The organism is Sinorhizobium sp. 6-70, assembly GCF_030124375.1.
GTDB lineage: Bacteria > Pseudomonadota > Alphaproteobacteria > Rhizobiales > Rhizobiaceae > Sinorhizobium.
Window position 1 is genome coordinate 112267 of record NZ_JASKLS010000001.1, and the last position, 114919, is coordinate 227185.

The window sequence follows — 114919 nt, forward strand, 5'->3', positions numbered from 1 at the left end:
GCTGATCATGCGGTCTGGATCGGCGACGGCGCCGTTGTTGGCGTCATCCCCGAGCTTGATCTTGTCGACATTCTCCATGCCTTCGACAACCTTGCCGACGACCGTATATTGGCCGTTGAGGAAGTCACCCGGCGCGAACATGATAAAGAACTGCGAGTTGGCGCTGTTCGGATCCTGCGAGCGCGCCATGCCGACTGTGCCACGCTCGAAGGGAACGTCGGAGAATTCCGCCGGCAGGTCGGGCTTGGAGGAACCGCCCGTTCCAGCGAGTTCGGCCTGATAACCGTCCTTCATGTCTCCATATTGCACGTCGCCGGTCTGGGCCATGAAGCCCTTGATCACGCGATGAAAGGCAACGTTGTCGTATTCGCCTGCAGCAGCGAGATCCTTGATCTGCTGAACGTGCTTCGGCGCGATGTCCGGGCGCAGCTCGACAACGACCGGGCCATCCTTCAGCTGAATCGTGATCACATTGTCGCTCGACTGCGCGAAAGCCGTCCCTGTCAGGGTGGCGAGCGCCAAGGCCCCTGCGAAAGCGAATTGGAGGATTTTCATGGTTTCTCCCTGAGTGGTGTGAGCTGTCCGCGCGTTCAGGGCTTACGTTTCGCCTGCAGCGCCTGATGGACCGCACGGGGCACGAACGCGCTTACGTCGCCGCCCATCGCCGCGATCTGGCGGACCAATGTGGCCGTAATGGGCCGCGATGCGGTACCCGCCGGTAAAAACAGTGTCTGGATGTCCGGAGCCATCTGCCGGTTCATGCCCGCCATCTGCATCTCGTAATCAAGGTCCGTGCCGTCGCGCAAGCCCCGCACGAGCAAGGTCGCGCCGTGACGGCGGGCCGCGTCGACCACAAGATTATCGAATGAGACGACGGCGATATCGCCTGCCCTTTCAGGCAGAAATTCGCTCAGCGAGCGGCGGATGAGGTCGGCGCGCTCTTCGAAGGAAAAGAGCGGCGTCTTTCCCGGATGAATACCGATCGCCACGATGACCTTCTCCGCGACGTTCAGTGCTTGCACAAGCACATCGAGATGCCCGTTCGTCATCGGATCGAAGGAGCCGGGATAGAAAGCCGTGGTCATCGCACCTGTTTCCGTTTGGTGAAGCCTTTTGTCACGGACGGCGGCCGACCGCAAGGGCAGCGCGAGCCGCGTCTCGCCTGTTCCCTCGGAAACAGCACGCGGGAAAGAATGAATGCTAGATGAATGCAGTGTTCAAGATGGTTTCACACCAGAAGTTGTACCGTGAGGCAGAATGAACGGAACTTTTTTGGAGACATGCCGTTTTAGGAACTGAGAGGATTACGGCGATGGCACTTGCTCTGTTTTCGATGACCATGTTTTTCACGATGTCCGTTGCCGCAATCCATGCGCTTCGCAACGAGGCACGTGTTCGCAACGAGCAAGACCGCTGGTTCAATCTGTGAATGCCTCCAGGAACTTCTTGCCAGAAGTTTCGAAATAAGCGGCCTCATACCTTCCCCTGCTGAGGTCGCTCTTGTAAGCCGGACGGCCTCCCCTGCCCGTCCGGCTTTTCTTTTCATCCCGTAAGCACGGTGCAAGCCGCGCCGGCTGGTTTAAGGTTTCCTACGAGGCCTTGGTTCAAAAGGCCTTTGCTTGGATCGAGCGAAGCAGACGGAAGAAACGCCAGTTGAGCGACAGGGCCGCCGCGGCCAGTCCGAGCACAAAGCCGAACCAGACGCCGACGCCGCCGAAGTTCAGCGGAAAGGCGAATGCCCAGGCGCAGAAGAAGCCGATCGGCCAATAGGAGATCATCGCCAGGATCATCGGTACCGTCGTGTCCTTGAGGCCGCGCAGCATGCCGGCGGCGATGGCCTGGAGACCATCGACTAGCTGGAAAGCGCCGGCGATGACGATCAACGGACCGGCAAAGGCGAGCACTTCCGCGGCATCGGGCCGGCTCGTATCAAGATAAAGGGCTGCAAGCTGGCGGGGGAAAAGCGCGAAGATCGTGCTGCCGACGGCGGCAAAGAGACAGCCGAGAACGAGCACGGCGATGGCGGCCCGCCTGACGCCCAATATGTCGCCGCTTCCGTACGCAAGACCGACACGCACTGTTCCAGCCTGCGCGAGACCGAGCGGGATCATGAAGGCGATCGAGGCGAATTGAAGCGCGATTCCGTGCGCCGCCAGTTCCATCGTGCCGATATTGCCCATGAGCAATGACGCGGCCGTAAACAGGCTGACTTCGGCGAGGATCGTCATGGAGATCGGAAGGCCGAGGTGGATGACCTCGCGGAACGCCGGCCAGTCCGGCCGCCAGAAGCGCACGAAGAGTTCGTACTGGTTCAGTTCCGGCCGGCTGCCGACATAGGCGATCGTGAGGGCCGCCCCGAGCACGGCGACACCGAGGGCCGCGAGCGCTGCGCCGAATATGCCGAGCGCGGGAAAGCCGAAATGCCCGTAGATCAGCACGTAGCACAGCAGCGCATTGAGAACGAGCGTCGCAAGTGTCACGTAGAGAATGATGCCTGCCCGCTCCAATCCGCTCAGGAAAGCCCTCAGCACCATGAAGGTGAGGCTCGGAAATATCGCCCATTGCGCGATATGCAGGTACCCCCCGGCGAGCTTCGCGACCTCGGGCTTTTGGCCAGCAAAGAGAAGAATAGACTCTGCCATCCAAAGGACCGGTGCCGTGAGTGCGCCGTAGAGCAGAACCACCCATATACCCATTCTCACCGCACGGCGGACGGAAACCTTGTCGCCGCGGCCCTGCGCCTGCGCGGCCATCGGTACCACTGCATTGGCGAATCCGCTGCCGAAAATGAAGACGGTGAAGAACGTCTGCGTCGCAAGGATGATCGCCGCAAGTTCGGTAGCCCCCAGCTTGCCGACCATCAGCACGTCGGTGGTGTTGATGGCCAGCTGCGCAAGCTGCGCACCGATGAAGGGCACGCCGAGATAGAAGCTTGCACGATAGTGGTTGCTCCACGAATTGTCGTTCTGCAGCCGCACTCGGCTCGTGTTCGTAGTCAGCATGGGAAACCTGGCTCCAGACCACGTTCATGACCTTGGACGCCTCCAAAGTCATGAATGTCATCGATTTCAAAAAGTTAGAGCGGGATGCGGGCGGACAAACGCTCACACTTTTTTCTTATCCCGTTCTGTTGCGGCAGATCGGCTGCAAATCAAGTCGGTGGAAGAACATCCGAGATAGAACAGCACCGATGAAAGTGCCAGCGAGAAAGGCCCAACTGCTCGATTTTTCATCGAAGGATCAAGAAAATTGATCAGTTTGAAGGTGTTGCCTCGCCTGCCGTCAGGCCTGCCGTCGGTTTCGGCACGCTGTCTTGAAATGCTTTGTCGGATAGAGGTCGCACGCGAAGCAGGAAAACGGCAAGCCCCGTGACAATGAGGCAGCTCGCCAGGGCGTAGGGTGCACCGGAAAACGAGAAAACAGCCGCCGGGCTGGTGAAATATCCGAAGATCTGCGTGAAGACCAGCGGCCCGACGATCGTCGTGATGCTCGAAATGCTGGTGAGCGCTCCCTGCAGTTCGCCTTGGGCCGATGGCGGGACGTGTGCGGATGCGATGCTGCGCAACGGAGGATCGGCCAGGCTTTCAAGTGCCGTTGCGACGATCACGGCATACACCATCCACCCTTGCCAGGCGGCGGCATAGCCGGCCATTCCGAGCGCGGTAAAGACGAGACCGAGCGCCGCCGTTCGCCGTTCTCCGAACCGCGTCACGACACGCGGCAGGACAACGGCCATGACAAACGCTCCGCCGATACCGAAGATCCCGAGCGACAGCCCGATCTGCCCCTCGCTCCAGCCGTAACGATAGGATGAGACGAACGACCAGACAGCCGGATAAACCGCGTGGGCCAGCCAGTAGAGGAAGAAGACGAGGCCAATCCAGCCGATGCCCGGATAGTTGCGCATCTGTTTGAGCGCGCCGAGCGGATTGGCGCGCCACCACTCGAACCGCCGCTTGTTGGCGCGATCCAGGGTCTCGGGCAGTAAGAACAGACCGACCATGAAGTTGATGAAGGACAGCGCGGCGGCGCCGTAAAACGGCACCCTTGGGCCCAGCTCTCCGAGAAAGCCACCAATGACGGGGCCGAGCGCGAAGCCGGTGCCGAAAGCGATGCCGATCAATCCGAAGTTCTTCGCGCGATTGCTGTCGTCGCTGATGTCGGCAATGTAGGCGGACGCCGTTCCGAAGCTTGCCCCGCTGTTACAATGAGATGTTGATCGGAGAGGCGCTCAAGGGACGCGATCGCGATCAGGTGCAGTTGAGCGTCAAGTTCGGTGCACTGCGCGATGCCGCCGGTGCGTGGGTCGGTTACGACGGCCGCCCGAAGGCCGTGCGCAACTTCCTTGGCTATACGCTGCAGCGCCTGGGAGTCGATTATATCGACATCTACAGACCGGCCCGCCTCGATCCCGATGTCCCGATCGAGGACACTGTTGGTGCGATCGCCGACATGGTGAAGGCTGGCTATGTTCGCCACATTGGCCTTTCCGAGGTCGGCGCCGAGACGATTCGGCGCGCAGCCGCCGTCCATCCGATCGTCGATCTTCAGATCGAGTACTCGCTGGTCTCCCGCGGCATCGAATACGAAATCCTGCCGACATGCCGCGAACTCGGTATCGGCATTACGGCCTATGGCGTTCTTTCGCGCGGCCTGATCAGCGGCCACTGGCAGAGAGGTGCGGCCAAGGGCGGTGATTTCCGCGCCATGAGCCCGCGCTTCCGGGAAGGCAATGTCGAGCAGAACCTGGCTCTGGTCGAGGCGCTACGACGCTTCGCAGACGCGAAGGGCGTTACCGTCGCGCAGATCGCGATCGCCTGGGTCGCCGCGCAAGGTGCCGATATCGTGCCGCTTGTGGGTGCACGCCGTCGCGATCGGCTTGCCGAAGCGCTTGGTTCGCAGGCCGTTCGCCTCGATGCGGATGATCTGGCAGCGATCGAGCGTGCCATTCCGAAGGACGCCGCCGCCGGTGGCCGCTATCCGGAAGCGCAACTGGCACACCTGGACAGCGAGCGGCACGGCTGAACGTCATGCATGTCGCCCGAAAGTGTGCAGAGGTTTCGGGAAAACGACATGCGTGCAACAAACACTTGAAGCGCGTCACCTGGCTCAATACGACGCGCTTGTCCGGATCGGGCCCAAGCGCCCGGTCCGAGCGATCCGATCAGACGGATCCCGAGAAGGTGTCGCAGGCCGACATCTGGCCGCTGTCGAAGCCGCGCTGGAACCATTTCATCCGCTGCTCCGAGGTGCCGTGGTTGAAGCTCTCCGGGACGACATAGCCTTGCATGCGCTTTTGCAGCGTATCGTCGCCGATCTGCGTGGCGGCATTCAGCGCCTCCTCCAGATCGCCGCGTTCCAAGAGCCCCTTCTGCTCCGTATATTTGCCCCAGATTCCGGCGAAACAATCGGCCTGCAGCTCGACGCGGATCGACATCTGGTTTGCGTCGACCTCGCTCATGCGCTGCCGCATCTGGTTGAATTTCGGTAAGACACCGATCAGGTTCTGCACGTGATGGCCGACTTCATGGGCAAGCACATAGGCCTGGGCGAAGTCACCGGCGGCATCGAATTTATGAGCGAGTTCATCGAAGAAGCTCATGTCGAGATAGACCTTTCGGTCGCCCGGGCAATAGAAGGGGCCCGACGCAGCGGAGGCAAAGCCGCAAGCCGAACGGACGGAACCATTGAACAGCACCAGTTTCGGTTCCTCATACTGCTCGCCGCTCGCCTGGAAGATGCCGTTCCAGGTGTCTTCCGTTTCAGCGAGTACCGTCGCCATGAAGGCTTTCATCTCCTCCTCTTCGGCCGAGCCCTGGGGCACCTGTGAGCCGTCGCTCTGCTCGAAGCCAGGCATGCTCCCCGGTCCGCCGCCCTCGAGGACCTGGAGCATGTCGATGCCCATGGCCCGCAGCACGAAGTAGAGAATGACGAGAAAGATGATGGTGCCGAAGCTTAATCCCCCGCCGGCCCGCCGCATGCCGCCTCCCCCGCCCGGCAGGCGGAAGCCGCCGCCACGGCCGAACGGGTTGCCTCCGTCTCCGGGGCTCGCCCCGCGCTGATCTTCAATGTTTCCGGATTGGCGGCGGCCCTTCCATTCCATGATCAGTCCTCCAGGCGTCGCATCGGCTTAATGCATTGAATGATTTTATATGCCCGAGCGGCAATCCTTGTAAAACGCTATCGCCGCCGTACCGTTTCACGCCGCCGTTCTTCCTTGGTTTGGCGAACGTCCTGCCCTATCGGGAATTCTTCGAACTTTCCGCCTTCCTGCGGTCATTCTATGGGTGTGAGAGTGAGCGCCGCAAATATCGTCGCTTTATTGTCGATTCCGAAATTTTCGGGGTTTCGCTTGCAGAAACATTTGCCTATAAGCCGCTTCTAGCCTGAAAAGACCATAAATGCGCGCCCGGCCGGTGACCTCCCACCCTGGCCGGTTTTTCGCGCAGCTAGAAACGGATGAGAGCCATGCCGAAGCGCCAAGATATCAAATCGATCCTCATCATCGGCGCGGGGCCGATCGTCATCGGTCAGGCATGTGAATTCGACTACTCCGGCACGCAGGCCTGCAAGGCGCTGAAGGAGGAAGGCTACCGCGTCATCCTGGTCAACTCCAACCCGGCCACGATCATGACCGACCCGGGGCTGGCGGATGCGACCTATGTCGAGCCGATCACGCCGGAAGTCGTCGCCAAGATCATCGCCAAGGAACGCCCGGATGCACTCTTGCCGACCATGGGCGGCCAGACGGCACTCAACACGGCGCTGTCGCTGCGCCGCATGGGTGTGCTCGACCGCTACAATGTCGAGATGATCGGCGCCAAGCCGGAGGCGATTGACAAGGCCGAGGATCGTGCCCTCTTCCGCGAGGCTATGGCGAAGATCGGTCTCGAAACGCCAAAATCGCGGCTTGCGAACGCGACCGACATCAAGGATCTGGATCGCAAGGCGCATGAGGCGGAACGGGCGGAGCTGAAAGCCCGGCTCACCGGCGCCGAACTCGACAGGGCGCTCGACGAGCTGGAAAATCAGTGGAACCTCGGCGAAGGCGACCGCAAGCAGCGCTACCTCAATCACGCCATGGCGATTGCCGCGCAGGCGCTCGACGACGTCGGCCTGCCCGCGATCATCCGCCCCTCCTTCACGCTCGGCGGCACCGGCGGCGGCATCGCCTACAACCGCTCGGAGTTCTTCGAGATCGTCGGCAGCGGTCTCGATGCATCACCGACGACGGAAGTGCTGATCGAGGAGTCGGTCCTCGGCTGGAAGGAATATGAGATGGAGGTCGTCCGCGATAAGGCGGATAACTGCATCATCATCTGCTCGATCGAGAACATCGACCCGATGGGCGTCCATACGGGTGACTCGATCACGGTCGCGCCGGCGCTGACCCTGACCGACAAGGAATACCAGATCATGCGCAACGCCTCGATCGCGGTTCTGCGCGAGATCGGCGTCGAGACCGGCGGTTCGAACGTGCAGTTTGCCGTCAACCCGGCCAACGGCCGCCTGGTCGTCATCGAGATGAACCCGCGCGTGTCGCGCTCCTCGGCGCTCGCATCCAAGGCAACCGGCTTCCCGATTGCCAAGATCGCCGCCAAGCTTGCCATCGGCTATACGCTCGACGAGCTGGAGAACGATATCACCGGTGGCGCGACGCCGGCGTCCTTCGAGCCGTCGATCGACTACGTCGTCACCAAGATTCCGCGTTTCGCCTTCGAAAAGTTCCCCGGCGCCGAACCGACGCTCACGACTGCGATGAAGTCGGTCGGCGAGGTCATGGCGATCGGTCGGACCTTCGCTGAATCGCTGCAGAAGGCGCTGCGCGGTCTCGAAACGGGATTGACCGGCCTCGACGAGATCGACATCCCGGACTTCGACGAGAACGGTGACGGCCGCAATGCCATCCGTGCGGCGATCGGCACGCCGACGCCGGACCGCCTGCGCATGGTCGCCCAGGCGCTCCGTCTCGGCATGAGCGAGGCGGAGGTGCACGAGGCGTGCAAGATCGATCCGTGGTTCATCGCCCAGTTCAAGGCGATCGTCGATATGGAGGCACGCATTCGCGAGCATGGCCTGCCGCAGGATGCGGAAAATCTGCGCATGCTGAAGGCCATGGGTTTCTCGGACGCCCGCCTTGCGACGCTGACCGGCAAGCGTCCGAAGGAAGTGGCCGAACGGCGCAATGCGCTCAACGTCCGTCCGGTCTACAAGCGCATCGACACCTGCGCGGCCGAGTTCGCCTCGCCGACCGCATACATGTATTCGACCTATGAAACGCCCTTCGTCGGCGCCGCGCGCTCGGAAGCTCAGGTTTCCGATCGCAAGAAGGTCGTCATCCTCGGCGGTGGGCCGAACCGCATCGGCCAGGGCATCGAGTTCGACTACTGCTGCTGCCACGCGGCCTTCGCGCTGAAGGACGCAGGCTATGAAGCGATCATGGTCAACTGCAATCCGGAGACGGTTTCGACAGACTACGATACGTCCGATCGGCTGTATTTCGAGCCGCTGACGGCGGAAGATGTGATCGAGATCATGCGCGCCGAACAGGAAAACGGCACACTGCACGGCGTCATCGTGCAGTTTGGCGGCCAGACGCCGCTGAAGCTTGCCGAAGCGCTGGAAAAGAACGGCATCCCGATCCTTGGCACGGCCCCAGACGCGATCGACCTCGCCGAGGACCGCGATCGCTTCCAGAAGCTCTTGATGAAGCTCGATCTTAACCAGCCGAACAACGGCATCGCCTATTCCGTCGAGCAGGCCCGCCTCGTCGCGGGGGAAATCGGTTTCCCGCTGGTTGTGCGTCCGTCCTATGTTCTCGGCGGCCGCGCGATGCAGATCATCCATTCGGAAAGCATGCTGCAGACCTACCTGCTCGATACCGTTCCGGGACTTGTGCCGGAGGACATCAAGCAGCGTTATCCCAACGACAAGACCGGCCAGATCAACACGCTGCTCGGCAAGAACCCACTGCTCTTCGACAGCTACCTGACGAATGCGACTGAAGTGGACGTCGATTGCCTGTGTGACGGCAAGGACGTTTTCGTCTCGGGCATCATGGAGCACATCGAGGAAGCCGGTATCCATTCCGGTGACTCCGCCTGCTCGCTGCCGGTTCACACGCTCGACAAAGAGCTTGTCGACGAGCTTGAGCGCCAGACGACAGCGCTCGCCAAGGCGCTCAACGTTGGCGGCCTGATGAACGTGCAGTTCGCCATCAAGGACGGCACGATCTACGTGCTCGAGGTGAACCCACGGGCGTCGCGCACGGTCCCCTTCGTGGCGAAGACCATCGGCGCGCCGATTGCGAAGATCGCCGCCCGTGTGATGGCGGGTGAAGCGCTGGAGACGGCGATTGCCGCCTATGGCCGCAAGCCGGACCCGCGCAATCTGAAGCACATAGCCGTGAAGGAAGCGGTTTTCCCGTTCGCCCGGTTCCCCGGCGTCGACACGCTGCTCGGGCCGGAAATGCGCTCGACCGGCGAAGTTATCGGCCTCGACACGGACTACGCGCTTGCCTTCGCCAAGTCCCAGCTCGGCGCGGGCGTCGATCTGCCGCGCGACGGAACGGTTTTCGTGTCCGTTCGCGACGAGGACAAGGCCCGTGTGCTGCCGGCAATCCGCATCCTCGCGGAGATTGGCTTCAAGGTGATGGCGACGGGTGGTACGGCCCGATTCCTCGGCGAGCAAGGTATTACTGCCACCAAGATCAACAAGGTGCTCGAAGGCCGGCCGCATGTCGAGGATGCGATTCGCAACCGACAGGTGCAGCTCGTCATCAATACGACGGACGGCAACAAGGCGATCTCCGACTCGAAATCGCTGCGTCGGGCGACCCTGATGCAGAAGGTGCCGTATTACACCACGATGGCCGGTGCCGAAGCGGCGGCGCTGGCGATCAAGGCCCTGAAGGCAGGAAACCTCGAGGTCCGTCCGCTGCAGAGCTATTTCAACTAGGCCTGTAGCCGCTCCTGCATGTTTCCTGAAATCGCACCCGATTCAGGGATAAAGACATGCTGTAATTCAAAGTGCTGCAGCGCCCTTTGCGTCTGACGAGGCGCGCGGCGCTGTAGCAAACCAGCGATGGCGATGACGAGGCGGGACATCGGTCGGCTGGCTTCCTCGCGCCTGCCGCCCGCTCGTGCATCGATTGCTGGCGTCTCCGGGCGGCGACCTTCATCCGATTGAAAAATCTGGCAATGGCAATTGGCTTTCTGCTATAACTGCGGTTCGGATGTTTCGGACGGTTCCGACGCTCGCGCGCCGGAGACCGTTTTCTTTTGCGTTGGCGCTGCCGAAAGGCGGCGCTGCGTGTTTGATGAAGGATGATGAAATGGTCGACAAAGTGCCGATGACACAGGGTGGATTCGCCAATCTGCAGGAGGAGCTGCGCTGGCGCCAGCAGGGAGAACGCCCGCGAATCATCGAAGCGATCGCCGAGGCTCGCGCCCATGGCGACTTGTCGGAAAACGCTGAATATCATGCTGCCAAGGAAGCGCAGAGCCACAATGAGGGCCGGATCACCGAGCTCGAGGATCTGATCGCCCGCGCCGAGGTTATCGATCTTTCGAAGATGTCCGGCTCGAAGATCAAGTTCGGCGCCAAGGTGAAGCTGGTCGACGAGGACACCGACGAGGAGAAGACCTATCAGATCGTCGGCGATCAGGAAGCCGACGTCAAAGCGGGTCGCATTTCGATTTCCTCTCCCATTGCCCGTGCGCTGATCGGCAAGGAAGTCGGCGACTCGATCGAGGTCAACGCTCCCGGCGGTTCCAAGGCCTACGAAATCCTCGCCATCCACTGGGGCTGACCGGCTCCGACGTCACGACGATTTCGGGTCGATACAACCCAAACGTGACCGATGTTACCAAAGCGGGGTGCGCTCATCCCGCTCAAGGGACGTGAGGTTCCTTCCGTCCCCTTCCCTTTGCAAATATGATTGTCGCATGCGCGAGGAGAGCGCTCACGTGGCCGATATCCGGGACATTGAGGTCATAGCGCCCAATTTCAAGCAACGCCTCTCCGGCGTTACTTCGACGATCATTCAGCTCGTTCCGATCCAGCGCGCGCTCGGCCAGAAGATTGCGGTCCTTGGCCCTGGACTTCCGGCGACATTGCCGTCGATCCGGTTTCGCGATCTGATCCATTTGTGGAAGACACCGGCGGGCCGGCCTTGCCGCGTCTGGCACGCGCGCCGCAACGTTGAAATGCTGCCGGCGATCATCCTGCGCGATCTGCTACGCATGAAAATCAGGATCGTCTTCACTTCCGCGTCGCAACGGCGGCATACGGGATGGAGCAAGTTCCTCATCGGCAGGATGGACGCGGTGATTGCGACAAGCGGCAAGACGGCCGCCTATCTGCAAGTGCCGAACACCGTGATTCTGCACGGCATAGACACCAAGCGCTTTCGCCCGGCGACCGACAAAGCGGAAGCAAAACGTGCACTCGGGCTGGATACAACTAAGAAGATTGCCGGCTGTTTCGGACGCGTCCGCCGTCAGAAGGGCACCGATCTTTTCGTAGACAGCATGATTGCGCTCCTGCCCAGCCGGCCCGATTGGTGCGCGGTCGTTGCGGGGCGCGCGACAGGACAGCATCTCGCCTTCGAGGCGGAACTGAAGCAACGGGTCGCCAAGGCCGGCCTTGCAGATCGCATTCTCTTCGTCGGAGAGCACACCAATATTCCCGATTGGTACCGGGCGCTTGACCTTTTCATTGCGCCGCAACGCTGGGAGGGCTTCGGTCTGACGCCATTGGAGGCCATGGCAAGTGGCGTCCCGGTGGTGGCTACCGACGTCGGTGCTTTCTCGGAGTTGATTGCCGGCGGCGTCGAGGAAACTGGCGTTGTCATTCCGGCCGACGATGTGAACGCCATGGTCGACGGTGCCGCCGCCTTCATGGATGACCTGCCGAGATTGACGACCGCCGGCGCCAATGGCCTGTCGCGGACCTCGGAGAGTTTCGCCATCGAAGGCGAAGCGCGGGCGATAGGCGCCATCTACGAAAGGCTCATGCGCTGAGCAGCACGAAAAAGACTACCGCTTCGAGGCGAAGAGCTTGAGGTAGGCGTCGGTGATGGCCTCCTTGGAAAATTGATTGATCAGTGTCTCGTGTCCGCGCTCCGCAAGGCTTTTCCGCAGGGCATCGTCGTTGGCGATCCGCTCAATCGCATGCGCGAAACCGGCCGCATCCCCGATATCGACCATCAGGCCGTTTTCGCCATCGCGCATGAACCATTGAGGCCCCTCCGAGCGGCTTGAGACAACCGGTGTTCCCTGCGCCCATGCCTCCAGAATGACATTGCCGAGTGGCTCGTGGCTCGAAGCCATCACGAATATATCGGCTGCCGCGAGGAAGGGCCTCGTGTCCTTCTGCCATCCGGCGAAGCGCACTCTGGCGGCGATGCCAAGATCGCTTGCAAGCTTGCGAAGGTTGTCGCCCTCCTCACCATCACCAAGCAGCCAGAGGTAAGCGCCCGGCACCTTGGCGATCGCTTGGATCAACGTGTGGAACCCCTTGCGTTCGACAAAGCGCCCCATCGACATGACGACCGGGGCCCCGTCCGGTGTGTCGAGCGTTGCCCGGGCGACCGGATCGACGCGCTCAGTGCTGGTGAAATTCGAGATGATCTCGATATCCCGCCTCCAGCCGAGCTTGCGGACATGCTCGGCAATCCCTGGCGTATTGCAGACGAGGCAGTCGGTGTTGCGGAAATAGTCGAGGCGTGGCGGGTAATCGCCGAGCCGGGAGATCTTGATGCATCCCTTGTAGGCCGGCATCAGTTCGCTGGCGCGCGGTGCCCAGGCCATCAGGGCGTTCGGCCTGTCGCGCCTCGCCATGTGCATCACCCTACGCGGCAGGAGCAGGCGATCCAGCGATAGGTTCCGGAAGTGGCTTTCCACGATCTTGGTCGCGCCTTCGATCTCCGGGCGCCAAAGACGGCGCGGCCGTATGACGGACGTCTGCTCCACACCGCGTTCGGCAAGCGCGTTGACGAGATGAACGAAGAAACGCTCGGCGCCGCCATCCTTGCCAAAATGGAAGTGCATGACCTTCATCGCCGCGCCGCACCTCTGGAGAAGAGTTCGAGATAGGCATCGGTGATCGCCTGCTCGGAAAAGCGCGTGCGCAAGGTTTCGCGGCCGCCGGCACTTAATCTTTCCCGAAGCTCCGGGCCGTCACGCAGCCGGCGGATTGCATTTGCCAGACCCTCGTCGTCGCCGCGGTCCACCATGAGCGCGTCGACTTCGTCCGTCATCACCCAGGATGGTCCCTCCGCGCGGGAGGAGATCGTCGCCTTGCCCGCGCCCCAGCCTTCGAAGCACACGTTGCCGAGTGGCTCATGCGAAGAATTGATGACGAAGACGTCACCGGCCGCGAGGTAGCCGTAGGCATTGGTCTGCCAGCCTGCAAAACGGACGCGATCGCGCAGCCCCAACTCGTCCGTCAGAGCTTCGAGCCGCTCGCGCTCCGGTCCATCGCCTACGAGCCAAAGATGGGCGCCGTCGACCTTCTTGACCGCGCGGATGAGCCCGTCGAAGCCCTTGCGCTTGACGAACCGCCCCATGCCGACGACCACGAATGCGTCGGCCGGCGTCTGCATCTCCTTGCGCGCGATCGGAGCGACCGGTATCGCACGGGTGAAATTCGCGATGACTTCAATGCCGCGTTTCCATCCGAGTTCGCGAACCTTCGCGGCCATGTCCGGGGTGATGCAAACCAGCGTCTCGACATTGGTGTAGTAGCCGAGATGCTCGGGATAATCGCCGAGGCGAGAGATGCGCATGGCGTCCTTGTATGCCGGCATGAAACGGCTCGCCCGCAACTGCCACGCCATGATGACGTCGGGCCGGAAATCGCGAAGGATGCGCCGCATCCGCCACTGCAGAAGGAATCGCGAAAGCGATATCCTGCGGAAGACACCTTCGTAGACTGTCGCGCTGCCTTCGATATCCTCGCGCCAACTGCGGCCGGGGCGGATGAGCACCCGTTGTTCGACGCCCCTGTCATGCAAGGCATTGACGAGGTTGACGAAGAATCGTTCTGCCCCGCCTTCCTTCCCGAAGTGAATATGCATGACCTTCATGGATTACCTTTCGAGGCTTCGGTCACGCTTCCCGGACTTAACTAGTGGGAAAGCGCGTCGTCGGTATTCGGCCGTGCCTTGAGAGCGTGCCTTTGATAGATCTTGGCCGCCGTCAGAAAAGCGTAGACCGCTCCGGTCATCGCCTCGATGAATCCCGGCAGGCCACAGCGCCAAAGGCCGTTGCGAAAATACAGGCGATAAAAGTAGAGCGGCGGACCGAAGATGAGCTTGTAGGACCTGGGCGGCTTGCCGGCTTCGAACTGTTGGTCGGCTTTCAGGCTCGAATACTTGTTTTCCTTGAGGATCTGCTCATCCATCACCAGAGGGCGGAAATGAAGAAGGCTGCCGGAGCGGGCATTGTCAACCTTGCCATCCGGTACGATGCCCTCATGTACCTTCTGGCTGAGATCGTATCGCCCCCTGCCCCGGCGGATCAGGCGCAGGTTCCGCCGCTCATGCACCTGCACCGGCGTGTATCCATAGCCAATCAGATAGGGGCGACGCGCGACGCGCCAGCCCACCGTATCGGCGGGGGCTTGGAGAAGATCCGGCAGCAATTTGCGCAGCGGCGCATCCAGCCGTTCGTCCGCATCGATGTTGAAGCACCAGGGCTGGCTGCATTGCTCCAGAGCGAACTGTTTCTGCCCCGCATAGCCATGCCACGGCTCATACATGAAGCGGATCGGCCAACCTTTGTCGATGTAGGACTGCACCAGGGTCGCCGTGCCGTCGGTCGAGCCGGAATCCACGATGACGATCTCGGCGCATTGATCGAGGCTTTCGATGCAATTGCCCAGATAGCCCTCTTCATTGAGGCAGATGATGAAAGCGGAAAGCGGAAGCTTGGAGGTCACGCCGCTGCCTTTTCAAGCTGTTTGCGAAATGATCCGGCCCGGCCTACGAAACATTCCGGTACTTTCCCCAAGCGGGAGCGTGTTTTCACGAGTACTTTTCCTACAGGGGCCGCAAGCTCAATGCGGCGAGTGCCGGCCGCGCGGCTAGATTTCCACTTGGCACGCGTCCTTCACTTGGCGGATCGTCAGCATCGTGCGCACCGTATCGACATTGTCAGTTGCCGTCAGTTCCTCAATAACGAAATCCTGGAAGCTCGCAAGGTTCTCGGCCACGCACTGCAGCAGAAAGTCGGATTCGCCCGAGACCATCCATGCCTCACGGACGAGCGGCCATGAAGCGGTGCGGGCGGCGAATGCTTTCAGGTTTGCGTCCGATTGATGCTTGAGGCCGACCATGCAGAAGGCAACAAGGTCGTAGCCGAGCGCCGACGCGTTCAGGAGTGCGCGGTAGCCGCGAATGACACCCGCCTCCTCCAGCTTGCGCACGCGGCGCAGACAAGGGGGCGCCGAAATGCCCACGCGCTCGGCGAGCTCGACATTCGTCATCCGGCCGTTGCTCTGCAGTTCGCGCAGTATTTTCATATCGATGGCATCGAGCTCGACGCGTATGACCATTGCCTAGCATCCCCTTTCTTCATCGGCCTTCGAAGAGGCCTTATTTGCCCGCCAGCAGGATCGTAGACAGGACCAGGCAGCCCTTGCTGCAACTGCCCTGGCGAAATGTTGCGCCAGTCGCCACCTCAAATCCGCAGGTGGGACGATAGCGCCGTCACCACGAATGCGACAGGTCTACCATTCCTGCAAGCGGCTAATTTCGTTTCGGTGAGTAGCATGCAACCCGACGCCAAAACGAGAGCACTCACTGCCGCATGCACAAAAAGCTTCGTTGGACGTCTCCTGAGAAACCGAGCGAAAACAATCGTGGTTTCTAGGGGCGGTCGCGTCGTCGACACGTTGGAAATCTCCTCCGGGAGGGAGGCAATGTAAATAAAGCGGGTTACCGTTGCGGCGGAATAGCACACCGTGGTCGGCCGAACCGTTGAAAACGATGCAAAAATGCCCGATCTGGTGCCAAAACGCTGGCTATGGCCCAAGCACTTGTGTGTATCGGCGGCCGTACTCTTGAAAGTACGAGCGGTGAATACCTAAAGTAAGGCGATATTTTGCCAGTAACCACGGAACCGGATGATGCTGAGTCGGCTCTCCGGCCTTTTAAGGACACGTTCATGACCGCCCGCCATACCAAAGTGCTGATCATCGGCTCCGGCCCTGCTGGCTACACTGCGGCGATCTATACGGCACGCGCCATGCTTTCGCCGGTGCTGATTGCAGGCATGGAACAGGGCGGCCAATTGATGATCACCACCGACGTGGAGAACTATCCCGGCTACGCCGATCCGGTCCAGGGGCCCTGGATGATGGAACAGATGCTGAAGCAGGCGACGCACGTCGGCGCAGAGATCGTCAATGACCTTGTGACCGATGTCGATCTCTCCGTCCGCCCCTTTCGCATCAAGACCGATAGCGGCAACGACTGGACCGCGGACGCATTGATCATCGCCACCGGCGCCAAGGCGAAGTGGCTCGGCATCGAAACCGAGCCGACCTTCATGGGCTTCGGCGTTTCGGCATGCGCTACCTGTGACGGTTTCTTCTATCGGAACAAGGATGTCATCGTCGTCGGCGGCGGCAATTCCGCCGTGGAAGAAGCGCTCTACCTTTCGAATCTGGCAAAAACCGTCACCGTCGTTCACCGCCGCGACGCGTTCCGGGCGGAAAAGATCCTTCAGGAGCGTCTTTTCGCCAAGCCGAACGTGAGGGTCATCTGGGATCACGAGGTGATAGAATATCTCGGTACGCCCGCAAAGCCGCCAATGCCCGCTTCGGTCAACGGCGTGAAGCTTCGCAACACCAAGACGGGCGAAACCACGGATATGGTCACCGATGGCGTTTTCGTCGCGATTGGCCACGCGCCGGCGGTGGAGTTGTTCAAGGGCAAGCTTCGGCAGAAGCCGAACGGCTATCTCTGGACCGCGCCGGATTCGACGGCGACCGATGTCGCAGGCGTGTTTGCTGCTGGTGATGTCACCGACGACGTCTACCGACAGGCGGTCACGGCCGCTGGCATGGGCTGCATGGCGGCCCTTGAGGCGGAGAAATATCTGGCGGGTCATATGCCCGTCGCAATTGCAGCCGAATAGAAGCTGCGAATCGGGGCGCGCGCCGTAAGGCGCCGCGTCCCGCGTGGGAACAGATGCATCAGCCACAACCGGAGGACGACCAGCCAGTCCCCCGGGGTGGTCGTTTATGGGGGCTTTCATGTCGTTAGACTGGGATAAACTGCGCATATTTCATGCGGCGGCCGAGGCAGGCTCGTTCACGCACGCGGCAGACAAACTCCATCTTTCGCAATCAGCCATCAGCCGTCAGGTCAGTTCGCTCGAACAGGACGTCGGCATCAAGCTGTTTCATCGCCACGCGCGCGGTCTGATCCTCACGGAACAGGGCGAGATCCTCTACCGCACCGCGCACGAGGTGCTGATGAAGCTCGAGAGCGTCAAGGTGCAACTGACCGAGACGACCGACAAGCCAACCGGTAAGCTGCGCATCACCACCACGGTCGGCCTCGGCCAGGGTTGGTTGACCGACAAGATACAGGAGTTCATGTCGCTGCATCCGGACGTGCAGGTCCAGCTCATCCTCGACAACGAAGAGCTCGACGTGAACATGCGGCACGCCGATTGCGCGATCCGGCTGCGCCAGCCGCAGCAGTCGGATCTGATCCAGCGCAAGCTCTTCACGGTGCACATGCATGTCTATGCCGCTCCCTCCTACATCAACAAATACGGTGAGCCCCAATCCGTCGGGGATCTGGACAATCACCGCATCATCACTTTCGGTGAGCCGGCGCCCAACTACCTGCTCGATGTGAACTGGCTGGAGATCGCCGGACGCGATCACGACAATCCGCGTATCTCGCATCTGCAGATCAACAGCCAGACGTCGATCAAGCGCGCATGCCTGCTCGGTATCGGCATTGCCATGCTTCCCGATTACATTGTCGGCCGCGACCCGGGGCTGATTCAGCTTCCGATCAGTGCGGACATCCCCTCCTTCGATACCTATTTCTGCTATCCCGACGAAATGAAGAACGCGGCGAAGCTGAAAGTCTTCCGTGACTATATCGTTGCCAAGGCGCGCAACTGGAATTTCTAACGTTTGCTTCAGTTGCTTGAATTGTGGGCAATTGCTCAGTGAAGCCGTAAATAATTGTTTTAAAAACACATATTCTGACGCGGAAGAAGACGTCCGAAGGCTGGGGGCATTGTGCGCCGCAAAAATGTGCAGGAATGCGCGCACGACATGGCTGTCATGCATATTAAATGATTGCTGTGCGCCCAAAAAAACAGCATACCAAACCCAGCTGATGCATCTTTGGTGGCTTCTCCTCCCAGTGCCACCGCAGCAGCTGTTCCCCTCTGGAGGTTCTTATTACCTTCACAACTACAAGGGCCCAAGTTTTCTTGCGGCCCTCTTTTTTTGCCCGCCGTTTGCCCACAGCCATCAGTTGAGAAAAACGCGAGACAAGCTATTGAAAGCCGCCTTCGCGCTCCCCATATGCCTTTTGGCTGATGCGTATGGCGGCATTCTCCTCCCAGCCGCCGCAGCAGCTGTTCCCCTCTGGAGGTTTTGAAACCTTCACAACTGTAAGGGCCCAAGTTCTCTTGTGGCCCTCTTTTTTTGCCTTGAAACAGCGTGATTTCCGATCGCCTCCCGACGATTGCCCTCTGCTTCCTTGAGATCACGGGCATGTGATTTGTATATCTAAGGTTCGCGATACATATATCGATAAAACTAGGTACGGCGATTTACGATGGATAAAGACGAAATCCTGAAGGCATTGGCGCATCCGGCCCGCATGGACATCCTCACATGGCTGAAGGAGCCACAGGTGCATTTTTCCGGTCAGGAGCACCCTCTTGAGATGGGAGTCTGCGCCGGGCAGTTCGAGCGTTGCGGACTGTCGCAATCGACCGTGTCATCTCACCTTGCCGTGCTGCAGCGCGCCGGCTTGGTGACGACCCGCCGTGTTGGTCAGTGGGTCTTTTACAAGCGCAACGAGGAAACGATCGCCGAGTTCCTCAAGGCTATCGGCAGCCTTTGACGCCATTTTTCCTCCCCAAGTCTCACCTCCTCCCAAGTCTCAACCGAAACGGAAAGGACACTTTCATGGCTTCTCTTTTCGACCCGATCACGATCGGTGACATCGCGCTCAAGAACCGGGTCGTGATGGCTCCGCTCACCCGCAATCGCTCGCCGAAAGCGGTCCCCAATACGCTAAACGCAACCTACTACGAGCAGCGCGCTTCCGCCGGCTTGCTGATTACGGAAGCGACGGCGATCACACATCAAGGGCAAGGCTACGCGGACGTTCCGGGCCTCTATACACCCGAGGCGCTTGAAGGATGGCGCAAGGTGACGGATGCCGTTCACAAGGCTGGCGGCAAGATCGTCGTGCAGATGTGGCATGTCGGCCGTATCTCGCACACCTCCCTCCAGCCCAATGGCGGTCAGCCCGTAGCTCCGTCGGCGATCCGGGCAAAGTCGAAGACCTATCTCGTCAACGGCGACGGAACCGGCAGCTTCGCCGAAACATCCGAGCCCCGCGCGCTGGACCTGGCGGAAATTGCGGGCATCGTCGAAGACTACCGCAAGGCCGCACGCGCCGCGATCGATGTCGGATTCGACGGTGTCGAAATTCACGCCGCGAACGGTTATCTGCTGGACCAGTTCCTTCGCTCCGGCTCCAACAGGCGCACCGACGCCTACGGTGGCTCGATCGAGAATCGTGCGCGTTTCCTCTTCGAGGTCGTTGACGTGATCACGCAGGAGATCGGCGCGGGCCGTGTCGGCATCCGCATTTCGCCGGTCACTCCGTCCAACGATGCTTTTGACCCGGAACCGCAGGCGCTCTTCACTTACGTGGTGGAAAAGCTCGCTCGCTATCAGCTTGCCTATGTTCACGTCGTCGAAGGCGCGACGGGCGGGGCGCGCGATCACCAGCAGGGCGATCGCCCCTTCGACTACGCCGGGCTGCGCGCTGCCTACAGCGCGGCCGGCGGCAAGGCTGCCTGGATGGCGAACAATGGATACGACCGCGACCTGGCCGTCAGAACCGTCGAAAGTGGTGAGGCCGATCTGGTCGCCTTCGGCAAACCGTTTATTGCCAACCCGGATCTCGTCCGCCGGCTGAAGGACCGTGCGCCGCTTAATGCGGCCGACCAGGCAACCTTCTACGGCGGTGGCGCCAAGGGATACACCGACTATCCGCTGCTTGAGCAGGTGGCTTGAGACCTAAGTCGGATGAAGGGCCCTGCGCGATGCGGGGCCCTTTCGCATGAAGAATCGCCTATCCTGCCCCGATGTTTGCTCCTTGGATTGAAAAATGGGCGCTTGCGCCTGATGGAGAGGCAATCACGACCCGTTCCAGCCGCCTGCTGCCGGTGCGCTGGCGCGGCTTGCCGGCCATGCTCAAGATTGCGCAAGAAGCGGAGGAAAAATTTGGCGGGCGGCTCATGCACTGGTGGAATGGCCACGGAGCAGCACGCGTCTATGCCGAGGGTGACGACGCCATCCTGCTGGAACGCGCCGAGAGCCGACGGTCACTTTTCCACATGGCCATGACCGGCGGCGATGACGTTGCAACCCGTGTCATTTGCCACACCATTGCCGCGTTGCATGCTCCGCGCTCAACGCCGCGTCCGGAGCTCGTTCCGCTCGAGCGATGGTTCGAGGCACTGGACCCGATGGCGCGTACCGAGGGCGGTCTGTTCGGGATCTGCGCCGGGGCAGCAAGGGCGCTTTTCGCTGATCCTCATCCGCCGAGCGTGCTGCACGGCGACATTCACCACGGCAACATTCTCGATTTTGGCGAACGCGGCTGGCTCGCGATCGATCCGAAGCGCCTTCACGGCGAACGTGGGTTCGACTACGCGAACCTATTTTGTAATCCCGAGTTGCCGATCGCCACCGCTCCCGGCCGATTGGAAAAACAGCTCGCTGTCGTAGCGGAGGAGGCGCGGCTCGACCCGCGGCGGGTTCTTCACTGGGTTCTCGCCTACGCAGGCCTGTCGGCAGCCTGGTTTCTGCAGGACGGCGAAAGTGCGGAACGTCCGCTTGCGATAGCGGAGATTGCCGCGGCTGCACTGAACCGTTAAAGCTCGCGGCGTTCTCGATGGCGCCGCGTCGCGGCGCTGTTGATCGGGAGCAGCCAGGGAGAGCAACATGCAAATCAGGGATGCGGCCGACAGCGATCTCGAAGCCATTCGCGACATCTATAACGACGCGGTTGCGAACACGACGGCAATCTGGAACGAAACGCTCGTGGATGTCGCCAACCGTGCAGCCTGGCTCAAGGCGCGAAAATCGGCAGGTTTTCCTGTACTCGTTGCTGTCTCCGATGCGGGCGAGATCATCGGCTACGCCTCCTTCGGCGATTGGCGTGCTTTCGACGGTTATCGCCACACGGTCGAGCATTCTGTCTATGTGCGCAGCGACCGGCGCGGCGGCGGCATCGGCCGGGCGTTGATGGTGGCGCTCATTGAGCGCGCCGAGGCACTTGGCAAGCACGTGATGGTCGCCGGGATCGAATCGAGCAACCTCGCCTCGATCCGCTTGCATGAGCAATTGGGCTTCGAGCAAACCGGCCACATGAAGGAAGTCGGCACAAAATTTGGCCGCTGGCTTGATCTGACCTTCATGCAACTGACCCTGCGCTCCGGTTCGCCGAGCTGAGATTGCCTTCGCCTGTTTTTCGCGATCGACGAAGATGCTATGTATGCTCACTCGTCCGTCGCTGAGGAGCCGCATGGTCGAACAGAGCAGAGCAGGCAGATGCCGCATCTGGGGCAACCGAATGGGACGTCTGGCGCGCTCTGCGGGAGCTGCGTTGGTCGCAATAGGGCTTTGCGCAACTGTCTCGGGGGTTGCCGAGGCCCGCACCGATGCGCCGCCGATCCCTCCGCGAAAGTGCCTCTACTCAGGCCTCTCCGCAGCGAACCCGTCGCTTCGTCTCTGCATCAGCCCCGATAATTTTGCCCGAGATGTCTGTGGCATCATTGAGCACTATGCCGTGGCGAACGACCTGCCAGCTCCTTTCTTTGCCCGGTTGATCTGGCGCGAAAGCCTTTTTCAACCGGACGCCATCAGTCCAAAGGGCGCGGAGGGAATTGCCCAATTCATGCCGGCAACGGCAAAGCTGCGCGGCCTGTCGGATAGTTTCGATGCTGTGGCGGCACTCGGTAAATCGGCGGAGTATTTGAGTGAGCTGAACTCGCGCTATGGCAATCTTGGTTTTGCCGCGGCGGCCTACAACGCCGGTGAGGCAGGCCTTGAGCGCTTCCTCGAAAATGATCGGCTTCCGTACGAGACGCGCGATTACGTCTTGGCGATCACAGCCTACCCGGTCGAAGACTGGCGCGACAATCCACCGAAGTCGCTCAATCTTGAGCTCGACAAGGACAAGAGCTTTCTGGATGGCTGCGTCGCGCTGGCCAATACCCGGCGGTTGCGCGAGCTCGTTATCGCCGACGAGGCGGTCTGGGCGCCCTGGGGCGTCCAACTCTCGGCGCATTACCAGAAATCCGTTGCGCAACGGTTGTTCTTGCACGCGGTGAAAAGACTGCCAGCGCCAATCAACACCGAGAAGGCAGTCCTCGTTCGGGAGCGCAATGGCGCTTTTGGAGCGAGAAGACGGTACGCCGCCCGTATCGGCCGCCAGACGCAGGCAGAGGCAAACGAGCTTTGCGCCGCCATTCGCAAGAGTGGCGGCGCCTGCGTCGTTTTCAAGAACTGACGCTCAGGCTTCGCGACGCAGCGGAGCGGCGATCGGCCCGCGTATTGCCGCCGGAAGGCAATCGAGCGATGCAAGCGTCGCCGCGACAGCGTCATCAATTGCCGTCTGCGGCTCCTCACCGAGCGTGGCGATGAGACGGTCGTTGCGCATCTCGAGCGGCTCGCGCCAAAGATAGCGCATTTCCCTGAGCTCCTTGAAAAACGGCACGAAGGGCGACGCGACGGTCACGAGCCACCAGGGAAACCTCTTGACCTTGAGATTGGGGTGCCGAACAGCGCGCCGGATCGCCGCAATCATCTTCGTGCCGTCGTCGTCGAAGAAACCGCGCATGTGGTAGACCGCAAATGGCGGGAGGCTTTCCGCCCGCTCGATCAATCTGATCATCGTCTCTGCCACATCCGGCAGATAGGCCCATTGGTGGGCAGTTCCATTCTTTCCTGGGTAGCTGATCGCCGTGAGCGGCTTTCCGGGCTTTACCAGCCCTTGCGAGAACCAGTTGTTGGCGGCATCCGGGCCAAAGAAATCCCCTGCCCGCAGAATGATGACACGAACACCGGCCTCGCACGCAGCTTTCAGTCTGGCTTCTATTTCCTTGCGAATGGCGCCCTTTTCCGTTCCTGGGTTCTGTGGCGCATCTTCGTCAAGCACCGGGAATGCATCGGGCCCGAAATTGTAGACCGTACCGGGCAGGACGATGCACGCACCGACCGCCTTGGCCGCGGCAATCGTGTTGTCGAGCATCGGCAATACGAGCTTGCCCCAGTCGCGATAGCCAGGTGGATTGACCGCGTGGATGATGACCGCCGCGCCCTCGGCTGCAGTCATTACGTCGGCGGTGTTCATGGCGTCGCCCTGGATCCATTCAAAGGCCGTCGCCCTTCTGGACGCCTTCGCGGTGTCCCGGTTCAAGGCTCGGACCGTCCACCCACGAAGGTGAAGACCGCGGGCGACCGCACCGCCAATCCCGCCGGTTGCGCCCAGCACGAGAACCGTTCCTGTCTTGTCCTGCATTTCCGTCACGTTTCTCTCCATCGGTTCGGATGGATCAAACATCGTCGGTATTGAGGCCAAACGGAATTGTCTAAATGCCTATGGCGGCTATACTTAAATTCATGAACAAGCATGATCCGAGCTGGGATTTTTACCGCACCTTTCTAATGGTCCTGAGCGAAGGGTCGCTGTCGGCTGCCGCGCGCGAACTTGGTCTGACGCAGCCGACCGTCGGCCGTCATATCGACGCGTTGGAAGAGGCGCTCCGTTTCACGCTGTTCACGCGCTCACCGCAGGGGCTGCTGCCGACCGATGCGGCCCTGGAGCTGAAGCCCTATGCCGAGACCATGGCGGCCACCTCCTCCGCCCTGCTTCGCGCCGCCTCCGGCCAGCATGGCGCGCTTGGCGGGACCGTGCGCATCAGCGCCAGCGAGGTGATCGGCATCGAGGTCTTGCCGCCGATCCTCGCCGAACTCAACCGAGAATATCCGGACCTCTCCATCGAGCTCTCCGCGTCCGACGCGGTGGAGGATCTTTTGCGCCAGGAAGCCGATATCGCCGTGCGTATGGTCAGGCCCGAGCAGGATGCGCTGGTCGCTCTTCATATCGGCGCGGTGCCGCTCGGCTTCCACGCGCATCGATCCTATCTCGAAAGACGCGGCCTGCCTGAAACGATCGATGATCTCGCCCGCCATAGCCTGATCGGTTTCGACCGGCAAACCGCTGCGATCCGCGCGATCATGGCAAGGACGCCGAACTTGCCATCAGCGCGCTTTGCATTGAAGACCGACAGCAATGTCGCGCAACTTGCGGCGATACGCGCCGGCTTCGGCATCGGCATCTGCCAGAACGTTCTTGCGACCCGCGATCCTCAGCTTGTCCATGTACTTCCCGACGCGTTCGAGATGACGCTCGAAACCTGGCTCGTGATGCACGAAAATCTGCGCGCAAGCCCGCGCTGCCGTGTTGCCTTCGACGTCTTGGCCAAGGGCCTAAAGGCCTACATCCGGCAATAACGCCGACGGATGGACGACAACGCAAAAGCCCGCCGGCGAGGGCGGGCTTTTCGAGTCAGATAAGTGCGATCAGTCCTCAGAAGCTTCGGGAGGCTCTGGCGCGATGGCTTCGCCAATCGCAGCATCCACAACCTCGTCCTCGCCGTCCGGCTCGCTGATCCGCTCGACCGACACGACCTTCTCATCCTTAGCCGTCGAGAAAATCGTAACGCCCTTTGTCGCGCGGCTGGCCAGACGGATGCCGTTGATGGGCACGCGAATGAGCTGGCCGCCATCGGAGACGAGCATGATCTGATCGTTGAGCTCGACCGGGAAGGCGGCGACCAGTTCGCCGATCTCGGCCGTCTTCGACGTGTCGGTGGCGCGGATGCCCTTGCCGCCGCGGCCCGAGGTGCGGAAGTCGTACGTAGACGAACGCTTGCCGAAGCCTTTCTCGGAGACCGTCAACACGAACTGTTCGCGTTCCTTCAGTTCCTCATAGCGCTCGTTGGAAAGCTCACCGCCGTCGGTAACTTCTTCGCCGACCAGTGCGATTTCCTCCTCCTCGCCGTTCGTCGTGCGCCGCTCGGCTGCTGCGCGCTTCAGATAGGCCGCACGTTCCCAAGGTTCGGCTTCGACATGGCCGACGATCGCCATCGAGATGATCCGGTCGTTGTCGCCGAGCGAGATGCCGCGTACGCCGATCGAATTGCGGCCGGCGAAGACGCGCACGTCGGAGACGGGGAAGCGGATGCATTGGCCGAGCGCCGTGGTCAGCAGCACGTCGTCGAACTCGGTGCAGGTGTCGACCGACAGGATCTGGTCGCCCTCTTCATCAAGCTTCATCGCGATCTTGCCATTGCGGTTGACCTGGACGAAATCCGAGAGCTTGTTGCGGCGGACCGTGCCACGCGTGGTCGAGAACATGACGTCCAGGTTTTCCCAGGTCGTTTCGTCCTCCGGCAGCGGCATGATCGTGGTGATGCGTTCGCCGGGTTCGAGCGGCAGCATGTTGATCAGCGCCTTGCCGCGCGATTGCGGCGTGCCGATCGGCAACCGCCAGACCTTCTCCTTGTAAACGATGCCGCGCGACGAGAAGAACAGCACCGGCGTATGGGTGTTTGCAACGAATAGCCGGGTAACGAAATCCTCGTCCCGCGTCGCCATGCCGGAGCGGCCCTTGCCGCCGCGACGCTGTGCCCGATAGGTCGTCAGCGGCACGCGCTTGATATAGCCGAGATGGGACACGGTGACGACCATGTCTTCCTGGGCGATCAGGTCTTCATCATCCATATCCGGACCGCCTTCGGCAATCTCGGTACGGCGCGGCGTCCCGAACTCGTCACGAACGGCTTCCAGTTCCTGCTTGACGATCGCCATGATGCGCAGGCGCGAGGAGAGGATATCGAGGTAGTCCTTGATTTCCTCGCCGATTTTGTTGAGTTCATCGCCGATTTCATCGCGGCCGAGCGCGGTCAGACGCTGCAGGCGCAGGTCGAGGATCGCGCGGGCCTGCTCTTCCGACAGGTTGTAGGTGCCGTCGTCGTTGATGCGATGACGCGGATCGTCGATCAGGCGGATCAGGGCATCGACGTCATGCGCCGGCCAGCGGCGCTCCATCAACTGCTCGCGCGCCGTCTGCGGATCGGGCGCGTGACGGATAAGCTTGATGACTTCGTCGATATTGGCGACCGAGATCGCGAGGCCGACCAACACATGCGCGCGCTCGCGTGCCTTGCGCAGCAGGTATTTCGTTCTCCGGCTAACCACTTCCTCGCGGAACGAGACGAAGGCGCGCAGCATGTCGAGCAGCGTCATCTGCTCCGGCTTGCCGCCATTGAGCGCCACCATGTTGCAGCCGAACGACGTCTGCAGCGGGGTGTAGCGGTAGAGCTGGTTGAGGATGACCTCGGCATTGGCGTCGCGCTTCAGTTCGATGACGACGCGATAGCCCTGGCGGTCGGATTCGTCGCGCAGGTCCGAGATGCCCTCTATGCGCTTCTCGCGCACCAGTTCGGCCATCTTCTCGATCATCGTCGCCTTGTTCACCTGATAGGGGATCTCGGTGATGATGATCTGCTCGCGATCGCCGCGCATCGGCTCGACATGGGCGCGTCCGCGCATGATGACGGAGCCGCGGCCGGTCTCATAGGCCTGGCGAATGCCCGAGCGACCGAGGATCAGCGCGCCGGTCGGAAAATCCGGCCCGGGAATGATCTGCATCAGTTCCGGCAGTTCGATCGCCGGATCGTCGATCAGCGCGATACAGCCGTTGATGACTTCGCCGAGATTGTGCGGCGGGATGTTTGTCGCCATGCCGACGGCAATGCCGCCCGCGCCATTTACCAGGAGATTCGGGAACTTCGCCGGGACGACGACCGGCTCGTGCAGCGTGCCGTCGTAGTTGTCGCGGAAATCGACCGTTTCCTTGTCGAGATCGTCGAGCAGCGAATGCGCCGCCTTCTGCAGCCGGCACTCGGTATAGCGTTCGGCTGCCGGCGGATCGCCGTCGACGGAACCGAAATTCCCCTGGCCGTCGATCAGTGGCAGTCTGAGCGACCAGTCCTGCGCCATGCGGGCCAGTGCGTCGTAGATCGCCATGTTGCCGTGCGGGTGATACTTACCCATCACGTCGCCGGTGACGCGGGCGCACTTGACGTATTTCTTGTTCCAGTCGATGCCGAGTTCGCTCATTCCGTAAAGGATGCGCCGGTGAACCGGTTTCAGACCGTCGCGCACATCGGGAAGCGCGCGGGAAACGATTACGCTCATGGCGTAATCGAGATAGGACCGCTGCATTTCCTCGATGATGGAAATCGGCTCGATGCCTGGCGGATTTTTTCCGCCGCCGGGATTGCTTTGTTCAGTCAATGTTGATCACGATCTTTGTTCAGAATCAGTCGATTTTTTATAGCCGAATGCGGCTCTAAGCGCCAATTTTTGCAGTTGGTTGTGAACAGTCTTTTGCCGCCAGAACAGGCTTTTCTAGGGCATTCGTCCGGAAATCGGAACGAGATCTGCGTCTGCCTCCCATGTGCGCTTGCGTCCCTGACGATCAAGGCCACAATCGACGCGCCCAGCCCGGTTTAAGCCATTGATCGACCGTTGGCTAGCCACCCCTTTCCAAGCTCGCTGCGCTTGCCTAACAATGCGTCCATGCCACCGGGAAAACCCGGGGTAGCAATCCGGAAGGGGAAACGGATGTTCAATGTCGATCTTTTGATCAATGCACTGACGACTTTGCTTGTCACGCTCGATCCGCCGGGCCTGGCGCCGATCTTCTTAAGTCTCACCGTGGGGCTCAGCCGTCAGGAGCGTTTTCAGGTCGCCACCCGTGGCTCGATGATCGCCTTCTTCATCCTTGCCGCCTTCGCCCTCTTCGGTGATGGCATCCTCGGCTTGCTCGGCATCTCGATCGGCGCCTTCCGTATCGCGGGCGGTCTGCTGCTGTTCTGGATCTCCTTCGAGATGATCTTCGAGAAGCGTCAGGAACGAAAGGAAAAGACCGGCGAAGTTGCAGTGACGAAGGACCATCTTCACAACATCGCGGTCTTTCCCCTCGCCTTGCCTTTGATCGCCGGCCCGGGCGCGATTTCGGCTACGATCCTGCTCGGCAGTTCGTTTCCCTCCGTCGTCGACCGAATCCAGCTTCTCCTCGTCATCGCCGCGTCGATGGCGCTCCTGTTTCTGGCACTCGTCATCGCCGAACGCATTGACCGCTTTCTCGGGGTCACCGGGCGCGCGATCCTCACGCGTCTCCTTGGTGTCATCCTGGCTGCACTGGCAGTGCAGTTCGTCGTCGACGGCGTGCGCTCGGCCTTTCTGGCGTAGCGCGCTTCTCGCATGGCAGAACCGAAGCCCTGTTGCGCAGCGATCCCGTGCGCACCAACAACTGGATTGTCTGCGCGCCGGCGCGCCCAAACGGCAATGGAGTGGAAAAGTCAAAAACGTCGAAAGCCGGCCCCTTTGGACCGGCTTTCTGATACCTCGACGCTTGCCGCGTTCAAACAGACGTGAGCCGCCCTTGCGAACGGCAACGCATCAGAACGGAATGTCGTCGTCGAGATCGCGCGAGAAGTTGCCGCCGCTTTGACCTCCCTGGTTGCCTTGGCCGCCAGAACGGCCGCCCGAAGACTGGCGCGGCTGATCGTAATCCTCATAGCCGCCGCCGTAGTCGCTGCCGCCGCCACGGCTGACACCGGAGCCGCCGCCCTCGCCCCTACCGTCGAGCATCGTCAGCGTCGAGTTGAAGCCCTGCAGTACGACTTCGGTCGAATAGCGATCGTTGCCGTTCTGATCCTGCCACTTGCGGGTCTGCAACTGGCCCTCGATATAGAGCTTCGCGCCCTTCTTCACATATTGCTCGACCACCTTGCAGAGGCCCTCGTTGAAGACGACGACCGTGTGCCATTCCGTCTTCTCGCGGCGCTCTCCGCTGTTGCGGTCGCGCCAGGTTTCCGAGGTGGCGATGCGCAGGTTGGCGATCGGGCGGCCATCCTGCGTGCGCCGGATTTCCGGGTCGGCCCCGACATTTCCGATCAAGATCACCTTGTTGACGCTACCAGCCATATCGCTTTTCCCGTGTTTTCCGCCGAACCGCCGGTCCGGCTCTCCAATATTTCAAGAACGCGCATCTTAGCGGCCTGCCGCCGTTGATACGCCCCGCATCGCGCATAATCCACAGCTGATTTGCAAGTTTACTTCTGACATTTGTTCTTTTTTTGTTCTATTATTCCCCTATTATCCTGTCAACCGAATCGCAATTGAGCTGCCTCTTTGCCGATTGCGCCTCGACATGGGCGTTGTCGTCATTACATAGGAGGCTTTCAACGACATGCAAAGCTGGCTTCCGATGAGCGAACTCAAGACCATCTCCATTCGCGGTGCGCGCGAGCACAATCTCAAGGGCATCGACCTTGATCTGCCGCGCAACAAGCTCATCGTGATGACCGGGCTTTCCGGATCCGGCAAGTCCTCGCTCGCCTTCGATACGATCTATGCCGAGGGCCAGCGCCGCTATGTCGAGAGTCTTTCGGCCTATGCCCGCCAGTTCCTCGAAATGATGCAGAAGCCGGATGTCGACCAGATCGACGGCCTGTCGCCGGCAATCTCGATCGAGCAGAAGACGACTTCGCGCAACCCGCGCTCGACGGTCGGTACGGTCACCGAGATCTACGATTATATGCGCCTTCTTTTCGCGCGCGTCGGCGTGCCCTATTCGCCGGCCACCGGCCTGCCGATCGAGAGCCAGACTGTAAGCCAGATGGTCGATCGCGTGCTGGAATTCGGCGAAGGAACACGACTCTATATCCTTGCGCCGCTCGTGCGCGGCCGTAAGGGCGAGTACAAGAAGGAACTGGCGGAGCTGATGAAGAAGGGCTTCCAGCGCGTCAAGGTGGATGGCCAATTCTATGAAATCGCCGACGTGCCGGCGCTCGACAAGAAATACAAGCACGATATCGATGTGGTCGTCGACCGTGTCGTGGTGCGGCCCGATCTCGCGACGCGTCTTGCCGACAGCCTCGAGACCTGCCTGACGCTTGCCGACGGCCTGGCGATCGCCGAATTCGCCGACAAGCCGCTGCCGCCGGAGGAAACCGCTGCCGGCGGCTCCGCCAACAAATCATTGAACGAGACGCACGAGCGGGTGCTGTTTTCGGAAAAATTCGCCTGCCCGGTCTCCGGGTTCACCATTCCGGAGATCGAGCCACGGCTCTTTTCGTTCAACAATCCCTTCGGCGCCTGCCCGACCTGCGATGGGCTCGGCAGCCAGCAGAAGATCGACGAAGCGTTGATCGTCCCGGAGCCGAACCGGACGTTGCGCGACGGCGCGATTGCGCCCTGGGCAAAATCCTCCTCGCCTTATTACAATCAAACGCTGGAGGCGCTGGGCAAGGTCTTCGATTTCAAGCTCGGCAGCCGCTGGAGCGAACTCTCCGGGGAGGCGCAGCGGGCGATCCTGCATGGCACGGAGGAAAAGATCGTCTTCCACTATGTAGACGGGGCGCGTTCCTACAACACGACGAAGACCTTCGAAGGCATCGTGCCCAATCTCGAGCGTCGCTGGAAGGAGACCGATAGCGCCTGGGCGCGCGAAGAGATCGAGCGCTTCATGTCGGCGGCCCCCTGCCCGGCCTGTGCCGGATATCGGCTGAAGCCGGAGGCGCTTGCCGTCAAGATCAACAAACTGCACATCGGCGAAGTCACCGAGATGTCGATCCGCGTCGCCCGCGACTGGTTCGATGCCCTGCCAGAGCACCTCAACGCCAAGCAGAACGAGATTGCCGTGCGCATCCTCAAGGAGATCCGCGAGCGGCTGCGCTTTCTCAACGATGTCGGGCTTGAATATCTCAGCCTCTCACGCAATTCCGGGACGCTCTCCGGTGGCGAAAGCCAGCGCATCCGACTTGCCTCCCAGATCGGTTCCGGTCTGACCGGCGTGCTCTATGTGCTCGATGAGCCCTCGATCGGTCTGCATCAACGCGACAATGCCCGCCTGCTCGACACGCTCCGGCATCTGCGCGACATCGGCAACACAGTCATTGTCGTGGAGCACGACGAGGACGCGATCCTGACCGCCGACTATGTCGTCGATATCGGCCCGGCGGCCGGCATCCACGGCGGCGAGATCGTCGCGGAAGGTGCACCGTCCGACATCATGGCCAATCCGAAATCGCTCACCGGAAAGTACCTCTCCGGAGAACTCGCTGTCGCCGTTCCGAGCGAACGGCGGAAGCCGAAAAAGAAGAAGGAAATTACGGTCGTAGGCGCGCGGGCTAACAACCTGAAAGACGTTTCAGCCTCGATCCCGCTCGGTGTCTTCACCGCGGTCACAGGCGTTTCGGGCGGCGGCAAGTCGACCTTCCTCATCGAAACGCTCTATAAGGCGGCGGCACGCCGCATCATGGGCGCACGCGAAAATCCTGCCGAGCACGACCGGATCGACGGCTTCGAGCATATCGACAAGGTGATCGATATCGACCAGTCGCCGATCGGCCGCACGCCGCGCTCGAACCCGGCGACCTATACCGGTGCCTTCACGCCGATTCGCGATTGGTTCGCAGGACTTCCGGAGGCGAAGGCACGCGGCTACCAGCCCGGGCGCTTCTCGTTCAACGTCAAGGGCGGCCGCTGCGAGGCCTGCCAGGGCGACGGCGTTATCAAGATCGAGATGCACTTCCTCCCGGACGTCTATGTCACTTGCGACGTCTGCCACGGCAAGCGCTACAATCGCGAAACGCTCGACGTGCATTTCAAGGGCAAGTCGATTGCCGACGTGCTCGACATGACCGTCGAGGAAGGCGTCGAATTCTTCTCGGCCGTGCCGTCCGTGCGCGACAAGCTCGTGACCCTGAACCAGGTGGGCCTTGGCTATATCAAGGTCGGCCAGCAGGCGAACACCCTTTCGGGCGGCGAAGCGCAGCGCGTGAAGCTCGCCAAGGAACTGTCGAAACGGTCGACCGGCCGCACGCTCTATATCCTCGACGAACCGACAACAGGCTTGCATTTCCACGACGTAGCGAAACTTCTTGAAGTTCTGCATGAGCTCGTCAACCAGGGAAACTCGGTCGTGGTCATCGAGCACAACCTGGAAGTCATCAAGACCGCCGACTGGATCATCGACTTCGGCCCGGAAGGCGGCGATGGCGGCGGCGAAGTGATCGCCAAGGGGACGCCGGAAGACGTGGTGAAGGAGCCCCGCTCCTACACCGGACAATTCCTGAAGGAGCTGTTGGAGCGCCGGCCGCTCAAGAAGGTCGAGGCGGCGGAGTGACCGGCTCACTGCCGATCCGCATCTCTGACAATTGCACGTGGCGGAACGCGGCGCTCCCTTAGGACCGATGCTCGCGCGGAAACGGGTAGCAGTGCTGACGGGAATTGGCGACGCTGGTTGCGAGGTCGTTGAGCCGATTGGAACACGAAACGAATCGCCCGGAAGGGCCTGAGGAGGAGACGATGACACAATCCGGGAAAATCCGCGTCGGCATCGGCGGCTGGACCTTCGAGCCCTGGGAAGGCACCTTCTATCCTTCCGATCTTCCGAAGAAGCGGCAGCTCGAATTCGCCGGCAAGGAGCTGCGGACGATCGAGATCAACGGTACCTATTACAGCTCGCAGAAGCCGGAAACCTTTGCCCGGTGGGCGGCGGAAGTCCCGGACGATTTTATCTTCTCGCTGAAAGCCAGCCGCTTCGTGACGAATCGCAAGATTCTCGCCGAAGCCGGTGAATCGATGGAGAGATTCCTGACCCAGGGCCTGACGGAACTGGGCGACCACCTCGGCCCTATTCTTTGGCAGTTCGCGCCAACCAAGAAATTCGAGCCGGACGATTTCGAAGGATTTCTCAAGCTCCTTCCTGAAAAGCAGGATGGGTTGAAGCTTCGCCATGTGGTCGAGGTCCGCAGTCCGTCCTTTCAAACGCCCGCCTTCATCGAACTGCTGAAGAAATACAAGGTGGCGGTCGTGCTCGCCGAACATGCGGACTATCCGATGATCGCCGACGTCACGGCAGACTTCGTCTATGCGAGGCTGCAGATCGGCAGCGATGACATAAAGACCTGTTATCCGCCAAAGGACCTGGATCTGTGGGCCGAACGGCTGAAAACCTTTGCGGCGGGCGGCGAGCCGGAAGGGCTCGAGAAGAGCGCGCCGGATCGCAAGGCAGACAAGCAGCCTCGCGACGTTTTTGCCTTTTTCATAACCTCGGGCAAGGTCAACGCGCCGAATGGTGCAAGGGAACTGCAGAAGCGGGTGAGTTAGCCCGCACCACCGCTGTCTCGAACGGCGTAGCGCCGAGCGCAAGTTGATTCGCTGCACATCACTGCGGTGACGCTAAAGCGGGTCGCGTTTAAATGGCCTCATGCGACGCGCTGTAGGGTCTTTGTTTCATGGATCTCGTTGTCCCAAAACCGCTGCACACTTTTGGGGGACATGCATTAGATGTAGTGGGCGCTCTCTCAAATCGCCACGGCGCCGCCTCTTCGGTGTCACCGCACAGCGAATCACTGAGGCGCGGTCACATCCAAACCGTCTTTGCAATCGCGGGTAGCGCTACGGCATAGTCTTCATCTGCTTTTTTACCCTTGAAAATTTTGATCTTGCGCCTGCCGTTGCGGCATCGTCGCAGGCAACCTGCTGAAGTCCCTGATTTTCAAAGGCTTGACCGATGTCCCCGTTTTCCACAGTCGATCCACACAACATATAGCGCTCAAACTTCCGTCACAAACCACCCCTTGACGCCTCGCGCCGATTCACGGTTAATGGATTTCACGTTGCGACGGCGGCGGACCGGGAAGTGTAAGAGGCCGGTTCATCCCCCCAAATCGTCGGTCCTGGCATGCGATCCGCACGGATGATCCGTTTGGCCGCGGCGGGGGAGTTTTGCGCGATTTTCGGGCCGCCGGGACAACATTCAGGCTGGCATAAATGACTTGTTAATACTATATTTAGTGTTTGCAGCCAGCATCATCACAAGATACAGGGTGACCCAGGGCATGGGTTTCCTTCAAATGACGGAAGCTGGAGCTGGCTGCGGGACCTCGCGGCCGGGCGGGGATATTTGCGCCTCAGGCGCATGGCAACAAAGGACACGGGAAAATGAAGATCGAACGCCGTTTCACGAAGGCCGGGCAATCCGCCTACGCCGAGATCGATTTCCGCAAGGCGACGAGTGAGATCAAGAACCCGGATGGGTCGATCGTTTTCCGCCTCGAGAACATCGATGTGCCCGCGCAGTTCTCCCAGGTCGCCGCCGACATTCTGGCGCAGAAATATTTCCGCAAGGCAGGCGTGCCGGCCAAGCTGAAGCGTGTCGAGGAAAACGACGTACCCTCCTTCCTGTGGCGCTCGGTGCCCGATACCGATGCGCTGAAGGCGCTGCCGAAGGATGAGCAGTACGGCTCCGAAACGGATGCACGCCAGGTTTTCGATCGCCTGGCCGGCACCTGGACCTATTGGGGCTGGAAGGGCGGCTACTTCGACACGGAAGAGGACGCTGCCGCGTTCCGTGACGAACTCGCCTACATGCTCGCCACCCAGCGCGTCGCGCCGAACTCGCCGCAATGGTTCAACACCGGCCTGCACTGGGCCTATGGCATCGACGGCCCCGGCCAGGGCCACTTCTATGTAGACCCCTTCACCGGCAAGCTGACGAAGTCGAAGTCCGCTTACGAGCACCCGCAGCCGCATGCCTGCTTCATCCAGTCCGTTGCCGACGACCTCGTCAACGAGGGCGGCATCATGGACCTCTGGGTGCGTGAGGCGCGGCTCTTCAAATACGGCTCCGGCACCGGCTCCAACTTCTCGCATCTGCGCGGTGAAGGCGAAAGGCTCTCGGGCGGCGGCAAGTCCTCCGGCCTCATGAGCTTCCTGAAGATCGGCGACCGCGCCGCCGGCGCCATCAAATCGGGCGGCACGACCCGCCGCGCCGCCAAGATGGTGGTCGTCGACATCGACCATCCGGATATCGAGGAATACATCAACTGGAAGGTCAAGGAAGAGCAGAAGGTCGCTGCCCTCGTCACCGGCTCCAAGATCGTCGCGAAGCACCTGAAGGCGATCATGAAGGCTTGCGTCAATTGCGACGGCAGCGACGACGCCTGCTTCGACCCGAAGCAGAACCCGGCGCTGAAGCGTGAGATCCGCGCCGCCAAGCAGGCGCTGGTTCCGGAAAACTACGTCAAGCGCGTCATCCAGTTTGCGCGCCAGGGCTACAAGGACATCGAGTTCAAGACCTATGACACGGACTGGGATTCGGAAGCCTATCTGACTGTCTCCGGCCAGAATTCCAACAACTCCGTCTCGATCAAGGACGACTTCCTGCGTGCCGTCGAAGCCGATGGTGAGTGGAACCTGACCGCCCGCAAGGACGGCCGCGTGCTGAAGACGCTGAAAGCCCGCGATCTCTGGGAATCGATCTCTTACGCCGCCTGGGCGTCGGCTGATCCGGGCCTGCACTTCAACACGACGATGAACGACTGGCACACCTGCCCGGCTGCCGGTCCGATCCGCGCATCGAACCCGTGCTCGGAATACATGTTCCTCGACGACACGGCCTGCAACCTCGCCTCGCTGAACCTGATGCAGTTCAAGGACGCCGCCACCAAGCGGATCAACATCGGCGATTACGAACATGCCGTCCGCCTCTGGACGCTCGTTCTCGAAATCTCGGTGATGATGGCGCAGTTCCCGTCCCGCGAGATCGCCGAGCTCTCCTATGAATACCGCACGCTCGGCCTCGGCTACGCCAATATCGGCGGCCTGCTCATGTCGTCCGGCATTCCCTATGACTCGACCGAAGGCCGCGCCATCGCTGGTGCGCTGACCGCGATCATGACCGGCATCGCCTACGCCACTTCGGCCGAGATCTCGGCCAAGCTCGGCCCCTTCCCGAGCTTTGCCCCGAACCGCGACAACATGCTGCGCGTCATGCGCAACCATCGCCGTGCCGCCTATGGCGAGGCGAAGGGCTATGAGAGCCTGTCGGTCAACCCGGTCGCACTCGTCCACGCAGATTGCCCGGATCAGGACCTGATCACCCACGCCAAGAGCGCCTGGGACAAGGCCGTCGAGCTCGGCGAGAAGCACGGCTACCGCAATGCCCAGGCAACCGTTATCGCGCCGACCGGCACGATCGGTCTCGTCATGGATTGCGACACCACCGGCATCGAGCCTGACTTCGCGCTGGTCAAGTTCAAGAAGCTCGCCGGCGGCGGCTACTTCAAGATCATCAACCGCGCCGTTCCGGAAGCACTGCGCACGCTCGGCTACTCGGAAAGCCAGATCGCCGAGATCGAGGCTTACGCCGTCGGCCACGGCAACCTCAACCAGGCACCGGCGATCAACCCGGCGACGCTCAGGGCCAAGGGCTTCACCGACGAGAAGGTCGAAGCCGTCAACGCCGCGCTGAAGTCCGCCTTCGACATCAAGTTCGTCTTCAACCAGTGGACGCTTGGTGCCGATTTCCTCAAGGGCACGCTGAAGGTCACCGACGAACAGCTCGCCTCGATGGACTTCAACCTGCTCGAGCACCTGGGCTTCTCCAAGAAGGACATCGAAGCCGCCAACATCCACGTCTGCGGCGCGATGACGCTCGAAGGCGCACCATTCCTGAAGGCCGAACACCTGCCGGTGTTCGATTGCGCCAACCCCTGCGGCAAGATCGGCAAGCGTTACCTTTCGGTCGAGAGCCACATCCGCATGATGGCGGCTGCCCAGCCGTTCATCTCCGGTGCGATCTCGAAGACGATCAACATGCCGAACGAGGCGACCGTCGAGGATTGCAAGAACGCCTACATGCTTTCCTGGAAGCTGGCGCTGAAGGCGAACGCCCTTTATCGCGATGGTTCGAAGCTGTCGCAGCCGCTGAACGCTTCGCTGATCGAGGACGACGAGGAAGAAGAAGCGATCGAAGAGCTGATGCAGGCGCCGGCCGCCGCCCAGGCTGTCGCAGTGACCGAGAAGATCGTCGAGCGCGTGATCGAGAAGGTCATCCGCGCCCGTGAAAAGCTGCCGAATCGCCGCCAGGGCTACACCCAGAAGGCGATCGTCGGCGGCCATAAGGTCTACCTCCGCACCGGCGAATTCGGCGATGGCCGCTTGGGCGAGATCTTCATCGACATGCACAAGGAAGGCGCCGCCTTCCGCGCGATGATGAACAACTTCGCCATCGCCATCTCGCTCGGCCTGCAATATGGCGTGCCGCTCGAAGAATATGTGGAGGCCTTCACCTTCACCAAGTTCGAGCCGGCCGGCATGGTCCAGGGCAATGACGCGATCAAGAACGCGACGTCGATCCTCGACTACGTGTTCCGCGAACTCGCCGTCTCCTATCTCGGCCGCCACGACCTTGCGCACGTCGACACCTCCGACTTCGGCAACACCGCACTCGGCCGCGGCATTCAGGAAGGCAAGACGAACCTCGTGTCGACCGGCTGGACCCGCGGCTACAAGCCGACCATCGTCGGCGGCACGGCCGATCGCACCCTCTCTGAGCCAAAGGGTGCCTCCACCGCCGCACCGGCGCGCGCCTCCGGCGGTGCCACGATCACCTCGATCGCCGGCAACGCCGCCCGCAAGCTGGAACCGGCCGTGGCGGCTGCTGCATCGGAAGCCCTGGCCTTCAAGCGCGACTATGAAGAACGCGCCGCGGAGCTTGCCGAGGACATCGCGGCCGAATCGGATGAGGGCGTAACCGCGCTCTTTTCCGACAAGGCCGCCGCCGAAGCCGCCTCCGCCAAGGCCGACGCCAAGAAGGTCGAAGCCGAGCGCCGCGCCCGCTCGATCATGCAGGGCTATACCGGCAACATGTGCTCCGAGTGCCAGAACTTCACGATGGTCCGCAACGGCACCTGCGAGAAGTGCGACACCTGCGGCGCGACCAGCGGGTGCAGCTGATTGCACTTGCGCCCCCGACTGCTGCTGCGGGACTGACTGAACACCTAGAAAGAAAGTCGGAGAGCGGCCACTTTGGCCGCTCTTATGCGTTTACATCGCATGTCTGGCTCAGATTGTTCGCCGCGCTACATATTCGTGCAGCCTGAGTCTGATCATGGAGCAGACGGCTCCAGGGGAGGACTTGCACCCGCCTGCGCCGGCAACGAATGCTTCCCTATCCAAATTCGCTGAATGGAGGTCCGCCCTCTAATCGCACGAGCCGTGGAAAGGAAAGAACGATGAGCGCTATCGACGGCAAAGAGTTCGTTCTTGCGGGCGTCGTCATGAAACGCCTGCTGTCCGGAGAACAGACAGCGGGGCAGTTCTGCCTCTTCGAGAACAACAGCGACGGAAACACGAGGACGCCGATCCATGTCCACGCCAAGGACGACGAGACCGTTTACATCATCGAAGGCGAACTGACTGCCGTGATCGACGGCCAGACTCGACGTCTGAGAGCAGGCGAGAGCATCTTCCTGCCGCGCGGCATTCCGCACCAACTGATGAACACGAGCGGCAATCCTTGCAGATACATCTTGATCGGGACGCCCGCCTTGTTCGACCGGTTTATCGAGGAAGCCGGCCACGAACTTCGACCGGGCGAAGTCGCAGGGCCGCCGACACCCGAGGAGATCGAGCGCTTGCGCGAGGCTTCGCCAAGGTTTGGCATCACTTTGCTCTCGGATTGGCCCCAGCCCAAGTGACTAAGCGTCCTGGGCATCAACGCATCTCCTGACGAAGAGACCAGTCTCGCTCACCTTCCTGTCACAGGACACTGGCGCCCCCCGCGGATTTCTCCTATACACTTCAGATGATGGGGTCGTAGCTCAGTTGGGAGAGCGCCGCAATCGCACTGCGGAGGTCGAGGGTTCGAATCCCTTCGACTCCACCAAATATTTCTTTGTCCGGCCCGGAGAGATAGGTAACGGTTTGTCCCTAAGACATGGGTGACAATCTCGCGTCGAGGGAAGCACGTGCCCCGGCACGCGCGGATGTCGATATATGACTTGACCCGCTCGCGTTTCGGACGCGGCTTCCATGAAAGCCCGACTTCGACGACTTCAGCGAAAGCGCCTTCTGGCCAAATACAGGCATTTGTGGTCTGAGAGGCTTTGCCGATTTACCCAGCCCCGCATGGCGGCCGCCGGAAATTCTGCCGATGCGGGCCAACAATCACCGCGGCGGAACGATACCCTGGTAGTACTCCCCTTCGCCTCCGACGTGGACGGTTTGCGAGCATGCCGCGAGAGTGGCGATTGCGAGCAACAACAGGATCTTGCGCATAGGTCTCGTACTTTTTGCTAACGGATTGACGATCATTGATATTCCGGCGTTGGCGCGGGATCAATTCCCTACCGGTGATCGCGACCTATTCTTTTAGGTGTGCTCACCCATCGGCCAAGCGAAGATTTGCGGCAGAGTATTCGCTGTGCCTCAAACGGGGCGCGTCCATTCAGGAGACGCGATAAGCGGGGCAGGAAGCCCGGCTGATGAGGCCTCCTGCGTGGCGACTTCCGTAACGTGAATGCGGGTGGCGTTCTAGAATGGGGTCGGCGGTACGATGCCCGGATAGTAATCCCCTTCCCCACGTTCGTACCGGTCGACCGTGGTCGACCTTGAGGTTTGCGAGCACGCGCACAGTGCAGAAAGCGCTACCAACAACACGATCACGCGCATAGACCTTCGTCCTTTCCTGGCTGAGTGACGTCCCCCGATGCTCTTGCATTTGCGCAGGATCTGGCGGCCTCTTCGTTGCGACTGTGATTGTACTATGTTGCTCAACCGAAGGTATAGAAATTATTGGGTGAATTCGGGCACCCATCGCAGCATGGTGCATGCGATGGCCTATTTCCCTTCGACCTCTTCCGCCCAGCTCTTCGCGCCGCTCTCGCCGTTGAGGAAGGGCAAGGCTGTTTCCAAAAGCTTCGGCGAGACGAAGATGTCGTAATGGGTGAGATCGGGCAGGATCGCGAGCCGGTTCTTCGACATGTTTTCGCGCATCCAGCCGGCGTCCCTCAGACCGCCGCCGAGCTTGTGGTAGAAATCGACGACGTGCTCAAGCCGGAACATGTCGCTGTCGCCATAAACGAGCATGACGGGCATGGTGAGCTTGGCCACGGCTGCGGATCCGTCATAGTCTCGTCGCATCAGGTCGCCCATCGCATCGAGCAGTTTCGGGAACTCCGACACGTCCGGCGCGACGGCAGCGTAGGACTTGTACATCGGCGTCTCCTTCATCATCTCGGCCGCGCCTGCGCCGACCTGTGCCTGTGCTGCGATCATTTCCGGATAAAAGCCGTCCTTGGCGTAGGGCGTCGAGACCAGCACCAGCCGCCGCACGCTTCCGGGCGCCTGCGCCGCCATCTGCAGGGCGACGCCGCCGCCCATCGAATAGCCGAGCACGTCGACCTGTTCGTAGCCGAGCTCCTTGACGAGAGCGCCCATGTCCGCGCCCATCGCGGCGAGATCGATCGGGCGGTTGCCGAGTGGCGTACGGCCGTGTCCCTGAAGATCGACGCCGATCACCTGTCGGCTCTCGGCAAGCTTAGCGAGATTGGGCCCGAACATTTCGATGATCCCGAGACCGCCATGGAGCAGTAGCACCGGCTCGCCCTCGCCATAGATCTGATAATAGTAGTTGATGTCGTTCAGCTTGAGGTGCCCGCTCCTCGTGGGCGCCGGGGTCGCCGCCTGTTCCAACGTCGCCTCCTCGGCGGCGCTTGTCGCGGGCGTGCAAAGTGCGCCCATCGCCGCAACGATCAGGCTGACCAAGGTCGTCTTCAGCATGTCTCATCCTCCAGTTCGGATCGCCGAAGTGGCGTGTCATCCCTCAAGGACGGCCCGGCGGATAATCTGCCGACAGCGCCGCGGAAACTTTTTTTGGCCGCCGCTGCCGTCGCTGCAAACGTTAAGATTTGCATAAAATCTGCCCACCCGATTTCACCGCCTCGCAAGCGAAATCTGGCACAGAAGAAGGATTGTTGAGGTTCGAAATGGCGCTTGGCGCTGAACGAGGCGGGATATCTTGACCCAGGTCGTCTCCATCTCCGCGACAACGGCGGCATACGCGGCGGAAGCCGTGAAGCCGTCGGCCCGCGTGCGTGGCGATGGCCCGACCGACGAGGCGATCACGCTGCTTTCGGTGCGCAGGCCGGAACAGGCCGCGCCGGCGCCAATTGCCAAGGCCAAGGGCGCCCTGCCCCTCGGGCTAATGCTGATCAGCGCCGATGGCCGCCCGCCGCAAGAGACGCAGGCCGAAGCGCTGCGCCGCTATCTCGAATACATGCAGGATGATGAACGCGGCGAGAAAGAGCAGAGCCGGCAGGACGATCCTGCCGGCGACGAAAAGGAAAATGACGATGAGATCGCCGCGATCCTGGATCAATTCATCCAGGGATCGTGACGGTCTGAGGCGGATGAGGTTCAGTTGTGCTTGTGGTCGCCGGTGGCGGCGCCGACTGGCAGCACATAATCGACCCTGCCCGCCTTCTCGAAGGTGAGCGTCACGGGCACCGTCTCGCCCTCGGCAAAGGGCTTCATCACCTCCATGAACATCAGGTGCAGGCCGCCGCTCTTGAGTTCGACCGTCGCGCCCGCCGGAATGGCAATGCCGTCATCGAGCTTGCGCATCTTCATGACGTCGTTCTCCATCTTCATTTCATGCAGTTCCACCCGCCCTGCGGCAGGGCTTTCGACAGCGAGCAGCCGATCGTCGCTGCCGCCGGTATTCTTCACGACAAAGCCGCCACCGCCGACCTTCGCGCCTGGCAGCATTGCCTTGACGGCACCCCCGGAGATTTCGAGGTTCCCGGCCCCGACCGGCCCGCCGGCCATCTGCTGGTTGCCCTGCTCGCCCTGTGCATGCGTGCTGCTTGCGAGCGTCTCAGTCGGCGCCGGGCTTTTCAGAGCATCGGCGCTCTGGCCTTCGGCTGCCACCTGGTCAATCTGGAGAACGGCCTTGAAAGTCGTTTCGGCAGCGGTTTGGAAGGTGGAATGGGCTTGCGCCACAGTGGCGGCGGTGAGGCTGAGGCCGGCGGCAAGCAGGGTCAATTTGGTCTTGGTCATGTCGTAATCTCCAAACCACGCGGGCTTCGAACCCTTGTGGTCAACACCGCCCTTGGCGGCTGAATGAAAAATGGAATGCGTCAGGAGAAAGTTACGACAGCTGTTGGCGGACCGCGTGACGGCGGCAGCAGCCGCAATAGGGGAAGCGCCACTTCGGTCTTGATGACTGGCGCCTTGGCAAGCCAGTTGCCGTTTTCAGCGGCGGCGCTTTCCTGGGGCGGCGCTGGCAGCAGGACCGATCCGGCGAGGCGGCAGGCTTCACAAACGGGGGCGATCGTGGGGGCTTTTTCCTGTCCGGCGTCATGATCGACACCGTCCGTGCCGAAGCAGATATCCGCGAATGTGCCGTCGGGCAAGAGATACTCGGCGGCAGCCGCTGGGCCCAGCGTTTTCGGGAAAGCCGGCTTGTGGGCGAAAGACAGGAAAACGAGCGCAAAGGCGGCGAGCACCCGCACCGCCATCCGCCATTTCTCCACGCGCCTTGCCATGATCGCCCCTTGGTCAGCCAATTCGTTATCCCTAGCCGACCTGAATTGCAAAGGCCGAATTGCCGCACGTTGTTAGCGGCGGTGATGAAGCTCACGCGACAAAAAGATGTTTGGTCGCGACATAGGCTCTTGCCAAGTTCCGGCCTTCGCCGTTATCTGGAGACGATCTTGTTGGGAGAAACCGGTTCAATCCGGTGCCGAAGGAGCAACCGCCCCGGAAACTCTCAGGCCAAAGGACCAGCAAGGTGCCGGTAGGACTCTGGAGAGAAGCGGTCACGCTCGCCGAAGGGATAACAATCTCAGGCAAAGGGACAGAGGGGGCTCAAATTTCTCGGCGTTTGACGCCGGTAGTGTGAGCCGGCGCGGGATGCGCCAGACCTGGAGGCCGGATTTGGAAGATATTTCCCATTTGAAGCACACGCCGCTTAACGCGTTGCACCTTTCGCTCGGTGCACGCATGGTGCCCTTTGCCGGCTACGACATGCCGGTGCAATACCCGGAAGGCGTGCTCAAGGAACACCTGCATACCCGCGCCGCAGCGGGCCTTTTCGACGTGTCGCACATGGGCCAGATCGTCGTCCGGCCGAAGTCCGGTCGTATAGAAGACGCAGCGCTGGCGCTCGAAAAATTGGTGCCGGTCGATGTCCTCGGCCTGGCGGAAGGCCGCCAACGCTATGGCTTGTTCACCAATGACGAAGGCGGCATCCTTGACGATCTGATGATCACCAATCTCGGCGATCATCTCTTCCTCGTCGTCAATGCCGCTTGCAAGGACGCGGATTTCGAGCACCTGAAGAAGGGCCTCGGCGATACTTGCGACGTCAAGATGCTCGATGACCGTGCCCTGGTTGCGCTGCAGGGGCCGCGCGCAGAAGCAGTGCTATGCGAGCTCTGGGCTGACGTCGCCTCCATGCGCTTCATGGATGTGGCGGAGGCCGACCTCCACGACGTGAGCTGCATCATTTCCCGGTCCGGCTATACCGGCGAGGACGGCTTTGAAATCTCGATCCCCGTTCAGTCGGCCGTCGACGTGACCCAGCGCCTGCTCGAACATCCGGACGTCATGCCGATCGGTCTCGGCGCGCGCGATTCGCTTCGCCTTGAGGCCGGCCTTTGCCTTTACGGCAACGACATCGACACCGGCACGACGCCGGTCGAGGCGGCGCTCGAATGGGCGATCCAGAAGAGCCGCCGTTCGGGCGGCGATCGGTCCGGCGGCTTCCCGGGTGCCGAGCGCATCCTCTCTGAATTCGCCAATGGAGCCAAGCGCCGCCGTGTGGGGTTGAAGCCCGAAGGCCGCGCGCCGGTTCGTGGCGGCGCCAAGGTTTTCGCTGATGCCGAAGGCAAGATGGCCGTCGGCACCGTCACCTCTGGCGGCTTCGGCCCGAGCGTCGATGGCCCCGTTGCCATGGGCTATGTCGACGCCGACCAGGCCGGAAACGGCACGAAACTGTACGCGGAGGTGCGGGGCAAATACCTGCCGCTTACCGTCACCGCCATGCCCTTTGTAAAACAAACCTACAAACGCTGATCAGGAGAGAGCGCCAATGCTGAAATTCACCGAGGAACACGAGTGGCTGAAGATCGAAGGTGACGTCGCGACCGTCGGCATCACCGAGCACGCAGCCGGGCAGCTCGGCGATCTCGTCTTCGTGGAACTGCCGGAAGCCGGTGCCTCCTTCGCCAAGGGCGATTCGGCCGCGACCGTCGAATCCGTCAAGGCGGCCTCCGATGTCTATTGTCCGCTCGACGGAGAGATCGTCGAGGTCAACCAGGCGATCGTCGACGACCCGTCGCTCGTCAACAGTGATCCGCAGGGTGCTGCCTGGTTCTTCAAGCTGAAGCTCGCCGATCCGAGCGCCGCCAACGCCCTTCTCGATGAAGCGGCCTACAAGGAGCTCGTCGCCTGATGAGCATGCCCAAGGACTTCACCTTTACCGACTACAAGCCTTACGACTTCGCCAATCGGCGTCACATCGGCCCCTCGCCCGCGGAAATGGAGGAGATGCTGAAGGTTGTCGGCTATCCAAGCCTCGACGCCCTCATCGACGATACGGTTCCGCCGGCGATCCGTCAAAAGACGCCGCTCGTCTGGGGCACGCCAATGACCGAGCGCGAGGCGCTCGACAAGCTGCGCGAAACGGCGAACCGCAACCAGAAACTCGTCTCGCTGATCGGTCAGGGCTATTACGGCACAATCACGCCGCCGGTCATCCAGCGCAATATTCTGGAAAATCCGGCCTGGTACACGGCCTACACGCCCTATCAGCCGGAAATCAGCCAGGGCCGGCTCGAGGCGCTGCTCAATTACCAGACCATGGTCTGCGACCTGACTGGCCTCGATGTCGCGAATGCTTCGCTGCTCGACGAGGCGACGGCGGCTGCGGAAGCCATGGCCATGGCCGAGCGCGTTGCGAAATCCAAGGTGAAGACCTTCTTCGTCGACGAGAATTGCCATCCCCAGACGATCGCGCTCCTGAAGACGCGCGCCGCGCCGCTCGGGTGGCGGATCGTTGTCGGTGATCCCTTCGCGGATCTCGATGCCGCCAATGTCTTCGGCGCGATCTTCCAGTATCCGGGCACCTATGGTCACGTTCGCGACTTCACCACGCTGATCGCCAAGCTGCACGAGCAGGGCGCGATCGCGGCTGTCGCGGCCGACCCGCTGGCGCTGGCGCTGCTTAAGTCTCCGGGTGAGATGGGCGCCGATATCGCCATCGGCTCGACGCAGCGCTTCGGCGTCCCCGTTGGTTATGGTGGCCCGCATGCAGCCTATATGGCCGTCAAGGATGCCTACAAGCGCTCGATGCCGGGCCGCCTTGTGGGCGTTTCGGTCGATTCGCGTGGCAACCGCGCCTACCGTCTGTCGCTGCAGACGCGCGAACAGCACATTCGCCGCGAAAAGGCGACGTCCAACATCTGCACGGCGCAGGTGCTGCTTGCCGTGATGGCGTCGATGTATGCCGTTTTCCACGGCCCGAAGGGCATCAAGGCGATTGCCCAGAGCGTTCACCAGAAGACCGTGCGCCTCGCCATGGGGCTGGAAAAGCTCGGCTACACCGTCGAGCCGGATGTCTTCTTCGACACGATCACGATCGAGGTCGGCAAGCTGCAGGGCATCATCCTGAAGACGGCGGTGGCGGAGGAAGTGAACCTTCGGAAGATCGGCAGCACGAAGATCGGCATCAGCCTCGACGAACGCTCGCGGCCGGTGACGCTCGAAGCCATCTGGCGCGCCTTCGGCGGTGATTTCAAGGTGGAAGAGTTCGAGCCGGGCTATCGCCTGCCGCAGCCGCTGTTGCGCACCAGCGAATACCTGACCCACCCGATCTTCCACATGAACCGCGCCGAAAGCGAGATGACGCGCTACATCCGTCGCCTCGCCGACCGCGACCTCGCGCTCGACCGGGCGATGATCCCGCTCGGCTCGTGCACGATGAAGCTCAACGCGACAGCGGAAATGCTGCCGATCAGCTGGCCGGAGTTCTCCGAAATCCATCCCTTCGCTCCGGCGGACCAGGCGCTCGGCTATCGCCACATGATCGAGGATCTGTCGCAAAAACTTTGCGCCGTCACCGGCTATGACGCGATTTCGATGCAGCCGAACTCGGGTGCGCAAGGTGAATATGCCGGTCTTTTGACGATTCGCGCCTATCACATCGCCAACGGCAACGACCATCGCGACGTTTGCCTCATTCCGACCTCGGCGCACGGCACCAACCCGGCCTCCGCGCAGATGGCGGGCATGAAGGTGGTGGTCGTCAAGGTCAGCGACATCGGCGAAATCGACATGGACGATTTCCGTGCAAAAGCCGAGCAACATGCCGACACTCTCTCCTGCTGCATGATCACCTACCCCTCCACGCATGGCGTGTTCGAGGAAAACGTGCGCGAAGTCTGCGAGATCGTTCACAAGCACGGCGGCCAGGTCTATATGGATGGTGCCAACATGAACGCCATGGTCGGCCTTGCCCGACCGGGTGACATCGGCTCCGACGTCAGCCACCTTAACCTGCACAAGACCTTCTGCATTCCGCACGGCGGCGGCGGCCCGGGCATGGGACCGATCGGCGTGAAGGCGCATCTTACTCCCTTCCTCCCCGGTCATCCGGAAACGGACGGTCATGAAGGCGCGGTGTCCGCGGCTCCCTTCGGTTCGGCCTCGATCCTTCCGATCTCCTGGAGCTACTGCCTCATGATGGGCGGCGAAGGCCTGACTCAGGCGACCAAGGTGGCGATCCTCAACGCCAACTATATCGCCGCGCGGCTGAAGGGTGCCTACGATGTGCTCTACAAGTCGGCTAAGGGCCGTGTCGCGCATGAATGCATCATCGACACGCGTCCTCTCGCCGACAGCGCAGGCGTAACGGTCGACGATGTCGCCAAGCGTCTGATCGACTGCGGCTTCCATGCGCCGACCATGAGCTGGCCGGTTGCCGGCACGCTGATGATCGAGCCGACGGAATCGGAAACCAAGGCCGAACTCGACCGGTTCTGCGATGCGATGCTCGCGATCCGCGAGGAGGCCCGCGCCATCGAAGAAGGCCGGATGGACAAGGTCAACAATCCGCTGAAGAATGCGCCGCACACGGTGGAGGATCTCGTCGGCGACTGGGACCGGCCCTATTCGCGTGAGCAGGCCTGCTTCCCGCCGGGCGCCTTCCGGGTCGACAAATACTGGTCGCCGGTCAACCGCGTCGACAACGTCTATGGCGACCGCAATCTTGTCTGCACCTGCCCGCCGATCGAAAGCTACGCGGAAGCGGCCGAGTGATATGGGGCGGAGCGTGCCTCGCGCACGCCCGCGGCACATCAGAAGACATTGGCGGTGTTGAGAACGAAAAAGCCCGGCTTAAAACCGGGCTTTTGCGATTCGTTGGGTTTGCGAAGCGGTCAGTTCGCGCGAACGACGGCATCGCCGCGGGCCGCAAGCGCCGCCAAATCGGCCGGCTTGAGCTCGACGGACTCGCCGCAGCCGCAGGCCGACGTCTGGTTCGGGTTGTTGAAAGTGAAGCCGGAGCGCAGGGCCGTCACTTCGAAATCCATCTGAGTGCCGAGCAGATAAAGCACGGCCTCGGGCGCGACCCAGACCTTTGCTTCAAGATGCTCGACCAGGTCGTCCTTGCTGTTGGGCTCGGTCACCAGATCGACGGCATATTCCATGCCGGCGCAGCCGCCCTTCTTGATGCTTACGCGGATGCCCTTGGCATCGCCTCCAGCATTCTCGACGATCGCTCGCACGCGGCTCGCGGCCGCATCGGTCAAGCTCATCACGGCAAAGCCCATCGGCTTCTTCTCCTTCATGTCACCGGGGTAAAGGCCCGGCGCTTTCCAGAATCTAATGTAGTGCCCGCGTCCTAACGGATCAATATCAGGCTGAACTCAATACCAGCCAAGCGCAACCTGCGCCTCTTCCGACATGCGGTCCGGCGTCCACGGCGGGTCGAAGGTCATCGTCACCTCGACGCCGGAAACGCCTTCGACGGCGCCGACGGCGTTCTCGACCCAGCCCGGCATCTCACCCGCAACGGGGCAGCCAGGAGCGGTCAGCGTCATCTCGATCTTCACCATCCGGTCGTCCTCGATGTCGATCTTGTAGATGAGACCGAGTTCGAAAATATCGGCCGGGATCTCCGGGTCATAGACTGTCTTGAGCGCTGCAATGATGTCGTCGCTGAGGCGCGCCAATTCCTCGGCCGGAATGGCCGAGTGAACGATGCCTTCGCGGACATCGATCTTTTCTTGCGTTGCGTCCAGACTCATATCGGCCTCCTTGGATCACGATGCTGTGGTCGATCGACCCAAATCATGAACGTGATCGATTCTAATAGGTTAGAGCGAGATGCCGGCGGACAACCGCATGCACTTTTCCTCGTCCCGCTCTAGGCAAAAAACTTCCGCGCGTGGTCCAGCGCATCGGCCAGCGCATCGACCTCGGCCCGCGTGTTGTAGAGGCCGAAGGACGCACGGCATGTGGAGGTGACGCCGAAGCGTTTCAAGAGCGGCTGAGCACAATGCGTTCCTGCCCTGACGGCAACGCCGGCGCGGTCGATCACCATCGAAATGTCGTGGGCATGAACGCCGGCAATCTCGAAGGAAAAGATGCTGCCCTTGCCCGGTGCATCACCGAAAACCCTGAGCGAATTGATCGACGACAGCCGCTCGCGGGCGTAGGCGGTGAGATCCGCCTCGTGGGCGCGGATCGCTTCCCGGCCGACCTTATCCATATAATCGAGCGCATAGCCAAGCCCGATCGCCTGCACGATCGGCGGTGTACCGGCCTCGAAGCGGTGCGGCGGCTCGTTGTAGGTGACGCGGTCCTCGGTCACCTCCTCGATCATCTCGCCGCCGCCCATGAAAGGACGCATCTCCTTCAGGCGATCCATCCTGCCGTAGAGCACGCCGACGCCGGACGGACCGTAAAGCTTATGGCCGGTCATAACGTACCAGTCGCAGTCGATGTCCTGAACATCGACCGGCATATGCACAGCGCCCTGGCTACCGTCGATCAGCACCGGAATGCCGCGCTCACGGGCGATGCGGCAGATCTCCTTCACGGGCACGACCGTGCCGAGCGCGTTCGACATGTGGGTGATGGCGATCAGCTTTGTCCGGTCCGTCAGGCACTTGACGAAATCCTCGATGTGAAACGCGCCATCGTCGTCGATCGGCGCCCAGACGAGCTTCGCCCCCTGGCGTTCGCGGATGAAATGCCAGGGAACGATATTCGAATGGTGCTCCATGATCGAGAGCACGATCTCGTCGCCCTCGCTGAGCTTCGGCATGCCGTAGCCATAGGCGACCGTATTGATCGCCTCGGTCGAGGACTTGGTGAAGATGATGTTCTCGGCAGACGGCGCATTCAGGAAGCGGCGAACCTTCTCGCGCGCCGCCTCATAGGCTTCCGTCGCGGCGTTCGACAGGAAATGCAGGCCGCGATGGACGTTGGCATATTCATTGGCATAGGCATGGGCCACGGCGTCGATGACGAGCTGCGGCTTCTGCGCCGATGCGCCGTTGTCGAGGTAGACAAGCGGCTTGCCATAGACCGTCCGCGAAAGGATTGGGAAATCCTTTCTGATGGCTTCGACGTCATAGGCCGGCACCGGCACTATATGTTCCATGTCTTTCGTCCAATCAGGCGTGTTTTTCGAGCCAGGCCGAGATTATGCCTTCCAGCGCCTCAACCAGTTCCTCGTCGTCTTCCAGCTCTTCGACGATCTCGGCGACGAAGGCGTTGACGAGCATCGCGCGGGCCTTGTTCTCCGGAATGCCGCGCGCGAGCATGTAGAAGAGTTGGGTATGGTCGATATCGGTGACCGTCGCACCATGGCCGCATTGGACATCGTCAGCGAAGATTTCCAGCTCCGGCTTTGACGAAAAATCGGCATCGTCGGAAAGCAGCAACGTGTTGCACGACATCTTCGCGTCGGTCTTCTGCGCGTCCTTGGCGACCAGGATCTTGCCCTGGAAAACACCCTTCGCGCGGTCGAAAACGACGTTGCGGATGATCTCCGTCGAGGTCGTATGCGGCACGTCGTGACCAAGCGTGAACGTCACGTCCGTGTGGCTCTCGCCGCCGAGCAGGTTGATGCCGCGCAGCGTCAGGTCGGCGCCCTCCCCGCTGGTCCTGCCGTGGATTTCCTGGCGCACCAGCTTGCCGCCGGCATTGATGATGAAGAGGTGCAGCTTCGCGTCCTTGCCGAGGTCGAAGCGGATCTGGCCGAGATGCGTGTCGGCCGCGCCCTGCTGCTGCACGATGATCCAGATCACGTCGGCACCCTCGGCGAGCGTGACGTCGCTCACCGACGAAACGAAGCTCGGATCCGCATTCGTCGACAGGTGCCGTTCGATCACAGTCGCCTTTGAGCCGGCGCCGAAGGAAACAGGAAAGCGCGTGTGCACGTGGCCGTGACTCTGGACGACCTGAATCTCGAGCGGCGCTTCCAACTCGGTGCCTTCCGCAATCGCGATTTCGAGACCACCGCGAACAAGTCCGCCATTGATCCGGCCGATTGCGTCATCCGAACCGAGCACGGCGAGACCGGCGACAGCCGAACCATCGATCAAGCTTTCGGTGTAGGAGCGTGCCGTCACGCCTTTGGGAAGGCTCTTGAGATCGGCCTGGCCGCTGCGAACAGCAAGCACGGACGAACCCGGAACGACGGCATCGGCCCGATCGGCAAAGGCGGACGGATCGGCGGCAGGCACTGCACGCAGCAAGGTGCGCAGGTCGGTATAATGCCAGGACTCGACGCGACGCGTCGGCAATCCGGCGGTCCGCAGCTCATGAACGAGCGTGTCGCGGAGCGACAGCACAGCTCCGTCGCCGGGCAGATCGCCGATCTGCGCGGTATAGGCATCGACCAGCGCCGTTTCGGCGGCCGTCATCTTGATGGCCTGTTGCATATTCATTCGAACACTCCTTCAACAGGCGTCAGGCTGCTGCCTCGATGAGATCCGCATAACCCTTGGCTTCAAGCTCATGCGCCAGCGTCTTGTCGCCGGACTTGATGACCTGGCCCTTGTAGAGGACGTGGACGGTATCCGGAACGATATAGTCGAGCAGGCGCTGGTAGTGCGTGATCACGACAACGGCGCGATCCGGCGAACGCAGCGCATTGACGCCGTCGGCGACGACCTTGAGCGCGTCGATATCGAGACCGGAGTCGGTTTCGTCGAGCACGCAAAGCTTCGGCTGGAGCAGCGCCATCTGCAGGATTTCCGCGCGCTTCTTCTCACCGCCGGAGAAGCCGACGTTCAGCGGGCGACGCAGCATTTCAGGCGCGATCTTGAGGTCACCGGCCGCTTCCTTGACGAGGCGCATGAATTCCGGTGTCGTCAGTTCGTCCTCCCCGCGATACTTGCGCTGTTCGTTCATCGCCACCTTCAGGAACTGCATGGTGGCGACACCGGGGATCTCGACCGGATACTGGAAGGCGAGGAAAATGCCCTTGGCCGCACGCTCCGAAGCGTCGAGCTCCAGGATGCTTTCGCCGTTGTAAAGGATGTCGCCTTCGGTCACTTCATAGTCTTCGCGCCCTGAAAGCACGTAGGAGAGCGTCGACTTGCCGGAGCCGTTCGGTCCCATGATAGCGGCGACTTCGCCGGCCTTCACGGTGAGGTTCAGGCCGCGGATGATCTCGGTGCCGTCCTCGGCGATGCGTGCATGCAGGTTCTTGATTTCAAGCATTCAAATCGTCCTCTCGGGAAACGAATAATTGTCGCGCGCAGATTCTGGTGCGCGCCGGTTCCTTAATCAGTCCGCGCTTAGCCCACGCTGCCTTCAAGCGAGATGCCGATCAGCTTCTGCGCTTCGACCGCGAATTCCATCGGCAGCTCCTGGATGACTTCCTTGACGAAGCCGTTGACGATCAGCGCGATCGCCGCCTCTTCCGGAATGCCGCGCTGCAGGCAGTAGAACAGCTGGTCCTCGGAAATCTTGGACGTCGTTGCCTCGTGCTCGAACTGCGCCGTTGAATTCTTCGCTTCGATGTAGGGCACCGTATGGGCACCGCACTTGTCGCCGATCAAGAGCGAGTCGCACTGCGTGAAGTTGCGGGCGTTCTCGGCCTTGCGGTGGGCCGAAACCTGACCGCGATAGGTGTTGTCCGAAACGCCGGCGGCGATGCCTTTCGAGATGATGCGGCTCGACGTGTTCTTGCCGAGATGGATCATCTTGGTGCCGGAGTCGACCTGTTGGTGGCCGTTGGACACGGCGATCGAGTAGAACTCGCCGCGCGAGCCATCGCCACGCAGGATGCAGGACGGATATTTCCAGGTGATCGCCGATCCGGTCTCCACCTGAGTCCAGGAAATCTTCGAGTTCTTGCCGCGGCAATCGCCGCGCTTGGTGACGAAGTTGTAGACGCCGCCCTTGCCGTGCTTGTCGCCCGGATACCAGTTCTGCACCGTCGAATACTTGATCTCGGCGTCATCGAGCGCGATCAGCTCGACGACCGCGGCATGAAGCTGGTTCTCGTCGCGCTGCGGTGCGGTGCAGCCCTCGAGATAGGACACATAGGCGCCCTCGTCAGCGATGATCAGCGTGCGTTCGAACTGGCCCGTGTTCTTCTCGTTGATGCGGAAATAGGTCGAAAGCTCCATCGGGCACCGTACACCCTTCGGCACGTAGACGAAGGAGCCATCGGTGAAGACAGCGGAGTTCAGCGTCGCATAGAAGTTGTCCGTCGGCGGAACGACCGAGCCGAGGTACTTCCTGACCAGATCCGGATGCTCGCGGATCGCTTCCGAGATCGACATGAAGATCACGCCGGCCTTCTTCAGCTCTTCCTTGAAGGTTGTGACGACCGAAACCGAATCGAACACCGCATCGACGGCGATCTTCGACTTCTGTACGCCAGCAAGGATTTCCTGTTCCTTCAGCGGGATACCGAGTTTCTCGTAGACCGCAAGGAGCTCCGGGTCGACCTCGTCGAGCGACTTCGGACCCGTCGTGCCCTTCGGCGCGGCATAATAGTGAATGTCGTTGAAGTCGATCTTGGGGTAGCGGACGCGTGCCCAGCTCGGCTCGTCCATCGTCAGCCAGCGGCGATAGGCCTCAAGACGCCACTCCAGCATCCACTCCGGTTCGTTCTTCTTGGTCGAAATGAAACGGATGATCTCCTCGGACAGGCCCTTCGGCGCCTTCTCCATCTCGATATGCGTTTCAAAGCCGTATTTGTACTGGTCCACGTCGATCTTGCGGACCTGATCAATGGTCTCCTGCACGGCAGGCATGTCGTTCTCCAATCTTGCCGGATCCAAGGTCCGGTAGCTTGTCAACACGATGCGAACTTTGCGCACCGCTTATGTAATGGCTAAAAGGCGCTTTTCACCCCATTTGCCAAGCGGAAATTTGCTTTTCCGCAAATTCGTTCAACGTTTTGCCTCATGCGGCCTTTCCGCTTGAGCGACGGCGGGCCGCCACTTTCGCAAACACGGCCGCGCAACGCTGGATTTCGGCCTCCGTCGTTGCCTCGCCGATCGATATACGCAGCGCGCCCTGGCGAGGATCATAGCCCATTGCCGTTAGCACGTGGCTCTGCCCGACCTTGCCGGAGGAGCAGGCCGATCCCGCCGAAAGCGCCACGCCTTCGAGGTCGAAGGCAATCTGGCCGGTTTCCGCTTTCAGGCCCGGAAGCGTGAAAAAGGTCGTGTTGTCGATGCGCGAAACATCGCCTCCATAGATCACCACATCCGGCGCCGACGACCGCATTTCGGCCTCGAGTCGGTCGCGCAATGCGGCAATGGCGGCCATACGTCCGTCTATATTGCCGGCAACCACACGGGCCGCTGCTCCGAAGCCGGCAAGTGCGGGCGCATTTTCCGTACCCGAACGGTGACCTTTCTCCTGTCCGCCGCCGTGGATCAGCGCCGTAGGCATCATGACTTCGCCACGCGCCACGAGCGCACCCGCGCCTTTCGGCCCGCCGATCTTGTGCGAAGAGACGATGAGGAAATCCGCGCCAAGCGCTTCGATCGACAAAGGCAGACGTCCCGCCGCCTGTACGGCATCGACGACCAGGAGGCCGCCATGGGCGCGAACGATGGCGGCGACCTCGACGATGGGCTGGACGATGCCTGTCTCGTTGTTGGCAAGCATCACGGCGACCATCGGTAGTCCGGCCTGGCGATCATGGGCAACAAGCATTGCTTCCAGCGCAGCACAATCGATGACGCCAGCGCTCGTCACCGGCACCTCGCAAACGTCTTCGCGCGTGAAACGCCCGCCCTCGCGGATTGCCGGATGCTCGATCGCCGACGCGTAGAGCTTGGCGATCCTGAGCGGCGTCCGCCCCATGCGGAAATCCGGGGTCAGCACCATATTGGCGGCCTCGGTCGCGCCGCTGGTGAAGGTGACCGAGGCGGCTTGCGCGCCGCAAAGCGCAGCGACATCCCGCCGCGCGCTTTCGACAAGCGCGCGTGTTGCCCTACCCTCGCCGTGAACCGACGACGGGTTGCCGACCTGATCAAGCGCCGACAAGAAGGCCTCGCGCGCTTCAGCCAGAAGCGGCGCCGTGGCGTTCCAGTCCATATAAATGCGCGATCCCGACATCGTTTCTTTCGTTAGGGCAAACGGCTCGGCCGTTACAATCGGTGCTGTTGCATTTTCCTTGAATTTTCCGCGTCGCTTGCCTTATGAGACGAAGCACAAGGCGGAATGCCCGCACCGAAGTTTTGAACGGTTCTAAACTAGGTTTTAGAAAAGCTGACTGCTTTCGTCAAGACAAGATCGGCACTGAAACCGCAATTCGAACCAGAAACATTCCCGGAGAGCCAATGCCCGAGATTATCTTCAACGGACCAGCCGGTCGACTGGAAGGTCGCTACCAGCCTTCGAAGCAGAAGAGCGCCCCGATCGCCATCATCCTGCACCCGCACCCCCAGTTCGGCGGCACGATGAACAACCAGATCGTCTACCAGCTTTTCTACATGTTTCAGAAGCGAGGTTTCACGACGCTCCGGTTCAACTTCCGCGGTATCGGGCGAAGCCAGGGTGAGTTCGATCATGGTGCCGGCGAGCTTTCCGACGCGGCGTCTGCGCTCGACTGGGTGCAGAGCCTGCATCCCGATTCAAAGAGCTGCTGGGTTGCCGGTTACTCCTTCGGCGCCTGGATCGGCATGCAACTGCTGATGCGCCGTCCGGAAATCGAAGGCTTCATGGCGGTCGCGCCGCAGCCGAACATCTATGACTTCTCGTTCCTCGCTCCCTGCCCCTCGTCCGGTCTGATCATCAACGGCGATTCCGACAAGGTTGCCCCCGAGAAGGACGTCAACGGCCTCGTCGACAAGCTCAAGGCGCAGAAAGGCATCCTGATCACGCACAAGACCGTGCCCGGCGCGAACCATTTCTTCAACGGCCAGATCGAGAATCTGATGGCCGAATGCGAAGACTATCTCGATCGCCGCCTTAACGGCGAACTGACGCCGGAACCGGCCGCCAAGCGCATCCGCTGACAGATGGAATTGTACCAAGCCGCCTCGCGTGCGGATGAGCACGCGAGAACGCGCTTAACAATAGGCTCTAGCTCCGTCCGACCCAATGCGGGACCGCCGGCTTCACGACATGTGTCGGCGTGTCGGCACACTCAACCCTGTTCCGGCCAGCGGCCTTGGCGGCATAAAGCGCCTTGTCCGCACGTCGCATGGCCAATTCGAGCGGCTCGTTTACAACGACCGTAGCGACGCCGAAGCTGGCGGTAACCGTCGCGTTGTCAGGCAGGCCGTCAATCTGCATCGATGCCATCGCCGCGCGGATGCCGTGGGCGAGCACACGCGCCTCCGACAGGCTCGTCAGGGGAAGAAACACGGCAAATTCCTCGCCTCCGAGGCGCCCGGCAACGGCCCGGCTCGGCATCAGGTCGCGAAGGAGGCATGAAAACCGCCGGATCACCTCGTCTCCGGCATGATGGCCGTAACTGTCGTTCACCTGCTTGAAATGGTCGAGGTCGGTAAGGATGAGAGCGCCAGGATTTTCGGCGCCGCGTCGCTCCAGCATCGGAGCAAGACGCTCCATGAAGCCCCGGCGATTGTAGAGGCCCGAAAGGGCGTCGATTTCAGAGCTGGCCCGGGCGTCGTCGATGATATCCTTGACCATGACTCCGAGCATTGCGAGGCCGGTTCCGACGATCAGCATGGCTCCAAGAGCCTGCGAAATCAGCGCGAATGGACTTGAGACATAATCTGCTGCCGTTCTTCCTGCGCCTGCTGCCACCGCAGCATAGATCTTTGCAAGATAGTAGGCCGCGCTCAACACCAGAAGCCAGAGCAGAATCCGGTCGGCGTAATTTTTCCGCCGCGACCGGACGATCGCCGACGCGGACCACGCCTGTATCAGGAAGAACGGCATCTGGTAAAAGAAAGCATGCTGCAAGGTGCCGCGCGGAAGTTCGTATATCATGAGATCCACGGTGACCGAACCGATGAAGAAAGCTGCAAGCAGCGCCGGCCGGGCCGGCACCTGATAAAGCAGCCCTAGCCCGACGCGAAGCAGGCTGAATCCTCCGAGGACACTCGCAAAAGCGGCTATCGCGAACAGGCGGGGAAACGGGCTGAAAGGCAGAACGGCTTCAAACACAGCCGCCAAGGAGGCGACAGCGAAACACGCAGCTATCCAGATCGCCGGCCGGCCCGAGCGGCTTTTTGCCGCGACGATGACAAATGCGACCACAAAAATCTGGGCGACAATAAAATTCACGGCCAGAAGGGAAATCGCACCACCCATTCGACAGCTTCCGAACAGCTCCGATTGCGAATCACCGATCCGCGTAAGTCTCACACACGGAAAGCTATCCTACCGGCGGAGTACGAAGAAACAATTAGAACACAAGGAAAAGTGTGAAGTTGCTGTCAGGGCCGCTCGCCGTGTCTTGTCCCTTGATCAGCTTCGGCATCTGCAACCGTCGATGCAAATCGACCGCCACTCACGGGGCGATCGACGCCGGTCGTTTCGGGGTAGGTCAACGGCAAGCCGCGCAGTGACCTCACCGCCAGATAGGCCCACGCCTCGGCCTCCATCGAATCGCCGTTCAATTCCAGTGCTTCAGCAGTAAGCACCCGGCCGTGCGCGGTATCGGCGAGCGTCGTCAGATCCTTCATGATGACCGGATTGAGCCGGCCGCCGCCGCAGATCACATAGGTCGCCGGTGCCTCCGGAAGATGCCCTGCCGATTTGAAAATGGCTGCGGCGGTGACGTAGGCGAGCGTGCGCGCGCCGTCTTCCAGGCCTGCGTCGGCGCCTGAGGGTGGCGCGAAGTCGTTCCGGTCGAGCGAGCGGCGTTTCTCCGCGGTAAAGAACGGATGAGAAAGATACCGATCGGCGAGTTCTGGCACGATCGCGCCTTCGCTCGCGATCATGCCGCCCTGATCATAGGGGACACCGGCATGGGCCTCCACCCATTGGTCGATCAGCGTATTGCCGGGACCGCTGTCATAGGCGGCGATTCGCCGGTCGGCGCCAACGAAGGTGAGGTTGGAGATACCGCCGATGTTGACGAAGACAACCGGCGCGTCGATCTCCCGCTTTTCCGACAGGCCGTGGGCGAGCGCAGCGTGGTAGGCCGGAATGAGCGGCGCTCCCTGGCCGCCATGAACCATGTCGTTGGCCCGCATGTCGTAGACGACGTCGATGTGTGTTTCGCGCGCCAGCAAGTCTCCATCGCCGATCTGCACCGTCAATCCCTCGTCGGGGCGGTGCAGGACTGTTTGCCCATGGAAACCTATTACATCAATACTCTCCGGCAACAGATTGTTTTCACGCAAGAATGCCCTGACTGCCTCCGCATGGCGCAGCGTTAGGTCCCGCTCCAATTGGGCGAGTGTCCCCGGCCTTTCCGTCCGTGCGGTGATCGATCTGGCGTCTTCGAGCCCCTGTTTCAGCCGTGCTCGAAAACGCGCATCGTAGGCGTATCCGGCCGAAGGGCCTCTCTCAACGACGTTCTCGCCGTCGGTCCCGAGCAGTGCGACGTCGATGCCGTCCATGCTCGTGCCGCTCATCAGGCCGATTGCCGTCAAGAGCTTGCCCATTGATTTCCTCCGCGCTGGTCGCCTCGATCGATGCCGGCAGGAACGAGGCGCTGTCCCTCGTCCGCCTCGCCGTTCATAACAAAATGCACGCCAACCAAAAACGTGCACTTTCGACAAAACAATGATAAACGCCGGCCGCAGACGTCCTACCCAGCCGAAAGAAACAGGTCATGTCCGAGTTCAAGTCCGATTTCCTCCATACGCTCAGCGAGCGCGGTTTCATCCATCAGACCTCCGATGATGCCGGGCTCGACGATCTGCTGCGAAAGGAGACTGTAACTGCTTATATCGGATATGATCCCACGGCATCGAGCCTGCATGTTGGACACCTCACCCAGATCATGCTCCTGCACTGGTTTCAGGCAACGGGCCATCGGCCGATCTCGCTGATGGGCGGTGGTACCGGTATGGTCGGAGACCCGTCGTTCAAGGACGAAGCACGGCAACTGATGACAGTCGAGACGATCGAAAACAACATCGCCTCGATTAAGCGCGTTTTCGCCAACTACCTCGATTACGACAACGGTGCGAACCGAGCGTTGATGGTCAACAACGCTGAATGGCTGCGCTCGCTCAACTATCTCGAATTTCTGCGCGATGTCGGCCGCCACTTCTCGGTGAACCGCATGCTCTCCTTCGACAGCGTGAAGACGCGGCTCGATCGTGAACACTCGCTGTCATTCCTCGAATTCAACTACATGATCCTCCAAGCCTACGATTTCGTTGAGTTGAGTAAGCGTTATGATTGTCGCCTTCAGATGGGCGGCTCTGACCAGTGGGGCAACATCGTCAATGGCATCGATCTCGGCCACAGAATGAGCACTCCGCAGCTCTATGCCCTTACCTCGCCGTTGCTCACGACATCCTCGGGCGCGAAGATGGGCAAGTCTGCTTCGGGTGCGGTCTGGTTGAATGCCGAACTGCTATCCGTCTACGATTTCTGGCAGTATTGGCGAAACACAGAGGATGCCGACGTCATTCGATTTATGAAACTCTTTACGAAATTGCCGATGGCGGAAATCAACCGTCTCGCCGCCTTGGGAGGATCGGAGATCAATGAGGCGAAGAAAATCCTGGCAACTGAGGTGACTGCAATTCTTCATGGCCGAGATGCCGCGGAAAATGCAGCCGAAACGGCGCGCAAGACCTTCGAGGAAGGCGCGCTTGCCGAGAACCTGCCATCGGTCGAAGTTCCCGCCTCCGAGCTCGAGGCCGGCGTCGGGCTGCTGACGCTCATCGTGCGGGCCGGGCTGGCGGCCTCCAATGGCGAAGCGCGACGCCACGTCCAGGGCGGTGCTGTCAGAATCAACGATGAAGCGATCAGCGACGAACGTCGTGTCGTTGCATATGACGACATCGCCGGCGGTGTCATCAAGCTTTCGCTCGGCAAGAAGAAGCATATCCTGGTGCGGCCGGCCTGAGCCGCATGGGAGAGTCCTTGGCGCGTCTGATAAGACGCGCGCCGCTGTAGAAAGGGAGGGGAAGCATGCAGCTTCCCCTCCCTTTCTCGTTTTGCTTTTTGCCGTCGATGGACTCCGCGGCAATACCGCCGCGATCCGGATCGTCTTACTGAAACTCAAAAATGCTGCGGAACACGCCGGGCGCGATGATCGACAACGGGTTGATCGTGAGTTGGGGTTGCGTGAATTGGCCGGTCAGCTTGAACGTTATCCCGAGCAGGCCGCGATCGCGGCCATTGCCGAGGAGAACTCCGATCAGCGGCAGTTCGCCGAACAGCCGGTTCAGCCCATAGGCCGGCATGAAGGTACCCGTCATGTCCATCCGGTCCCGCGAGTCGCGCACGGTGCCCTGGAATGTCGCCCCGACATTGACGCCGCGCAGGATGCCGCTTTCGACGCGGATCGTACCCTGATCCAGGAAGAGTTGAGCGAAGCCGCGGTCGAACTGCGCCGTGCTCACGTCGATATCACGCCGAACCGCCTGGTTGAGGCTGCGGCCATCCTCTCCCGCTGGCGTCGAGACCATGGATTGCAGCCGCTGTTCACCGACGAGCGAGAATTTGCGCACATCCACTGCGCCGCGCCAGGAACGCGCGCCACGGTCGCGCAGCCTTAGATTCATCAGGCCGCCGCGCATGTTGCGATAGATATCGGCAAAGCGCGCCAGCGACCCCGCGTCACCGGTTGTCAGTTCCAGTATGTTGTCGGCGCCGGATTTGGCGGTCTTGGCGACGACCGCTTGCCCGCTTCCGGTCACAGCCGAAAAGTCGACATCGTCGATCTGTTGCCCGCGGGCCGAATAGAAGAAACGCACATTGGATAAGACTTCGCCGTTGAAGCCCGTGACCTGGTCAAGCCGGGCATTGACCGTGATATTGCCATTGTCAGCCGAACCGGATCCGGCTTTCGCACGTACGAGCGCCGGCCTGATGTCCGCGGCCCCGCCTCTCAAACCAACGGCATAACCGCCCTTGTTACGATCGATCGTGACGGCGAAATTGTCTCCGCCTGCAAGGCGCACGCCGTTCAACTCGGCCGATGCGAGGCCGGCGTCGTCGACGCGCAGACGACCTGCAGCGCCAAACCCGTCGCCAGCGATATCGAAATCGCCGATCTCCGTTACACCGCCGCTTGCCTTGACGGTGAATTGCGCTTTTGCGGGGATTCCGGCCCCCTTGCTCCAGCCGATCCAAGGCAGCGACAGCGACGCCTTGCCGAGGTCCGCCTTGACGGATTGGCTGCCGTCTTCTGCCATCGACACGTCGACACCGACCGGCCCGCTGACGATGCCGGACAAGGCCGGAGCGATCTTCCGTCGGGCGGCGTCGTCGAGCGTCCCGGAGATTTCGCGTGTTCGCTTCACGTTTGCCTTGCTGTCCACCGGCTCGGTCAGTGCGATCCGCATCCTGGAACCGTCGATCAGTGCATCGGCCTCTAGCACCGCCTGGGCGTTGTCGATCCGCATGGTGCCAGCCAGGTTGGCGATGGAACGACCGGAGATGGGACGGTTAATTGTCACGTCCTGTAGCTGCATCTCCGCCTGCCAGAGAGGCGACGGCGGCTTCTGATCCGAAATCAGACCGAACCGCGCGCCAACCAGGGCGGTCATCGGCCCGGTGAAATCCTGCGGCACGAACGGGGTCTTCTGAAGGGCACGGATCGGTTTGTAGGCGACCAGTTCGGCAATCGCGTCGGCCTGCCCGCCGACTTCGATCTTCATTTCCGCCATCAATGGCTTCGCATAGACGTCGGGGATGATGAAGTCGCCGCCGTTCAATGCGACCGAGCGCCCGGACGGGAAATAGGCGGCCCCTCGCTCGACGTCGACGACCATGCGCTCGCCGCTGAGCTTGAAATGCCCCGCCGTGTCGCGAAGCGGAGGGATATCGCCGGCGATATTGATCCGGGTGTCCTCGATGTCGAAGTTTATGTTGAGCTCATGTTCGTTGAGCCTGAGGTCGCCCTTGTTGTTGGCGATCCGTCCCTCGGCTATTGAAACCTCGATCCGCGCGTCGGTCACCGTGCCGCCGAAGAGATTGCCGATCGCCCATCGTCTCGCTCCCTTGGCAATCCACCAAGGCCACAATTGCTTGACGGCGGTGGAATGCATCTGATCGCTGAGCATGGCGAAGCTGATCTGCGGCGATGTCTTGCCGAAGGTGACCGAGAGTGAACCGGCCATGGAACCAAGCGGGCTCGATATCGCCAGCTGGTCGAAAATAAGCCGGTGGCTGCCGGCCTCGAACCGTCCGCTTGCCTTGGCGTCAAAGGCAAGCGGGCTCTCCTGTATGTCTTCTGGGTCCGTACTTGCGTTCCTCAAGAGAAGGTCGACGGCGAAGCCCTTTTGGCTGGCCTCTGCAACCTTGTCGAGATCGATGAGGGCGCCGGTAAAAGGAAAGCTCGAGCGTCCGATCTTGACGATGGATGGCAATATTTCGACCGAGGCGCGGTCAAAATCATAGGAGACGTTCAGTTCGGAGGGATTGAGAGCGGAAACAAGGCCACCGGCATGGAACGAACCTTGCGATGTCCTGACGCCGACGTCGAGCGCCGGCTTCTGTCCGTCAGCCGCGCGGGTGGCTTTCAGGCTGACGTCCGCCGCCGCCTCGACGCCGAAGGCTTCCTCGCTTCCCGATTTGCCGTGGTAGAGAAAGGGAGAGAGCGGCAAAGCGCTGACGGTCCCTTCGAAACCTCCGATGCGGCCGTTCTCACCGAGAGCCTTGGCGGTCAGTTTCGCTTCGATCCCGTCGATCGCGACCGTACCATCGACGCGCATGGAGCTGTCGGGGTCGTGCGTGAACTCCAGCGTTTTCACTTCGACGGGAACGACACGACCACGTGAGCCCGTGACCGACAGGCTGAAATCGGAGAGCAGCACGGTTTGAGTCGCCCTGCCCGCGGTCAGTCGCGACATGCGATCGGCCTGTGCAAACAATTTCTCGAGCGCATCGCCGACATCGGCGATGCGGATCGTCGTGAGGTCGATCGGTTCGCCGCGTGGCAGCAGACCCGTATCGAGTTGGCCCTCCTCCGCCTCGAGCCGCGACACGGCGATGCGGCCGGTCATCAGGGCGAAGGGATCGAGCGCAATCGAAATTGCGCCGAGCTTGGCGAGATGGCGGCCCGATACGCTTTCCTTGAGCGTCACCCCGCGCGCCTTTAGTGCAAGCGCACCGCCGCTGGTCATGCGGAGAACGGTGCTCTCGACATCGGCACGGTAGTTTTCGCCAAGAGCAGCGTTCAGCGCCGTGCGCGCTCGCCTGTTGAGCGGCCCGTCGACCAGGCCACCTTCGATGGCCGCGACAAGGGACGCCACGACGAGAAAAGCGAGCAACGAGCAGCACAGTATGATCTTGCCGAGAAAACGCATGGCGCCGCCCGGCCGAGGCGCATGCACGATCACGGGATCATGGGCTTGCGCCGAAGGCAGCTCGTGCAGCGCGATGATGTCTTCCTTGCGAAAGCAAACCCTTTCGCCGCGGATATCGCTCATCGGTGCGGGCGCCCTCCACCTAAGTGCGGCATTGCACATTTCCTTGTAAGACCAGTCGCCGCGCGCGAGGGCCGGACCTTTCGTTCACCCATGTAGATCACAATTTGTCGAGCCACGTCACCACGCGTCCCTGCCGATGCTGTGGAAAGGCTCGCTACCGCCCCGGTTTTTGCATGACGAAACGCCGACCAGACTCCTAGCCGGGGAAGCCGTCCGCCGCCTGTCAAATCTATCACAAAACCGCTGGACGGCCGTCGTCGATTTTCGATATGCCCTACAGCGCCGTGCGTCTTTTCAGACGCACAAAGGACGCTGTAGCACTTTGAATCGCTGCATGTTTTTATCCTTAAGTCGGCTGCGATTTCAGGAAACATGCAGTAGCTGCCGAATGTCTGCAAAACTTGGCGCAAGAAAGGTTAAATCATGGCACGATTGGGACCAGGTGATGTCGCACCCGACTTTGAGCTTCCTCGCGACGGCGGCGGTTCGATCTCGCTCTCCGCTCTTCGCGGCAAACCGGTGGTGCTCTTTTTCTATCCCAAGGATGATACCAAGGCCTGCACCGAGGAAGCGATCTCCTTCTCCGGCCTCGCCGACGATTTCGCGGCGGCGGGCGTCGTTCTGATCGGGCTCTCGCCCGATTCGGCCAAAAAGCACGACCGCTTCGCCAAGAAGCACAATCTCACGGTTGCGCTGGCGGCAGACGAAGAGAAGAGCGTCGTCAACGCCTACGGCGTCTGGGTGGAGAAGACGCTGTACGGGCGTAAGTACATGGGCGTCGAGCGTACGACATTCCTGATAAACGCGGACGGGACCATCAACCGGGTCTGGGAAAAGGTCAGGGTTGCCGGCCACGCGAGCGAGGTTCTGGCGGCCGCGAGGACGCTTTGAACCGAGAGGAGCGAGGGATGACCGACCTTCCGCAGTTCCACAGTTTGCGAGGCGCTGCCGTCGAGGCGATTCGCACGCCTGACCTCCACCTGAAGACCGAGTTGGCGCAGGCGGCGGCGCGACGTTGGCAGGGGAGGAAGCTGTCGTTGCGCTCCCCGCGGGATCGTCCGGTTCCTGAGCGGCCAGGACGGCCGGAGAGGCCCGTGCTCACGCCGCCGACCCAGGTCAAGCGGCGCTCGCTCGGTTCATTGAAGGGGCGCATCGCGCTCCTGCACGCGATCGCGCATATCGAATTGAATGCCGTCGACCTAGCGCTTGACATCGTCGCCCGCTTTGCCTCGGAACCCGTGCCCAATTCTTTCTTCGACGGATGGATGCAGGTCGCCTTCGAGGAGGCGAAACATTTTCGGATGGTGCGGCAGAGGCTGAACGACCTTGGCGCGGACTATGGCGATCTGCCCGCGCATGACGGGCTGTGGCAGGCCGCGCACGACACGCGGAACGACCTGACCGCGCGCCTCGCCGTCGTGCCGCTCATACTCGAAGCCCGCGGTCTTGATGTCACGCCGGCTCTGCAGGCGAAAATGCGCGAAACCGGCGATCATGAAAGTGCTGCCGTTCTCGATGTGATCTACGAGGACGAAAAGGGCCACGTCGCCGTCGGGGCAAAATGGTTCCGCTTCCTTTGCGCCCGGCAAAAGAAGGATCCGGCCGCAACGTTTCAGGCGCTCGTGCGGGCGAATTTTCGCGGACCGCTGAAGGCCCCGTTCAATGATATAGCGCGCGCGGAAGCCGGTTTGACGCCGTCCTTCTATCGCTCGATGACAGCGTCCACCAACATCTGATGCCGGCCTACGCTCAATGGTTTGTTAACCCTAATAAAGTGTAATTACTCCGGGCAACGCGAGTTAATTCGCATCCGGCTGGGGGTGATGTGGTGTCTGGTCGTTCGGCAAACGGTGCCTTTCGAAGGCGCAAGCAAAGCCATGTGCTTATCCTGGCGAGCGGCGACAAGGTCCGGCACATGACCATTCGCCCGTGGATGGCGGCGCTTGCTACCTCTGTCATCGGGATCTTCAGCATCGGCTATCTGGCGGCCACGACTTACCTAGTCCTGCGGGACGACCTCATCGGCGGCACGATCGCTCGCCAGGCCCGTATGCAGCACGAATACGAAGACCGAATCACTGCTCTCAGGGCGCAAGTAGACCGGGTGACGAGCCGGCAATTGCTGGATCAGCAAGTCGTCGAGGATAAAGTCGAGAAACTCCTGCAGCAGCAGTCGGCGCTATGGTCGCGCAGTGACAAGCTCGGTGCCTTGGCGGCAAGTGCCGACACCTCCGAAGATCTCGGCGACGAGGCATCTTCTGCGATTGACCCCCTCGCTTTCGAGAAGCCTGCGGATGCGAAGGGTGGCGCGGAGGCAATTGAAGAGATTATGGGGTTGAACAGAGAGGCCGGTGCAACGCCGTCACGCGTCAGCGCCCTCGCCTACGCACCTGCCCTGCCTGAAACCGTCTCGGATCGGGCGGACCGCATCTTTTCCAAAGTCACGCTTTCGCTCAAAGATGTCGAGCGCGATCAGATGGTGCGCATAGAGCATCTGACGAGCAGCGCGAACCGGGCGTCCGAAGCGATCAGGACGATCGTCGAACGCACCGGCGCCACACTGTCAGCCGGCACGAAGGAGGCTGCTGCGAGCAAGGCTGACGGAAACGCGATCGGCGGACCGTTCGTCGAACCGCAGGATGAGGATCCGTTCGGGAAATCGCTTGCTGTGCTCGATGGTGCGCTGTTGGAATTGGAGGAAACCCGCGACGCCGCCCGCAAGCTGCCGCTCCTGAGTCCGGCACCCACCAGCGATGTCACCAGCAATTTCGGCAATCGGCTGGATCCGTTTCTCGGGCGACTGGCGCTCCACGCGGGCATCGATTTTCGAGTATCGATCGGCACGCGCATTCGCTCTGCGGCCGCTGGGACCGTCACCACGGCCGGCCCGATGGGCGGGTACGGCAACATGGTCGAAATCGATCATGGCAACGGCGTCGTAACCCGTTATGCCCACCTGTCGGTCATCCTCGTCAATGTCGGCGACCATGTGCGAGCAGATGACGTCATCGCCAAGTCCGGAAGCACCGGGCGATCGACGGGTCCGCATCTGCATTATGAAGTTCGCTTGGACGGCCGCGCCGTCGATCCAGTGCATTTTCTTCGCGCCGGCACGAAGCTCGCGGGCTTGATGAACTGATGTTTACGGGAGCTAATGTCGTCTCCTTCCGCTTGACAAGAAATGGACAGATTCGCACTCGTTTACCTTTCATTGCTTCAACGTGCTGGATTTCTTGACTTTCGGCGCCTTTCGGCTTAAGAGCGCCGCCACGTGGTGGCGCATTTTCCATCGATCGAGCAGTGTTCTATTGAACCGGAACGGAAACAGTTTCCCCTTTGACCAATTTTGCTGACCTTGGCCTGAGCCAAAAAGTTCTCTCCGCCGTTACCGATGCGGGCTACGCAACTCCTACTCCGATCCAGGCCGGGGCCATCCCTCCGGCGCTGCAACGCCGTGACATTCTGGGTATCGCACAGACCGGAACCGGCAAGACGGCGTCCTTCGTTTTGCCGATGCTGACGCTGTTGGAAAAGGGTCGTGCCCGCGCCCGCATGCCGCGCACGCTGATCCTCGAGCCGACGCGCGAACTCGCCGCGCAGGTCGCCGAGAACTTCGATAAGTACGGCAAGAACCACAAGCTCAACATCGCGCTTTTGATCGGTGGTGTTTCCTTTGATGAACAGGACCGCAAACTCGAGCGCGGAGCCGATGTGCTGATTTGCACCCCCGGCCGGCTGCTCGACCATTTCGAGCGCGGCAAGCTGCTGATGACAGGCGTCGAGATCCTGGTCATCGACGAAGCCGACCGCATGCTCGACATGGGCTTCATCCCTGACATCGAACGAATCGCGAAGCTCATTCCCTTCACTCGCCAAACGCTGTTCTTCTCGGCCACGATGCCGCCGGAAATCCAGAAGCTTGCCGACCGCTTCCTGCAGAACCCGGAGCGTGTGGAGGTGGCCCGTCCCGCGTCTACCGCGAACACCGTGACGCAGCGGTTCGTTGCCTCGCATGCCAAGGACTATGAGAAACGCGCCGTCCTGCGCGATCTGATCCGCGCCCAGGACGAATTGAAGAACGCAATCATCTTCTGCAACCGCAAGAAGGACGTGGCCGATCTGTTCCGTTCGCTCGATCGCCACGGCTTCTCCGTCGGCGCACTGCATGGAGATATGGATCAGCGCTCGCGCATGACGATGCTTGCCAATTTCAAGGACGGCAATATCAAGCTGCTCGTCGCTTCGGATGTGGCCGCGCGTGGGCTGGATATTCCGGACGTCAGCCATGTCTTCAATTTCGACGTCCCGATTCACGCCGAAGACTATGTTCACCGTATTGGCCGCACCGGCCGCGCAGGCCGTTCCGGTGCTTCTTTCACGCTTGTCACGAAGCGCGACACGAAATTCTCGGATGCCATCGAGAAGCTGATCGGCCAGAAAGTCGAGTGGTTGAACGGCGATCTTTCCGAGCTTCCGGAACCGATGGAAAGCCATGACGCCGGCCGCAGGGATCGTGGCCGCGATCGTCATAAGGACCGCAAAAAAGATGTGGAACGTTCCGGCAGGGGCCGCTCCGAACATAGATCTGATACTGCCTATGCCGATAGTGCGGCTGAACTCGAACCAGTCGCGGAAAGGGCGGAAGCGGTGAAACCGGAACGCAATGCAGACAATGGGCGCGGCCATCCCGGCCGCAACGATCGGCCAGGCCGGGCGCAGAATGCCGCCAATGACGACAACCGCGACCGCCGCAACCGGCATCGTCGCGATCATGACGACGGTCCGACGCCCGTCGGTTTTGGCGATGAGATCCCGGCCTTCATGCTGATAGCAGGCAAGGCCTGACTTTCGGCCTCATGGCTCTTCCCGGCGTCGATTTCCCCGGTGTTGGTTGCGGCCTCGCGATCATGCGCGACGGCAAGATACTGCTTTGCCGGCGCCTCAAGGCGCCAGAGGCGGGTCACTGGAACATCGTCGGGGGCAAGGTCGACCATATGGAGTGCGCCGAGAATGCGGCGCGCCGAGAGGCGGAAGAGGAAAGCGGCCTTTCCATCCATTCGACCCGCTTTCTCTGCGTCAGCGAACAGGTGATCGAAGCCGACCAGCAGCACTGGATTTCGCTCATCTACGTCACGGAAGATTTTTCAGGTGAGCCGCATCTCACCGAACCGGACAAGCTCTCCGACATCGGCTGGTTTGATCTTTCCGCCCTGCCCCAGCCGCTCTCGCGTTTCGCCGCCGACGCCGTTCGGGCCCTCGCCTGAGCTCTTGGCCTCGTTAGTTCGGGCAGCACCACTCTACTTTCTTGTTCTGAGCGCCGCCGCGTAGGCGATCCTCACCCAGCGTGCCATCTCGTCCGAGTCGTCCAGCGCCGGATCGGGAATGCTCCAATAGGGCATCTTCACGCTCTTGCCTTTGCCGTCGTAGGCCCACTGACGGCAGCCCGCCTGCTCGTACTCGGGCGCCGATTCGGCGTCGCCTTTGAGAAGGATTTCGCCGCCGACTTCGAGGGCGAAGATGACGCCTTCGAAATAGATGCCCTTGCCGCCAAACATGCGGCGGATCGTCACCGGTCCCAGCGTTTCGAACATCTCCTCGATCGCCGCATTGTCCATCGTCACTCCTTCAATACGCCGCCTGCGGCTATGATCGCTTCCGGGGTGTCGAGATCAAGGCGCGCCGCTTCGCCGAGCTCGACGTCGATGACCGGGAGCCCGCATCGTTCGACGATATGCCGTGCTCCGACATCGCCGACGAGTTGCCTGACCGCGGCGAAGGTCTCTTTCGGCAGAATGACTGGATTGCCGCGCTGGCCTTCCGAAACGGCGCGCACGACCACATGCCTGCCTTCGCCGTCGAAGACTTCGATCATCTTGCGCAGGTGATCGGCGGTAACACCCGGCATGTCCGCCAGCATCACGAGAACGCCGCCTGCCTCCGTTCCGAGCGCGGTCACGCCTGCCACCAGTGAAGAGGCCATGCCGGCGGTGTAATCCGGATTCGAGACAAACTCCACAGGCAGACCTGCGAGCGCAGCGCGAATATCGTCTTCGCGGTATCCGGTTACGACGATCACCTTTCCGGCGTCGGCGGCGAGTGCGGTTTCGACTGTGCGCCGGACCAGTGGAACGCCGTCGAACTCGGCCAGGAGCTTGTGACCGCCGCTCGCCCCCATTCTGCTTGCCCGCCCCGCAGCCAGGACGGCGATCCGTGCCGGACCTCGCGGCGGACTGGCGGTTTGCTCCCGCGGTTGCGGCCGCGTCGGGATCTCGTTCAGCAGGCCGCCGACACCGAGGCCGGTGATATCCTCAGAACTCGGCCACTCGCCGGCAAGAAGGCGGTCGAGAATCCAGTCGAACCCGTTCTCCCTTGGACTTCGTGCGCAACCCGGTGCCCCGACGACAGGACTTTCGGCGATTCGGCCCAGAACCAGAAGATTGCCCGGATCGACCGGCATTCCGACATGCTCGACGACCCCGCCTGCGCGCCGGATTGCCGCTGGAATCACGTCGTCTGGATCGGAAACTGCCGAAGCGCCGAAGATGAGGAGCAGGTCATGGGCCGGCTTGAGATCGGCGATGGCGGCTGCAACGGCCGCCTCCGTATGCTCCACACGACGTTCCGTGACGAGATGGCTTCCGGAGCGCAAGAGCCGGGCTGCGAGAACCGCATGGGTCTTGTCCATCACCTGCTGCTTGAGCGATGGCAACTCGGTTGCGATCAGTGCCGCGCGGTGCGGTACGAAGGGCTTTACCTCGAAGGCTGCCTCGGCCCGCAGCATACCCTCCGCCTGCTCGACGAACCGCTCCGCTACCGCCAGCGGGATAATCTTGATTGTCGCCACCATGTCGCCCGTTTCGACCGCCGTGTGATCGGCGAGGCAGGCGAGCGTGATCGCCGGATCGATCCGGTTCAGCCGGTCGACGACGGTGCGATTTGCAACGAAAAGGCCAGAGACGGTGGCGTGGGCATTCACCCGGCCGGTCGCTGCTTTTGAAAAGCGCAGGTGGTCGGGAGCGATCGCCGCGGCGATGCGTGCCGCCGCCTCGTTTTCGAGCAGGTCATCGGCATCGAGCCGGGCGACGATGACCTCCTCAACACCGGTTTCGGCAAGCGTCGCAATGTCCGTGCGGCTCAGCCGGTGGCCCTTCGGCAATCGCTGCGCTCCTGTTTTTATTGCGTGCGCAAGAACAGCGCCCTCGGCATCGGCAAGCCGTACGGGACCGAACTTCATCGTGTACCTCCCGTCCGGCCGGTCGCATCACGGCTGCGCAGGGCTTCGATGATCTCGGCCAGGACGGCGACGGCGATTTCGGCGGGGCTCGCCGCGCCGATGTGGAGGCCGATCGGGGCCTTGATCCGACCGATGACGTCCGCAGGCACGCCTGCCTGACCCAATCTTTCGACGCGTGCTGCATGGGTCTTGCGGCTGCCGAGCGCACCCACATAGAAGCAGCCCGCTTCCAAAGCCGTCCGGATCGGATAATCGTCGATTTTCGGATCATGCGTGAGAGCGGCGAGTGCCGTGTAGCGGTCGAGTGGCCTCGAGGGCAGAACGTCTTCCGGCCATTCAGCCAAGAGTTCGACAGCACGGAACCGCTCAGGCGTTGCGAACGCAGTGCGTGGATCTATGATCGTCATGTCGAATCCGGCAACCGCCGCCAACTCGGCAAGCGCCTGGGAGATGTGAACGGCGCCGATCGCAACGATGCGCGGTGGCGGCAGGTGGACATTGACGAAGAGCGATCGTCCTTCCACCGCCGCAACGCCCGCGCGTCCCGAGCGCAATGCCTCGACGATCAGGCCGTCCCATTCCGGCTGAAGGCGCGCGCCCTCGAGAAAGACCTGACTGGCGCCGCCCGAAAGATCGGTGACGACCACAGCCGCCCGTCGCGCCGCACGTGCCACATTGATTGCTTGGAGGGTGGAGCGTTCCATCGTCAGCCGTCAATTCTTTCGACATAGACCCGGATGCGGCCACCGCAGGAAAGGCCGACGCGCCAGGCCGTCTCGTCGGCAACGCCGAATTCGAGGATCTTGGGTGTTCCTGATTCGATGATGTCCATTGCCTCGGCGATGACGGCGCCTTCGACGCATCCGCCGGAGACCGAGCCCTGGAAATTTCCTTCCTCATCGATCACCAGATGGCTGCCGATCGGTCGCGGCGCCGAGCCCCAGGTCTCGATGACAGTCGCAAGCGCCACTTTGCGTCCGTCACTGCACCAGGTTTCGGCGACCTCCAGCGGGTCGAGGATATTGGGCTCTTTCGACATGTTGGTTACCCGTTGTTTGTGTCTCATGCCGCTCGCGGGTGCAGAAAGCGCCGCGGATCGGCATCTTTTGTACCCTGGCCGGACAGCGATTTCACCAGTTCGGCCACAGACTCAAGATTGTGCACCGCCCGGAATTCGTCAACATGCGGCAGCATCGCCCTGACGCCACGGGCGCGCGCTTCAAAGCCGTCGAAGCGCAGCAGCGGGTTGAGCCAGATGAGGCGCCGGCAGGAGCGATGCAGGCGATCGATCTCGACTTCGAGTTCTGCCGTGTCATCGCGCTCGAGGCCGTCGGTGATCAGAAGGACGATGGCACCCTGCCCGAGCACCCGACGCGACCAACGCCGGTTGAATTCGTGAAGCGTTTCTCCAATGCGTGTGCCACCAGACCAATCCTTGACTGCCGCCACGCATTCGTCGAGCGCTTCGTCGGGATCGCGGTTGCGCATCTGGCGCGTGACATTCGTCAGCCGTGTCCCGAAAAGAAAGGTGTGAACGCGTTGTCGCTGTTCCGTCAGCGCGTGCAGGAAATGCAGGAAAATCCGCGTATACTGACTCATCGATCCAGAAATATCGGCGAGCACGACGAGCGGCGGATGAACAAGGCGCGGCTCGCGAAAGCGCGGCAGAATCAATTCGCCGCCAAAGTGCATTGCATCGCGCATGGTGGCGCGCGGATCGATCCGCGCCGGCCGATGGGCGGCGCGAAAGCGGCGGGTCCGCACACGATCCAGCGGCAATATCAGCGATGACAAGACCTTCCTCGCCTCGGCGATCTCCGCGGCGGTCATCTGGGCGAAGTCCGCCTTGCGGAACAGCTCGCGACCGGAGACCGTGTAGCGGGCATCGATCTCGATTTCCGGTTCGTCCCGCGGCGGACGGGTATCGTCCCTTCCTGCGAGGAGTGCCTCGCGGAGTCGCTCCGCGCCGGCGCGCCTGGCGCGATCTTCACCCTGCCGCTCGGGTGCAATCGGCGACAGAAGCGCGATCATCTTCTGGACGAGGTCGCGCGAGCGCCAGAACAGGTTGAACGCTTCGTCGAACAGAACCTGGTCCTCATGACGCTTTACGAACGTGCATTGAAGGGCTGCATAAAACTCGTTGCGGGACCCGATCCCGATCAAGGTAACGGCATCGATGGCGTCGGCAATAGCGGCGGGACCTATTCTCATTCCCGCCCTTCGAAGAGCGCGGGCAAAGAAGACGATGTTGTCGGCAAGTTTGCCGTCGCCCGGCGCGACCGAAGAAACTGTCTGCTCGTCCACCATCACGGTCAGCCCTGAGCCAGGAGTTCGGCCTTGACCTCGGCAAGCAGCTTGCGCCCCTCCGCACCCTCGATCCGGGCGATATCGTCCTGGTATTTGAGCAGTGTGCCGAGCGTGTCGGCTATCGTTTCCGGATCGAGCGCCAATCGGTCAAGTTCGGTGAGTGCCGTCGCCCAGTCGATCGTCTCCGCCACCCCGGGGTTCTTGAAAAGATCGATCGCCCGCAGTCTTTGGACATAGGCGACGACTTCCCGCGATAGAGTGGCGTTACAGCCGGGCACCTTGCGCCGGATGATCTCCAGTTCCTGTGCCGCCTTCGGATAGTCGACCCAGTGATAGAGGCAGCGTCGCTTCAGGGCGTCATGAATTTCGCGGGTGCGGTTGGTCGTGATAATGACGATCGGCGGCTCATCCGCTTTGATCGTCCCGAGCTCGGGGATGGTCACCTGAAAATCGGAAAGCACTTCCAGAAGAAAAGCCTCGAAAGCTTCGTCGGTGCGGTCGAGTTCATCGATAAGGAACACCGGCGCCCGGCCCACTCCAGCGGATATTGCCTGAAGGACCGGGCGGCGGATGAGAAATCGTTCGGAGAAGATGTCGCCCTCGATCCTTTGGCGATCGACCATGCCGGCCGCCTCCGAAAGGCGAATCTCCAGCATCTGCGCCGGATAGTTCCATTCATAGACGGCCGAGGAGACGTCGAGCCCTTCGTAGCATTGCAGCCGGATCAGCGGACGATCGAGCGAACGGGCAAGGACCTTGGCGATCTCGGTCTTACCGACGCCGGCCTCGCCTTCCAGAAACAGCGGGCGCTTCATTTTCAGCGCCAGGAAAAGCACCGTCGCAAGTTGAGTTCCGGCGAGGTAGTTCTGTGCCTCCAGCATTGCCATCGTCTGGTCGATGGATTGCGGCAGCTTTCCCGTCTCGTGTTTCGCCATGTTTCCTCCACAGCCGAAGAAAACTTATAGCGTGTGATACCCCCGGTCCACATAAATGAGCGGTGGGTGCTTCTCACCGAGGTGCATATCGACGACCTCGCCGAAGAGGATGAGATGGGTCGCCATGATCTTGACCTCGATGAGGCGGCAGTCGAAGGCGACGACGGCGTCGGTAAGAATGGGCGCGCCGGTGGTGAGCTGCGTCCATTGGCCGAACGCGAAGCGCCGTTCCATGTCCAGTTGGTCGCGGCCGGAGAAAGCATGAGCCAGCGCCCTGTGCGGCTCGCCAAGCACGTTAAGCGCGAAAGCACCGGAGCGTGCGAAGATATCGTTGCGGGGATTTGCTGCATTGAGGCAGGCAAGAATCGTCGGCGGATCGTCAGACACCGAGCAGGACGCAGTGATCGTGACGCCGCGCCGCGCGCGCCCATCGGCCGTGGTGATGAGGTGCACATGAGCGGACATGCGGCTCATCGCGTCGCGGTAAGTTATTGGGTCCAGTCGGGTCTTCTCCAACACATCTCTCTCCGGATCGATGTCTTGCACATACATAGACTCTCACGGAAAATATGAAACCCGGCGGCGCGAGATTCTTGCGGAGCAGCGGCATAGTCATGGCGTGATCGGAATGGCGAGCTCTTATTGTGCGATCTTTTCCTTTGACGGAGAGAGACACATCCTTAAAACATGGCGTCGTTGCGGGAAAAATGCATGTTTAGATTGATTGTTAAGAGCATCGTCGTTGCCGGATTGATATCGGCCTTCCCTGCCCTTGCGGCGGGCCTGAAAGTTGCCGTCGTCGCTCCCGCCGAAGGGCCCTTCGCGGCGCTTGGAAAGCAGATGGCGGACGGCGCCGCTTTTCAGGCGGAGGATCGTGGAAGTCAGATTATCCCGATCGCCGAAAGCTGCGATCCTGCCGGCGGCGAGGCGCTGACAAAGGCGCTGCTGGCGAGCGGCGCGGAAGCTGCGATCGGCTTTCTGTGCACGGAGAGCCTCGAAGCTGCCCTGCCGGCCCTGGCCGAGGCTCGCATTCCCGCCATCACGCTTAGCGTTCGCTCCGACATTCTGATGGAGGACGCGCTCAAAAAGAAGTGGCCGCTTTTCCGGCTGGCGCCGAGTGGAAAGGCCGAAGCCGCGGCGATCACCGACGTCATCGTCGCGAACTGGAAAGGCAAACCGCTCGCGCTGATCGACGACGGCACGATCCATAGCCGAGAACTCGTCGAAAGCGTTCGCAACGCGCTTGCCGAGATCGGGGTGACACCCGTGTTCACCGACACTTACCGCCCGGCGCAGGAGCAGCAGGTTGGCCTCGTCCGTCGACTGGCGAAGAGCGGCGCCACCCACGTCTTTACCGGAGGCGACCGCTACGACACCGCCGTGATCGCCCGTGATGCAAGGGCTGAAAATGTCCCCATAACACTGCTCGGCGGCGACGTACTGAATGCCGCCGACCTTGAGGTACCGCTAGAAGACGGAGTGCTTGCCGTGACGGTGCCGGAGGCGTCTCGGTCGAGCGAAGCGGAAGCCATCGCCAAGGCAATGCGCGCAAGCGGAATCGAACCCGAGGGTTATGTCCTGCCGGCCTTTGCCGCGATGTCGCTGCTCGAACAGGCGAAGGATCAGGCTGCCAAGGACGGCAGCGCGCTTCCCGAAGCCTTGCTGAAAGGGCCCTTTGCGACGATCCTGGGGCCGGTAAAGTTCAACGCCAGCCACGAGAGGACCGACACGCCCTATCGGCTGATGGAATGGCAGGATGGTCGTTTTGTCGCCGCCATGGGTGCAGGCGGTGCGGAATGATGCGCAAGGGGCCGAACAATCTGATTACCGATGTCGCTGGCCTGTTGGTCGGCAATGCAGAAGATCACCGGTTGAAGTCCGGTGTCTCGGTCGTGCTTTGCGAACGGCCGGCGACGGCCGCAGTTCAGGTTCTCGGCGGCGCGCCGGGCACACGGGAGACGGATCTGCTCGCGCCGGAAAACACCGTTCAGAGCGTGGATGCCGTCGTGCTGTCCGGCGGCTCAGCCTTCGGTCTGGACGCCGCCTCCGGCGTGCAGGCCGCCCTTCGGGAGATGGGACGCGGTTTTGAGGTCGGTCCCCACCGCATTCCGATCGTTCCGGCGGCAATTCTCTTTGATCTCGTCAACGGTGGCGACAAGGATTGGGGACGCTTTTCGCCCTATCGCGACCTCGGTTACGATGCCGTCCGGGCTGCCGGTGGCACATTTCTGACCGGGACAGCTGGTGCCGGCACGGGCGCGCTTACCGCAACCTTCAAAGGCGGCCTCGGCTCGGCATCGACTGTGCTGGCCAATGGCATCACGGTCGGCGCGCTCGTCGCCGTCAATGCGCTCGGGTCGGCGACGATCGGCAGCACCCGCCATTTTTGGGCCGCGCCCTTCGAGCTTGACGACGAGTTCGGCGGGCTCGGCTATCCGGCTCCGATGCCGCAGGATGCGGCGCTGCCGCGCCTTAAGTTCCGCGAGAAGCAATCGGCCACTGCGAATACGACGATCGCCGTCATCGCCACCGATGCGGTGCTCAGCAAGGCCGAGGCAAAGCGGCTCGCCATCGCCGCCCATGACGGCTTTTCTCGCGCGCTCTGGCCATCGCACACGCCGCTCGACGGCGACCTTGTCTTCGCCTTAGCGACTGGAGCGAGCGGCAAGGCACCTCTGCTTGAAGATTTCATCGATCTCGGCGCTGCCGCCGCCTCGACGATGGCGCGTGCGATCGCGCGCGGCGTTTACGATGCGGTTGCGGCCGACAACGATACGAAGCCGTCCTGGTCGCAATAGAGTGGGATGAGGCAAAGTGTGCGCGGTTTTCCGCCCGTACCCCGCGTCTCAACTTATTAGAATCGATAAGGCGCTGAGCCGCTGGCTTGTCTCAGATGTTGTTTGCGCGTCGGCGGAATGCTATGGCGCGGGAAACATCGGAGCCCGTCATGACCCATCCCATTCGCATTGCGCCGTCGATCCTGGCGTCGAACTTCTCCAAGCTCGGCCAGGAGGTTCGCGATGTCGTCGAAGCCGGCGCCGACTGGGTCCATCTTGATGTCATGGATGGTCATTTCGTGCCGAACATCACCTTCGGCCCGGACGTCATCAAGTCGCTGCGTCCCCACACGAATGCGATCTTCGACTGCCATCTGATGATCTCGCCCGCCGATCCCTATCTCGAAGCCTTCGCCAAGGCCGGCTGCGACATCCTGACGGTACATGCCGAGGCCGGTCCCCACTTGCACCGGTCGCTGCAAACCGTGAAGGCGCTCGGCAAGAAGGCCGGCGTCTCGCTCAATCCAGCCACTCCGGAAAGCGCTATCGAGTACGTTTTGGACACGGTCGATCTGATCCTGGTGATGACCGTCAATCCGGGCTTCGGCGGACAGAAGTTCATCCATGCCACCGAAGAGAAAATCCGGCGGATCAAGGCAATGGTTGGTGAGCGGCCGATCGAGATCGAGGTCGATGGCGGCATCACGCCCGAGACAGCCGCGCTTCCCGTCAAGGCCGGTGCCAACGTGCTGGTTGCGGGCTCGGCCGTCTTTAAGGGCGATTCCGTCGAGACCTATCGCAGCGCGATCGAGGCGATCCGCAAATCGGCGGAGAAGGCGCGCGGATGAGCGCGCGGGCGGTAGGCATCACAACGCTTCTGGCAGCGGCGACGATTGCGGCTGCCGAAGTGCGTGCTGGAGACTTTGCCGCCTTGCAGCCGATCGGATTTTCGTCTGATGGCAACGTCTTCGCCTTCGAGGAATATGGCGTCCAGGATGGTTCCGGCTATCCCTATTCGACGGTTTACGTCCTCGATACACGCAAGGACACCTTCCTCCCCGGCGCACCTGTCCGCGCCGTCATCGAGAAGGATGGTGCCGCAATGCACGAAGCGCGCCACGAGGCGCACCGCCGTGCCGCACCGCTGATCGATGCTTACCGCCTGCAAGAAACACCCGGGATACTGGCAGCATACAACCCTATAACCGAACGAAGCAGCGCGGCCCACACGCTGAGCTATGATGCGTTCCCCGCCAATGCGCCGTTCCAGAGGAGCTACGCGCTGAAGCTCGAGGAGAAGAGTTTCGAGCCACAGGGCGTGTGCAGCAGCTTCTTGCAGGAGGTCAAAGGCTTCCGGCTGGTGATGACGGAGAAGGCGGGCAAACCTGCAACGGACGTATTGCAGGAGGACGCACGCATTCCGGAGAGCCGTCGCTGCCCGACGGGTTATCGCATCGGTGGCGTCGTGACCCACATCAATGATGACGGCTCTGAAGTTCACGTGGTGATGGTCCTGGTCAAATCGCTCGGCTTCGAGGGCTCGACCGATGGCCGCTGGATTGCGCTGCCTGTCCGGCTTCCCAAATGACGGGTGACGAGCAGGCCGCCAAATCGCCAGCGCTCTTTTCGGGTGTCGCGCCATCGACACGATCGAGGTTTGTGCGGTCTCTCCCCAAACCGCAGGAAGTGCTGATCGGTGCCCCCGGCTGGGCCTTGGCAATGGCGATATCCGCCTGGCTGGCGCTTTGGCTGCGCGGAAACGAGGCGGCCTTCCACGTGAGGGACGTCCTGCTGCTCTACGCATTCGGCGGCCTGCTCGCCTGGCCGTTTTCGCTGTTTGCGGCGCGTTTTGCAGCACACGAACGAACGGCCGAGACCCGCTTCTCGGCTTTTCTACTGTGTCTCATCGCAGGTACGGTGGGTACGACAGCATGTCTCTTCGCGTTCGACTACCGGATATTCTATGCGCAGTGGCATGCGGCCACGGGCACGCGCACATGGCTCTTCCAGTTCCTGTTCACGTCGCTCGCCGCCCTGTATCAGTTTCTGGTCCTGGGTGTTCGGCTCTACCTGCCGTTCGGCCTCACCGCCCTTGTCGCTGCCAGTCTTTGGCTGGCGCGATCGGAGACGCGCTAACGGCGTTGAGCTTGAGCGCCATCTTTGATAGACGCACAGCCATCCTCCACTGACGACGAAAGCTTAAGCCCATGATCCCCCGTTACTCCCGGCCGGAAATGGTGGCCATCTGGTCGCCGGAAACGAAATTCCGCATCTGGTTCGAGATCGAGGCGCATGCCTGCGATGCCCTCGCCGAAATCGGTGTCATCCCCAAGGAAGCGGCGAAGACGATCTGGGAGAAGGGCGGCGCGGCAAACTTCGACGTTGCGCGGATCGATGAAATCGAGGCCGTCACCAAGCACGACGTCATCGCCTTCCTTACCCATCTTGCGGAATTCGTCGGGCCGGACAGCCGTTTCGTCCATCAGGGCATGACCTCGTCGGACGTTCTCGATACCTGCTTCAACGTGCAACTCGTTCGTGCGACGGACCTCTTGCTCGCTGACCTCGACAAACTGCTCGACGCCCTGAAACGGCGTGCTTTTGAGCACAAGGATACCATCACCATCGGGCGGTCTCACGGCATCCATGCCGAGCCCACCACGTTCGGCATCAAGCTGGCGCTTGCCTACGCGGAATTCGATCGCTGCAAACAGCGCCTCCTCGCTGCGCGCGAAGAAGTTGCGACCGGTGCCATTTCCGGCGCAGTCGGCACCTTTGCCAATATCGACCCACGGGTCGAGGAGCATGTCGCAAAGGCTCTCGGCCTGAAACCGGAACCGGTCTCGACGCAGGTCATTCCGCGCGACCGCCATGCCATGTATTTCGCGACGCTCGGCGTCATCGCCTCCTCGATAGAGCGTCTGGCGACGGAAATCCGTCATCTGCAGCGCACCGAGGTGCTGGAGGCCGAGGAATATTTCTCCCCGGGCCAGAAGGGCTCCTCGGCCATGCCACACAAGCGCAATCCGGTGCTGACGGAAAACCTGACCGGCCTTGCCCGCATGGTCCGCGCCTTCGTCGTGCCGGCCATGGAGAACGTGGCGCTCTGGCATGAACGCGATATTTCGCACTCCTCGGTCGAACGCATGATCGGACCGGACGCGACGGTGACACTCGATTTCGCCCTGGCGCGGCTGACCGGTGTGATCGACAAGTTGCTCGTCTATCCCGAGAACATGATGAAGAACTTGAACAAGTTCCGCGGTCTTGTTCACTCGCAGCGCGTGCTGCTCGCGCTCACCCAGGCCGGCGTTTCGCGCGAAGACGCCTACCGGCTCGTTCAACGCAACGCCATGAAGGTCTGGGAACAGGGCAAGGATTTCCTTGAGGAGTTGCTGGCCGACACTGAAGTTCGGGCCGCACTTTCGGAAGAGGAAATCCGCGAGAAGTTCGATCTGGGTTACCACACCAAGCACGTCGACACGATCTTCAAACGTGTCTTTGGCTGATGCGAACGGGCAGTCTGGTCCCGTTGCAGACACGGTGACGTTGTGGCGTGTTGTAAACGCTCGCATTCGATGCATTTTGTTCGAGTGCGGGCGAGCTTATTAGCAAGTTATTCATAAGTGGTGTGAGAGCCTCCCAATCTGTCTAATCAGGTTTCGGGGAAGCCATGACTTACAGGGACAGTGTTCAGCGCGCATCGCCGCGCACGCAGACGAAAATAACCGGCAAAGTTACGTGCAAATTCGGGTCGAGCAACGGGGTTGTTAGAGACCTCTCTGACGAGGGTATCTGTTTCCAGCTCCTGTTCGACATTGGTGCCCAGACGGGACAGGAAGTCACGATTCAGAGTGAAGAACTCGGCTATCTGACGGGAATTGTGCGCTGGTATCGCGGCGACAAGATCGGCATCAAGCTCAAGCTCTCGTCGAATACCGCGGCTCAGATTTCGTCTTACTATAAATTTTTCCGCCCGTGACCGCGGCCGCGGTCGGGCGGCGAGCCGGTAAATTCCCGTAAAACAATCGCGGCGATCTTGGGTCATTCAAGATCGCCGCGATGTCGTTGGAGGATCGCCGCTCAGGCCTTGCGGCCGGCAGGATCCGGTTCCACCAGCTTCCGATAGAGATGCCATGTGGCGTGGCCAAAGATCGGCATGATAACGGCCAGGCCGACGAAGACCGGAATCGAGCCGATCACCAGTCCAGCCGCGATGATGAGGCCCCAGCAGGCGACCGGCACCGGATTGGTGAGCGTCGCCCGGATAGAGGTCTCGACGGCCGCGACGGCGCCGATATCGCGATCAAGCAGCAACGGGAACGAAACCACGCTGATCGAGAGCACGATCACGGCGAAGACAAATCCGACGGCATTGCCGACAACGATGAGATTCCAACCCTCTTCCGTGCCGATAATGCTGTTCCAGAAGGCCGAAATCGAATTCGGCGGCACCGTTCCGAAAATTCTCACATAAAGCGCCTGTGCAACCAGAAGCCAGGCAATGAAGATAACGAACAGCATGGCGGCGACCGCCAAAATCGAGGGCAGCGCCGGCGAACGATGCAGCCGCAAGGCGTGCGGCCATGACGCATCCATGCCCAATTCACGGCGCCGGCTGATCTCGTAGAGGCCGATTGCGGCGACCGGACCGATGAGGGCGAAGCCGGAAGCAAGCGGATAGAGCAACGGCAGCATGTTTGCGCCCGCGCTCCAGGTTATCAGCACCGCACCGGCGATAGGGTATATCAAGCACAAGAAAACATAATGCGACGGCTTCTCGCGAAAATCATTCAGCCCGAGACGCAACGCATCGAACACATCCGCAATGCCAATCTTTCGTATACCGGGATGCGCCGCGCGCGCATTCGCCCCCGACAGGACATGGAAGGTTGTCATGGCTCACACTCCTCAACGAACCAGAGCGGCCACGGACCCGCGACAACGGCGAAACTAGCCGCTGTCAACCGCGACCGGCATTTTCGATTATACAGAAAATGCGGCCTCTGTCGCCTGTGCCTTGACTTCGGCGCTTTTCACCTCCAAATCGCCGCAATCATGAAGGTTTCAGAAGCTGACATCCTGATCGTGCCGGGCTACACCAATTCCGGCCCAGCCCATTGGCAAAGCCGCTGGGAGCGAAAGCTCTCGACGGCGCGCCGTGTCGAGCAGGCTGAATGGTCGAAACCTGTGCGTGAGGATTGGGTGGCGAGGATGGTCGAGGCAGTCAATGCCGGACAAAAGCCGGTCGTCATCATCGCCCATTCCCTGGGTGTCGCCACCGCGATCCATGCCCTGCCCCACTGCGCGAAGAAGATCGCAGGCGCTTTCCTCGTCGCGCCGCCGGACGTCGCCAATCCCAAGATCCGCCCGAAGCATCTGATGACCTTCGGCCCCTACCCGCGCGACCCTCTGCCCTTCCCGTCGCTGATGGTGGCAAGCCGCAACGACCCCTTCGGGTCTTACGAGCACGCAGGAGATATCGCCAACGCCTGGGGTTCGTTCCTGGTCGATGCCGGCGAGGCTGGACACATCAACGCCGAGTCCGGCCACGGCCCTTGGCCCGAGGGTACGATGGTCTTCGCTCAGTTCCTGAGCGGGCTGCGGCAGTAGCGCGCTGGCCGGCGAGCGCGCCATTAATCCGAATTTCATTGGTGCAGATCATCATCGGCTGGCAACCCTCAGGATCCGGGATAAGTGACCGAGCCGCACGAACCGATCGACACCGGCAATAGGCCGACGACACAAGACAGCCTGATGCCTGACGCAGTGGATCAAGTCCCGGCGGGTGTGATCCTTGTCGGCGCAGGCGATCTCATACGCGCCGTCAACGCGCCAGCACTCCGAATGCTCGGGCGGACGGCCGAAGAAGTCGTCGGCGCACCGATCACCGCATTGGTTCATGGTGGAGATCTTCCAACAGTCGGTGCATTGGAGGGAGCGAAGCCGGCGGTCATTCGCTTCCTCGGTATATCAGGCACGCTTTCCATGCTCGTGTCTCTGACCCGTCTGCCGGCACGGGGAACCGACGCGACGACGATACTGACAATGCTTCCGGCCGACAGCCTCGTTTCCGAAATCGCAAGCCTGCGAAAGGACGAGACACGTTGGAAATATGCCCTTGAAAGCGCCTTGGAAGGCGTCTGGGATCACGACTTCGAAACCGGCAATCTGTTCTATTCTTCGACGTGGCGGCGTCTGCGGGGGTTGCCAGATCACGCGGAGGTCGACGGCACGCTGGACAAATGGATCGAAAACGTCCATCCGGACGACCGCGCGCACGTTCTCGCCTGCATCGAGCGGCAAGACTCCGGTGAAGTCCAGTTCAACACGTTCCAATACCGGGAGCGCCATGCGGACGGACGCTGGGTCTGGATCGAGAGCCGCGGGGCATCGGTCTCTTACGGCCCTGACGGCAAGCCGAGTCGCATCATCGGCACCGATACCGACATAACCGCGCGCAAGGAAGCGGAGGCCCGGCTCGCGGAGGTTTCGCGCCGCCTGCAATTGGCGCTCGACATTTCGAAGATCGGCGTCTTCGAGCACAATCTCGATACCGGCGTTTCGCATTGGGACGAGACCATGTTCAGGATGTATGGCCTGGACCCTGCCGGCCAAGCGCCCTCGTCTGCCGGTTGGGAGAGCGTCTTGCACCCTGAGGACAAAGCCGCCGCGATCGGACGCGTCGACGACGCGATCGCCAACGGCATGCCTTTCACCAACGCGTTCCGCATCGTCAGGCCCGATGGAACAGTTCGCCACATTCGCTCCAATGCTGCTTTCCATACCGACCTGGACGGCGCAACGAGGCTCGTTGGCGCCAATTGGGACGTGACGGATGATATCGCCCTGCAGGAGGAATTGAGGCGGGCAAAATCCGTTGCCGAGGCGCGCAACTGTGAACTTGAGGCGGCGCGTGTCAGCATCGAGTACAACGCGCTGCACGATCATCTGACGGATTTGCCGAACCGCCGCTATCTCGATCGGATCCTGACCGAGGCGCCTGTCGTCAACGCCATTCTTCATCTCGACCTGGATCGCTTCAAGCAGATCAACGATACGCTCGGCCACCAAGCCGGAGACGCAATGCTCGTTCATGCTGCGACCGTACTGAGGTCACACGCCGAGAGCGACGATTTCATCGCCCGCATCGGTGGCGACGAATTCGTCATCGTATGCCGCAGCGGCCGCGATTCGACGCAGCTCGCAGAGCTTGCCCGAGGCATCATCCAGGCATTTCGCCGTCCCGTCCCCTACGCCGGTCAACTGTGCCGCCTCGGCGCGAGCATCGGCGTTGCCCTGGGCGAAGATAGGCTTACCGATCCCAGGCAACTCTTGATGGACGCCGACATCGCGCTTTATCGCGCCAAGAGCCTCGGACGAGACCGCTTCGAACTCTTTTCCGACGAGATGCAGAACCAGATTCTGACTGCAAAGCGGATCGGTGACGAGCTCCGCGAGGCGCTCGAAAAAAGGCAGTTCGTTCCCTATTACCAGCCCCAGTTCGACGCCCGAACTCTGGAAATCACAGGCGTCGAGACCCTGGTGCGCTGGGACCACCCGGAACGTGGCGTGCTGGCGCCGATGCAGTTCCTGAAAGTCGCCGAAGACATCAATCTTCTCGCAGTAATAGACCGGATGGTCGTCGAAATGGCCCATGCCGACTTTCAAAGCTGGCAGCGCCAGGGGCTCGCGGTCCCCAAGATTTCGGTCAATATCTCCTCACGCCGCCTGCGCGACCCTCAGCTCGTCTCTGACCTGCGACAGATGAACATCCCGCATGGCGTCATGTCGTTCGAGCTGCTCGAGTCGATCTTTCTCGACGAGTTCGAGGACGAAGTTGCGGAAACGATCGCGGCCTTGAACGCGCTCGGCATCGACATCGAGATCGATGATTTTGGTACCGGTCACGCGTCGATCATCGGACTCCTCAAACTCAACCCGGCGCGCCTGAAGATCGATCGCGCACTGGTCGGGCCGGTCACTGAAAACAGCAAACAGCAAAAGCTGGTGCGTGCCATCATCGATATCGGCCATTCGTTGAACATCAAGGTGGTCGCCGAAGGGGTCGAAACGTGGGCCCACGCCGCACTTCTCGCCGATCTCGGCTGCGACGTCCTGCAAGGCTATGCTCTGGCGAAACCAATGAGCCGGCAGGATTTCGAAAAATTTGCCCAAGGCGGCTTCAACGTGCCGCGCACCTTTTCTGAAGCGCGCCGGATACGGTGACGCGTCGGCACACTGCACTTCCAGCGTCACGCAGGGCACAAAAAAGCCGCCCGATTTTGCTGCCGGGCGGCGCGTTTCTTTTTCTTGGGTTGCAGGATCAGTTGTTCTGAACCTGCTCTATCGCTTGGGCGAGAAACTCCATCATCCGCAAGCGGATTTCTTCCTCCGACTTTAGGATGCCGGCAGCGTCGAAATCGGCCTTGATCTTGCGTACCACGTCTTCGTGGCCGGTCGCCGCGAGGTCGATGGTAATGATTTCCGTCGCGTAGGCTTCCGGATCGGCCTTGTTCAAGAGACCTGCGGCCCAAAGACCGAGCAGCCTGTTGCGGCGTGCTTCCGCCTTGAACTTCAGCTCTGCGTCCAGTGCAAACTTCGCTTCGAAGCCCTTTTCGCGGTCCTGCATCGTCGTCATAAGCAAATCTCCCTCAGAATTCCTTGCCGGAAACAGTTATCGCTATAAACCAAAACACAGTGCAAGGCGAAGTTTTCGCCTTGGTGACTTTCATGATACCCTAATCTAAATCGGGGGATGGGAAGATACGCCGATTGTGAAATGCGTTCTTTTCAGATATGGACCCGCTGAGAAAATTCCAATTGCGCGACCCGAGAGCGCCACCAACCACAGAGATAAACTCCATGAATCGTCGCCGCCGTATCTACGAGGGCAAGGCCAAGATCCTTTACGAGGGTCCGGAACCGGGCACGCTGATCCAGTTTTTCAAGGATGACGCGACCGCTTTCAACAAGAAGAAGCATGACGTCATCGACGGTAAGGGTGTGCTGAACAACCGGATCTCCGAGTACATCTTCACGCATCTGAACAAGATCGGCATTCCGACGCATTTCATCCGCCGCCTGAACATGCGCGAGCAGTTGATCAAGGAAGTGGAAATCATTCCGCTCGAGATCGTCGTGCGCAACGTCGCCGCCGGTTCGCTCGCAAAGCGCCTCGGCATCGAGGAAGGCACTGTGCTGCCGCGCTCGATCATCGAATTCTACTACAAGGCCGACGCGCTCGACGACCCGATGGTGTCCGAAGAGCACATCACCGCCTTCGGCTGGGCAAGCCCGCAGGAACTTGATGACATCATGGCGCTTGCCATCCGCATCAACGATTTCCTTTCCGGTCTCTTCCTCGGCGTTGGCATCCAACTCGTCGATTTCAAGATCGAATGCGGACGCCTGTTTGAAGGCGACATGATGCGCATCGTCCTTGCCGACGAGATTTCTCCGGATAGCTGCCGCCTCTGGGATGTCGAAACCAAGGAAAAAATGGACAAAGACCGGTTCCGCCGCGACATGGGCGGTCTCGTCGAAGCCTATCAGGAGGTGGCGCGCCGCCTCGGCATCATCAACGAGAACGAGCCGCCGCGCGGTTCTGGCCCGGTGTTGGTCAAGTAATTTCGGGGATAATCGAAGTGATCAAAGCACGCGTGACCGTGACGCTCAAAAACGGCGTTCTCGATCCTCAGGGCAAGGCAATCGAGGGTGCGCTCGGGGCGCTCGGGTTTAACGGCATCGGGCAGGTTCGCCAGGGCAAGGTCTTCGATCTGCAGATCGAAACGGCAGACAAGGCCAAGGCGGAAGCCGACCTCAAGGCCATGTGCGAGAAGCTGCTGGCCAATACTGTCATTGAAAACTACACCATCTCCCTCGCCTGACGGCGGGGGAATGGCCTCCGCTGGCGATCCGCTGGTCGCCTGCGTGCTGCATGTCGCCTTAAATCGACAGCGATTCAAGGACAAAGACATGCCAGCAAATCAAAGTGCTACAGCGACCTTTGCACGTCTGATAAGACGTGCGGCGCTGTAGGTCCACTGTGCATTGAAACCGCCTCGACCTGCTCAGGCGCCGAGGCCAAGGCAAGGTATGTACGTCCCATGAAGTCTGCCGTCGTCCAGCTCCCCGGTCTCAACCGCGATCGCGACATGATTGCGGCGCTCACCAAGATCTCCGGCCATAAGCCTGTGACCGTTTGGCAGACGGAAACGGAAATTCCGGATGTCGACCTGATCGTCATACCCGGTGGCTTTTCCTACGGCGACTATCTGCGCTGCGGTGCGATCGCCGCGCGCATGCCGGTAATGCAGGCGATTAAGGCCAAGGCCGATCAGGGCGTCAAGGTTCTCGGCGTCTGCAACGGGTTCCAGATCCTGCTTGAAGCGGGCCTCTTGCCTGGGGCCCTGATGCGCAATGCTTCGCTGAAGTTCGTCTGCCGTGAGGTCAAGCTCGAAGTCGTCAACGCCGACACGTATTTCACGCGCGCCTATTCGAAGGGCCAGGTCATCCGCAGCCCCGTTGCCCATCACGACGGCAACTATTTCGCCGATGCAGAGACACTGAAGGCGATCGAGGGCAGCGGCCAGGTTGTGTTCCGTTACGCAGAAGGCACCAATCCGAACGGATCGATCAACGACATTGCCGGCGTCATGAACGCGAAAGGCAACGTGCTCGGGATGATGCCGCATCCGGAAAACCTGATCGAGGCGGCACATGGCGGCTCGGACGGACGCGGGATATTCGCCTCCGCCCTCGACGTAATCGCTGCTTAACCATCGCGCTGATAGAAGACGGCCTCCCGCCACCGACCGACGATCGAGACCGCCGATGCCTTCATTTTCCTCCGCACGCCTCACCGCGCTTGCCTGTGCCGCCGCGAGCTTCACGCTTGTCGCCGGTTGCCAATCGAATCGTCCGGCAACGCCCGCGGCGAGTTCCGCCGCGTTGCCGACCATGGAGCGCGTGGCGCTCGGCGCCAATGGTTGCTGGTTCAAGTCGGGCGACCCGGCCTTCAAGGCCTATCGCCTCGCCCCGGAACTCAACTCCTTCTCGGGCCGTCCGCGCATCCTGATCGTGCCGCGCAAGTCGCCCGAGGCGCGTCCGCTCGCGGTCATTCAGGCAGAAGGGCACCCCGCCCGCCTGCAGGCTTTCGGTCCGCTCCTCAGCGAGTCTGTCGGCACGCGCATAACGACGGATGTGCGCCGTTGGGCGGCCGGCGATGAGGGCTGCAGTTGATCGTAGGTCGCCGGGATCCCGCTCAAGGACCTGGCGGCTATGGGTTGTCATAACCTTCGACGATCGCCAGATCCATCTCCGACTTGCCCTGCCTCAGCGCCATAGCTTTCGCATACTCGGGCGAACGATAGCACTCCAGCGCCGCGCTGTAGGTGGGGAACTCGATCAAGACAATGCGCGAACGCATCTTTCCCTCGGGCGTCTCGCGTTGACCACCGCGGGCGAGAAAGCGTGCACCATACTTTCGAAAGGCATTCGCATTCTCCGCAATGTAGGCCTTGTACCCCTCCGGGTCGGTAATATCGACGGAGGCAACCCAGTATCCTTTCGACATCGCTCTTCTCCCATTCCCCAAGGAAACATGCAGCAGACCGTGTGGGGAAGGAACAATACCATCCCGGCGGCCCTGGCGACATATGCCGCCGGAGGCCGAGAACCGCGTATCGCCTACAAGAATCGCGAGCGCCAGAATGGTAGGGCTGCCTCGCGCCGTGCTTCCTCTTCCGTCACGCCGATATCGTCGAGTTGGTGCCTGCTCAGTTCGTCAAGCGCGAGGCGACTGCGCCTCACCGCCGCCAGTGCGCAATAGCGGCGCCAGAGCCGCGAGAACACATTTCGTGCCTGCCGCTGATGCTCGCAGGCGAAGTGCGCGTTGGGGGGCGCCACCGCCCGCGGTCGCAAGGATTGAATCGCAACGATTGTATTCATTGTAAACATTGTCCATTGCCATTGTATCTATTTCACCTATCGATCTAGAGATAATTGACACGGATGGCGATGCAATATAGACAATTGTCACTATGACAACTTGGCTGCCCGATATACAGCAGGGCCAAGGCCCCCTCTACGCCCGGATCGCCGATCAGATCGAAGACGCGATCGGCAGCGGGACCTTGCCTGTGGGAACGAAGCTGCCGCCGCAGCGCAATCTTGCCTTCGACATAGGCGTGACGATCGGCACGATCGGTCGAGCCTACAACATTGTCCGCGAACGAGGACTCGTCAGCGGAGAAGTCGGCCGCGGCACCTATGTCCTCGATCGCCCGGAAAGCCGCCCACCCGAGCAGGCCGATCCCCTGACGACTTCGTTGGCCGGAACGCGGCCGATCAATGCGCCGCCGGGCAAGTTGCGGTTCGACAGCACGGCCGCGCCCGACGTCGGACAGGGTGACGTTCTGGCGAAATTGCTGGGTGACATCAGCCGCGAGCACCATGCGGACATTGCGAGTTATGCCCGCAATTTCCCCGACGATTGGTTCGAGGCGGGGTGCCAATGGCTCGCGCGCGGCAATTTCCGACCGGAACCCGACCGCATCGTGCCGACGCTCGGCGCCCATGCAGCCGTCATCGCCGTGATCTCCGCCGTCACCTCGCCTGGCGACCGGATTGCGTTCGAAACATTGACCTATTCGCAGGTCAGCCGCAGTGCGGGCCTGATCGGCCGTCGGACGGCACTGGTGGAAAGCGACGAATTCGGCCTCGTTCCGGACGATTTCGAACGCGTTTGCGCCCAGCAGCATCCGAAACTTGTCTTCCTCATGCCGAGCGCCCAGAACCCGACCGTGGCCGTCATGCCGTTGGACAGGCGCTTGGCGGTGGCCGAGATCGCGCGAAAGTACGGCGTCTGGCTCGTCGAGGATGAAGTTTACGGTTCGATGACCGGCGACCGGGTGCCGCTGCTGGCGGAACTGGCACCAGAGCGGACCTTCCTCGTTGGCGGCCTGTCGAAATCCGTCGCGGCCGGCGTGCGTGGCGGCTGGGTCGCCTGCCCGCCGAACTTCAGCCAGCGCATCCGCATCGCGCACAAGATGGTGAGCGGCGGTCTTCCCTTCATTCTCGCCGAGCTTTGCGCGCGCTTGGTTCTTTCCGGCGCCGCATCCGCCTTGCGCAACCGCGCCGTCGAGGAAATCACCGCGCGTGAAACGATGGCGCGCGAAATCTTCTCCGGACTCGATTTCACTTCCCATCCGAAGGTGCCCTTTCTCTGGCTGAAGCTGCCGGATCCCTGGCTTTCGGGAACCTTCAAGCAGGCGGCGCTGCAGGAGGGCGTGCTCGTCGACGACGAGGACGAGTTCAAGGCGGGGCGCGCCGAGCGCGCTTTCCACCGCATTCGCGTCGGCTTTTCTTCGCCGCCCGAGCGGTCCGAAGTGCAGAGAGGATTTCAGGTCCTGCGGCGGCTGCTCGACAGCGGCCGCACCGGCTACGACAGCTTTGATTGAAATCAATTTTTGGAGGTGACTTTCGCGCAAGCCGCGGCAATCTATTGCTGTGCTGCGTAAAATTGATTCGGTTGAAGGATTTTTACATGGCGCATCCACGCTCGTTCGCAGGTCAGGGCAAGTTTTCCCATTTCGCAGTTGCCCTGCTCTTTTCGACCGGGCTGGCAGGCGCATCCCAAGCGGAGGCGGCAGAAGGCATTTTCGATGAAATGCGCTTCGGCGCCACCACATCGATCGGCAACGGCGACAATCACGAAAGCGGCGTCTTTCCGTCCTTCACGATCTTCTTCGATCCTCTCGGGGCCGGCAGCGCCACCGGCATTGCGGAGAAGCTCCTGCGGCCGCGTATTCACGCCGGCGCGTCGATCGCAACCTCCTCCAGCGGCGTCAACGAGGTCTATGGCGGTTTCAGCTGGAATGCCGATCTCACTGAACGGCTTTTTCTCGAACTTGGCGTAGGTGCCACCGTTCACGATGGTGACTTGAACGATGACGGCACGAGCGGACCGAAGCTCGGCTGCCGTCTGCTGTTTCGCGAATACGCGGCTGCCGGCTATCGCTTCGACAATCATTGGAATCTCTCGGCCACGCTTGAACACGCCTCGAATGCCGATCTTTGCAACGGTCCCAATGACGGCCTGACGCGTGCAGGCCTGATGCTCGGCTACAAATTTTGACGCTGCGAATTTTCTCCCGTCGTCCCCGGAAACGCGCTCCGGCGCCCTGTTGATCGACCTTATTTTTCTGTCGCGCCGCGTCGCAGCATAGGCTAAAGAAGCCGCAAAGCGCCCCCTGCAGTGCCGCGCGTCCTTATCAGACGCGCAAAGGTCGCTGTAGCAGTTGTGTCTGTTGCGGTTCGCACGCGCCGTATCCCTATGGAAGGGTTGCGCGCCGCCCGAAGGATTGACGGTCGACGATGACGATTTCCAACACCCGCCCCATCACCCCGGATCTTATCGCCTCGCACGGGCTGAAGCCCGATGAATACGAGCGCATTCTGAGCCTGATCGGGCGCGAGCCGACCTTTACCGAGCTTGGTATTTTCTCGGCGATGTGGAACGAGCACTGCTCCTACAAGTCTTCGAAGAAGTGGCTGCGGACACTTCCGACCAAAGGGCCGCGCGTCATTCAGGGGCCGGGCGAAAATGCCGGCGTTGTCGATATCGATGATGGCGACTGTGTCGTCTTCAAGATGGAGAGCCATAACCATCCCTCCTATATCGAACCCTACCAGGGGGCTGCGACCGGCGTCGGCGGCATCCTGCGCGACGTCTTCACCATGGGTGCTCGTCCGATCGCCGCGATGAACGCGCTGCGCTTCGGCTCGCCGGATCACCCCAAGACCCGCCATCTGGTGTCCGGCGTTGTGGCCGGTGTTGGCGGCTACGGCAACTCCTTCGGCGTCCCGACGGTCGGCGGCGAGGTTGAGTTCGACGCGCGTTACAATGGCAACATTCTCGTCAACGCCTTCGCCGCCGGTCTCGCGAAGAGCGATGCGATCTTCTATTCCAAGGCCGAAGGTGTAGGGCTGCCGGTGGTCTATCTCGGCGCCAAGACCGGCCGCGACGGCGTCGGCGGCGCGACCATGGCGTCGGCCGAATTCGACGAGTCGATCGAGGAGAAGCGCCCGACCGTGCAGGTCGGCGATCCCTTCACCGAAAAATGCCTGCTCGAAGCCTGCCTCGAACTGATGCAGACGGGCGCTGTGATCGCGATCCAGGACATGGGCGCGGCGGGCCTTACCTGCTCGGCGGTCGAGATGGGCGCCAAGGGCGACCTCGGTATCGAACTCGATCTCGACAAGGTGCCTGTGCGCGAAGAGCGCATGACGGCCTACGAGATGATGCTTTCGGAAAGCCAGGAGCGCATGCTGATGGTGCTGCGCCCCGAAAAGGAAGAGGAAGCCAAGGCGATCTTCGTCAAGTGGGGACTCGATTTCGCAATCGTCGGCAAGACCACGGACGACCTGCGCTTCCGCATCCTGCACCAGGGCGAAGAAGTGGCGAACCTGCCGATCAAGGAACTCGGCGACCAGGCGCCGGAATACGATCGTCCCTGGACGCCGGCAGCGACCGCCTCGCCGCTCGCCACCAACGACATCCCGCAGGCGGACGTCGCCGAAGCACTTCTTAAGCTTGTCGGCTCTGCCAATAATTCGTCGCGCCGCTGGGTGTACGAGCAATATGACACGCTGATCCAGGGCAATTCGCTGCAGCGCCCGGGTGGCGACGCCGGTGTCGTCCGCGTCGAAGGCCATGAGACGAAGGCGCTCGCTTTCTCCTCCGACGTCACGCCGCGTTATGTCGAGGCGGATCCGTTCGAGGGCGGCAAGCAGGCCGTGGCCGAGTGCTGGCGCAACCTCACGGCAACCGGCGCGCTGCCGCTCGCCGCGACCGACAACCTCAACTTCGGCAACCCCGAGCGGCCGGAAATCATGAGCCAGTTCGTCCATGCAATCAAAGGCATCGGCGAAGCCTGCCGCGCGCTCGACTTCCCGATCGTTTCGGGCAACGTGTCGCTCTACAACGAGACCAACGGCCAGGCGATCCTTCCGACCCCGACGATCGGCGGCGTCGGTCTCATCAAGGACTGGTCGAAGATGGCGCGCATCGGCTTTGCCGCGGCGGACGAGACCATCCTGCTCGCCGGTGCGCCGGAAGGCTGGGGTACGCATATCGCCCAATCGGTCTACATGCGCGACATCCATGGCCGCACCGACGGTCCGGCGCCGCATGTCGATCTCGCGCATGAACGCAAGGTGGGCGATTTCGTCCGCAGCCTGATCGAGGACGGATTGGTCACGGCCGTGCATGACTGCTCCTCGGGCGGCCTGGCGCTTGCCGTGGCGGAAATGGCGATCGCCTCGGGCATCGGCGCGACGGTCGAGGCACCCGCGGGACGCGATCCCATCCCGGTGTTCTACGGCGAGGACCAGGGCCGCTACGTCCTGACCGTCGCTGCCGGCAACGCCGAGGCGGTCGCGGCGCGGGCAAATGCCGCTGGCGTTGTCTTGCCGGTCATCGGCAAGACAGGCGGTACTGCGGTCAAGCTCGGCGACGCGAAGGCAGTGTCCATCGGCGAATTGCGCACCGCCCATGAAGCTTGGTTCCCCGAGTTCATGGCTGGCGAAATGGCGCCCGAGAACTGAGGAGCCTATCCGAGGCGGGAGAGTTCCAGACGCGCCATGTTCGATTGGAACGATCTGAAACATCTCCTCGCCTTTGTACGCGGGGGCTCCGCGGTCGCCGCCGCACGCGTCTCAACCTCAAGCAAACGACGGTGGCCCGACGCCCGGAGGCCCTGGAACGCGGCCTTTGTCTTTCTCTTTGTCCGGCACCCTGCGGCGGCATTGCCGCGGCCGGCTTCTGCATATTTGCAGACCGCGTAGGGTTCTGTGTGCAAGCAATTCAGTATTTGCTTTCCGCACCTGAATCGTGGTTCCCTGAAGCGATGAAAGGCGCCGGCAGCGGTGCAGAATAAGAAAGGGAGTTGGCGTACCATGCCCATGACACCAGGCGACATCGAAGACTTGATCAAGGCCGGGATCCCCGGTGCAAAGGTCACGATCCGCGATTTGGCCGGTGACGGCGACCACTATGCCGCCGAAGTCGTGGCCGAAGCGTTTCGTGGCAAGACTCGTGTGCAGCAGCACCAGATGGTCTACAACGCACTGAAGGGCAATATGGGTGGCGTGCTTCACGCACTCGCCCTCCAGACCAGCGCGCCGGAGTGAGCTGGAATGGCGGATCTGATCAAGGAGCTCGTCAGCGGTGTCGTCGACAGTGCGCTGAAGGAGATCCTGAAGAAGACTGGCGCGAGGCGTACCGCGACGAAGCGGACGAGGCGCCGGACCAGGAAAGCCAGTTCGGGCGGTGGTCTGCTCGCCGAGATCATCCAAGCTGCGGTCCGCAAACCCGCGAAGAAACAGGTGAGCCGTCGCCGCACGGCCGCCGCGAGGAGCAAGCTGCGCCGGCGCTCCTCGTAACGAGTGGTATCAAAGCCACATTTTGAGGACCATCAATATTTGTTGCGATTGGGTGGTGAAAATCACACGCACGCATGCTATCTAAGCCCCAATCGACATCCGGTCCTTGAAGCCGGCGCAGGAAGGAAGACAAAATGAGCGGAATTCACGATTTCATCGATAACGAAGTCAAGACGAACGACGTCGTTCTCTTCATGAAGGGCACGCCGCAGTTTCCGCAGTGTGGCTTCTCCGGCCAGGTTGTCCAGATCCTCGATTATATCGGCGTCGACTACAAGGGCATCAATGTGCTTGCCGATGCGGATCTTCGCCAGGGCATCAAGGACTATTCCAATTGGCCGACCATTCCGCAGCTCTATGTGAAGGGCGAATTTGTCGGCGGCTGTGACATCGTCCGCGAGATGTTCCAGGCGGGCGAATTGCAGTCGCATCTTCAGGGACAGGGTATTTCGGTGAAGGGTGCCGCCTGACCCGGACGGCATCTTTCCAAATATCGGGAAAGGCGGGCGACCGCCTTTTTTGATTCTGAAGCTATATTTCGATTGTCTAAATTCTAATGTGCTTCTTGAGCCACCGGCAATTTCCGGTTGCGGGGGAGCCTTCTCGATAGCCTGATATGAGCTGCCCGCGAGGGGCACCTTTCATTCAAGGGCAAAAGAAGCGGATACCGCTTCGCCCGGACCTCCGCTCGCCGCCCGTACTGACGAGCGAGCGCGTCCTACCTCCACACCCGACGTGACGACCGGCATTCGCCGGGCGTCAGTCTGTTCGGAACTTCCGACCGTATCGTTCGGGCCAGACGCGACCGGCTCCAGATGCGGAAATTCAAGCGTTGCAGCCCTTCCCCGCTCGGGGAAGCAAATCGTTTCAAGACCCGATTGCCATACCCCGGCCATCAGCAGGACAAATGAGATGACGAGGCCCATTGATCAGACCGCCACCCTCTCGGGACTGACGAAGTTCCAGTTCATCGCGCTGATGGCGATGCTGATGTCGATCAACGCGATTTCGATCGACATCATGCTGCCGGGCCTGCAGGAGATTGGCGCCAGCCTCGGCGTTGCTGACGAGAACCGTCGGCAATATGTCATCACGGCCTATCTGATTGGCATGGGCTTCGCGCAGTTGTTCTTTGGTCCGCTTTCCGATCGGCTTGGGCGTAAGGCGCCGCTGTTGGCGGGCCTCGCAATCTACGGTCTCTGTGCGCTTGCGATCGCGTTCGTGCCGACCTTCGGCGCGCTGCTCGCCTTGCGTTTTGCGCAGGGTGTCGGCGCTGCGGCGACCCGCGTGATCACGGTTTCCGTCGTGCGGGATGTTTACGGCGGTCGACAGATGGCAGAGATCATGTCCCTCGTGATGATGGTGTTCATGATCGTTCCGGTAATCGCCCCGAGCGTTGGGCAATTGATCATGATTTTTGCGGAGTGGCACATGATCTTCGTCGTCATTGCGCTCTTCGCCATGGCCGTTGCGGCGCCGGTGGTCTTGCGTCTCCGCGAGACATTGGCTCCAGCCAACCGGCGCCCTTTCACCGCTTCGGCGATACTGAACGGTTTCCGTGTCGTGCTGACGAACCGGCTCGCTCTTTGCTACACCTTGGCGACGTCGGTGTTGCTTGGAGCCCTTTTCGGCTTCGTCAATTCGGCGCAACAAATTCTCGTCGGCATCTACGGGCTCGGTATCTGGTTTCCCGCCGTATTCGCAGCCTTCGCCGGGATGATGGCGGTCGCCTCCTTTACCAATTCGCGCCTCGTCCAGCGGTTCGGCATGCGGGCACTCTCACACGCGGCGCTTATCGGTTTCACGCTGGCGAGCTTCGTCCTGATGTCCGTTTCGCTGATCGGGCCGATGCCGCTGGCGCTCTTCATGATCCTCTACGCGGGTGTGATGTTCCAGTTCGGCCTGATCGCCGCGAATTTCAACGCGATGGCGATGGAGCCGCTCGGTCATGTGGCCGGAACCGCGTCGTCCGTGCTGGGCTTCACCCAGACGATCGGCGGCGGGGTGATTGGCGCGTTCATCGGCCAGGCCTTCGACGAGACCGTGACGCCGCTTGCCGTCGGATGCTTTACCGTCGCCATTTTCGCCCTCGCATTCGTGCTGATCGCGGAGGGTGGTCGGCTTTTCAAACCACACCATCCAGCCAGTTAACCCGAAACGCGGCGTGGGGGCGTCACTCGCCCCATAGTCGACGCGCCGATATTTCCTCCCAAGCTCAGATTACGGTTATTCGACAATGTCCTCCGTCTCAGAACAATCTTCCATTCCCAAGCAAGCCGAGCATGTCGATGGGGTTTCGGGCGCGGCACGCATCCATATGGGGCTCGCCGAGTTCATCGTGACGATCGCCCTCATGACCGCCAGCGTGGCGCTTGCGATCGACAGCATGCTGCCTGCCCTTCAGAGCATTGGTCAATCGTTCGGTGTTGCAAATCCGAACGACGCGCAGCTTGTCATCGGCATCTTCCTGCTCGGATTCGGCCTCTCGCAGATCTTCTTCGGCAGCCTTTCCGACGCCTTCGGCCGGCGCATCGTGCTGCTCGGCGGCGTTGCGTTCTTCACGCTCACCTCGTTCACCGCGTCACAGGCCACGAGTTTCGAAGCGCTGCTTGTAATGCGCTTCGTCCAAGGCATCGGTGCAGCCGCCATCCGCATCACGACGATGGCAATCGTGCGCGATTGTTTCGGTGGCCGCGAGATGGCACGAGTCATGTCTTACGTGATGATCGTCTTCATGATCATTCCGATCGTCGCTCCGTCTCTCGGCCAGCTTGTGGTCGTCTCCGCAACCTGGCACTGGATCTTCATCCTGATAGGCGGCATCGGTGCAGTGCTCTTCATATGGGCGCTTACCCGGATGAAGGAGTCCCTGCCGCCAGAGGAGCGTCTGCCGCTTTCGGTCGGCGCCGTCCTCTCCGGATTCCGCACGGTACTAACGAACCGCATAACCTGCGGCTATATGATCGGGCTTACGCTCTTTTCCGCCGTGATCTGTGCCTATGTCGTCAGCGTTCAGCAGGTCTTCGGAGAGGTCTACGGTCTTGGCGAGTGGCTGCCGATTGCCTTTGCAGGGACCGCGGGCGGCATTGCAGTTGCCAATTTCGCCAACGGCTTCTTCGTCCGCAGCTTCGGGATGCGCCGCATCTCACATGCAGCGATGATCCTCTTCACGTCGCTGGCGTCGATCGGTTTCGTGCTGTCGCTCGCCGGCACGCCCGCCTTCGCGATCAGCTATCTGCTGTTTTCGATACTGCTGATGTTCTTCGCCGCCATCGCGACGAACTTCACAGCCATCAGTCTTGAGCCGATGGGGCATCTCGCAGGGACGGCGACCGCGATTACCGGCTTCGTGTCGACCACGGGCGGGACACTACTCGGCGCCGGCGTTGGCCAGCTCTTCAACGGCACGCTGCAGCCGTTGTTCGGTGGGTTCGCGCTGTTCGGCCTACTCACCATTCTCGCTACGCTCTGGGCGGAGAACGGCAAGCTCTTCACGCATCCGGGTGACAAGGACGTGGGGCACGACCACGGCGGCCACATCTAGCGCCTGTCGCCAACCCCGACTGGAAACAAGGAGCGTGGCCGGTTTGTACATTGCCACGCTCTCAGTTCACATCCAGGGGCGGCCCGGTGAACCGCAAATTATGCCGGCCAGCGGCCTCCACGATCGCTGGCATATCGTCGGGAATGGAGAACTGGCCCGCCGCCATTTCCGCGAAGAACTCCTCGAAGCCGCCGGGCGTCAGGATCACGAGATGGCGGCAGGGAGTATCCCCGATGACCTGGAAGGTGTGCTCCGATCCGCGGGCGATAAACACCGTCTCTCCCGGTCCTCGCATGAGCTCTTCGCCTCCCAGCCAGAATTTGCACCGGCCCGTGAGAATCACGAAGATCTCGTCTTCGGCCTCGTGGATGTGTCGCGGAGGTCCACTTCCGACCGGAGAAAGGCTGTCGACGATCGACATTTTGCCATCGGTCGCTTTGGTAGACAGAATTGTCCTATATTTGACGCCATTCCAATCGATGGCATCGGCGCAAAAGATCTCGCTATGCATGCTTAGCTCCGTCAAAGCATTCTGATTGACGCGAGCTTATGCTGTGGGGCATTATCGGTCTAACCGATTGTGCAGATACAAGCTATCGTGAAAATCAATTTCGCAACGTTCGACCTCAACCTGATGCGCGTGCTCGACGCCATACTGCGCGAGGGTTCGACTGTTCAGGCGGGTAAGCGGCTGAACATGTCCCAATCGGCAGTGTCGGGCGCGCTGGCCAGGCTCCGGCACGCACTGAAAGACGAACTGTTCGTGCGCCATGGCAACCGCCTGGTTCCGGCCGACTATGCAAGGTCCATCGAATTGCCGCTTAGGGAGGAATTGGACCGACTTGCAATCCTTTTTGCGCCACCGAGCATGTTCGATCCCACAACGGCGGAGGGAACCTTTCGGATCACGGCAAGTGATTTCTTCGCCGAGATGCTGATGCCGGCGCTCGCGGATCTGCTACGCAAGCAGGCGCCAAATATCAGGGCGCAACTGGTCGATCTCGTTCCGAGCAGCTATATCGATAGCCTTGAGAAGTATCATGCCGATTTAGCCTTGATCCCGAACCAGCCCTTTCCAGATTGGGCCAGCAGCCAGCCGCTCTTTTATTCGACCTTCGTCGTGATCACGCGGCGCAGCCATCCCCAACTGACAGCGGCGGGGTTGAGACCAGGCGAAATCGTTCCGATGGAGCTGTTCTGCGAGATTGGACACGTGCTTTTCTCGCCTGAGGGAAATTTCTCGGCCATGGGCGACGCCGCCCTGGCCAGGGTGGGCCGCCGCCGAAAGGTCATGATGACCTTGCCGGTATTCTCGGGGGTTTGCCGCGCAGTTGCGGAAAGCGACCTGATCGCGTTGGTGCCGCGCCAACTTGCCGAGCGAGTCGCTTCGCAGATCGGCCTAGAGACGTACTACCCGCCGATGCCGATTGAGCCACCCTTGATCATTGCAGTCTGGCACCGACGTTCGACATCCAGCCCGCTCCACAGATGGATAAGGGAGAGGATCATCGGGCTGATGCGCCCCCTCAACGAAGGCGAACGCACTGCCATCGCCTAGATGTTCAGACGGTGAAAACCTCACGACGCAACACCTCCCAGCTCTCCTTGTCGGTTGCCAGAAGCAGGCCCCCGTTCGTATGGGCGGGCAGATAGCGCGAGCCATCGAAGCGCGCTGCATAGGCGCCCGCCTCTTCGGCGATCAGCGTGCCGGCCAGGTGGTCCCACGGCATCAGCTTCTGGTACATCAGGAAATGCAGATGGCCGCCGGCAAAGATGCGATACTCGTGCGCCGCGCAGCGATAGCTGGTCGCGATCCTGACCTTGGCCAAATTGCCCATGACGATCCGGCGGTCGTCTTCCTTGTAGAAGCCTGTCGAAGCACCGCCGACCATGGCCTCGAGCGGTACGCCCGCGGTCACAGCCAACTTCTCTTGCGTTCCGTCTGGCCGGCACAGCCAGGCGCCCGCCCCCTTCTCGGCAATGACCCAGTCGTTGCCGAGCGGATCATAAATGATGCCGGCGACGGTCTCGCCCTTGGCGACCACGCTTGCCATCACGCCAAAGAGCGGCAGGCCAGCCGCGAAATTGAAGGTACCGTCGATCGGATCGACAACAATCGCCAAATCGGCACCGGCGAGCTTGTCGAGAAGCGCGGGGTCAGCGGCGACCGATTCCTCGCCGATGAAGACGGCGCCGGGCGCGATCGTCTCGATCCTTGCCTTGATCAGCCTTTCCGCCGCTTCGTCCCCCTCGGTGACGAGATCGATCGCCTCCGACTTCATCCGCACATCGCCCGAGCCAAGATTGCGGAAGCGCGGCAGGATTTCCTTAACCGCCGCCTCCTGCAGAAGGTTGGCAAGTGCGGCGATGTCGACGGAATGACTCATTCTCTGGGCTCCGGAGCAAGGGATTGGAAATCGAAAAGTTTTGGATCAAGCAGGTGCGACGGGTTCACGTGGCCAAGCGCGCGCAACATCGTGTCCTTGCGGCCGGGCATGCGCCGCTCGATGTCGGCAAGCATCGCCTTCATCGCATTGCGTTCGAGACCGTCCTGCGAACCGCAGAGGTCGCAGGGGATGATCGGAAATTCCATGGCCGCCGCAAACTTTGCGAGATCGTCTTCCGCCGCATAGGCAAGCGGCCTCAGCACCATGAGATCGCCTTCGTCGTTGAGAAGCTTGGCCGGCATCGAGGCAAGTCGCCCGCCATGGAAGAGATTCATGAAGAAGGTTTCGAGAATGTCCTCGCGATGGTGACCGAGGACCAGGGCATCACACCCCTCCTCCCGCGCGATGCGATAGAGGTTGCCGCGTCTCAGCCGCGAACAGAGCGAGCAGTAGGTCGCGCCAGTGGGCACTTTTTCCTTCACGATGGAATAGGTATCACGGTACTCGATGCGGTGCTCGACGCCGATCGAGGTCAGGTATTCCGGTAGGATATGCTTCGGGAAGTTCGGCTGGCCCTGATCGAGGTTGCAGGCGACGAGCTCGACCGGTAGAAGCCCGCGCCACTGCAGGTCCATCAGCAGGGCCAGCAGGCTGTAGCTGTCCTTGCCGCCGGAAAGACCGACCAGCCAGCGCTTCGCGCCCTTCAGCATGCCGAAATCGTCGAGTGCCTGGCGCGTTTGCCGCAACAGGCGCTTGCGAAGCTTGTTGAAGGATACGGACGACGGCATCCGGGCAAAAAGCGGATGGGCGCCGGCATCGAGGCCGTTGTTTTCCTCATCGACGATGATGTTCATCCCATCGTGCTCTGACGATCGTGCGAGTTCCATGGCGACAGTCTCGGATTAGGCGGACGGCAACAGCTGCGTCCAGGCGCATAAACCAGCACTTGCCCTGTCCGGCGCTGGAGATCAAGGGGAAACGGCCCGGAACGGCACTATCAAGGGCCGAAGACAGACCAGCCGGTGCGTGCGGCAAGCATTTCGAGAGCCAGCGAACCAAGCAGCGAATTGCCGTTCTCGTTGAGGCCCGGCGACCAGACGGCGATGGAGGCCCTGCCCGGCGCGACCGCCATAATCCCGCCGCCGACACCGCTCTTGCCTGGCAGGCCGACGCGATAGGCGAAATCGCCGGAGCCGTCATAATGGCCGCACGTCAGCATCAGGGCGTTGATGCGGCGCGCACGTTGACGCGAGACGACGGAATGCCCCGTCAGAGGATTGGCGCCGCCGGCTGCCAGGAACAGGCCGGCCTTGGCGAGCTGCACGCAGGTCATCGCCAGCGCGCAATGATGGAAATAGACGCCGAGCACGTGTTCGGCCGGATGATCGAGCCGGCCATAGGAACGCATGAAATTGGCAAGAGCGACATTGCGGAAACCGGTCGCCGTCTCCGAGCGCGCTACCTCGTGGTCGATCACGATCGCGTCGTCGTCGGCAAGATAGCGGACGAACTGCACGATCTCGCCGATCAGTTCCTTCGGCGTGTGGCCTGCGAGGATGAGGTCGCTGATGGTGATCGCACCGGCATTGATGAAGGGATTGCGCGGTTTGCCGCCTTCGTGCTCGAGCTGCACGATCGAATTGAAAGCCGATCCGGACGGCTCGCGCCCGACCCGGTGCCAGATGTTCTCCCCGTGCTTGCCGAGCGCCAGCGTCAGCGTGAACACCTTGGAAATGCTCTGGATCGAAAACGGCACCTCGGCATCGCCAACCCGATATATATGACCGCCCGTTGTTACGATCGCCATGCCGAAACGGCGAGAGTCGACGCGCGCGAGTTGCGGGATGTAGTCGGCCACCTTGCCCTCGCCGAGGCGCGGCGTCAGTTCGCGGTAAATGTCATCGATGATCGCCTGCAGATCTTGCGGCGCCTGCTGCTCCGGCATGCGGCATCCCTCGACACGGATTGATCGGCACATCGTACAAAAAAACCGCCCGTCGCCGGGCGGTTTTTCGAAAGCTCACAAGGCCAAAGCCCCGGATTAACGCGAATAGAATTCGACGACCAGATGCGGTTCCATGACGACCGGGTACGGAACGTCGGTGAGAACCGGAACGCGGACGTAGGTCGCGACCATCTTGTTGTGGTCGGCGTCGATGTAGTCCGGAACGTCGCGCTCAGCGAGCTGCACGGATTCGAGAACCGAAACGAGCTGCTTGGACTTTTCCTTGACTTCGATGACGTCGCCCGGCTTGCAACGGTAGGAACCGATGTTGACGCGGACACCGTTGACCTTGACGTGGCCATGGTTGACGAACTGGCGAGCGGCAAAGACGGTCGGAACGAACTTGGCGCGGTAGACGATCGCGTCGAGGCGCGATTCGAGCAGACCGATCAGGTTTTCCGGGGTATCACCCTTGCGGCGCGAAGCTTCGGCGAAGATCGCACGGAACTGCTTTTCACGGATGTCGCCGTAGTAGCCCTTCAGCTTCTGCTTGGCGCGCAGCTGCACGCCGAAGTCGGAAAGCTTGGACTTGCGGCGCTGACCATGCTGGCCCGGGCCGTATTCACGACGGTTGACCGGGGACTTCGGACGGCCCCAGATGTTTTCGCCCATGCGGCGGTCAATTTTGTACTTGGACGATTCGCGCTTGCTCATCGCATTTCCTTTCAAACGGTTACACCGGCCTGTTGCCAAGCCGGATCAAGGAAACACGCCCTCCTCTGAACCCATTTTGGGAGTTCTGACAGGCCTCTCACGATCACGCGGACGCAAGAAACCACGGGACATGTCAAATGAAACACCGGGCATCGCTGCCCGGCGTTGGGCGGGTCTTTACGCACCGGTCGGTGATTTGTCAACGGAATATGACAGGAATATAGCGATTTTCGCCAGATAGCCGTCACTCGGCGGCCGCCTGCTCCCCGCTGCCGATATCCGGGCCGTTTGCATCCCCCGGCGCAGTCTCGCTGCCGAGGTCGGGGAAAGCGACGATGCGCTTGCCGGAGAAATCCGCATGCACGACGATGAGCCCATGCTCCTCGAAATAGCCGAGCAGCCGCCGTGCACGGCGGGCGGAATGGGTGCCATAAGCGCGCGCGATCATCGCATCCGAAGGACACGGCAGGCCGCGCACCGCTGCCTGCGCCATCATCAGGAACACCGCCTGCAAGTCCTCGCTCACGCGGTCGGCAAGCCGGAGCGCCGATGCCCATGTCTCGGTCGCAGCCGTCTCGGCATCAACCCCTGACCGAGCGACGGCCATCTTGCGGCGGAATGCGCTTAACGAGAGTGCAGGCCCGGGCACCCGCCGGATACGGCAACGAACGAGAAAATCCTGGAAGAGTTCTGCGTCCGGCCGGAAGGCCGCATCCGGATTAGCGAGGATCTCGGCGAACAGGCTGTCGAGCAGCGCGTCGCGTTCCTCCGCCGACATTTCCGGCAGGGCGGGTTTGGTCTCTACCGGCGCCAAAGGCTCGGGGCGCGGCCGCGACAGCTCGGCGAGAATGTCGGTCGCCGGACGCGGCTGCGGGGCGGCCCTGCGCATGATAGGCCGAGTCAACTCTTCCGGATCCGGCGTGAAGATCAGGTCCTCGACATCCTGCGGCGCTTGCGGCAGCGGCATCAGCTTCGGGCTGGTGGAGCGTGCGGAGGTCTCGACGGAGCCGATCGTCACCTTCAGGGGCCGCCGCGACAGCGCGGGTCCGAGCGCGACGAAAGAGCCGCGTTTCAGGTCGCGGAACATCTCGGCGGTGCGGCGGTCCATACCGAGGAGATCGGCGGCGCGCAGCATATCGATATCGAGAAAGGTGCGCCCCATGAGGAAATTCGAGGCCTCGGCCGCGACGTTTTTAGCGAGCTTCGCGAGGCGCTGCGTGGCGATGACGCCGGCAAGCCCCCTCTTGCGGCCGCGGCACATGAGGTTGGTCATCGCGCCGAGCGATACCTTGCGGGCCTCTTCCGAGACGTCACCCCCGACCGATGGCGCGAACATCTGCGCCTCGTCGACGACGACCAGAACGGGGTACCAGTATTCGCGATCCGCATCGAACATCGCATTCAGAAAGACGCCGGCACTGCGCATCTGCTGTTCGATGTCGAGACCTTCCAGCGAAAGGACGCACGAGACGCGGTGCTGGCGGATGCGCGTCGCGATGCCGATCAGTTCTGCATCCGTGCGCTCGCCTTCGATGACCACATGACCGAACTTGTCGGCGAGCGTGACAAAATCGCCTTCGGGATCGATGATGCACTGCTGCACCCAGGGCGCGGACTGTTCGAGCAGACGGCGCAAGAGATGCGACTTTCCGGAGCCGGAATTGCCCTGCACCAGCAGGCGCGTTGCCAGAAGCTCCTCGATATCGAGCGAGGCCGAAGTCCCTTCGGACGTCGTTCCCATGTCGATGCCGACTTTCATTCCCACCTCTTCATTACATATTGATTCGCGTCACCGCCGACCGCCGGAAGCGTGCAGAGGTAGCATGGATCGCCTGTCGGCAAAGGCCGGTGATTGCGACAACCCACAAGGAATACTTTGTGCAAAGCTCGTGAGTGCCTCAGTCCACTTGCAATGAACAGTTGAGAAGGCCGAAGCAACCATTATTGTGCACAGCCATACCTCGCATAACGCGTGCGTTTCAACGAGTGGCTACGGACTGCGATGGGCCAGAACGAGATCAAGACCCAAGTCGAAATGCATGAACTCGATGAGCGCATGCGGAAGGCGCACAAGGACGCCTATCGAGTCCGATCGAAGAACGAGGCAGCGCAAATGAGGTCGCTTACCGCGGCACTCGCAAGCATCTTGATTGTGCTTCTCGCTGCCCTTTGGTTCCTGTTCGGGGCCTTTTAAGAAGCAATCGGCTCGTTCGCTCGCTCACGGAGAACCGTGTCTGATGTGACCGTCAGACCAAAGCCCTGCATCAGCCGCCGCGTGGCGAAGTCCGGCTTTCCCGAGGTGAAGACCGCCGGATCGAATCCGTTCAATGGCTCGAACCCGTTCGGCAGTGGCACGAGCGAGCGGGCGCGCCGCGCAATCGCTTCGGCTGGGTCGAGCCAATCGACCGGCCATGGCGCGAGCCGCCGGAAGCCGTTCGCCATGAAGGGGTAATGCGTGCAGGCAAGCACCACGATATCGGTCTTTTTCCCATCCCTTTCGACGAAACATGGCGCGATCTCAACCAGGATCGCCTCGTCATCGAGCTTCTCACCGCGGATATACGCTTCCGCCATGCGCGCCAGATTTTCCGAGCCGACGAGCCGGACATGGCATTGCGAAGCGAAGGACTGGATGAGATCGCGCGTATAGGCGCGTTTGACCGTGCCGGGTGTTGCGAGAACCGAGACCAGACCGGAACGCGTCCGCTCCGCTGCGGGCTTGATCGCCGGCACCGTGCCGACGAAGGTCATCCGCGGATAGGCGGCGCGAAGGTCGGCGCCGACGAGCGTGAAGGCGGTATTGCAGGCGATGATGCAGATTTCCGGGTCGTGCGCGGCGAGCAGTTCGCCGAAGAGCGCGATCACGCGCTCCTTCAACGCCTCCTCCTCCCAACCGCCATAAGGAAAACCGGCGTCGTCGGCGACGTAAATGAAATGCCGCTCCGGCATCAGCACGCGCGCCTCGCGCAGCACCGTCAGCCCACCGATCCCGCTGTCAAAGACGAGTATGGGTTTCAGTTCACTCGTTGTCACCGCCGCCTTGCACTTTCCTGTTGCGCCCTGCCGGTGCGCCGGAGCCGCGCGGATTTTCGCGCGTAAACCGGTCGAGCGAAGAGATGACGCCGCGCAGCACCTGGATTTCGGATTCGGTAAAGGATGGTCTCGTCAGAACAGCGCGGAGATTTTCGACCAATTTCGGCTTTTTGTCGGCGGAGCGGAAGTAATTGCGTGCTTCAAGGGCGTCTTCCAAATGATCGAACAGGCCTTGCAGATGTTCCTTGGTCGCCGGGCGCTGTGCGATCGCGTGGAACGACGTTTCGTCTTCCGACTCCATGCCGGTCTTCATCCACTCGTAGGACATCAGCAGCACGGCCTGCGCGAGGTTCAGTGAAGCGAATGCCGGATTGACCGGGAAGGTCACGATCTCGTCGGCGAGCGCCACCTCCTCGTTGGTGAGGCCCGTGCGTTCGCGGCCGAAGATGATGCCAACCGCCTCCCCGCCTTTAAACCGTTGGCGCAGTGTCCGTGCCGCGACGATCGGCGAGCGCACAGGTTTGTAGCCGTCACGATCGCGCGCCGTGGTCGCGTAGACAAAGTTCAAATCCGCGATCGCGTCCTCAAGCGAGCCGTAGAGCTTGGCGCCATCGATGACATGGTCGGCGCGGCTTGCGGCGGAGCGCGCCTTTTCACTCGGCCAGCCGTCGCGCGGATTGACGAGGCGCAGTTCCGACAGCCCGAAATTGGCCATGGCGCGCGCCACCATGCCGATATTCTCGCCGAGTTGGGGGTAAGCGAGGATGATCGCCGGACCTTCCGTCAAGAGTTCGCGCTCGCTGTTCGTACCTGCCATTGCCTAAGCCTTCGCCTTCTGTTCGGCGCTTCCTTGCACAATTGTCCGCGAAATTAAAGTCTGGCGTTGAGCCCCGGCGAGACGGCAAATGGCTGCCCGCCTCCCTCCAAAGTTTCACCCACGCATGCTTTGCCTTGCCGGTTCACAGTGCTATAGGGCTCTGGATTTCTCCCACCCGGGGGGCGTCGCGCGCGATGCTCCGCAAACTACGAGGCATATCCATGGCAAAGATCAAGGTCGCCAATCCGGTCGTCGAACTCGACGGCGACGAGATGACCCGCATCATCTGGCAGTTCATCAAGGACAAGCTGATCCATCCTTATCTCGACCTCGATCTCGAATATTATGACCTCAGTGTCGAGAACCGCGACGCGACCGAAGACCAGGTGACAGTCGACGCCGCCAACGCCATCAAGAAGCATGGCGTCGGCGTCAAGTGCGCGACGATCACGCCGGACGAGGCCCGTGTCGAGGAGTTCAAGCTGAAGAAGATGTGGAAGTCGCCGAACGGCACGATCCGCAACATTCTGGGCGGCGTTATCTTCCGCGAGCCGATCATCTGCAAGAACGTGCCGCGCCTCGTTCCCGGCTGGACCAAGCCGATCATCGTCGGACGTCACGCCTTCGGCGACCAGTATCGCGCGACGGACTTCAAGTTCCCGGGCAAGGGCAAGCTTTCGATCAAGTTCGTCGGCGAAGACGGCCAGACGATCGAGCACGACGTCTATGACGCCCCCGGCGCCGGCGTCGCGATGGCCATGTACAACCTCGACGAATCGATCACCGAGTTCGCCCGCGCTTCGTTCAACTATGGCCTGCAGCGCAAGGTTCCGGTCTACCTCTCGACCAAGAACACGATCCTGAAAGCCTATGACGGCCGCTTCAAGGACATCTTCCAGAAGGTGTTCGAAGAGGAATTCGCCGAACAGTTCAAGGCGGAGAAGCTCTGGTACGAACATCGCCTGATCGATGACATGGTGGCTTCGGCGCTCAAGTGGTCCGGCGGTTATGTCTGGGCGTGCAAGAACTATGACGGTGACGTCCAGTCCGATATCGTCGCCCAGGGCTTCGGCTCGCTCGGCCTGATGACCTCGGTGCTGATGACGCCGGACGGCAAGACGGTCGAAGCCGAAGCCGCGCACGGCACGGTGACGCGCCACTACCGCCAGCACCAGAAGGGCGAGGAAACCTCGACCAACTCGATCGCCTCGATCTTCGCCTGGACCCGTGGCCTTGCCCACCGCGCCAAGCTCGACGGCAATGCCGAACTCGCCAAGTTCGCCGAGACGCTCGAGCGCGTCTGCGTCGAAACGGTCGAAGCCGGCTTCATGACCAAGGACCTGGCCCTGCTGATCGGCCCCGACCAGCCGTGGCTTTCGACCACCGGTTTCCTCGACAAGATCGACGAGAACCTCAAGAAGGCAATGGCTGCGTAAGCAGCCAACCTGATAGGAAGTCTTGGAACCCGGCCATGCGCCGGGTTTCTTGTATTTATCGGTTCCTTTAGAACCGACGACCAGCCGGGTGTCCGGCACACGCATCATAACGCTCCCTCACCTTGCCTCTGCGCCTTCGCGCCGCAGCAGGGACCAAAAGGCGCCGGGATTCCCTTCGGCCCGGTGCCGGAGAGAGGGTGCCGCCAGGCGGGTGAGGGTAAATTGCCGATGGAACGCCTACAGCACTCGATAATTTCCCGATCGACGTTCCCAACTATGGGCATGAGCGGATGGACCGAGCGGCACCAAAGCCGGTAAGACTCGTCGCCTTCGATATAGACGGCACGCTTCTTGGCGATGATCGAGCTGCGAATCGCTTTCGCTTGGCCTGGCAGGCGCTCGACGACAATAAGAGGCCGCTGCTTATCTATAATAGTGGCCGACCGATCAACGACATATTGGCGCTCGTGGATGTCGATCAGTTGCCGCCGCCTGACTACGTGATTGGCGGCGTCGGTACGATGATAGCCGACGGGCGTAAAAGGAAACGGTTGCAGGCGTTCACCGAGGAACTTGGCCCTCCCATCGACGTCAAGGCGGTCACCGCGATCATGGAGACGGTGGAAGGCGCAGTTCCGCAAGCAGCCGTCGACCAACATGCTCACAAGGCGAGCTGGCGTTTGCCGGAGGCGCGAGAGGAGGAAATCTCTGCCATCGGGCAACGGCTGGCATCCGCAGGATTGGACGTGAAGCTGATCTATTCCAGCAGCTGGGATCTCGACATATTGCCGCGCGCCGGCGGCAAGGGCAGCGCGCTCGCCTGGATCTGCCGGGAGCTTGCTGTCGATCTCGACAAGGTGGCGGTCGCCGGCGACACCGGCAATGACCGCGAGATGTTCGACCTGCCGCGCGTGCGCGGGGTGGTGGTCGCCAATGCGCTTGCCGAACTACGCCAGGCCGTCGCGCACGAGAAGCGGCATTTTCTCGCGCGGAATTCCCATGCCGACGGCGTGCTCGAAGGCCTGCGCCATTGGGGCGTCATCGGATAGGTCCGGTCCTTCGGTCCGCGCTGGCGTCGCCAGTCATTCAGCGGAGAGACTTCCATGGCGAGTGAACCCAATAAAGCATAGATGGAATTGACAAATCCTGCGGACATCGAGCGCTCGATTGCAACCGCTTGTTCGGCGTAGCGACTCATATAGTCTGACGATGTCCAGTACGCGTTGCCCGCCAGAGTGGATTCCCGAAAGTCTCGTCGATGCCCGATTCTCTCGTCCCCAAAACGGTAAGCGTCTTTAGAGAAGGATATGGTGCTGCTCGCCTGAAGGCGGACGCCTTTGCCGGGTTGACCGTCGCTATCGTCGCCCTGCCGCTATCCATGGCGATCGCGATTGCCTCCGGCGTTACGCCTGATCGCGGGCTCTACACCGCGATTGTCGGCGGTTTCCTGGTTTCGCTGCTCGGCGGCAGCCGGGTGCAGATTGGTGGCCCTGCTGGCGCTTTCATCGTGCTCGTGGCTGCCACCGGTGCGAGGCACGGCCTCGACGGCCTGCTGTTGGCCACGGCGATGTCGGGCGTCATGCTCGTTGCCGCAGGGTACCTGCGGCTTGGCAACTACATCAAGTTCATCCCCTACCCGGTGACCGTGGGCTTTACAGCCGGGATCGCGGTGATCATCTTCGCCAGCCAATTACGCGACCTCTTCGGCCTGACACTCAGCGGCCGCGAGCCAGGGCCCATCATTGAGAAAGTCGCGACACTTGGACTTGCCGCCGGTACGGTCAACTGGGCAGCAGTTCTGACGGCCGCGCTAACGATCGGCATCATTCTCGCGCTGCGCAAGCTGCGACCGCATTGGCCCGGCATGCTGATTGCCGTTGCCGCCGCTTCTGCCTTCGTCGCTCTCCTGCAATTACCGACGGAAACGATCGGCACGCGTTTCGGCGGCATTCCACGTGGCCTTCCTTCACCGACCCTTCCGCCTTTCTCGCTCGAGAAGGCGGCCGCCGTCTTTCCGGATGCCGTCTCCTTTGCGCTCCTCGGTGCAATCGAGTCCTTGCTGTCGGCCGTTGTCGCCGACGGCATGACCGGGCGCCGCCACCGTTCGAGCATGGAATTGATCGCGCAGGGAACCGCGAACTTTTGCTCGGCGCTCTTCGGCGGGATCTGCGTGACCGGGACGATCGCCCGCACGGCGACGAATGTGCGAGCAGGCGGAACCAGCCCGGTCTCCGGCATGCTGCATTCCATCTTCCTCCTTCTATTCATGCTGCTCGCCGCTCCGCTCGCGAGCTACATCCCGCTCGCCTCGCTGGCCGGCGTGCTCGCCGTCGTTGCCTGGAACATGATCGAGAAGCCCGCGTTCATGGCGCTGCTGCGATCCTCCTACGGTGACGCGGTCGTGCTTCTGGCGACCTTCATCATCGTCGTCTTCCGCGAGCTGACGGAAGGCATCGTGATCGGCTTCGCGCTTGGCGCGGTTCTTTTCATCGACCGCATGGCAAAGAGCATCTCTGTCGGAGAAACAAAACCACTGGAGGCCCTGAAAGAGGAGAATGGAGAGGAAGAACATCCGGTCGTCGCGGATGATCCGGACACGGTCATCTATCGGATCTCGGGCATCTTCTTCTTCGGCTCGGCCGCAACCGTCGGCACTGTCCTCGACCGCATCGCCGACCAGCGCCGGAATTTCATTCTCGATTGCTCGGAAGTACCCTTCATGGACTCGACGGCCGCCAATGTCATCGAGGGAACGCTGCGGAAGGCAGAGCGGACGGGCGTCCGTTTCTTCATCACCGGCGCCAGGTCGCAGGTGCGCCGCACGCTCCGCCAGCATGACGTTCGCCCACCACGTGTCGTGATGCGTGCCTCGGTTCAGGCGGCGCTCGCCAGTATCCGCAGCGAAAAGAGTGCATGAAAAAAGGGCGCCGCAGCGCCCTTTCCTTGTTTGCTCAAGCGTAGGTCAACCGGCGAGCGCCACGGCGACCGCTTCGATCGCTTCAGCTGCACGATTACCATCCGGTCCGCCGGCCTGGGCCATGTCCGGGCGTCCACCGCCGCCCTTGCCGCCGAGTGCGGCCGAAGCGACGCGCACCAGATCGACGGCGCTAACCTTCGAGGTGAGGTCGTCGGTAACAGCCACCACCGCGCTCGCCTTACCGTCGCCGGAAACACCGACGAAGGCGACAACGCCCGAACCGAGCGTCTTCTTGCCGTCATCGGCGAGGCTCTTCAGGTCCTTCGGTTCGACGCCGGACACGACCCTGCCAAGGAAGCGGACGCCGGCGATATCACGGGCGGCATCGGCCGAACCATTCTGGCCATCGCCGACGAGAGCAAGCTTCTTCTTAGCCTCGGTCAGTTCCCGCTCTAACTTGCGGCGCTCGTCTAGCAGGGCCTCGACCCGGCCGAGAACATCCGCCGGCTGGACCTTGAGCGCGGATGCCAGCGTCTTCACCCGCTCATCCTGCTCGTTGAGGTAGGCGCGAGCCGCCTCGCCCGTCAGTGCCTCGATCCGACGCACGCCGGCACCGACCGCACTTTCAGAGACGACCCGTACGAGACCGATGTCTCCGGTCGCCGATACATGCGTGCCGCCGCAGAGTTCGACCGAATAAGGCTTTCCGGCCGTCGACCCGCGAACGCCCTGCCCCATCGAGACGACGCGGACCTCGTCGCCATATTTCTCCCCGAAGAGCGCCATGGCGCCTTCCGCAATCGCGTCGTCGACGGTCATCAGTCGCGTCGTCACCGGCGAATTCTGAACGATAATCTCGTTCGCCATCTCCTCGACGACCTTCAACTCGTCCGCCGTCATCGGCTTCGGATGCGATACGTCGAAGCGCAGCCGCTCCGGCGCGACAAGCGAGCCTTTCTGCGCCACATGCGTGCCGAGCACCTCGCGCAGCGCCTCATGCAGCAGGTGGGTCGCGGAGTGATTGGAGCGGAGCCGGGTGCGGCGCGCATGATCGACGGTCAGCGCGGCCGCCTCGCCGGTTTTCACGCTGCCTTCGGCGACAACGCAGTAGTGGACAAAGAGCCCCTCGCCGCGCTTCTGGGTGTCGGTGACCGTCAGCTTGCCAGTGTCGGTCGCGATGACGCCGGTATCGCCCATCTGACCGCCGGATTCGCCATAGAAGGGTGTCTGGTTCAGGATCACCTGAACGGTCTCGCCCTTCGCAGCGGATTCGACTACAGCACCATCGCGGACGATCGCCTGGATCACGCCTTCGGCGGCCTCGGTGTCATAGCCGAGGAATTCCGTCGTGCCGTGCTTTTCCTTGAGCTCAAACCAGATCGTCTCGGTTGCGGCTTCACCGGATCCGGCCCAGTTTGCGCGGGCCTCCGCCTTCTGCCGTTCCATTGCCGCGGAAAACGCATCGGTATCGACCGTGATGCCCTTGGCGCGCAGCGCGTCCTGCGTCAGGTCGAGCGGGAAGCCGTAGGTGTCGTAAAGCTTGAAGGCTGTCTCGCCGTTGAACTGATCGCCCTCGGAAAGATCTGCCGAGGCTTCTGAAAGGAGGTTCAGACCGCGCTCCAGCGTCTTGCGGAAACGGGTCTCTTCCAGTTTCAGCGTCTCCGAGATCAGCGCTTCGGCGCGGGCAAGTTCCGGATAGGCGCGGCCCATCTGGCCGACCAGCGCCGGCAGGAGCTTCCACATCAGCGGTTCCTGCGCGCCGAGCAACTGTGCGTGGCGCATGGCCCGACGCATGATACGGCGCAGCACATAGCCGCGGCCTTCGTTCGACGGCAGCACGCCGTCGGCGATCAGGAAGGCGGACGAACGCAGATGGTCGGCGATGACGCGGTGGCTGGCGCGGCGGTCGCCCTCCGCCTTCACGCCTGTTGCTTCTTCGGAAGCAGCTATCAGCGCGCGGAAAAGATCGATGTCATAGTTGTCGTGCTGGCCCTGCAGGACGGCCGCAACACGCTCCAGTCCCATGCCGGTATCGATCGACGGGCGCGGAAGATCAATGCGCTCTTCCTTGGTGACCTGCTCGTATTGCATAAATACGAGATTCCAGATCTCGATGAAGCGGTCGCCATCTTCTTCGGCCGAACCAGGTGGTCCGCCCCAGATCTGCTCGCCATGATCGTAGAAAATCTCTGAGCACGGGCCGCAAGGGCCGGTATCACCCATCGCCCAGAAGTTATCGCTGGTCGGAATGCGGATGATCCTGTCGTCGCTCAATCCGGCGATTTTCTTCCAGAGGCCGAAGGCTTCGTCGTCGGTATGATAGACGGTGACGAGCAACCGCTTGGCGTCGAGGCCGTATTCCTTGGTGATCAGGTTCCAGGCGAGCTCGATCGCGCGTTCCTTGAAATAGTCGCCGAACGAGAAGTTGCCGAGCATCTCGAAGAATGTATGGTGCCGGGCGGTGTAGCCGACATTGTCGAGGTCGTTGTGCTTGCCGCCGGCGCGCACGCATTTCTGCGCGGTCGCGGCCGTCGAATAGGGGCGCTGCTCCAGGCCGGTAAAGACGTTCTTGAACTGCACCATGCCGGCATTGGTGAACATCAGTGTCGGGTCGTTGCGCGGCACCAGGGGGCTCGACGGCACGATCTCGTGACCGTTCTTGCGGAAATAGTCGAGAAACATCGACCGGATTTCATTCACGCCGCTCATCTTGCGTCCTATCTGTGCACCATTCCCGGTCGCGACCACACTTTTGCCGGGCCGCGCACCGCAATCTTCAACCCCGCGTCTATCGGCAATAGACACGCCCTCCAGCAACGTCGGTCGCTGGAACCAAAGGCTTTTATCTTCCGTGTCTCACGCTGTCCAGACGGCAGCAAAAAACCGGCCGTCCGGAAAAACGACCGGCTTTATCCAAATCTTACCTGTCTCAGATCTTACATTTCGGCGGCTGCATCGCCGTCGTCATCGCTCTCCGGTCCGCCGTTCTCCAGGAACTTGTCGGCGATCAGGCCCGCATTCTGCCGCAGAGCCATCTCGATCTCGCGCAGAAGATCGGGATTGTCACGCAGGAAAAGTTTCGCGTTTTCCCGACCCTGGCCGAGGCGCTGGCTATTGTAGGAAAACCAGGCGCCGGATTTTTCGACGATGCCGGCCTTGACGCCAAGATCGATGAGTTCACCGGTCTTGGAAACGCCCTCGCCATACATGATGTCGAATTCCACCTGCTTGAAGGGTGGTGCCATCTTGTTCTTGACGACCTTGACGCGGGTCTGGTTGCCGACGACCTCTTCGCGCTCCTTGACTGAGCCGATGCGACGAATATCGAGGCGAACCGACGCATAGAACTTCAGCGCGTTGCCGCCCGTCGTCGTTTCCGGCGAACCGAACATGACGCCGATCTTCATGCGGATCTGGTTGATGAAGATCACCATGCAGTTGGACTTGGAGATCGACGCGGTGAGCTTACGCAGTGCCTGGCTCATCAGGCGGGCCTGCATGCCCGGCAGACTGTCGCCCATTTCGCCTTCGATTTCAGCGCGCGGCACGAGAGCTGCAACCGAATCGACGACGAGAACGTCGATCGCGCCGGAGCGGACCAGCGTGTCGGTGATTTCCAGCGCCTGTTCGCCGGTGTCCGGCTGCGAGATCAAGAGGTTTTCGAGATCGACGCCCAGCTTGCGCGCATAGACCGGATCGAGCGCATGTTCGGCGTCAACGAAGCCGCAAATGCCACCCTTCTTCTGTGCCTCGGCGATGGTCTGCAGCGCCAGCGTCGTCTTGCCCGAGCTTTCCGGGCCGTAGATTTCAATGATGCGCCCTTTCGGCAGGCCGCCAATGCCGAGCGCGATATCGAGGCCGAGCGAGCCGGTCGAAACAGTTTCGATCTCGATTACACTATCCTTCGAACCGAGCTTCATGATCGATCCCTTGCCGAACGACCGTTCGATCTGGGAGAGAGCCGCTTCAAGTGCCTTGCTTTTATCCACCGATTTGTCCTCTACGAGCCGCAAAGAGTTTTGTGCCATTTGGTCCCACCTTTAGGTTATTGAAGCTACCGAGGCAATGAAGCCGCCGCAGGAGTTTTTGTACATGGTTTGTTCCGCTTTGGCAATAGAGTGGCAACCAATTGAATGATAACGGTTATTCTCGTTACGTTCGATTCTTGTTCACG

100 protein-coding genes, 1 tRNA gene, 2 pseudogenes and 1 riboswitch (1 of these 104 cut by a window edge) are annotated in these 114919 nt (G+C 61.3%); of the genes and pseudogenes, 56 read left to right on the forward strand and 47 right to left on the reverse strand.

Annotated elements, in window-relative coordinates; all coding sequences use genetic code 11:
• The 3 genes from QN222_RS00585 to QN222_RS00595 form a co-directional block, all read right to left on the reverse strand.
• Positions 1-555 carry the 5' portion of a peptidylprolyl isomerase gene (locus QN222_RS00585; RefSeq protein WP_283960797.1) on the reverse strand. The gene continues 18 nt to the left of window position 1, outside the view, so 555 of the gene's 573 nt are visible here — the first part of the coding sequence; the start codon lies at positions 553-555; the stop codon falls past the left edge of the window.
• Between the two features lie 35 nt (positions 556-590).
• Positions 591-1085 (reverse strand): pantetheine-phosphate adenylyltransferase, encoded by a 495-nt coding sequence (coaD, locus tag QN222_RS00590; RefSeq protein ID WP_283960796.1) that lies wholly within the window; start codon positions 1083-1085, stop codon positions 591-593.
• 519 nt (positions 1086-1604) lie between these two features.
• Positions 1605-3002, reverse strand: a complete 1398-nt coding sequence (locus QN222_RS00595; protein WP_283960795.1) for an MATE family efflux transporter — start codon at positions 3000-3002, stop codon at positions 1605-1607.
• Positions 3003-3028: 26 nt separating this feature from the next.
• On the opposite strand from QN222_RS00595, the gene QN222_RS00600 reads away from it, so the two are divergent.
• On the forward strand, positions 3029-3253 hold the full coding sequence (locus QN222_RS00600; RefSeq protein WP_283960794.1) for a hypothetical protein: 225 nt from the start codon (positions 3029-3031) through the stop codon (positions 3251-3253).
• On the opposite strand, the pseudogene QN222_RS00605 reads toward QN222_RS00600, so the two are convergent.
• Positions 3254-4201 (reverse strand): annotated as a pseudogene (locus QN222_RS00605) (MFS transporter); the annotation flags it as partial. It abuts the gene before it with no gap.
• Between the two features lie 2 nt (positions 4202-4203).
• Here QN222_RS00605 and QN222_RS00610 point away from each other — a divergent pair.
• Positions 4204-5025 (forward strand): annotated as a pseudogene (locus QN222_RS00610) (aldo/keto reductase); the annotation flags it as partial.
• Between the two features lie 139 nt (positions 5026-5164).
• On the opposite strand, the gene QN222_RS00615 reads toward QN222_RS00610, so the two are convergent.
• Positions 5165-6103, reverse strand: a complete 939-nt coding sequence (locus tag QN222_RS00615) for a neutral zinc metallopeptidase (RefSeq protein ID WP_283960790.1) — start codon at positions 6101-6103, stop codon at positions 5165-5167.
• Positions 6104-6138: 35 nt separating this feature from the next.
• Between QN222_RS00615 and QN222_RS00620 the strand changes: the two genes are divergently transcribed.
• A complete protein-coding gene (locus tag QN222_RS00620) occupies positions 6139-6390 on the forward strand; it encodes a hypothetical protein (RefSeq protein ID WP_283960789.1) in 252 nt (83 codons plus the stop codon).
• A 78-nt stretch (positions 6391-6468) separates the two neighbouring features.
• On the forward strand, positions 6469-9957 hold the full coding sequence (gene carB, locus QN222_RS00625; RefSeq protein ID WP_283960788.1) for a carbamoyl-phosphate synthase large subunit: 3489 nt from the start codon (positions 6469-6471) through the stop codon (positions 9955-9957).
• On the opposite strand, the gene QN222_RS00630 is transcribed toward carB, so the two are convergent.
• Entirely contained in the window at positions 9954-10106 is a 153-nt protein-coding gene (locus tag QN222_RS00630) for a hypothetical protein (RefSeq protein ID WP_283960787.1), read from the reverse strand. The two genes, carB and QN222_RS00630, sit on opposite strands and share 4 nt — an antisense overlap.
• 227 nt (positions 10107-10333) lie before the next feature.
• Between QN222_RS00630 and greA the strand changes: the two genes are divergently transcribed.
• Both greA and QN222_RS00640 read left to right on the forward strand, forming a co-directional pair.
• Positions 10334-10810: a transcription elongation factor GreA gene (greA, locus tag QN222_RS00635; protein ID WP_180941283.1), complete on the forward strand. Its 477-nt coding sequence runs from the start codon at positions 10334-10336 to the stop codon at positions 10808-10810.
• Positions 10811-10967: 157 nt separating this feature from the next.
• Positions 10968-12023 carry a glycosyltransferase family 4 protein gene (locus QN222_RS00640; RefSeq protein ID WP_283960786.1) on the forward strand — a complete coding sequence of 352 codons (1056 nt, stop codon included), beginning with the start codon at positions 10968-10970 and terminating at the stop codon, positions 12021-12023.
• 15 nt (positions 12024-12038) lie between these two features.
• Here the strand turns inward: QN222_RS00640 and QN222_RS00645 are convergent, their stop codons facing one another.
• From QN222_RS00645 to QN222_RS00660, 4 genes are all read right to left on the reverse strand, one after another.
• Positions 12039-13061 (reverse strand): glycosyltransferase, encoded by a 1023-nt coding sequence (locus tag QN222_RS00645; protein WP_283960785.1) that lies wholly within the window; start codon positions 13059-13061, stop codon positions 12039-12041.
• Positions 13058-14089 (reverse strand): glycosyltransferase, encoded by a 1032-nt coding sequence (locus tag QN222_RS00650; protein WP_283960784.1) that lies wholly within the window; start codon positions 14087-14089, stop codon positions 13058-13060. The genes QN222_RS00645 and QN222_RS00650 overlap by 4 nt, the downstream gene beginning before the upstream one ends.
• A 41-nt stretch (positions 14090-14130) precedes the next feature.
• On the reverse strand, positions 14131-14943 hold the full coding sequence (locus QN222_RS00655; RefSeq protein ID WP_283960783.1) for a glycosyltransferase family 2 protein: 813 nt from the start codon (positions 14941-14943) through the stop codon (positions 14131-14133).
• A 144-nt stretch (positions 14944-15087) separates the two neighbouring features.
• The gene (locus tag QN222_RS00660; protein ID WP_173512992.1) at positions 15088-15558 is read right to left on the reverse strand and encodes an Lrp/AsnC family transcriptional regulator; all 471 of its coding nucleotides are present in this window, start codon (positions 15556-15558) and stop codon (positions 15088-15090) included.
• Between the two features lie 611 nt (positions 15559-16169).
• On the opposite strand from QN222_RS00660, the gene trxB reads away from it, so the two are divergent.
• From trxB to QN222_RS00695, 7 genes are all read left to right on the forward strand, one after another.
• Positions 16170-17144 (forward strand): thioredoxin-disulfide reductase, encoded by a 975-nt coding sequence (gene trxB, locus QN222_RS00665; protein WP_283960782.1) that lies wholly within the window; start codon positions 16170-16172, stop codon positions 17142-17144.
• Between the two features lie 118 nt (positions 17145-17262).
• The gene (locus QN222_RS00670) at positions 17263-18159 is read left to right on the forward strand and encodes a LysR family transcriptional regulator VtlR (protein ID WP_283960781.1); all 897 of its coding nucleotides are present in this window, start codon (positions 17263-17265) and stop codon (positions 18157-18159) included.
• Positions 18160-18817: 658 nt separating this feature from the next.
• Positions 18818-19108, forward strand: coding sequence for a metalloregulator ArsR/SmtB family transcription factor (locus QN222_RS00675; RefSeq protein ID WP_283960780.1), 291 nt, complete (start codon positions 18818-18820; stop codon positions 19106-19108).
• Positions 19109-19173: 65 nt separating this feature from the next.
• Positions 19174-20295 (forward strand): alkene reductase, encoded by a 1122-nt coding sequence (locus QN222_RS00680; protein WP_283960779.1) that lies wholly within the window; start codon positions 19174-19176, stop codon positions 20293-20295.
• Between the two features lie 71 nt (positions 20296-20366).
• Entirely contained in the window at positions 20367-21161 is a 795-nt protein-coding gene (locus tag QN222_RS00685) for an aminoglycoside phosphotransferase family protein (RefSeq protein ID WP_283960778.1), read from the forward strand.
• A 67-nt stretch (positions 21162-21228) separates the two neighbouring features.
• Entirely contained in the window at positions 21229-21738 is a 510-nt protein-coding gene (locus tag QN222_RS00690) for an N-acetyltransferase family protein (RefSeq protein ID WP_283960777.1), read from the forward strand.
• A 73-nt stretch (positions 21739-21811) separates the two neighbouring features.
• On the forward strand, positions 21812-22798 hold the full coding sequence (locus tag QN222_RS00695; RefSeq protein WP_283960776.1) for a transglycosylase SLT domain-containing protein: 987 nt from the start codon (positions 21812-21814) through the stop codon (positions 22796-22798).
• A 3-nt stretch (positions 22799-22801) separates the two neighbouring features.
• On the opposite strand, the gene QN222_RS00700 is transcribed toward QN222_RS00695, so the two are convergent.
• Positions 22802-23809: an NAD-dependent epimerase/dehydratase family protein gene (locus QN222_RS00700; RefSeq protein ID WP_283960863.1), complete on the reverse strand. Its 1008-nt coding sequence runs from the start codon at positions 23807-23809 to the stop codon at positions 22802-22804.
• 101 nt (positions 23810-23910) lie between these two features.
• Here QN222_RS00700 and QN222_RS00705 point away from each other — a divergent pair, with 101 nt between their 5' ends.
• Positions 23911-24804, forward strand: coding sequence for a LysR family transcriptional regulator (locus tag QN222_RS00705; RefSeq protein WP_283960775.1), 894 nt, complete (start codon positions 23911-23913; stop codon positions 24802-24804).
• A gap of 69 nt (positions 24805-24873) precedes the next feature.
• Here the strand turns inward: QN222_RS00705 and gyrA are convergent, their stop codons facing one another.
• A complete protein-coding gene (gene gyrA / locus QN222_RS00710) occupies positions 24874-27654 on the reverse strand; it encodes a DNA gyrase subunit A (protein WP_284005135.1) in 2781 nt (926 codons plus the stop codon).
• A 330-nt stretch (positions 27655-27984) separates the two neighbouring features.
• Here gyrA and QN222_RS00715 point away from each other — a divergent pair, with 330 nt between their 5' ends.
• The gene (locus tag QN222_RS00715) at positions 27985-28614 is read left to right on the forward strand and encodes a MarC family protein (RefSeq protein ID WP_283960772.1); all 630 of its coding nucleotides are present in this window, start codon (positions 27985-27987) and stop codon (positions 28612-28614) included.
• A gap of 210 nt (positions 28615-28824) precedes the next feature.
• Here QN222_RS00715 and QN222_RS00720 read toward each other — a convergent pair whose 3' ends face one another.
• Positions 28825-29352, reverse strand: coding sequence for a single-stranded DNA-binding protein (locus QN222_RS00720; protein ID WP_283960771.1), 528 nt, complete (start codon positions 29350-29352; stop codon positions 28825-28827).
• Positions 29353-29635: 283 nt separating this feature from the next.
• Between QN222_RS00720 and uvrA the strand changes: the two genes are divergently transcribed.
• From uvrA to QN222_RS00745, 5 genes are all read left to right on the forward strand, one after another.
• Positions 29636-32557: an excinuclease ABC subunit UvrA gene (gene uvrA / locus QN222_RS00725; protein ID WP_283960862.1), complete on the forward strand. Its 2922-nt coding sequence runs from the start codon at positions 29636-29638 to the stop codon at positions 32555-32557.
• Between the two features lie 182 nt (positions 32558-32739).
• Complete coding sequence (locus QN222_RS00730) at positions 32740-33543, forward strand: DUF72 domain-containing protein (RefSeq protein WP_283960770.1); 804 nt, start codon at positions 32740-32742, stop codon at positions 33541-33543.
• An 837-nt stretch (positions 33544-34380) separates the two neighbouring features.
• Positions 34381-38178: a vitamin B12-dependent ribonucleotide reductase gene (locus QN222_RS00735; protein ID WP_283960769.1), complete on the forward strand. Its 3798-nt coding sequence runs from the start codon at positions 34381-34383 to the stop codon at positions 38176-38178.
• Between the two features lie 278 nt (positions 38179-38456).
• A complete protein-coding gene (locus QN222_RS00740; protein WP_283960768.1) occupies positions 38457-38921 on the forward strand; it encodes a cupin domain-containing protein in 465 nt (154 codons plus the stop codon).
• Positions 38922-39033: 112 nt separating this feature from the next.
• Positions 39034-39109 (forward strand) — tRNA-Ala (locus QN222_RS00745).
• Positions 39110-40062: 953 nt separating this feature from the next.
• Here the strand turns inward: QN222_RS00745 and QN222_RS00750 are convergent.
• On the reverse strand, positions 40063-41004 hold the full coding sequence (locus QN222_RS00750; RefSeq protein ID WP_283960767.1) for an alpha/beta hydrolase: 942 nt from the start codon (positions 41002-41004) through the stop codon (positions 40063-40065).
• A 238-nt stretch (positions 41005-41242) separates the two neighbouring features.
• Between QN222_RS00750 and QN222_RS00755 the strand changes: the two genes are divergently transcribed.
• Positions 41243-41620, forward strand: coding sequence for a hypothetical protein (locus QN222_RS00755; RefSeq protein WP_283960766.1), 378 nt, complete (start codon positions 41243-41245; stop codon positions 41618-41620).
• Positions 41621-41640: 20 nt separating this feature from the next.
• Here the strand turns inward: QN222_RS00755 and QN222_RS00760 are convergent, their stop codons facing one another.
• Together QN222_RS00760 and QN222_RS00765 are read right to left on the reverse strand one after the other, a co-directional pair.
• Positions 41641-42282: a copper chaperone PCu(A)C gene (locus QN222_RS00760; RefSeq protein WP_283960765.1), complete on the reverse strand. Its 642-nt coding sequence runs from the start codon at positions 42280-42282 to the stop codon at positions 41641-41643.
• Between the two features lie 80 nt (positions 42283-42362).
• On the reverse strand, positions 42363-42770 hold the full coding sequence (locus tag QN222_RS00765) for a hypothetical protein (protein ID WP_283965739.1): 408 nt from the start codon (positions 42768-42770) through the stop codon (positions 42363-42365).
• A 162-nt stretch (positions 42771-42932) separates the two neighbouring features.
• Positions 42933-43020, forward strand: a riboswitch (glycine riboswitch).
• Positions 43021-43161: 141 nt separating this feature from the next.
• On the opposite strand from QN222_RS00765, the gene gcvT reads away from it, so the two are divergent.
• Genes gcvT through gcvP form a run of 3 tightly spaced genes read left to right on the forward strand, consistent with a single transcriptional unit; the run spans position 43162 to position 47544 of the window.
• A complete protein-coding gene (gene gcvT, locus QN222_RS00770) occupies positions 43162-44301 on the forward strand; it encodes a glycine cleavage system aminomethyltransferase GcvT (RefSeq protein WP_283965734.1) in 1140 nt (379 codons plus the stop codon).
• A 16-nt stretch (positions 44302-44317) separates the two neighbouring features.
• Positions 44318-44680, forward strand: a complete 363-nt coding sequence (gcvH, locus tag QN222_RS00775) for a glycine cleavage system protein GcvH (protein ID WP_283965735.1) — start codon at positions 44318-44320, stop codon at positions 44678-44680.
• The gene (gcvP, locus tag QN222_RS00780) at positions 44680-47544 is read left to right on the forward strand and encodes an aminomethyl-transferring glycine dehydrogenase (protein WP_283965736.1); all 2865 of its coding nucleotides are present in this window, start codon (positions 44680-44682) and stop codon (positions 47542-47544) included. Before gcvH ends, gcvP begins: the two co-directional genes overlap by 1 nt.
• A gap of 119 nt (positions 47545-47663) precedes the next feature.
• Here the strand turns inward: gcvP and sufA are convergent, their stop codons facing one another.
• The 7 genes from sufA to QN222_RS00815 form a co-directional block, all read right to left on the reverse strand.
• Positions 47664-48056: a Fe-S cluster assembly scaffold SufA gene (sufA, locus tag QN222_RS00785; protein WP_283965740.1), complete on the reverse strand. Its 393-nt coding sequence runs from the start codon at positions 48054-48056 to the stop codon at positions 47664-47666.
• A gap of 96 nt (positions 48057-48152) precedes the next feature.
• Positions 48153-48533 carry an SUF system Fe-S cluster assembly protein gene (locus QN222_RS00790; RefSeq protein ID WP_225106975.1) on the reverse strand — a complete coding sequence of 127 codons (381 nt, stop codon included), beginning with the start codon at positions 48531-48533 and terminating at the stop codon, positions 48153-48155.
• 119 nt (positions 48534-48652) lie between these two features.
• Positions 48653-49894, reverse strand: coding sequence for a cysteine desulfurase (locus QN222_RS00795; RefSeq protein ID WP_283965737.1), 1242 nt, complete (start codon positions 49892-49894; stop codon positions 48653-48655).
• 13 nt (positions 49895-49907) lie between these two features.
• Positions 49908-51185, reverse strand: a complete 1278-nt coding sequence (gene sufD, locus QN222_RS00800) for a Fe-S cluster assembly protein SufD (RefSeq protein ID WP_284005136.1) — start codon at positions 51183-51185, stop codon at positions 49908-49910.
• A 22-nt stretch (positions 51186-51207) separates the two neighbouring features.
• Positions 51208-51963: a Fe-S cluster assembly ATPase SufC gene (gene sufC, locus QN222_RS00805; RefSeq protein ID WP_225106978.1), complete on the reverse strand. Its 756-nt coding sequence runs from the start codon at positions 51961-51963 to the stop codon at positions 51208-51210.
• 77 nt (positions 51964-52040) lie between these two features.
• The gene (gene sufB, locus QN222_RS00810; RefSeq protein ID WP_283965825.1) at positions 52041-53510 is read right to left on the reverse strand and encodes a Fe-S cluster assembly protein SufB; all 1470 of its coding nucleotides are present in this window, start codon (positions 53508-53510) and stop codon (positions 52041-52043) included.
• 151 nt (positions 53511-53661) lie between these two features.
• On the reverse strand, positions 53662-54828 hold the full coding sequence (locus QN222_RS00815) for a cysteine desulfurase family protein (RefSeq protein WP_283965824.1): 1167 nt from the start codon (positions 54826-54828) through the stop codon (positions 53662-53664).
• A 224-nt stretch (positions 54829-55052) separates the two neighbouring features.
• On the opposite strand from QN222_RS00815, the gene QN222_RS00820 reads away from it, so the two are divergent.
• Positions 55053-55730 carry an alpha/beta hydrolase gene (locus tag QN222_RS00820; protein ID WP_173513292.1) on the forward strand — a complete coding sequence of 226 codons (678 nt, stop codon included), beginning with the start codon at positions 55053-55055 and terminating at the stop codon, positions 55728-55730.
• A 67-nt stretch (positions 55731-55797) separates the two neighbouring features.
• Here QN222_RS00820 and QN222_RS00825 read toward each other — a convergent pair whose 3' ends face one another.
• Together QN222_RS00825 and QN222_RS00830 are read right to left on the reverse strand one after the other, a co-directional pair.
• Positions 55798-56997, reverse strand: a complete 1200-nt coding sequence (locus tag QN222_RS00825) for a GGDEF domain-containing protein (protein ID WP_283965823.1) — start codon at positions 56995-56997, stop codon at positions 55798-55800.
• Positions 56998-57122: 125 nt separating this feature from the next.
• Positions 57123-58298: an anhydro-N-acetylmuramic acid kinase gene (locus QN222_RS00830; RefSeq protein WP_284005137.1), complete on the reverse strand. Its 1176-nt coding sequence runs from the start codon at positions 58296-58298 to the stop codon at positions 57123-57125.
• A 170-nt stretch (positions 58299-58468) separates the two neighbouring features.
• On the opposite strand from QN222_RS00830, the gene tyrS reads away from it, so the two are divergent.
• On the forward strand, positions 58469-59719 hold the full coding sequence (gene tyrS / locus QN222_RS00835) for a tyrosine--tRNA ligase (RefSeq protein WP_283965872.1): 1251 nt from the start codon (positions 58469-58471) through the stop codon (positions 59717-59719).
• 145 nt (positions 59720-59864) lie between these two features.
• Here tyrS and QN222_RS00840 read toward each other — a convergent pair whose 3' ends face one another.
• A complete protein-coding gene (locus QN222_RS00840; RefSeq protein WP_283965871.1) occupies positions 59865-63251 on the reverse strand; it encodes a DUF3971 domain-containing protein in 3387 nt (1128 codons plus the stop codon).
• Positions 63252-63674: 423 nt separating this feature from the next.
• Here QN222_RS00840 and QN222_RS00845 point away from each other — a divergent pair, with 423 nt between their 5' ends.
• The 5 genes from QN222_RS00845 to QN222_RS00865 all read left to right on the forward strand — a co-directional run bounded on the left by QN222_RS00845 (position 63675) and on the right by QN222_RS00865 (position 68515).
• Positions 63675-64142, forward strand: a complete 468-nt coding sequence (locus tag QN222_RS00845; RefSeq protein WP_284005138.1) for a peroxiredoxin — start codon at positions 63675-63677, stop codon at positions 64140-64142.
• A 17-nt stretch (positions 64143-64159) separates the two neighbouring features.
• On the forward strand, positions 64160-64987 hold the full coding sequence (locus QN222_RS00850) for a ferritin-like domain-containing protein (RefSeq protein ID WP_284005139.1): 828 nt from the start codon (positions 64160-64162) through the stop codon (positions 64985-64987).
• A 92-nt stretch (positions 64988-65079) separates the two neighbouring features.
• Positions 65080-66390: a M23 family metallopeptidase gene (locus tag QN222_RS00855; protein ID WP_283965608.1), complete on the forward strand. Its 1311-nt coding sequence runs from the start codon at positions 65080-65082 to the stop codon at positions 66388-66390.
• Between the two features lie 197 nt (positions 66391-66587).
• Complete coding sequence (locus tag QN222_RS00860; RefSeq protein ID WP_283965609.1) at positions 66588-68096, forward strand: DEAD/DEAH box helicase; 1509 nt, start codon at positions 66588-66590, stop codon at positions 68094-68096.
• Between the two features lie 11 nt (positions 68097-68107).
• Positions 68108-68515, forward strand: coding sequence for an NUDIX domain-containing protein (locus QN222_RS00865; protein ID WP_283965610.1), 408 nt, complete (start codon positions 68108-68110; stop codon positions 68513-68515).
• A gap of 33 nt (positions 68516-68548) precedes the next feature.
• Here the strand turns inward: QN222_RS00865 and QN222_RS00870 are convergent, their stop codons facing one another.
• Genes QN222_RS00870 through QN222_RS00900 form a run of 7 tightly spaced genes read right to left on the reverse strand, consistent with a single transcriptional unit; the run spans position 68549 to position 74279 of the window.
• On the reverse strand, positions 68549-68866 hold the full coding sequence (locus QN222_RS00870; RefSeq protein ID WP_283965611.1) for a TfoX/Sxy family protein: 318 nt from the start codon (positions 68864-68866) through the stop codon (positions 68549-68551).
• Positions 68867-68868: 2 nt separating this feature from the next.
• A complete protein-coding gene (locus tag QN222_RS00875; RefSeq protein ID WP_283965612.1) occupies positions 68869-70485 on the reverse strand; it encodes a molybdopterin-binding/glycosyltransferase family 2 protein in 1617 nt (538 codons plus the stop codon).
• Positions 70482-71189 (reverse strand): XdhC family protein, encoded by a 708-nt coding sequence (locus QN222_RS00880; RefSeq protein WP_283965613.1) that lies wholly within the window; start codon positions 71187-71189, stop codon positions 70482-70484. Before QN222_RS00880 ends, QN222_RS00875 begins: the two co-directional genes overlap by 4 nt.
• Before the next feature lie 2 nt (positions 71190-71191).
• Positions 71192-71524, reverse strand: a complete 333-nt coding sequence (locus tag QN222_RS00885) for an XdhC family protein (RefSeq protein ID WP_283965614.1) — start codon at positions 71522-71524, stop codon at positions 71192-71194.
• 23 nt (positions 71525-71547) lie between these two features.
• Positions 71548-72792, reverse strand: coding sequence for a VWA domain-containing protein (locus tag QN222_RS00890; protein ID WP_283965615.1), 1245 nt, complete (start codon positions 72790-72792; stop codon positions 71548-71550).
• A gap of 5 nt (positions 72793-72797) precedes the next feature.
• On the reverse strand, positions 72798-73727 hold the full coding sequence (locus QN222_RS00895) for a MoxR family ATPase (protein ID WP_283965616.1): 930 nt from the start codon (positions 73725-73727) through the stop codon (positions 72798-72800).
• A gap of 24 nt (positions 73728-73751) precedes the next feature.
• A complete protein-coding gene (locus tag QN222_RS00900; RefSeq protein ID WP_284005141.1) occupies positions 73752-74279 on the reverse strand; it encodes a flavin reductase in 528 nt (175 codons plus the stop codon).
• Between the two features lie 159 nt (positions 74280-74438).
• Between QN222_RS00900 and QN222_RS00905 the strand changes: the two genes are divergently transcribed.
• The 7 genes from QN222_RS00905 to QN222_RS00935 all read left to right on the forward strand — a co-directional run bounded on the left by QN222_RS00905 (position 74439) and on the right by QN222_RS00935 (position 80486).
• The gene (locus QN222_RS00905; RefSeq protein ID WP_283964531.1) at positions 74439-75527 is read left to right on the forward strand and encodes a branched-chain amino acid ABC transporter substrate-binding protein; all 1089 of its coding nucleotides are present in this window, start codon (positions 74439-74441) and stop codon (positions 75525-75527) included.
• Positions 75524-76525 (forward strand): P1 family peptidase, encoded by a 1002-nt coding sequence (locus QN222_RS00910; protein WP_284005142.1) that lies wholly within the window; start codon positions 75524-75526, stop codon positions 76523-76525. Before QN222_RS00905 ends, QN222_RS00910 begins: the two co-directional genes overlap by 4 nt.
• A 149-nt stretch (positions 76526-76674) precedes the next feature.
• Positions 76675-77352 (forward strand): ribulose-phosphate 3-epimerase, encoded by a 678-nt coding sequence (gene rpe / locus QN222_RS00915; protein WP_283964534.1) that lies wholly within the window; start codon positions 76675-76677, stop codon positions 77350-77352.
• Positions 77349-78092, forward strand: coding sequence for a DUF2259 domain-containing protein (locus QN222_RS00920; RefSeq protein WP_283964535.1), 744 nt, complete (start codon positions 77349-77351; stop codon positions 78090-78092). Before rpe ends, QN222_RS00920 begins: the two co-directional genes overlap by 4 nt.
• Entirely contained in the window at positions 78089-78640 is a 552-nt protein-coding gene (locus QN222_RS00925) for a hypothetical protein (protein ID WP_283964536.1), read from the forward strand. Before QN222_RS00920 ends, QN222_RS00925 begins: the two co-directional genes overlap by 4 nt.
• 71 nt (positions 78641-78711) lie before the next feature.
• Positions 78712-80013 (forward strand): adenylosuccinate lyase, encoded by a 1302-nt coding sequence (purB, locus tag QN222_RS00930; RefSeq protein ID WP_283964537.1) that lies wholly within the window; start codon positions 78712-78714, stop codon positions 80011-80013.
• 164 nt (positions 80014-80177) lie between these two features.
• On the forward strand, positions 80178-80486 hold the full coding sequence (locus tag QN222_RS00935; protein ID WP_283964538.1) for a PilZ domain-containing protein: 309 nt from the start codon (positions 80178-80180) through the stop codon (positions 80484-80486).
• Between the two features lie 101 nt (positions 80487-80587).
• On the opposite strand, the gene QN222_RS00940 is transcribed toward QN222_RS00935, so the two are convergent.
• Positions 80588-81403, reverse strand: coding sequence for a DUF2189 domain-containing protein (locus tag QN222_RS00940; RefSeq protein ID WP_283964539.1), 816 nt, complete (start codon positions 81401-81403; stop codon positions 80588-80590).
• A 159-nt stretch (positions 81404-81562) separates the two neighbouring features.
• Between QN222_RS00940 and QN222_RS00945 the strand changes: the two genes are divergently transcribed.
• Together QN222_RS00945 and QN222_RS00950 are read left to right on the forward strand one after the other, a co-directional pair.
• Positions 81563-82117, forward strand: coding sequence for an alpha/beta hydrolase (locus QN222_RS00945; protein ID WP_283964540.1), 555 nt, complete (start codon positions 81563-81565; stop codon positions 82115-82117).
• 84 nt (positions 82118-82201) lie between these two features.
• Positions 82202-84733 carry a GGDEF and EAL domain-containing protein gene (locus tag QN222_RS00950; RefSeq protein ID WP_283964541.1) on the forward strand — a complete coding sequence of 844 codons (2532 nt, stop codon included), beginning with the start codon at positions 82202-82204 and terminating at the stop codon, positions 84731-84733.
• Between the two features lie 97 nt (positions 84734-84830).
• Here the strand turns inward: QN222_RS00950 and QN222_RS00955 are convergent, their stop codons facing one another.
• A complete protein-coding gene (locus tag QN222_RS00955) occupies positions 84831-85145 on the reverse strand; it encodes an ATPase inhibitor subunit zeta (RefSeq protein ID WP_283964542.1) in 315 nt (104 codons plus the stop codon).
• A gap of 224 nt (positions 85146-85369) precedes the next feature.
• On the opposite strand from QN222_RS00955, the gene purC reads away from it, so the two are divergent.
• From purC to QN222_RS00975, 4 genes are all read left to right on the forward strand, one after another.
• The gene (purC, locus tag QN222_RS00960; protein ID WP_180941342.1) at positions 85370-86134 is read left to right on the forward strand and encodes a phosphoribosylaminoimidazolesuccinocarboxamide synthase; all 765 of its coding nucleotides are present in this window, start codon (positions 85370-85372) and stop codon (positions 86132-86134) included.
• A 17-nt stretch (positions 86135-86151) separates the two neighbouring features.
• Entirely contained in the window at positions 86152-86394 is a 243-nt protein-coding gene (gene purS, locus QN222_RS00965; RefSeq protein WP_180941343.1) for a phosphoribosylformylglycinamidine synthase subunit PurS, read from the forward strand.
• A 219-nt stretch (positions 86395-86613) separates the two neighbouring features.
• Positions 86614-87285 carry a phosphoribosylformylglycinamidine synthase subunit PurQ gene (gene purQ, locus QN222_RS00970; protein WP_180941344.1) on the forward strand — a complete coding sequence of 224 codons (672 nt, stop codon included), beginning with the start codon at positions 86614-86616 and terminating at the stop codon, positions 87283-87285.
• A 55-nt stretch (positions 87286-87340) separates the two neighbouring features.
• Entirely contained in the window at positions 87341-87748 is a 408-nt protein-coding gene (locus tag QN222_RS00975; RefSeq protein ID WP_283964543.1) for a hypothetical protein, read from the forward strand.
• 37 nt (positions 87749-87785) lie between these two features.
• Here QN222_RS00975 and QN222_RS00980 read toward each other — a convergent pair whose 3' ends face one another.
• Positions 87786-88082 (reverse strand): DUF1330 domain-containing protein, encoded by a 297-nt coding sequence (locus QN222_RS00980; RefSeq protein ID WP_283964544.1) that lies wholly within the window; start codon positions 88080-88082, stop codon positions 87786-87788.
• 113 nt (positions 88083-88195) lie between these two features.
• Positions 88196-88465, reverse strand: coding sequence for a DUF1127 domain-containing protein (locus tag QN222_RS00985; protein ID WP_336620999.1), 270 nt, complete (start codon positions 88463-88465; stop codon positions 88196-88198).
• 83 nt (positions 88466-88548) lie between these two features.
• On the opposite strand from QN222_RS00985, the gene QN222_RS00990 reads away from it, so the two are divergent.
• The 8 genes from QN222_RS00990 to QN222_RS01025 all read left to right on the forward strand — a co-directional run bounded on the left by QN222_RS00990 (position 88549) and on the right by QN222_RS01025 (position 97496).
• The gene (locus QN222_RS00990) at positions 88549-89967 is read left to right on the forward strand and encodes a PLP-dependent aminotransferase family protein (protein ID WP_283964546.1); all 1419 of its coding nucleotides are present in this window, start codon (positions 88549-88551) and stop codon (positions 89965-89967) included.
• An 86-nt stretch (positions 89968-90053) separates the two neighbouring features.
• Positions 90054-90644 carry an acyloxyacyl hydrolase gene (locus QN222_RS00995; RefSeq protein WP_283964547.1) on the forward strand — a complete coding sequence of 197 codons (591 nt, stop codon included), beginning with the start codon at positions 90054-90056 and terminating at the stop codon, positions 90642-90644.
• A 239-nt stretch (positions 90645-90883) separates the two neighbouring features.
• On the forward strand, positions 90884-93115 hold the full coding sequence (purL, locus tag QN222_RS01000) for a phosphoribosylformylglycinamidine synthase subunit PurL (protein WP_284005144.1): 2232 nt from the start codon (positions 90884-90886) through the stop codon (positions 93113-93115).
• 351 nt (positions 93116-93466) lie between these two features.
• The gene (locus QN222_RS01005) at positions 93467-93700 is read left to right on the forward strand and encodes a BolA family protein (RefSeq protein WP_180941351.1); all 234 of its coding nucleotides are present in this window, start codon (positions 93467-93469) and stop codon (positions 93698-93700) included.
• Positions 93701-93706: 6 nt separating this feature from the next.
• On the forward strand, positions 93707-93952 hold the full coding sequence (locus QN222_RS01010; protein ID WP_283964549.1) for a hypothetical protein: 246 nt from the start codon (positions 93707-93709) through the stop codon (positions 93950-93952).
• Between the two features lie 134 nt (positions 93953-94086).
• Positions 94087-94422, forward strand: a complete 336-nt coding sequence (grxD, locus tag QN222_RS01015) for a Grx4 family monothiol glutaredoxin (protein WP_153440927.1) — start codon at positions 94087-94089, stop codon at positions 94420-94422.
• A gap of 442 nt (positions 94423-94864) precedes the next feature.
• Positions 94865-96103 carry a multidrug effflux MFS transporter gene (locus tag QN222_RS01020; protein WP_283964550.1) on the forward strand — a complete coding sequence of 413 codons (1239 nt, stop codon included), beginning with the start codon at positions 94865-94867 and terminating at the stop codon, positions 96101-96103.
• Positions 96104-96188: 85 nt separating this feature from the next.
• Positions 96189-97496: a multidrug effflux MFS transporter gene (locus QN222_RS01025; protein WP_283964551.1), complete on the forward strand. Its 1308-nt coding sequence runs from the start codon at positions 96189-96191 to the stop codon at positions 97494-97496.
• A 61-nt stretch (positions 97497-97557) separates the two neighbouring features.
• Here the strand turns inward: QN222_RS01025 and QN222_RS01030 are convergent, their stop codons facing one another.
• On the reverse strand, positions 97558-97917 hold the full coding sequence (locus QN222_RS01030; RefSeq protein WP_283964552.1) for a cupin domain-containing protein: 360 nt from the start codon (positions 97915-97917) through the stop codon (positions 97558-97560).
• Between the two features lie 213 nt (positions 97918-98130).
• Here QN222_RS01030 and QN222_RS01035 point away from each other — a divergent pair, with 213 nt between their 5' ends.
• Positions 98131-99054 carry a LysR family transcriptional regulator gene (locus QN222_RS01035; protein WP_284005146.1) on the forward strand — a complete coding sequence of 308 codons (924 nt, stop codon included), beginning with the start codon at positions 98131-98133 and terminating at the stop codon, positions 99052-99054.
• A gap of 4 nt (positions 99055-99058) precedes the next feature.
• On the opposite strand, the gene QN222_RS01040 is transcribed toward QN222_RS01035, so the two are convergent.
• From QN222_RS01040 to QN222_RS01070, 7 genes are all read right to left on the reverse strand, one after another.
• Complete coding sequence (locus tag QN222_RS01040) at positions 99059-99883, reverse strand: inositol monophosphatase family protein (RefSeq protein WP_283965936.1); 825 nt, start codon at positions 99881-99883, stop codon at positions 99059-99061.
• On the reverse strand, positions 99880-100770 hold the full coding sequence (gene ttcA, locus QN222_RS01045; RefSeq protein ID WP_283965937.1) for a tRNA 2-thiocytidine(32) synthetase TtcA: 891 nt from the start codon (positions 100768-100770) through the stop codon (positions 99880-99882). Before ttcA ends, QN222_RS01040 begins: the two co-directional genes overlap by 4 nt.
• Positions 100771-100880: 110 nt before the next feature.
• Positions 100881-101828, reverse strand: coding sequence for a glutaminase (locus tag QN222_RS01050; protein WP_284005147.1), 948 nt, complete (start codon positions 101826-101828; stop codon positions 100881-100883).
• A 96-nt stretch (positions 101829-101924) separates the two neighbouring features.
• Positions 101925-102542 (reverse strand): 30S ribosomal protein S4, encoded by a 618-nt coding sequence (gene rpsD / locus QN222_RS01055; protein ID WP_173513251.1) that lies wholly within the window; start codon positions 102540-102542, stop codon positions 101925-101927.
• Positions 102543-102786: 244 nt separating this feature from the next.
• On the reverse strand, positions 102787-104301 hold the full coding sequence (locus tag QN222_RS01060; protein ID WP_284005148.1) for an ATP-binding protein: 1515 nt from the start codon (positions 104299-104301) through the stop codon (positions 102787-102789).
• Between the two features lie 431 nt (positions 104302-104732).
• Positions 104733-105575: a glutamate racemase gene (murI, locus tag QN222_RS01065; RefSeq protein ID WP_284005150.1), complete on the reverse strand. Its 843-nt coding sequence runs from the start codon at positions 105573-105575 to the stop codon at positions 104733-104735.
• A complete protein-coding gene (locus QN222_RS01070) occupies positions 105562-106392 on the reverse strand; it encodes an RNA methyltransferase (protein WP_283965731.1) in 831 nt (276 codons plus the stop codon). The genes murI and QN222_RS01070 overlap by 14 nt, the downstream gene beginning before the upstream one ends.
• 221 nt (positions 106393-106613) lie before the next feature.
• Here QN222_RS01070 and QN222_RS01075 point away from each other — a divergent pair, with 221 nt between their 5' ends.
• The 3 genes from QN222_RS01075 to QN222_RS01085 all read left to right on the forward strand — a co-directional run bounded on the left by QN222_RS01075 (position 106614) and on the right by QN222_RS01085 (position 110745).
• Positions 106614-107828 (forward strand): NADP-dependent isocitrate dehydrogenase, encoded by a 1215-nt coding sequence (locus QN222_RS01075; RefSeq protein WP_283965730.1) that lies wholly within the window; start codon positions 106614-106616, stop codon positions 107826-107828.
• A 290-nt stretch (positions 107829-108118) separates the two neighbouring features.
• The gene (locus QN222_RS01080; protein ID WP_283965729.1) at positions 108119-108877 is read left to right on the forward strand and encodes an HAD-IIB family hydrolase; all 759 of its coding nucleotides are present in this window, start codon (positions 108119-108121) and stop codon (positions 108875-108877) included.
• 209 nt (positions 108878-109086) lie between these two features.
• Positions 109087-110745 carry a SulP family inorganic anion transporter gene (locus QN222_RS01085; protein WP_283965728.1) on the forward strand — a complete coding sequence of 553 codons (1659 nt, stop codon included), beginning with the start codon at positions 109087-109089 and terminating at the stop codon, positions 110743-110745.
• 45 nt (positions 110746-110790) lie between these two features.
• On the opposite strand, the gene alaS is transcribed toward QN222_RS01085, so the two are convergent.
• Complete coding sequence (gene alaS, locus QN222_RS01090) at positions 110791-113454, reverse strand: alanine--tRNA ligase (RefSeq protein ID WP_284005152.1); 2664 nt, start codon at positions 113452-113454, stop codon at positions 110791-110793.
• A gap of 227 nt (positions 113455-113681) precedes the next feature.
• Positions 113682-114773 carry a recombinase RecA gene (gene recA, locus QN222_RS01095; protein ID WP_136505560.1) on the reverse strand — a complete coding sequence of 364 codons (1092 nt, stop codon included), beginning with the start codon at positions 114771-114773 and terminating at the stop codon, positions 113682-113684.
• Between the last annotated feature and the right edge of the window lie 146 nt (positions 114774-114919).

Bases quoted from the DNA above. Each gene is read 5' to 3' on its own strand.
- QN222_RS00875 (WP_283965612.1), bottom strand. From the start codon at position 70,485: ATGAAGTTCGGTCCCGTACGGCTTGCCGATGCCGAGGGCGCTGTTCTT.
- QN222_RS00900 (WP_284005141.1), bottom strand. From the start codon at position 74,279: ATGTATGTGCAAGACATCGATCCGGAGAGAGATGTGTTGGAGAAGACC.
- QN222_RS01005 (WP_180941351.1), top strand. From the start codon at position 93,467: ATGCCCATGACACCAGGCGACATCGAAGACTTGATCAAGGCCGGGATC.
- sufA (WP_283965740.1), bottom strand. From the start codon at position 48,056: ATGGGCTTTGCCGTGATGAGCTTGACCGATGCGGCCGCGAGCCGCGTG.
- rpe (WP_283964534.1), top strand. From the start codon at position 76,675: ATGACCCATCCCATTCGCATTGCGCCGTCGATCCTGGCGTCGAACTTC.
- coaD (WP_283960796.1), bottom strand. From the start codon at position 1,085: ATGACCACGGCTTTCTATCCCGGCTCCTTCGATCCGATGACGAACGGG.
- QN222_RS00985 (WP_336620999.1), bottom strand. From the start codon at position 88,465: ATGTTTACAATGAATACAATCGTTGCGATTCAATCCTTGCGACCGCGG.
- QN222_RS00740 (WP_283960768.1), top strand. From the start codon at position 38,457: ATGAGCGCTATCGACGGCAAAGAGTTCGTTCTTGCGGGCGTCGTCATG.
- QN222_RS00615 (WP_283960790.1), bottom strand. From the start codon at position 6,103: ATGGAATGGAAGGGCCGCCGCCAATCCGGAAACATTGAAGATCAGCGC.
- QN222_RS00815 (WP_283965824.1), bottom strand. From the start codon at position 54,828: ATGTCGGGATCGCGCATTTATATGGACTGGAACGCCACGGCGCCGCTT.
- QN222_RS00720 (WP_283960771.1), bottom strand. From the start codon at position 29,352: ATGGCTGGTAGCGTCAACAAGGTGATCTTGATCGGAAATGTCGGGGCC.
- QN222_RS01010 (WP_283964549.1), top strand. From the start codon at position 93,707: ATGGCGGATCTGATCAAGGAGCTCGTCAGCGGTGTCGTCGACAGTGCG.
- QN222_RS00765 (WP_283965739.1), bottom strand. From the start codon at position 42,770: ATGGCAAGGCGCGTGGAGAAATGGCGGATGGCGGTGCGGGTGCTCGCC.
- QN222_RS00995 (WP_283964547.1), top strand. From the start codon at position 90,054: ATGGCGCATCCACGCTCGTTCGCAGGTCAGGGCAAGTTTTCCCATTTC.
- QN222_RS00945 (WP_283964540.1), top strand. From the start codon at position 81,563: ATGAAGGTTTCAGAAGCTGACATCCTGATCGTGCCGGGCTACACCAAT.
- purC (WP_180941342.1), top strand. From the start codon at position 85,370: ATGAATCGTCGCCGCCGTATCTACGAGGGCAAGGCCAAGATCCTTTAC.
- QN222_RS00750 (WP_283960767.1), bottom strand. From the start codon at position 41,004: ATGCTGAAGACGACCTTGGTCAGCCTGATCGTTGCGGCGATGGGCGCA.
- QN222_RS00910 (WP_284005142.1), top strand. From the start codon at position 75,524: ATGATGCGCAAGGGGCCGAACAATCTGATTACCGATGTCGCTGGCCTG.
- QN222_RS00645 (WP_283960785.1), bottom strand. From the start codon at position 13,061: ATGAAGGTCATGCACTTCCATTTTGGCAAGGATGGCGGCGCCGAGCGT.
- QN222_RS00895 (WP_283965616.1), bottom strand. From the start codon at position 73,727: ATGGCGAAACACGAGACGGGAAAGCTGCCGCAATCCATCGACCAGACG.
- QN222_RS00885 (WP_283965614.1), bottom strand. From the start codon at position 71,524: ATGTCGAAAGAGCCCAATATCCTCGACCCGCTGGAGGTCGCCGAAACC.
- QN222_RS00880 (WP_283965613.1), bottom strand. From the start codon at position 71,189: ATGGAACGCTCCACCCTCCAAGCAATCAATGTGGCACGTGCGGCGCGA.
- QN222_RS01070 (WP_283965731.1), bottom strand. From the start codon at position 106,392: ATGGCAGGTACGAACAGCGAGCGCGAACTCTTGACGGAAGGTCCGGCG.
- QN222_RS00830 (WP_284005137.1), bottom strand. From the start codon at position 58,298: ATGGGCAAGCTCTTGACGGCAATCGGCCTGATGAGCGGCACGAGCATG.
- uvrA (WP_283960862.1), top strand. From the start codon at position 29,636: ATGAGCGAACTCAAGACCATCTCCATTCGCGGTGCGCGCGAGCACAAT.
- QN222_RS01080 (WP_283965729.1), top strand. From the start codon at position 108,119: ATGGACCGAGCGGCACCAAAGCCGGTAAGACTCGTCGCCTTCGATATA.
- QN222_RS00925 (WP_283964536.1), top strand. From the start codon at position 78,089: ATGACGGGTGACGAGCAGGCCGCCAAATCGCCAGCGCTCTTTTCGGGT.
- QN222_RS01075 (WP_283965730.1), top strand. From the start codon at position 106,614: ATGGCAAAGATCAAGGTCGCCAATCCGGTCGTCGAACTCGACGGCGAC.
- QN222_RS00675 (WP_283960780.1), top strand. From the start codon at position 18,818: ATGGATAAAGACGAAATCCTGAAGGCATTGGCGCATCCGGCCCGCATG.
- QN222_RS01085 (WP_283965728.1), top strand. From the start codon at position 109,087: ATGCCCGATTCTCTCGTCCCCAAAACGGTAAGCGTCTTTAGAGAAGGA.
- QN222_RS00695 (WP_283960776.1), top strand. From the start codon at position 21,812: ATGGTCGAACAGAGCAGAGCAGGCAGATGCCGCATCTGGGGCAACCGA.
- QN222_RS00790 (WP_225106975.1), bottom strand. From the start codon at position 48,533: ATGAGTCTGGACGCAACGCAAGAAAAGATCGATGTCCGCGAAGGCATC.
- purL (WP_284005144.1), top strand. From the start codon at position 90,884: ATGACGATTTCCAACACCCGCCCCATCACCCCGGATCTTATCGCCTCG.
- QN222_RS01020 (WP_283964550.1), top strand. From the start codon at position 94,865: ATGACGAGGCCCATTGATCAGACCGCCACCCTCTCGGGACTGACGAAG.
- QN222_RS00650 (WP_283960784.1), bottom strand. From the start codon at position 14,089: ATGAAGGTCATGCATATTCACTTCGGGAAGGAAGGCGGGGCAGAACGA.
- QN222_RS00850 (WP_284005139.1), top strand. From the start codon at position 64,160: ATGACCGACCTTCCGCAGTTCCACAGTTTGCGAGGCGCTGCCGTCGAG.
- gcvP (WP_283965736.1), top strand. From the start codon at position 44,680: ATGAGCATGCCCAAGGACTTCACCTTTACCGACTACAAGCCTTACGAC.
- QN222_RS00865 (WP_283965610.1), top strand. From the start codon at position 68,108: ATGGCTCTTCCCGGCGTCGATTTCCCCGGTGTTGGTTGCGGCCTCGCG.
- trxB (WP_283960782.1), top strand. From the start codon at position 16,170: ATGACCGCCCGCCATACCAAAGTGCTGATCATCGGCTCCGGCCCTGCT.
- QN222_RS00890 (WP_283965615.1), bottom strand. From the start codon at position 72,792: ATGGTGGACGAGCAGACAGTTTCTTCGGTCGCGCCGGGCGACGGCAAA.
- alaS (WP_284005152.1), bottom strand. From the start codon at position 113,454: ATGAGCGGCGTGAATGAAATCCGGTCGATGTTTCTCGACTATTTCCGC.
- greA (WP_180941283.1), top strand. From the start codon at position 10,334: ATGGTCGACAAAGTGCCGATGACACAGGGTGGATTCGCCAATCTGCAG.
- QN222_RS00905 (WP_283964531.1), top strand. From the start codon at position 74,439: ATGTTTAGATTGATTGTTAAGAGCATCGTCGTTGCCGGATTGATATCG.
- QN222_RS00955 (WP_283964542.1), bottom strand. From the start codon at position 85,145: ATGACGACGATGCAGGACCGCGAAAAGGGCTTCGAAGCGAAGTTTGCA.
- sufD (WP_284005136.1), bottom strand. From the start codon at position 51,185: ATGAATATGCAACAGGCCATCAAGATGACGGCCGCCGAAACGGCGCTG.
- QN222_RS01025 (WP_283964551.1), top strand. From the start codon at position 96,189: ATGTCCTCCGTCTCAGAACAATCTTCCATTCCCAAGCAAGCCGAGCAT.
- QN222_RS00795 (WP_283965737.1), bottom strand. From the start codon at position 49,894: ATGGAACATATAGTGCCGGTGCCGGCCTATGACGTCGAAGCCATCAGA.
- purB (WP_283964537.1), top strand. From the start codon at position 78,712: ATGATCCCCCGTTACTCCCGGCCGGAAATGGTGGCCATCTGGTCGCCG.
- QN222_RS00600 (WP_283960794.1), top strand. From the start codon at position 3,029: ATGACCTTGGACGCCTCCAAAGTCATGAATGTCATCGATTTCAAAAAG.
- QN222_RS00705 (WP_283960775.1), top strand. From the start codon at position 23,911: ATGAACAAGCATGATCCGAGCTGGGATTTTTACCGCACCTTTCTAATG.
- QN222_RS01030 (WP_283964552.1), bottom strand. From the start codon at position 97,917: ATGTCGATCGTCGACAGCCTTTCTCCGGTCGGAAGTGGACCTCCGCGA.
- QN222_RS01040 (WP_283965936.1), bottom strand. From the start codon at position 99,883: ATGAGTCATTCCGTCGACATCGCCGCACTTGCCAACCTTCTGCAGGAG.
- QN222_RS00700 (WP_283960863.1), bottom strand. From the start codon at position 23,809: ATGCAGGACAAGACAGGAACGGTTCTCGTGCTGGGCGCAACCGGCGGG.
- QN222_RS00975 (WP_283964543.1), top strand. From the start codon at position 87,341: ATGCCTTCATTTTCCTCCGCACGCCTCACCGCGCTTGCCTGTGCCGCC.
- QN222_RS00990 (WP_283964546.1), top strand. From the start codon at position 88,549: ATGACAACTTGGCTGCCCGATATACAGCAGGGCCAAGGCCCCCTCTAC.
- QN222_RS00715 (WP_283960772.1), top strand. From the start codon at position 27,985: ATGTTCAATGTCGATCTTTTGATCAATGCACTGACGACTTTGCTTGTC.
- QN222_RS00920 (WP_283964535.1), top strand. From the start codon at position 77,349: ATGAGCGCGCGGGCGGTAGGCATCACAACGCTTCTGGCAGCGGCGACG.
- carB (WP_283960788.1), top strand. From the start codon at position 6,469: ATGCCGAAGCGCCAAGATATCAAATCGATCCTCATCATCGGCGCGGGG.
- QN222_RS00680 (WP_283960779.1), top strand. From the start codon at position 19,174: ATGGCTTCTCTTTTCGACCCGATCACGATCGGTGACATCGCGCTCAAG.
- purQ (WP_180941344.1), top strand. From the start codon at position 86,614: ATGAAGTCTGCCGTCGTCCAGCTCCCCGGTCTCAACCGCGATCGCGAC.
- QN222_RS00685 (WP_283960778.1), top strand. From the start codon at position 20,367: ATGTTTGCTCCTTGGATTGAAAAATGGGCGCTTGCGCCTGATGGAGAG.
- recA (WP_136505560.1), bottom strand. From the start codon at position 114,773: ATGGCACAAAACTCTTTGCGGCTCGTAGAGGACAAATCGGTGGATAAA.
- QN222_RS00935 (WP_283964538.1), top strand. From the start codon at position 80,178: ATGACTTACAGGGACAGTGTTCAGCGCGCATCGCCGCGCACGCAGACG.
- QN222_RS01060 (WP_284005148.1), bottom strand. From the start codon at position 104,301: ATGAAAGTCGGCATCGACATGGGAACGACGTCCGAAGGGACTTCGGCC.
- QN222_RS00825 (WP_283965823.1), bottom strand. From the start codon at position 56,997: ATGGGTGGTGCGATTTCCCTTCTGGCCGTGAATTTTATTGTCGCCCAG.
- QN222_RS01050 (WP_284005147.1), bottom strand. From the start codon at position 101,828: ATGCCGGAGCAGCAGGCGCCGCAAGATCTGCAGGCGATCATCGATGAC.
- QN222_RS00690 (WP_283960777.1), top strand. From the start codon at position 21,229: ATGCAAATCAGGGATGCGGCCGACAGCGATCTCGAAGCCATTCGCGAC.
- tyrS (WP_283965872.1), top strand. From the start codon at position 58,469: ATGTCCGAGTTCAAGTCCGATTTCCTCCATACGCTCAGCGAGCGCGGT.
- rpsD (WP_173513251.1), bottom strand. From the start codon at position 102,542: ATGAGCAAGCGCGAATCGTCCAAGTACAAAATTGACCGCCGCATGGGC.
- QN222_RS00940 (WP_283964539.1), bottom strand. From the start codon at position 81,403: ATGACAACCTTCCATGTCCTGTCGGGGGCGAATGCGCGCGCGGCGCAT.
- QN222_RS00845 (WP_284005138.1), top strand. From the start codon at position 63,675: ATGGCACGATTGGGACCAGGTGATGTCGCACCCGACTTTGAGCTTCCT.
- QN222_RS00595 (WP_283960795.1), bottom strand. From the start codon at position 3,002: ATGCTGACTACGAACACGAGCCGAGTGCGGCTGCAGAACGACAATTCG.
- grxD (WP_153440927.1), top strand. From the start codon at position 94,087: ATGAGCGGAATTCACGATTTCATCGATAACGAAGTCAAGACGAACGAC.
- sufC (WP_225106978.1), bottom strand. From the start codon at position 51,963: ATGCTTGAAATCAAGAACCTGCATGCACGCATCGCCGAGGACGGCACC.
- gcvH (WP_283965735.1), top strand. From the start codon at position 44,318: ATGCTGAAATTCACCGAGGAACACGAGTGGCTGAAGATCGAAGGTGAC.
- QN222_RS00730 (WP_283960770.1), top strand. From the start codon at position 32,740: ATGACACAATCCGGGAAAATCCGCGTCGGCATCGGCGGCTGGACCTTC.
- QN222_RS00670 (WP_283960781.1), top strand. From the start codon at position 17,263: ATGTCGTTAGACTGGGATAAACTGCGCATATTTCATGCGGCGGCCGAG.
- QN222_RS00660 (WP_173512992.1), bottom strand. From the start codon at position 15,558: ATGGTCATACGCGTCGAGCTCGATGCCATCGATATGAAAATACTGCGC.
- QN222_RS00760 (WP_283960765.1), bottom strand. From the start codon at position 42,282: ATGACCAAGACCAAATTGACCCTGCTTGCCGCCGGCCTCAGCCTCACC.
- QN222_RS01035 (WP_284005146.1), top strand. From the start codon at position 98,131: ATGCGCGTGCTCGACGCCATACTGCGCGAGGGTTCGACTGTTCAGGCG.
- ttcA (WP_283965937.1), bottom strand. From the start codon at position 100,770: ATGGAACTCGCACGATCGTCAGAGCACGATGGGATGAACATCATCGTC.
- QN222_RS00840 (WP_283965871.1), bottom strand. From the start codon at position 63,251: ATGAGCGATATCCGCGGCGAAAGGGTTTGCTTTCGCAAGGAAGACATC.
- QN222_RS00870 (WP_283965611.1), bottom strand. From the start codon at position 68,866: ATGGACAATGCGGCGATCGAGGAGATGTTCGAAACGCTGGGACCGGTG.
- sufB (WP_283965825.1), bottom strand. From the start codon at position 53,510: ATGCCTGCCGTGCAGGAGACCATTGATCAGGTCCGCAAGATCGACGTG.
- QN222_RS00630 (WP_283960787.1), bottom strand. From the start codon at position 10,106: ATGTCCCGCCTCGTCATCGCCATCGCTGGTTTGCTACAGCGCCGCGCG.
- QN222_RS00980 (WP_283964544.1), bottom strand. From the start codon at position 88,082: ATGTCGAAAGGATACTGGGTTGCCTCCGTCGATATTACCGACCCGGAG.
- QN222_RS00735 (WP_283960769.1), top strand. From the start codon at position 34,381: ATGAAGATCGAACGCCGTTTCACGAAGGCCGGGCAATCCGCCTACGCC.
- QN222_RS00820 (WP_173513292.1), top strand. From the start codon at position 55,053: ATGCCCGAGATTATCTTCAACGGACCAGCCGGTCGACTGGAAGGTCGC.